This window comes from Ferrovibrio sp. (assembly GCF_036381655.1).
Classification (GTDB): Bacteria; Pseudomonadota; Alphaproteobacteria; order Ferrovibrionales; family Ferrovibrionaceae; genus Ferrovibrio.
The window spans coordinates 1-93,352 of sequence record NZ_DASVCJ010000020.1 but is presented as its reverse complement, the minus strand read 5'-3'; the positions used below and the strand labels follow the sequence as shown (position 1 = coordinate 93,352).

The window sequence follows — 93,352 nt, the reverse complement described above, 5'->3', positions numbered from 1 at the left end:
GCAGTAAGCCGGAAATCACTTCCCACTGCCGGTCGGTCAGTCCATATCGCCGCATCGGTCGCCCCCTCGCTTCAGGCGACCTCCTATGAATCATTCATTCAATACTTTGGGAATCCCATAATTGACGACACACCCTAGGCCGCGTCGGGCAGAGCCGGTACGCCGCGATTGAACAGCCGGTTCACGTCGATCAGCGCAACCATGCGTTCCTCATGGGTCGCCAGTGCGCTGACGAAGGATTGCTCGCTGTCGCCCGCCGTGGACGGAACCGGCTGCAGCGCCTCGGTATCCAGCGCCAGGATGTCGGAAACCGTATCGACCAGCAGGCCGCAGGATTCGCTGCCGATCTCGACGACGATCACCACGTTGGCGCTGGTCGGCTGGGTGGCGCCGCCGCCGAGGCGGACGCGCAGATCGAAGATCGGCACGACGGCGCCGCGCAGGTTGATCACCCCGCGCACGAAGGGCGGCGTGTTCGGCAGAGGCGTGACATCGGTCCAGGCGCGGATCTCGCGCACCGTCAGCAGATCGAGACCATAGGATTGATCGTCGATCGTGAAGGTCAGCACTTCCTGGCTGGCATGGGCTGCCGCGGCGGGCTGGGCCTCTTTGCCGTTCGGCATGGCGGCTGGAACACTCATGGCGCTCACACTTTCTGTCGAGGTCGATCGCTCGGCCGGAATTCTTTCGGCCCGTGACGCCGTCCCGGGTAACAAGGACGGCGCTGGCCCGATGGGATGGGATTTCGAGTTTTGCGGCCCCTTCGGTGGTCCGACCGGCAGCCGCGGTAACATCGCGGCTGCTTCAGGGTACCGCCTCAATTAAGGCAGAGTTGCATCGGGCCTGCAACTGAATTCGCCCCACGGTTACCAAGGCTTAAGCTGCGATCCTGCTTTTTGGGGTCTGCTACAGGCGAAGCTCTATCAGTTGTGGCCCATGCTCGGCCAGGGCGGCGGAAAAAGCCTTGGCGAAGCTGCCCATATCCTCGACCCGCCGGCCCAGCACGCCATGGCCCTTGGCCAGCGCCACCCAGTCCGGGTCGGGACGATCGAGCGTGAGCATGTCGATCGCGCGCGGTCCCGGATTGGCCGCGCCGACATTGGCCAGTTCGTTGCGCAGGATGGCGTAGGAGCGGTTGGCGAACACCACCATGGTGACGTTCAGGTTCTCGCGCGCCATGGTCCAGAGCGCCTGCAGGGTATAGAAGGCGCTGCCATCGCCGGTCAGCGCCACCACCTTGCGCTCGGGCCGGGCGATGGCGCAGCCGACCGCGACCGGCAGGCTGTAGCCGATCGAGCCGCCCATATTGTTCAGCCAGTCATGCGGCGCCGAAGCCGCAGCGGCGGCGAAGATGCCGCGGCCGGAGGTGATCGATTCATCGACGACGATGGCGCCTTCCGGGAGCAGCGCCGCGATCGCGGCGGCGATCTTGTCCGGCGCCGGCGCGCCATCGGGGACAGCCGGTTTCGGCAGGGACGGCGCGGCGGGCGCCGCTTTCGGAGCGCCGAGGGCATCGGCGAGCCGTTCCAGCGCATCGATCAGATCGTCATCCACTGTCGCCACCGGCACGATGCCGCAGCCTTCCGGCAACAGCAGGCTCGGCTTGCCGGGATAGGCGAAGAAGGCCACCGGCTTGCGGGCGCCGACCAGGACGAGCTGGCGCACCTCCTTCAGATAGGCCAGCGCCTGATCGACCATGAAAGGCACGCGGCCAACCTCGGGCAATCCGCCGCCGCGCTCCATGCGGGCGCTGTAGCCGGAATTCGACAGCTTGCAGCCGGTAGCGGCACTGATCCTGGCCGCCAGTTCGAGGCCATGCCGGCGCAGGGCGATGCCGCCCAGCATCAGCATGCCATGGCCGCCGGCGGCCTTGAGCGCCGTGGCCGCGGCTTCGATCGCCGCCGCATCGGCTTTCCGCCGCGCCGGCGCTGCAATCGGCGCAGCCGGCTCTGCCGGTTCGGTCCAGGCGGTATCGGCCGGCAGGATCAGGCTGGCGATCTGGCCGGCGCCGGTCATGGCGGCGGCGACGGCTTCGGCGCCCAGCCGCGCCACATCGCCTGCCGTTTCGGCGCGGCCGATCCAATGCGATACCGGCCGCGCGATGCCCGCGATATCCGAGGTCAGCGGCGCGTCATGCTGCAGATGATAGGTAGCGTGCTCGCCGATCACATTGACGATGCCGGAATTGGCCTTGCGCGCGTTATGCAGGTTGGCGACGCCATTGGCGAGGCCCGGCCCCAGATGCAGCAAGGTGGCTGCGGGCTTGTCGGCCATGCGCCAGTAGCCGTCGGCCGCGCCGGTCACCACGCCCTCGAACAGGCCGAGCACGCAGCGCACCCCCGGCACGCGGTCGAGCGCCGCAACGAAATGCATTTCCGATGTGCCGGGATTGGCAAAACAGGTGGTCACACCGGATGCCAGCAGGCTCCGGACCAGGCTCTCGGCCCCATTCATGGAGGTTTCCTCTCGCTGCGTTCCCTACACTGATCAAATCAGATCAGCATGGTCGCCAGCAAGCCGTTCACCAGCTTGTCATTTCGCTGGCGCTAGAATTCCTGCCAATCGTCGTCATCGGCCGCGGCAGGCCTGGGGGCCGCCGCGGGCCTGGCTGCAGGCTTTGCCGGGCCCGGCTTCGGTGAGGCCGGCGTCGATGGAGCCGGCGCAGCTTTCGCTAGTGCCGGCTTCGCCGCCGGAGCGCGCGATGCGGCGGCTGCACTCGCCGTTGCGCCGGCCTCGCTTCTGAAGAAAGCGACGAGGTCGGCGAGTTCCATGGCCTGCTGCGACAAGGCCTGCGCCGAGGCCGAGGTCTGCTCGACCAGGGCGCCGTTGCGCTGGGTCATCTCGTCCATCGAGCCGACGGCGGTGTTGACCTGCTCCAGGCCGCCCGCCTGTTCCCGGCTGGCGGCGGCGATCTCGGCCACGATGTCCGAAACCTTCTTGATCGCGGTGACGATCTCGGTCAGCGAGGCGCCGGTCTGATTGACCAGTTCCGCGCCGGTCTTGACCTGCGCATTCGATTCGTTGATCAGCGTCTTGATGTCCTTCGAGGCATTGGCCGAACGCTGCGCCAGCGCGCGCACCTCCTGCGCCACCACCGCAAAGCCCTTGCCGGCCTCGCCGGCGCGGGCGGCCTCGACGGAAGCATTCAAGGCCAGCAGGTTGGTCTGGAAGGCGATCTCGTCGATCAGGCCGACGATATCGGCGATCTTCTGCGCGCTGTCCTCGATGCGGCTGACCGCGGCGACGGCGTCCTTGACCACGCTGCCGCCCTTTTCCGCCGTATCGCGGGCGGCCATGGCCAGTTGATTGGCGGCCTGGGCGTTATCGGCATTCTGCTTCACCGTTGCCGTGATCTCGTGCATCGAGGCGGCGGTTTCCTCGATGCTCGCCGCCTGGCTCTCGGTGCGGCTCGCCAGATCCTGGCTGCCGGTCGAGATTTCGGCCGCGGTGCTGCTCTGGGTTTCGGCGGCTTCGATGATGCGCCGGATCACGTCGGCGATCTTGTCCGCCATGCCGTTCAGGTCGCTCTGCAGCAACGCATAATCGCCCTCATACCGGCCGGCCATGCGGGCCTGCAGGTTGCCGGCGGCCAGGCCGGCGACGGCCTGCTTGATATTGGCGATCACGCCGGCGATGGTTTCCAGCAGGTCGTTCACGCGGCCGCCCACGGTGGCCATGGTGCCTTGCAGGGCGCCGGTATCGATGCGCTGCGCCAGGTTGCCGCTATTCGCGGCGGTGACGATCTGGCCGATGGCCTGATCGAGCAGCGCTTCCTGCGCGGTGCGGCCATCCTCGTTGCGGCGGCGTTCGTCTTCGACCTGCCGCTGCAGCGTCTCGCCCTGCATGCCGCTGTCGCGCAGCACCGCCACGGCGCGGGCGATGTCGCCGATCTCGTCGCCGCGTTCGGCGCCGGTGATTTCGGCATCCCAGTCGCGTTCGGCGAGGCGGCCAAGGGTGACGGTCAGGGTGTTGAGCGGCCGCGTGATGCCGCGGATGATCACCCAGCCCAGGCCGAGCACGATGACCGCGATTACGAGCGCGATGCCGCCGCTGACCGCCAGTTCGCGCCGGAAATTGGCGGCGACGTCATCCAGATAGATGCCCGAGCCGATCACCCAGCCCCAGGGCATGAAGCCTTTCACGTAGGAGACCTTCGGTACCGGCTTGTCGAAACCGGGCTTGGGCCAGAGATAGTCGACAAAGCCGGCGCCCTGGCGCTTCACCATCGTGACGAAGTCGACGAACAGCCGCTTGCCGTTCGGATCTTTCATCTCGGAGAGATTCTTGCCGAGAAGCTGCTTGGCGAAGGGATGCATGATCATGACCGGGGTCATGTCGTTCACCCAGAAATATTCCTGGCCCTCGTAGCGCAGCGTCTCCATCTCGGCCAGGGCCAGGCGTTTGGCATCGGCGTCGCTCAATTCGCCGGCCTGGGCGCGCTTGTGGTAATGCTCGGCGATCCCGTAGGCGATCTCGACCACGTTGCGGGTCTTGACCTGGCGGTCGGCCATCATTGAGCCGTACAGGCGGTTGAGGCCCTGCGCGCCCACCAGCACCAGGCCCACCATCGCGACAGCCAGAATGGCCCAGAGCCGCCAGGCCAGGCGCTTCCTGCTCTTGTACATTGTGAAGGCTCCCACCGCCTGCGGATCCGAAGCGACCCGCCGATGCCCAGTTGAAGCCGTTTCGGGGCGAAAAGCATCTACAAAAGCATTAACGTGTCCGGATTCGAGCGAGTCGATATCCCGGTGCAACCAGGGGAGGCTTCCCCGGCCTTCCGCCTGTGCCTTTCATCGCGCCATGCGGGTTGCTATGAACGCGCGCAACAAGGGTATTCCATGGCGCCTCCGCTTTTGATCCTGCGCGACATCCATCTTACCTTCGGCGGCCATCCGCTGCTGGACGGGGCGGAATTGTCCGTTTCCGCGGGCGACCGGCTTTGCCTGGTCGGCCGCAACGGCTCGGGGAAATCGACCCTGCTGAAGGTCGCCGCCGGCATGGTGCAGCCGGAAAGCGGCGACCGCGTGGTGCAGTCGGGCGTGACCATGCGCTACCTCGCGCAGGAGCCGGACCTGTCCGGATTCAAGGACACGCTGGCCTACGTGCTCGACGGCCTGGCGCCGGGCGACGATCCGCATCGCGCGCGCACCTTGCTGGAGGCGCTCGGCCTGACCGGCGGCGAAGCGCCGCAGCGGCTTTCGGGCGGCGAGGCGCGCCGGGCGGCCCTGGCGCGGGCGCTGGCGCCGGAGCCGGACATCCTGCTGCTGGACGAGCCGACCAACCATCTCGACCTGCCGGCGATCGAATGGCTGGAAGGCGCGCTGCGGCGCATCCGTTCGGCGCTGGTGCTGATCAGCCACGACCGGCGGTTCCTGAGCAATCTGTCCCGCGCCACCATCTGGCTGGATCGCGGCAGCACGCGGCGGCTGGAGCAGGGTTTTGCCGCCTTCGAGGATTGGCGCGACGCGCTGATCGAGCAGGAAGAGACCGAGCGCCACAAGCTGGATCGCAAGATCGCCGCCGAAACCGACTGGCTGCGGCATGGCATCTCGGCGCGGCGCAAGCGCAACATGGGCCGCGTGCGCGCGCTGATCGACCTGCGCCGCGAACGTCGCGAGCAGCGCAAGCTGGCCGGCAATGTGACGCTGACGGTGAGCGAGGCCGAGACGTCCTCGAAGCTGATCGCCGAGGCTAAGGGCATCGACAAGGCCTATGGCGACCAGGTCATTCTCAAGGATGTCAGCGTCAAGCTGCAGCGCGGCGACCGGCTCGGCATCGTCGGCCCGAACGGCGCCGGCAAGACGACCCTGCTCAACATCCTCACCGGCCAGCTCAAGCCGGATGCCGGGAGCGTGCGGCAGGGCGTCAATCTGGAACTGGTCACGCTCGACCAGAAGCGCGAGGCGCTCGATCCGGAAACGACCCTGCAGCAGGCGCTCGCCGGCGGCAGCGACCGCATCGCCATCAACGGCCAGCCGCGCCATGTGATGAGCTACATGAAGGATTTCCTGTTCGCGCCCGAACAGGCGCGCACGCCGCTGCGCGTGCTGTCCGGCGGCGAGCGCGGCCGGCTGATGCTGGCGCGGGCGCTGGCCAGGCCCTCCAACGTGCTGGTGCTGGACGAGCCGACCAACGATCTCGATCTGGAGACGCTCGATCTGCTGCAGGAGATGCTGAGCGATTATCCCGGCACGGTGCTGCTGGTCAGCCATGACCGCGATTTCCTCGACCGCATCTGCACGGCGATCCTCGCCTTCGAGGGCGGCGGCAGATGGCAGCTTTACGCCGGCGGCTATTCCGACATGGCGGCGCAGCGCGGCGCAGGCGTGCAGGCCAAGACCGCGCCGGCGGACAAGCCGGCACAGAAGGCCGCGCAGAAGCCGACACAGAAGCCGGCGCCCAAGCGCAAGCTCAGCTTCAAGGAAAAGCACGCGCTGGAAACGTTGCCGAAAAGGATGGACGAGCTGCGCGCCGCCATCGCCCGGCATCAGGCGGCGCTGGCCGATCCGCAGCTGTTCAGCCGCGATCCGGCGAAATTCGCGGCGTCGTCGCAGGGTCTGACGCAGGCCGAAGCCGATCTGGCGGCGGCGGAGGAACAATGGCTGGAACTGGAAATCCTGCGCGAGGAGCTGGAAGGCTGAGCGCTACTGCACCGGGCGGGGTTCCTGGCGCTGGCTGGGCACCAGCGGCGGCACGCCGTAGCCCAGATCGATGAAGCGCATGCCGTCGCCTTCTTCATAGGAATCCGGATCCAGCACGCTGCTGTCGGTCATGGTCTTGGTCAGCCCGGTGGCGCAGCACAGGATCAGGGTGGCCGCCTCGGCGCCGTTCTCGCAAAGCGGCGCGCCGGAAAACTCCACCGGCAGCACCGAACCGTCGGCGAAGCGCAGCCAGTAATAGATCACCACGCCGCAGGGCTGGGCCGCCTGGGCCACGGTCAGATGCGCGCGCCAGGCGCGGTTCTCCCGGCTGGTGAGATCGAGATAGTTCATGCCGGCAAGATCGAAGCCGAGCCGCTCGGTGATCATGCGGCCGACCATCGCGATGCGGATTTCGTCGCGGCCGCGGATGTCGAGCAGCAGGCAGTAATCGGCAAGATCGCCCAGCGCGGCGGCGGAGATGTCGCGCCGCTCGGGCAGCTTGCGGCCGCGCCGCCAGCGGTCCCAGATCGTGAAGAAGCGGCGGCTGTTGGCCGTCAGCGGCGACGGCAGGCGGTCGAGCAGATCCATGGCGCGATCATAATGCGGTTCCTGTGCGAGCGCCAAAAGAATACGGCCGGAGCGAGGCCCCGGCCGTGACGAAAATCAAGTTATCCTCAGATCAATTCTGACGGAATCTCACTTCGAGACTTTCTTGACGAAGCGATCGTCGAAGGTCTTCTTCAGATCGATATTCGCCTTGGCCAGGGCCTCGTCGAACTGCGCCAGCATATTGTAGGCGCTCTTCATGCCGCTTTCCGGAATGATGCCGGTGCGCGAATAGGTCTCCAGCGAATTCTGCACCGCCTGCTCGTAGAGCGCCCTGTCGCCGAGATAGTAGCTCTCCGGCACGGTGGCCACGACATCCTGCGGCTTGGCCTTGTCGATCCATTTCAGCGCCTTGTAGAAGGCGTTGACCAGCGCCTGCACCGTCTGCGGGTTCTGCTGGATGAACTCCTCCTTCAGGTAAAGCACCGCCGCGGGATTCGAACCGCCGAAGATGGCCTTGGTGCCGGCTTCGGTGCGGCTGTCGGCGAGGATGAACACCGCCTTGTCGGCCTGCAGCTTGGAGATCACCGGATCGAGATGCGAGATCGCGTCGATCTCGCCTTTCTCCATCGCCGCGACGCCCGAGGCGCCGCCGCCGACACCGATATAGGACGAGGCCTTCGGATCGCCGCCGGCCTTGGCGATCAGGAAATCGACGAAGAAGTTGGTCGAGCTGCCCGGCGCGGTGACGCCGATCTTCATGCCCTTCAAATCGGCCGCGGTCTTGACCTTGCCCTCATGCGACTTCTTCACCGCCAGCACGATGCCGGGGAAGCGGCCGAGCTCGATCACGGCGCGGATATCCTGGCCCTTCTGCTGCATGCGGATGGTGTGCTCGTAGGCGCCGGTCACCGCATCGACGCTGCCGCCGATCAGGGCCTGCAGCGATTTCGAGCCGCCGCCGAAATCGTTGATCGTCACATCCAGGCCTTCCTCCTTGAAGTAGCCTTTCCGCTCGGCGATCGTCAGCGGCAGATAGTACAGCAGCGGCTTGCCGCCGACGCCGAGCGTGAGCTTGCTCTTCTCCGGCGCGGCCTGGCTGGCGCCGCCGCCCAGCAGCAGCATCGCAACCGCCGCTGCAATCAACATCTTCACCTTCATCGTTCCCTCCGTTGATAAAAAGCCTGTTTACGTCGTGCGCGCGGCCGGCTCGGGCCGCCAGACCAGCAGGCGCTTTTCGATCAGCGACACCGCCATGTCGATGACGATGACGAACAGCGACAGCACCAGCATGCCGGAAAACACGCCGGTAACGTCGAAGACGCCCTCCGCCTCGTGAATCTTGTAGCCGAGCCCGGCCGCCGAGCCGAGATATTCGCCGACCACCGAGCCGACCAGCGCGAAGCCGACCGATGTATGCAGCGATGAAAACATCCAGGTCAGCGCCGCCGGCCAGTAGACATGGCGCATCAGCTGGCGCTCGTTCATGCCGAGCATGCGCGCATTGGCCAGCACCGTGGGGCTGACCTCCTTCACGCCCTGATAGACGTTGAAGAAGACGATGAAGAAGACCAGCGTGAAGCCGAGCGCCACCTTCGACCAGATGCCGAGGCCGAACCACAGCGCGAAGATCGGCGCCAGCACCACGCGCGGCAGGGCGTTCGCCGCCTTCACATAGGGGTCGAAGATGGCGGCCAGCAGCGCGCGGCGGGCGAAGGCGAAGCCGACGACGATGCCGCCGGCGGCGCCGATGGCGAAGGACAGCACGGTTTCGAGCAGGGTGATGCCGATATGGCCCCAGATCTCCGGGCCGGTCAGGTCCTTCCAGGTGCGGCCGAGCACTTCGAGCGGTGTGGAAAAGAAGAAGGGCGGCGCCAGCGGCTTGCCGTCGCCCATCGGCACGGTGGTGAGCAGATGCCAGAGCACGAGGCCGGCAACGGCGACCAGCACCTGCGTGGCGATCAGCAGCGCGCGGCTTCTCACGGCTGTATCTCTCCCTGGCTGTAGGCTTTCTGCACCTCGACGCGCAAGGTGGCCCAGATCGCCTTGTGGATCTCGTGGAAGGCCGGCTCGATACGGATTTCGGCGATGTCGCGCGGCCGCGGCAGCGTCACGCTGTAGTCGCCGACGATGCGCGCGGCCGGCCCGGCCGACATCACCACCACGCGGTCGGCCAGCGCGATCGCCTCTTCCAGGTCGTGGGTGACGAACATGCAGGCCTTCTTGTCGCCGCTGGCGCCGCCTTCCGCGGCCCAGAGGTCGAGCAGCAGGTTGCCCATGATCTGGCGCGTCTGCGCATCCAGCGGACCGAAGGGTTCGTCCATCAGCAGAATCTCGGGATCGCGGATCAGCATCTGCGCCAGCGCGACGCGCTTGCGCTGTCCGCCGGAGAGCATATGCGGATAGCGGTCGACGAAAGCCGCCAGGCCGACCCGGCCCAGCCAGTCGCGCGCGCGGGCCAGCGCCGCGCCGCGCTTCACGCCCTGCGGCTCCAGCGCGACGGCTACGTTGTCGATCGCGGTCTTCCACGGCATCAGCGCGTCCTGCTGGAAGAGATAGCCGGCCTTGGCGTTCAGTCCCGCCAGCGGCGCGCCGTCGATCTCGACCGTGCCGGCGCTCGGCGTCAGCAGTCCGGCGGTGGCGTTCAGCAGGGTGCTCTTGCCGCAGCCGGTCGGCCCGACGATGGCGATGAATTCGCCCGGCTGCACGGCGAGGTCGATGTCGCGCACGGCGCAATGGCGCTGGAGCGAGCCGGCGCCGAAGGTGATCTCCAGGCCGGAAAGCCGCACGGCCGGACAGCCGGCAAGGCCGGGCCGGGCCGGCGCGGGCGCGGTCTGCGGCGCGGCGGATTGCGGTCCCGATTGTGACGTTGCGGCACTGGCGGCCACCGGTTTCCTCCCTCTGGCCGAATGGCGGCGATCCGCCCGGCCTTGTTGTCGCCCCGGAAGCCGGCACGGTAGCGAGGCGCCGCGGGGCGGTAAACCCCTTATGCTCCGGTCTGCATTGCGTTTTTCTCGACGGCGTTGCGCGCCGGGCTCAAGGCATGGCTCAAAAGGACGTCTTAAGGGATGTCCTGGCGGCCGCCGGATTTTGCTGCGGCCCGCGGCCAGTCGTTGCGATGGCCGGCTGTTGCGCGATGGCCGGCCGTTATGCACCGCTGTCGCCCATTCCGGGCCGGCGGCGGATCGCGGCGGACCGTTTTGCGCCATTCCGAACCGTTTTGCGCCATTTTGAACCATTCGCGCTTATTTCCGTCTTGTTTCGGCCTATTCCGGCTTATTTTGGCTCTTCGCGCGCGGCCCGGCGGTTCCCGCGGTTTTTCAAGGCATTGCACAAATTACCTATGCCGCGCAGGCGCGCCCCTGACAGGCCGCCTAAACGGCCCTTGCGGAGGGATTCACGCTGGACAGCAACGGTGAGAACAAATATAGATCAAATATGCAGACAGCAGCAACGCTTCCGGGACGCTGGCCGGGTCGGTCCGATAGGGCAGGGCACCTATCGGGCGATAGGATAGGCGCCGTTGCGCGGGCGATCGGTCCCAACGATGGCGGCCAATTCCTCAAGTCGCATAGGTCCCCGAACGCTGCGGCTTCCCGGTCAATCTTCGATGGCGAGCGGCAGATCTGCCGGTAGACGGCCCTTTCGGGCGACCAGTTTGGCGCCGACATTGTCGTCCAGGGCAAGCCGGGCCAGGGCGAGGTTGATGACCTCGCTGTCACTCGTCACGCGGCCTTCTTTTTGGCGGCGCGCAACAGGTCGCCGGACACCCGGCCGCTCACCTTGGTGCGGCGCGGGTCTTCGCGCAGCCATTTTGCGAATTTCTTCAGTTGCTGAGCAGTCTTGATGCCTGATGGCAACGCCGCCCGCGCCGGCGGTTGGCTGGCGGCCTTGCGGCGGCCGGCGCCGCTATCCCATCATCCCGCCGAGAAATCCCCACGGATCATGCGTGCGGGCGATCGAGACGATGAAGCCGTAGACGGCGGCGCCGGCGATCCAGAGCGCGATGCGCCGCGCGCGCGGCACGCTTGGTGAAAACGCGAACAGACGCAGCGCGACGAAGACCAGCACCAGCAGCAGCTTCACCGTCAGCCAGGCGTCGATGAAGGGATATTGCTGCAGGATGGTCATCAGCATCAGCGCGGCGGTAAGCCAGACCGTGTCGACGCTGTAGCTCAGATAGCGCAGCCAGGCGGCGCCGCCATGGCGCAGCGCCAGCGCGCCGCGCAGCAGGAACAGCAGGCCCATGAGCGAGATGGCGGCGATATGGACGAGCCGGATCTCCGGGTAGAATACCGCCATCCGGCCCGCCCTTACCGCAACCGCATCCGCTCAGCGCCCGCCGGGCAGGGGCTCAGCATGCGCTCATTCGGCCGCGCCGCGCCGCGCCGTCCGCGTCGCCTCACCGCCGTCCTGCCGCGCCGGCTCGCCCTCGCGGCGCGGGAAGACCCACAGCCCGATGACGAAGACGGCAAGCGCCAGCGCGCCGATGGCGAAGATGGTATCGCCCGGCACGCGCATCCAGACCAGCAGGTCGATGATCGGCTGCTGCATGAAGGTTTCCGAGCGGGCATACCAATAGCCATGCTTGAGCGCGGCGAAGAGCTGCAGCGTGCCGAGCGGCAGCAGCGTCAGCAAAGCCATCAGCGCCAGGCCGATATTGAAGCACCAGAAGCTGAACTTCAGGATGCCTTCCGGCCAGGCGAGGTCGGGTTTCATGCCGCGCAGGCAGAACAGCACCAGGCCGATGCCGAGCATGCCGTAGACGCCGAACAGGGCGGTATGGCCATGCAGCGGGGTCAGGTTCAGGCCCTGCATGTAGTAGAGCGACAGCGGCGGGTTGACCAGGAAGCCGAACAGGCCGGCGCCCACCAGGTTCCAGAAGGCCACCGCGATGAAGAACATCACCGGCCAGCGATAGCGCCGCATCCACTGCGTCGCGCCGCCCAGCCGGTAGGTGTGGTAGGCCTCGAAGCCGATATAGGCGAGCGGCACCACCTCGAGCGCCGAGAAGCTGGCGCCCAGGGCGAGCACCGGCGTCGGCGTGCCGGAGAAGTAGAGGTGATGCAGGGTGCCGAGCACGCCGCCGGCCCTGAAGACGATGGTGGCGAACAGCACGGCGACGGTCGCCATCCTCACCTGCAGCAGGCCGAGGCGGGTGAACAGGAAGGCGATCACGGCGGTGGCGAACACCTCGAAGAAGCCTTCGACCCAGAGATGGACCAGCCACCAGCGCCAGTATTCCACCACCGACAGCGCGGTATGCTCGCCCCACATCAGCGCCGCGCCGAAGAAGACGCCGATCGCCACGGTGGAGAGGAACAGCAGCATGACGATGGAGCGCGCTTCCGACTGGCCGCGCAGGGTCGGCCACAGGGCGCGGCCGACCAGGAACAGCCACAGCATCAGGCCGATGAACAGGAACCACTGCCAGAAGCGGCCCATATCGGCATATTCCCAGCCCTGATGGCCGAACATGAAGTTGTTCGGCAGGCCGAGCTTCTGCATCACCGCCAGCCATTGCCCGGCGAAGGCGCCGACGACGATGACCAGCAGGCAGAGCCAGAGCACGTTCACGCCCAGGCGCTGAAAGCGCGGCTCGTAGCCGGACACCGCCGGGGCGATGTAGAGCCCGGTGCCGAGCCAGGCCAGCGCGATCCACAGCACGGCGAGCTGGGTATGCCAGGTGCGGGTGATCGAATAGGGCAGCAGATCGGCCAGCTTGAAGCCGTACACATACTGGCCTTCGATCTGGTAATGCGCCGTCATCGCGCCGAACAGGATCTGCACCAGGAACAGCGCCAGCAGCACCCAGAAATATTTCGCCGTGGCCAGCATCGACGGCGTCGCCTGCACATGGCGCATCGGATCGAAATCGGGCAAACGCTGCGGCTCGGCGCCGGCGTCATGCGTCACCGCATAATGCCAGCCGAGCAGGGCGATGCCGGCGATCAGGAACAGCACGCTGAAGGCCGACCACAGGAAGGTGCTCGGCGGCGGCGCGTTGCCGATCAGCGGCTCGCTCGGCCAGTTGTTGGTATAGGTGATGTCGTCGTCGGGCCGGTCGGTGCCGGCGGCCCAGGCGGTCCACCAGAAGAAGGCGGTCAGCGCGCGGCGATTCTCCGCGTCCGGCACGGTGTTGTCCTTCATGGCGTAATCGTCGCGCAGCTGCGCCGTCTGCGGATCGTCGCCGAACAGGCTTTCGTAATGCGAGGCGACGGCGGCGATGGCGGCGGCGCGGTCGGCGCCCAGCGTGATCGTCTGCGTCGCTGCATCATAGGTATTCGCCCGCATGCGCGCCTTCACGCGGCCCTGCAACGCCGCCTTCTGCTCTTCGTTAAGCGCATCGTAGCTCTTGCCGAAATCGCGCTGCGCCCAGGCGCCGAGCAGCGCCATGATCTCGCGGTGCAGGAAATCGGCGCTCCAGTCCGGCGCGACATAGGCGCCATGGCCCCAGATCGAACCGAGCTGCATGCCGCCCATCGACTGCCAGACCTGGCGGCCCTTTTCGATATCGTCCCGGGTATAGACGACCTTGCCGTCGGCGGAGACGACCCGCTCGGGCATCGGCGGCGCCTTCTGATAGATCTGCTCGCCCGTCCATAGCAGAACGCCGAAGGAGGCGATCAGAAGGGCGGCCAGAAGACCCCAGAGCGTCTTGGTGCTGTTCATGTGAAGTCCTCCGCGTTCGGGAAGCAAGGGGGGATGACCCAGGCTTCGGCAATCCAGGCGTCTACGGACTCGGCTTCAACACTGCTGCAGGAGGCAAAACGCGCTCCGCCATTCTCAAGCTGTTTCATTCTTGCGCCTTTTAAATCGTCAAGACAACCGCAAATAGGACATTGACAGGGTTCTGGTTGCGGCCCGCATCGCCTGCCGCATCTGCGTGGAAGCGAGGCGTGGTAGAGCATTCCCGCAGCGTTGTTTCGTTGCGGCAGAGCAAACAGGGCGCATCGGCTGCCGCGGCTTGATAGGACGGCCGCCTCGGTCCATATCGCGGGACAGTCGTCCTTATCGAAAGGAGACTGATCATGTGTCGCGGCGTGGAATCGCCATGGTGGAAACGCCTCGCGCGAGGCCGAAACCGAGGCGGCCCGGCCGGAGGCCAGGCCGCAAGCCGGACCGTCAACCGGACCGTCAACCGGGCCGGGCGGCAGTCCTGCAGCGAAGACGCCTGAAATCGGGGCGAAGGCCTTCGAGCCGGCCGAATAGGCGACCGATACAGCGGGCGAAACGGCGCCTGGCCGCTGACGCAGGCCGGCTGGCGCAGGGCATTCAGCCCGCCGCCATCAGTTCCCGTTCGGCATCGCCGTGCAGCGCGGGCATGGCGGCGGGTTTCGGCACCGGCGGAAAGAAGCGCGCCATGTTGCGCTGCGTGTAGTCGGTCAGGTTGTCGAGCTGCAGGACGCGGTCGCGCAGCGGCGAGGCCAGCGGCGGAACGGTCAGCGTCGCCAGGAAGGCCGTCGCGGTGGCGTCCACCGCGCTCATGCCGCTGCCGAACAGATAGTCGCCGCCGCCCAGCAGCATGGCCAGGGCATTCAGCGAGCGCAGGCCGAGTTCGGCGATCTCGTCATAGGCATGCCGGCCCAGGCCGTGCGCCTGCAGATTGGAGATCACCCGCGCCCGCGCCGCATTGCGCAGATCGTCCTGCAGTTCCGCCGGCGCGGCATCGTAGAAGCGCGCCGGGCCGGCCTGGAACGCCTCTTCCGGCACCCAGCGGAACCAGGCGATCGCCCAGCCGAGATGATCCTCCAGCATTCGCTCGACCGCCCAGGCCTCGGCGCGCTGGCGCGGCTTGAGCGCGGCATCGAGATCGAGGCCGCGGCTGCGCTCGATATGGGCGCGGATGAACGTGGAATCGGCCACCACGCTGCCGTCGGTATCGCGGATATAGGGCAGCTTGCCTTTCGGCGCGGCGGCAAAGCCGGTGACGTCCTTCACATATCGCAGCTTCGCCATGCGCAGCTGGATTTCGGTCTTGACCGTATAATGGCTGGCATCCGGCAGGCCCATCCAGGGGCCGAAGCCGTAAAGGATGATCGGGGTCTTGTCGCTCTGTCTCGCATCGGCCGGGATCGCGGCGGTCATCACACTCTCTCCTGTTCAGCATCGTTGCCCTCTTGTACGCCCGTCCTGCTGACAGCATGCTGTCAGGAGCCGCCATCCAGGATGCGATCCCAGGACATTTCGCCATGCGCCGCGCCGACCGCCTGTTCCAGATCATCCAGATTCTGCGCCGGGCACGGGCGCCGCTGACCGGCGAAGCAATCGCGGCCGAGCTGGAATGCTCGTTGCGGACGGTCTATCGCGACATCGCCGACCTGATCGGCCAGCGCGTGCCGATCCGTGGCGAAGCCGGCTTCGGCTACGTGCTGGAAGGAGGCTACGACATGCCGCCGCTGATGCTGACGCCGGACGAGATCGAGGCCGCCGTGCTCGGCGCGCAATGGGTGGCGGGCCAGGGCGATCCGGCGCTGGCGCGGGCGGCGCAGGACCTGATCGCCAAGATCGAGGCCGCGGTGCCGGAGAAGCTGCGGCCCTATCTGGCCGAGCCGGCCTCCATCGTTTCGCAATCGGGCGAGCCGCGGCCGCCGGACCGCATCGACCTGGCGCAGCTGCGCGCGCAGATCCGGCTCGGCCGCAAGCTGGCGCTGGATTACGCCGATGTCGAGGGCCGCACCACGCGGCGCGTCATCTGGCCGGTCACGCTCGGTTTCATGCAGACGGTGCGCATCGTCGCCGCCTGGTGCGAGTTGCGGCAGGATTTCCGCCATTTCCGCACCGACCGCGTCCTTGCCGCCGAATTCCTCGACGAGCGCTATCCGCAGCGCCCGGCGGTATTGCGCGCGCAATGGCGCGACAGCCTGCGGCGCGAGATGGAGCGGCGCAAAGGCGCCCGGACGGAATAGGCGCCCTCGCCGCCCGCGAGGAACACCCGCCCTTCGTCGGATGTTTTTCCAACGCGCGCATCGGGCGCGATGAAGGAGCAAGCGATGAACTGGGATCAACTGAAAGGCAACTGGAAGCAGATGCGGGGCAAGGTGCGCGAGCAATGGGGCGATCTGACCGACGACGATGTCGAGCGCGCCGCCGGCAACCGCGACCAGCTGGTCGGGCGGATTCAGGAACGCTACGGGGTCGCCAAGGAAGAAGCCGAGCGGCAGGTGGAGGATTGGTCGCGCCGCATGCAATAAGCCGCCCTTGCGGGCGGCGCGGCCGTAAGCGCTGACCTGACACGATGCGGGGGAGCCCGGAGACGATCCGGGCTCAGCCTGCCTTCCGCCCGCCGCACTGCCGCCCGCCGCACTGCGCCTGATTTACCTCGATCACCAGCTCATCAGCGCCCGCCACAGACGCGCGACGGGGCCGGGCTGCGCCGGCCGGCTGCTGTGATAGGCCGCGCGCACCATATAGGCGACGCCGCCGGCATAGGCCGTCGCGCCGTGATGGCAGTAGCAGACGATGCGATGCATCTGCCGGTCGGTCAGGCCGAAATAGCGCTTCGCGGTGCCGTAGGTGTCGTCGGTCAGCCCGTCGGCGCGCAGCACCGGATCCTCGAAGGCGACGCTGATGGCGGAATTGTCGCAGCGCGTGCGGTCGCGCAATTCCGGTTCGAGATATTCGATCTCGAAGAACGTCGCCAGCGCGCGCTCCTGGTGGCGGCGCAGCAATTCGTTCCAGCGATGCAGCCGCTCCTGCTGGTTCAGCGCGCGGCGCCGGCCGGCAAACCCGGCCGCAGCCGGATATTGGGTGAAGATATCGGCTTTCTGTTGCAGGCGATCCTTGGTCGTCGATTCCATGTCGGCTCTCCTCCTATGCCTCCTGTATGCGCGAATGATGCCGCGCTGCGGTTGCAGCGCCTGACATAGAACACCGCGGCCTATGGCGGGTTCCCCTGGCCGAGCGCCGATGCGCAAAGCCGATGCGTTTCTCACGCAACAGGCACGGCGTTGTCGCTTGGCCGCTAGCGCGGCGCCGCAGGCCGCCGCTGCATCGCATCAGCCGCCTGCCAGGCCTCTTGGCGGCCGGCCCGGCGGTTTCGTATAGTTTCCCCGCTATGCCGGATCGACCTAGACCGGGTGCTGGACAGCCATTCCGGCCAGTAACGCCGCGCCACCGATGACCCTAGCGCTGGAAATCGCGCTGATCGTGGCGCTGATCGTCCTGAACGGCCTGCTCGCCATGTCGGAGCTGGCCGTCGTTTCGGCACGCCGGGCGCGGCTGCAGGCGATGGTGCGCCTGCGCCGCAAGGGCGCGCGCCGGGCGCTGCAGCTTGCCGCCGATCCCGGCCGTTTCCTCTCCGCCGTGCAGATCGGCATCACGCTGGTCGGCATTCTCGCCGGCGCGTTTTCCGGCAGCACGCTGGCGCATCGCTTCGCGCTGTGGCTGGCCGGGCATGGCTGGCTGGCGCCGGCCGCGGCCGATTCCGTCGCCTTCGCCGTCGTGGTCGGCGGCGTGACCTATCTGTCGCTGATTATCGGCGAACTGGTGCCCAAGCAGCTCGCGCTGAAGAATCCGGAAGCGATCGCCGCAGCGGTGGCGCCGGCGATGTCCGCCCTGGCCGGGATCGCCGGGCCGCTGGTGCTGCTGCTCGACAAGTCGTCGCAGCTCGTCCTGCGGCTGACCGGCGGGCATGGCGTCGCCCGCGGCGCCGTCAGCGAGGAGGAAATCCGCCAGCTCGTCGCCGAGGCGGAAAGCGCCGGCACGGTCGAGCCGGCCGAGCGCAAGATGATCGCGGCGGTGATGAAGCTGGGCGACCGCTCGGTGCGGGCGGTGATGACGCCGCGCCGCGAACTGGACTGGATCGATCTCGATGCGCCGCGCGAAAAGCAGCTCAAGATCCTGCGCGAAACCATGCATCTGCGCCTGCCGGCGGCGCATGGCAGCATCGACGAGCCGATCGGCAGCGTCGGCGTCAAGGATGTGCTGAACGCGCTGCTGGATCGCCGCCTGCAGGCCGACGATCTGCTCGCCTCCGATACCGCCAAGCCCGATGCCGCCGAACCGCATGGCGCCCAGCCGGGCGAGAACGGCCTCGCCGCGCTGGTGCATCCGGTGCCGGCGGTGCATGAAAGCGCCGATGTGCTGGATGCGCTGGCGCTGCTCAAGCGCTCGCCCAGCGGCATGGCCTTCGTGGTCGACGAGTTCGGCAGCCTGGAAGGCGTGGTCACCGCCAGCGACATCCTGGAAAGCATCGCCGGCGATTTCGCCCTGCCGGGCGAGGCGGACCTGCCCGGCATCGTCCAGCGCAACGATGGCAGCTGGCTGATCGACGGCAAACTGCCGCGCGACGAGCTCGGCGAGCGGCTCGGCCTGATGCTGCCCGAGACGGACGGGCATCACACGGTGGCCGGCTTCCTGCTCGACCGCTTCGGCCGCCTGCCCGCTGCCGGCGACAGCGTGGACTGGAACGGCTGGCGTTTCGAGGTGATGGACATGGATGGCCGGCGCATCGACAAGGTGCTGGCGGTGCCGCCCAGGGCGGAGGCTGCCGCAGAGGAAGATGCCGGCTGGGAGATCTGATCGGACGGTCCGGATCAGGCAGTATCGGGTCGATACCAGTTCCGAAAGACAAGCGGGCAAAAAAAAGGGCCGCAGCGAGTGCGGCCCAAGTCTAGGGAGGAAACGCCCGAGAAGGGCATGCAACAAACCGGAAAGCTTGTTGCGATGCACAATGTAGTCTTGTCTCGGGTGCAGTGCAAGAGGAAAGTGAGGAAAAAACGTCGCACCTGCAATTTCATGGGCTTAGGTCATTTTCTGACTGGGAATCCAGGATTTTGCGACAGAATGTTCGCCGGCCTGCAATTGTGCAGGCGCGAATTAAATCGAAGTGTTGCGCCTAAGCCACAGGCAATCGGCCCGCTGGCGCGTTTTTGAGCAGCGCGGCCGTCCCGGCCTTCCCGGGGCAGAAATCCTCATGCCGCTTTGGCATTCCGCGGGCCTGATCCTCTCGCCTGACCCTCCCGCCTGCACCTCCGCCCGGACCCCGCCGCAGCCTTGCCGGGCCGCCTTACCGCGCCATGCCGTGATACTCCTCGTTCGGCATCATCTCGATGGCGGCGGCCATGCGGTTCGACATGTTGAAGAAGCTGGCCGTCGCCGCGATGTCCCAGATGTCGCGGTCGCTCCAGCCCGCCTTACGCAGCGCTGCGCGGTCGGCCTCGACGATCTTGTCGGGGCTTTCGGTCAGTTTCGCCGCGAATTCCAGCGCCGCCTTCATCTTGTCGCTGAGTTCGGCGCTGCGCCAGTTCATCACCATCAGCTCGCCCAGCTTGGGATCGCCCGACAACTGGCGCACCGCCGCGCCATGCGCGGTGAGGCAATAGAAGCAGTGGTTGATGCTGCTGACCGCGACGGCGATCATCTCGCGCTCCAGCTTCGACAGGCCCGAAGGCGCCAGCATCAGCTCGTTGTACATTTCGGTAAAGCCGCGCAGCTTCTTGGCATCGAAGCTGTAGCTGAGCAGCACATTCGGCACGAAGCCGATCTTCTCGTCGCATTTGGCGAAATAGGCCTGCGTATCGGGATCGAGCTCGCTGCGGGCGGGAACCGGGATATCCAGGGCGTGAATGCGTTTGGGTTGCGACATGCGTTCCTCCGTATCGCCGCCAGTCTAGGAGCAAAATTTCCCCGCGTCATGCGGCGGAACAATGGCGGCGGGCGGGGGTTCGGCCATACCGAGCGCAAGGAGGCCGCCATGCATGTCCAGCAGATGATCGCCACCCATCCGGGGGCAAAGGGCCGAACGCACGACGCCATCGTCCATTGCATCGAGGAATGCCTCGACTGCGCCCAGGCCTGCACCGCCTGCGCCGATGCCTGTCTGGGCGAAAAGACGGTGGCGCAGCTTACGCAATGCATCCGGCTCGATCTCGACTGCGCCGATCTGTGCGCGGCCGCTGCCGCCATGGCCTCGCGACGCACCGGCAACAACCAGGCGGTGATGCGCATGACGCTGGAGGCCTGCATCGAAGCCTGCCGGCTCTGCGGCGAGGAATGCGCCCGCCATGCCGGGGAGCATGAGCATTGCCGGCATTGCATGGAGACCTGCCAAAATTGCGAGCGGGTCTGCCGCGCGGCGCTCGATGCGATGAAGCCGGGCGTGCATTGAGCCAGGCCTGATCAATCCCGCACAGGCGGGAATCCGGTTTTTAAATTTGGGCTCCGGCTCCGGCTTCGCTTCCGCGGGAGCGACGAGACGGCTTGCCGCCGGTCAAATTACCGCCGGTCAAAGCCGGCGCGGAAGCCGCCGACCTGGCCGCGATGGCGCAGCAGGTGGTCGGCCAGCACCAAAGCCATCATGGCTTCGCCCACCGGCACGGCGCGGATGCCGACGCAGGGATCGTGCCGGCCCTTGGTCGCGATTTCGGTTTCGCTGCCGAAGCGGTCGATGGTCTCGCGCGGATTCAGGATCGACGAGGTCGGCTTGACGGCGAAGCGCACGACGATGTCCTGGCCCGAGGAAATGCCGCCGAGGATGCCGCCGGCATGGTTGGAGCGGAAGCGCGGCCGGCCATCCTCGTCGCGGCGCATCTCATCGGCATTCTGCTCGCCGCTGAGCCGCGCGGCAGCGAAGCCGGCGCCGATCTCGACGCCCTTGACGGCATTGATGCTCATCATCGCCGCCGCCAGCTCGGCATCCAGCTTGCCGTAGATCGGCTCGCCCAGGCCGGCCGGAATGCCGCTGGCATGCACTTCCACCACGGCACCGACGCTCGATCCCGCCTTGCGGATGCCGTCGAGATAGTCTTCCCACTCCATCGCCATCTTCGGATCGGGGCACCAGAACGGATTCTGCGTCGTGCCGGCCCAGTTCCAGTTGGCGTAATCGATGCTCTTCTCGCCGATCTGCACCAGCGCGCCGCGGATCGTCACGCCGGGGCCGAGGATATGCGACAGCACCTTGCGGGCGACCGCGCCGGCGGCGACGCGCGCCGCCGTCTCGCGCGCCGAGGAGCGCCCGCCGCCGCGATAGTCGCGGATGCCGTATTTGGCCCAGTAGGTGTAGTCGGCATGGCCGGGGCGAAACTTGTCCTTGATGTCGCCGTAATCCTTCGAGCGCTGATCGACATTCTCGATCATCAGCATGATCGGCGTGCCGGTGGTCTCGCCCTCGAAGACGCCGGAGAGAATCTTCACGCTGTCGGGCTCGCGGCGCTGGGTGACGAAGCGCGACGAGCCCGGCTTGCGCTGATCCAGCCAATGCTGGATGTCGGATTCGGCCAGGGCGATGCGCGGCGGCGCGCCGTCGATCACGCAGCCCAGGGCCGGGCCATGGCTCTCGCCCCAGGTGGTGACGCGCAGGAGCCGGCCGAAACTGTTATCCGACATGGGGAATCCTATTCGGGCTTCCTGCCGCCCAGCGAGAGAAGCAGATCGGCCACCTGCGCCGCCTGATCGACCGCGACCATGCCGACGCTGTGATAGCCGCTGTCGACGTGATGCACCTCGCCGCTGACGCCGGCGCCGAGCTCCGACAGAAGATACAATCCGGCGCCGCCGACCTGCTCGATGGTGACGTTGCGGCGCAGCGGCGCGTTCAGCTCGTTCCATTTCAGGATATAACGGAAATCGCCGATGCCGCTGGCGGCCAGGGTCTTGATCGGGCCGGCCGAGATGGCGTTGACCCGGATGCCCTTCGGGCCGAGATCGACGGCGAGATAGCGCACACTGGCTTCCAGCGCCGCCTTGGCGACGCCCATGACATTATAATGCGGCATGACGCGCTCGGCGCCGTAATAGGTCAGCGTCAGCGCCGAGCCGCCCTCGCTCATCAGCTTTTCCGCGCGCTGCAGCACCGCCGTGAAGCTGTAGCAGCTCACATTCATGGTCAGCGCGAAATTCTCCGGGCTGGTATCGAGATAGCGGCCCTTCAGCTCGTTCTTGTCGGAAAAGCCGATGGCATGCACCAGGAAGTCGAGCTTGCCCCAGTCCTCGGCCAGCGCATCGAAGGTGGCGTCGATCGAGGCGGCGTTGGTCACGTCGCATTCGAGCAGATGCTTGGCGCCGACCGACTGGGCCAGCGGCCGCACGCGCTTTTCCAGCGCCTCGCCCTGGAAGGTGAATGCCAGCTCCGCACCCTGGGCATGCACCGCCTTGGCGATGCCCCAGGCCAGCGAACGGTCATTGGCCACGCCCATGATCAGGCCGCGGCGTCCCTGCATCAGTTGGCCGGCCATCTGCGGTTGCGATTGCGACATGAATCCCCTCGAAAAATATCAATTTTGCTAGCTGGCGAGGCGGTCGACGCCGCAACCGATGGGGCAGGGGCGTAACGGACACGACACACGATTGGGCCGGAGATTAGCCCAAAGCGTGGCTCCCGCCAAGGTGGATAAGCCTTTTATGAACAATGACTTGTGCGGAGTCTTTCAATCCCGCTCGTCCGGGCGCCCATGCTGTCCCGCCAGCGCCGTGCGGACGCGGTCGAGCCGGGCCAGCACCGCATCCTCGGGCAGTCCGGCCTGGCTCAGCGCCAGGGCGCCAAGCTGCAGCGAGGTCTCGACCGCTTCCGCGATGACGCCCTTGGCGCCGGCCTGGCGCAGAATCTCGACCTGCTGCCGGTCGCGGGCGCGGGCGAAGATCGCCAGTTTCGGCCAATGGCGGTGCGCCGTGGCGACAAGCTGGCGGGTGGCGGCCGGATCGTCCAGCGTCACCACCAGGGCGGAGGCCTTGTCGGCATCCAGCCGGGCCAGCAGTTCGATGCGGCTGGCATCGCCGAAATGCACTGGCCGGCCCCGGCCGCGATGCTCGGCGACGTTGACCGCGTTGAAATCGAGCGCAAGCCAGGGGATCTCCTCGGCGTCGAGCAGCCGCGCCACGGTCTGCCCGACTCGGCCGAAGCCGCAGATCAGCACGTGATCCTCGTGCGGTTCGGCCTGGGCGACGCCGAGCCGGTCGGATGCGGTCCGGCTTTCCAGCCGCTTTGCCGCCCGCTGCGCCAGCCGCGCGACGGGCGGCGTCGCCAGCATGGACAGCGAGGTGACCAGCAGCATGAAGGCGGCCACCTCCGGCGCCAGCAGTTCGAGGCGGCTGGCCAGCGCGATGACGACGAAGGCGAATTCGCCGCCCTGGCCGAGCAGAAAGCCGATCTCCAGCGCCGCGGCGCGCGAAAAGCCGAAGGCCAGCGCCAGGCCGCCGATGATGCCGCCCTTGAGCAGGAACAGGCCGGCGACCGAGAGCAGCACCAGGCCGATCTGCGACAGTTCGAGACGGACATCGATTCCCATGCCGACCGAGATGAAGAAAAGGCCGAGCAGCAGGCCCTTGAAGGGCTCGATGCTGACCTCGACGGCATGGCGGTATTCGCTTTCCGCCAGCAGCATCCCGGCCAGGAAGGCGCCCAGCGCGAAGGAGAGGCCGACGGCATTGGTGGCCATCGCCATGCCGATGGCGACCAGCAGCGTCAGCGCCATGAACAGCTCCGGGCTGCGCGCCGCGCCGACGCTGCGGAACAGCGGTCCGAGCAGGCGGCGGCCGATCAGCACGATCAGCGCGACGGTGCCGGCGGCGATCGCCAGCGTCTCGCCCAGCCGCCAGGCCAGTTCGCTGGCGCCGCCGCCGTTTTCCAGCGTGGCCAGCACGCTGACCAGGAAGAGGATGGGCACCACGGCCAGGTCCTGCATGAGCAGGATGGCGAAGCTGGCGCGGCCGACCTGGGTGGCGCTGCGCCGGCTCTCGATCAGAAGCTGCATGACGATGGCGGTGGAGCTGAGCGAAAGGCAGGCGCCGAGGATCACCGCCGCCGAGGCGGGGTTGCCGAACAGCTCGGCGACGCCGGCGATGCCGACGGCCGTCGCCACGATCTGCGCCAGTCCGAGGCCGAGCACCAGCCGCTTCATCTGCCACAGCTTCTGCAGCGACATCTCCAGCCCGATCATGAACAGCAGGAAGATGATGCCGAACTCGGCCAGCAGCCGGACCCCTTCGATATCGCCGATGGTGACGAAGCCGAGCCAGGGCAGCCGGTCGGCGAACAGCGCCAGCCCGTTCGGGCCGATCAGGAAGCCGACGACCAGAAAGCCCAGCACCGGGCTGACGCGCAGGCGCTGGAAGATCGGCACCACGATGCCCGCGGCGGCAAGGAAGACGACCAGTTCGCGCAGATAGGGAATGCCAGTGTCGTGTTCCAAACCTCGTTCCTCGTATGTCCTTCGGTTAATTGCCGCCACGGAAAGCGGCGGCGCCGAGGCAGGCGGCGGCCGGCGGCCATCCGCCCGCCGCGCGGCGGCGGAAATTGACCAGGATCAATCCTGCGGACGGCCATTTTGCTACGGTCCTGCCGGCTTTCACATCCGCTTTCCCGTTTCCTGCCCCAGACGAATAAAGAGGCTTTTGCGTATGCCGATGTCCGTTCCCCTTACCGCACCGGCCATGGCCCATCAAGCCCGGCCCGCGCGCCGCCGGGCCTGCCGATGATCGTGCGCATCATGGCCATCATCGGCATATCCATCGTCAGCCTGATCGTCCAGCTCGGCGTCGACCTGTTCCATCTGCGCGGCACCCTGCTGGAGGACCGCGCGGCGAAGACCCGCGAGCTGGTCGAGGTCGCCTATGGCGTGGTGCAGCATTACGCCGCCCAGGCCGAAAGCGGCGCCCTGAGCCAGGCGGCGGCGCAGCAGGCGGCCCTGGCCGCCCTGCAGGGGCTGCGCTACGGCGGCAAGGAGTATTTCTGGGTCAACGACCAGACGCCGGTGCTGATCATGCATCCCTTCGCCAAGGAGCTGGTCGGCCAGGATGTCAGCCGCTACGCCGATCCGGACGGCAAGCGGATCTTCGTCGAATTCGCGCGGCTGGCGCGCGAGAAGGGCGAGGGCGTGCTGCGCTATCGCTGGCCGAAGCCGGGCAGCAGCGAGCCGGTGGAGAAAATCTCCTTCGTGAAGGCCTATGCGCCCTGGGGCTGGGTAATCGGCAGCGGCGTCTATCTCGACGATGTCGATGCCGCGATGCAACACCAGATCGTCAAGACCGGCGTCGCGGTCACCGCCAACGGCCTGCTGCTGGTCTTCTTCGGCTGGCTGCTGGCGCGCGCCGTGGCCAGGCCGCTGCAGGCACTGGCCGCCGCCATCGGCCGGCTGGCCGAACGCGACTGGTCGGTGAGCGTGCCGCATACGGCGCGGGGCGACGAGGTCGGCGCGATCGCCCGCGCCGTCGAGGTGTTCAAGACCAACGGCCTGGAGAACGACCGGCTGCAGCGCGAAGCCGAGGCGATGCGCCAGACGGCGGAGGCCCAGCGCAGCGAGCGCGCGGCGCGCGAAGCGGCGGCGGCGGCCGAAATCGCCGCGCTGTGCGACGAGATCGTGCATGGCCGTCTCGAAACGCGCCTGAACGAAGCCGGCAAGGAAGGCTTCCTGCTCGCTATCAGCCGGCGGCTGAACAGCCTGACCGCGACGCTGCAGCAGATCACCACCGAGCTGGCGGGCGTCATGCACGGCATGGCGGACGGCGACGTCTCCCGCGCCGTGCATGGCGAATATCACGGCGTCTTCGCCGATCTGAAGCAGAGCGCCAACGGCATGGCGAATACCTTGCGCGGCTTCGCCGAGGAACTCTCCGTCTCGTCGGCGACCCTGCGCCAGTCGGCGGCGGAAATCTCCGCCGGCTCGGAGGATCTGGCGCATCGCACCGAAAGCCAGGCGGCGACGCTGGAAGAGACGGCGGCCGCCATGCATCAGGTCACCGCGACGGTGAAGCAGAATGCCGACAACGCCAAGGCGGCCGACGAGCTGGCGGCGGCGGCGCGCAGCACCGCCCATCGCGGCGGCGAGGTGGTCGCCGGCGTGGTGGCGGCGATGGGCGGCATCGAGGACAGCGCGCGGCGGATTTCCGACATCGTCGCGCTGATCGACGAGATCGCCTTCCAGACCAACCTGCTGGCGCTCAATGCCAGCGTGGAAGCTGCGCGCGCCGGCGAGGCCGGCAAGGGCTTCGCCGTGGTGGCGCAGGAGGTGCGCGCGCTGGCGCAGCGTTCGGCCAATGCCTCGAAGGACATCAAGACGCTGATCCAGACCTCCACCGCCCAGGTGCAGGACGGCGCCCGCCAGGTGCATCAGGCCGGCCAGGCGCTGGCCGATATCGTCGCTGCGGTCGAGAAGGTCACCGCCATCGTCGCCGAGATCGCCACCGCCTCCGACGAGCAGTCGCGCGGGCTCGACGAGGTGAACATCGCCGTCGGCCAGATGGACGAGATCACCCAGCGCAATGCGGCCCTGGTCGAGCAGACGCATGCCTCGGCGCAGTCGCTCGCCAACATGGCCCAGGGCCTGGCCGAACTGGTCGCCTTCTTCCAGCTCGGCGCGCGCCATGCCGAGCATCGCCAGGCGCATCGCCACGAAGCGGGCCCGGGCGATACCGTGACGCTGCAGGGCGCGACGGTGCCGTTGCGCAACTGGTCGCGCATCGGCCTGTTCTTCGGTCCGCTCGCGCGTCCGCCGGCCATGGGGGCGGAACTGCCGCTGCAGGTGCGGGTGGCGACCGACCGCGGCGTGCTGAATTTCCGCTGCACCGGCACCGTCACCAGGATCGACGGCGAGTATGTCGCGGTGCGCTACAGCAGCGAGGATGCCGCCGCCATTGCCGCGATCAAGGCCTATTTCGGCGCCGACGAGGCGTAAGTTTCCGGGCCGGCTGTCCGGGCGGCCTTTTCGGGCCGCGTTTAGGAATTGGTTACCGGTCTGTCAGCAGGATGACAGGCTCATCCAATGCTGTTGGGCCGCGCATGATCGGCTGAACGCCAGTCTTGCGGGATATGCCGGATACCGTGGAACACGACGTCGACAAAGCGGATCAGGATTCAGGTGCGCGAGCCGATGCGCCCGCCGATGCGGCGGAGCCCCCGGACGCCGCGCCGGCGGGCGATGTGCCGCTGATCCGGGCCGCCATCGACCATCTGCCCGTCGCCCTGGTGATCTCCGCCCTGGATGGCCGCTGCCTGCGCGCCAACCGCGCCATGTGCGACTTCCTCGGCTACAGCCATGACGAGATGCAGACGCTGGCCTTCCGCGATGTCATGTCCGCCGACGACCGGGCCGGGGCCGAGCGGGTATTCGAGCGCTTCCAGCGCGGCGAGATCGAGCATTTCCAGGAAGAGAAACGCTACCGGCGCCGCGACGGCCGCTATGTCTGGGGCCTGGTCGACCGCCGCCTGGTGCGCGACGCCGCCGGCGCGCCGGATTACCTCGTGGTGCAGATCACCGACATCACCGCCCGCAAGCAGCACGAGGCCGACCTGCAGGAACTGGTCCGCCATCTGCAGCTTGCCGTCACCGCCAGCGGCATCGGCATCTGGGAACGCGATCTGGCGACCACCAGCCTGACCGCCGATGCGCGCGTGCTCGAACTCTGGGGCATCGATCCCGAACATTTCGATTACGACGTCGACTCCTGGACCGCGCGCGTGCATCCCGACGACCGGGCGATGCTGCAGCAGCAGCTCAAGGCGGCGGTGACGGCGCAGGAGCAGTTCGAGATCGAACACCGCATCCTGCGCCCGTCGGGAGAAGTGCGGCATCTGCAGGTGCGCGGCCTTGTCGAACGCGCGCCCGACGGCAGCGCCGTCAAGCTGATCGGCACCAACCGCGACATCACCGAGCGGGTGGTGCATGCCGAAATGCTCTGGCAGGCCAAGGTCGAGGCGGAGGAGGCCAACCGGGCCAAGAGCCGCTTCCTCGCCAATATGAGCCACGAGCTGCGCACGCCGCTGAACGCCATCATCGGCTTCTCGGAAGCCATGGCCGCGGGCATCATCGACATCTCGAACCGCGCGCTGGTGACCTCCTACTCGGCCGACATCCATGCCAGCGGCCTGCATCTGCTGAAGATCATCAACGACCTGCTGGATCTGTCGCGGATCGAGGCGGGCAAATTCGCCCTCGCCCTGGAAGACCTGGCGATGCAGGATGTCGCCAACCGCGCCATCGGCACCGTGCGCGATCAGGCGGCGCGGGCCGGCCTGACGCTGCAATGCGAGGTCGCCGCCGATCTGCCGCTATTGCGCGCCGACGAACGCGCGATGCATCAGATACTGCTCAACCTGCTGTCCAATGCGATCAAGTTCACGCCCGAGGGCGGCCGCGTCACGCTGGGCCTCGCCGCCGATGGCGCCGCCGGCATGCGCATCTGGGTCGCCGATACCGGCGTCGGCATCGCCACGCAGGACATCCCCAAGCTGATGAAGCCGTTCGCGCAGCTCGACAACATCTATCGCCGGCAATATGACGGCGCCGGCCTCGGGCTGGCCATCGTGCGTTCGCTGGTCGAGCTGCAGGGCGGCAAGGTGTCGATCGAAAGCGAGCTTGGCCGCGGCACCATCGTCAGCATCCTGATGCCGACCGCCGCCTGAGGCGCGGCGGGCGGCTTATCCGGACGGCGCCGCCGCTCAGCCGAGGATCGACTGCAGCTTCATCGCCACGCCCATACTGCCCTGTACCTTCAGCTTGCCCATCATGAAGGCGGTGGTCGGGTCGAGATCGCCGGCGACCAGCGACTTGAAATTGTCCAGCGATATGGTGATGGTGCAGTCGGCATCCTTGTCGTCGTTGCTGACGCTGCCGGCGGGGCCGTCGACGAAGATTTTGCCGTCATCGCCGAAATCGAATTTCACCGTGGCGTCCAGCGTGCCCGGCTGCACGCGCTGGCTCATCTGCTGCGTGATCTGTTCGAGCGACATGAGGCCTCCCAGGCTCTTGATGTTGACGCTGCGTCAACGCTGCTTGCATCCGGCGGCACCCTATATTGACGTTAACGTAAGCGTCAAGTAGCGTCGCTGCAGCGCATAAAAACCACATAAGACCATGCGACGCAGTATAAAGCTGCGAGGGAGAAACGCCGCGATGGATGCCGCTCCGACGAGCAAGAGCGATGGCGGATCGTTCCGCTCGGTTTTCCGCGACGGCCTGTTCGCCGGCCAGGTGATGATCGTGACCGGCGGCGGCTCCGGCATCGGGCGCTGCACGGCGCACGAACTCTGCCATCTCGGCGCCCGGCTCGCGCTGATCGGCCGCAAGAAGGAAAAGCTCGATGCCGTCGCCGCCGAACTGCGCGCGGACAACGCCCGTGCCGATGTCGATGTCTTCGCCTGCGATATCCGCGAAGAGGAAGCGGTGCGCGCCGCCGTCGCCGCGATCGTCAAGCGCTTCGGCCGCATCGACGGCCTGGTGAACAATGCCGGCGGGCAGTTCCCGGCGCCGCTCAGCCAGATCAGCCAGAAGGGCTGGGACGCCGTGGTGCGCAACAACCTCACCGGCGGCTTCCTGATGGCGCGCGAATGCTACACGCAATGGATGGCCGATCACGGCGGCGCCATCGTCAACATCGTCGCCGATATGTGGGGCGGCATGCCGAATATGGGCCATTCCGGCGCGGCGCGCGCCGGCATGGTCAACTTCACCGAAACGGCGGCGGTGGAATGGGCGCCGAGCGGCGTGCGCGTCAACGCCGTGGCGCCGGGCTGGATCGCATCGAGCGGCATCGACACCTATCCCGATTGGATGACGCCGGTCATCCGCGGCATGAAACGCGAAGTGCCGCTGCAGCGGCTCGGCACCGAATCGGAAGTCTCGGCCGCCATCGTCTTTCTGCTCTCGCCGGCCGCGGCCTTCATCACCGGCGACTGCCTCCGCGTCGACGGCGCGGTGCCGAATGCGCGGCGCAATTACGAATTGCCCAAGCACGACCGATCGCAGCCCTGGAACGGCTTTCATCGCGCGACGACGCCGAACGTGCTGCGGGAGGAATAGGCGATGGCGGTCCTGCAGACGCAGATCGACCCCGCCTCGGAAAGCTTCCGGCGGAACCGCGCCGAGATGCTGGCGCTGATCGAGGGCTTCCGCGCCCTGGAGCGGCGCGTGCGCGATACCTCCAATGCGCGCCGGCCGGTCTTCGAGAAACGCGGCCAGCTTTCGCCGCGCGACCGCATCGCGCATCTGCTGGACCGCGGCGCGCCCTTCCTGGAGATCGCCACGCTGGCCGGCTACAGGATGCACGACGACGACGGCGCCGAGAACATCATGGGCGGCGGCTCCATCGCCGGCATCGGCTACGTCGCCGGCATCCGCTGCATGATCGCGGCATCCGATTCCGGCATCAAGGGCGGCACGATCGCGCCGATGGGTCTGCGCAAGAGCCTGCGCGCGCAGGAGATCGCGCTGCAGAACAAGCTGCCGGTGGTGAACCTGGTCGAATCCGGCGGCGCCAATCTGAATTACCAGGCCGAAATCTTCGTCGAGGGCGGCAAGGGCTTCGCCAACCAGGCGCGGCTGTCGGCTGCCGGCATCCCGCAGATCACCGTGGTGCATGGCTCCAGCACGGCGGGCGGCGCCTACGTGCCGGGGATGAGCGATTACGTCGTCGTGGTGAAGGGCCGCGCCAAGATCTTCCTTGCCGGGCCGCCGCTGCTCAGATCCGCCACCGGCGAGATCGCCACCGATGAAGAGCTTGGCGGCGCCGAGATGCATGCGCAGGTCTCCGGCGTTGCCGAATATCTCGCCGCGGACGATGCCGATGCCCTGCGCATCGTGCGCGAGATCTGCGCCAAGCTGCCCTGGAACGAGCGCGGGCCGCAGTTGCGCAAGAAGGCGAGCCGGCCGCCGCGCTACGACATCGACGAGCTTTGCGGCATCGTGCCCATCGATTACCGCAAGCCCTACGACGTGCGCGAGGTGATCGCGCGGCTGGTCGACGACAGCGACTTCGTCGATTTCAAGCCCGGCTATGGCGGCCATACCGTCTGCGGCCAGGCCTCGATCGAAGGCGAGGCGGTCGGGCTGATCGGCAATAACGGGCCGATCGATACCGAAGGCGCCGCCAAGGCCGCGCAGTTCATCCAGCTTTGCGATCAGGCCGACATGCCGCTGGTCTTCCTGCAGAACACCACCGGCTACATGGTGGGCAGGGAGGCGGAACGCGGCGGCATCGTCAAGCATGGCTCGAAGATGATCCAGGCGGTGACCAATGCGCGCGTGCCGAAACTGACCCTGCATATCGGCGCCAGCTTCGGGGCCGGCAATTACGGCATGTGCGGCCGCGCCTATGATCCGCGCTTCATCTTCGCCTGGCCGAACAACCGCATCGCCGTGATGGGCCCGGAACAGGCCGCCGGCGTGCTGGCCATCGTCGCCGAGGAGAAGTTCCGCCGAGCCGGCGCCGAGCCCGACATGGCGGCGCTGGAAAAGATGAAGGCGCAGGTGGTGAAGAAGATGGAAGCCGAAAGCACGGCGCTGTTCGCCACCGCGCGGCTCTGGGACGACGGACTGATCGATCCGCGCGATTCGCGCCGCGTGCTCGGCTTCTGCCTGGATATCTGCCGCGAGGCCGATGCGCGCGCGACGAAACGCAACGCGTTCGGGATTGCAAGGGTGTGACCGGTCCAGGACATGGCCGGTTCAGGACGTAGCCGGCCGGGCCGCGCCCGGCCATGACAGAAGGCGTAACCGGCGGTTCGGCGTGGAGGAGGATGCGTCATGGAGTTCACCCAGGAGCATGAGGCGATCCGGCGCAACCTGATCCGCTTCATCGACACAGAGATCAACCCGCATGTCGAGGAGTGGGAGCGCGCGGGCATCTTTCCGGCGCATGCGCTGTTCAAGAAGCTGGGCGATCTGGGCATGCTCGGCATCAACAAGCCGGTCGAGTATGGCGGCCTCGGTCTCGATTACTCCTATCAGATGGTGATGATCGAGGCGCTGGGGCAGATCCAGTGCGGCGGCGTGCCGATGGCGATCGGCGTGCAGACCGACATGGCGACGCCGGCGCTGGCCAGGTTCGGCTCGGACGAACTGCGCAAGGAGTTCCTCGTCCCCAGCATCAGCGGCGACAGGGTGGCCTGTCTCGGGGTGTCGGAAGTCGGCGCCGGTTCGGACGTGGCCAGCATCAAGACGACGGCGCGCAAGGACGGCGACGATTACGTCATCAACGGCGGCAAGATGTGGACCACCAACGGCACGCAGGCCGATTGGATGTGCCTGCTGGCCAATACCGGCGAGGGCCCGGTGCATCAGAACAAGTCGCTGATCTGCCTGCCGATGAAGACCAAGGGGGTGCAGATCGCGCGCAAGCTCGACAAGCTCGGCATGCGCAGCTCCGACACGGCGCAGATCTTCTTCGACGACGTGCGCGTGCCGCAGCGCTTCCGTATCGGCCAGGAAGGCCATGGCTTCATGTATCAGATGATGCAGTTCCAGGAGGAAAGGCTGTGGGCGGCCCTGTCCAGCCTGGCGGCGATGGAACGCCATATCGAGCAGACGATCGACTATACCCGCCAGCGCCAGGCTTTCGGCCAGGCGATCCTCGACAATCAGGTCGTGCATTTCCGCCTGGCGGAACTGAAGACCGAGATCGAGCTGCTGCGGGCGCTGAGCTACCGCGCCGCCGATCTGATGCTGAAGGGCGAGGACGTCACCATGCTCGCCTCGATGGCCAAGCTGAAGGCCGGCCGGCTCGGCCGCGAGATCACCGATGCCTGCCTGCAATATTTCGGCGGCATGGGCTTCATGAACGAAACCCCGATCAGCCGCGCCTATCGCGACAGCCGGCTGGCCTCCATCGGCGGCGGCGCCGACGAGATCATGCTCGGGATCATCGCCAAGCATATGGGCATCCTGCCGGGCAAGCGGAAGTGAAGATGACGATGGTTGAAAAGAAAGTTGTCATGCCCGGGCTGATCCCGGGCGGCCGCGCCTTTCTTTCGAACGTTTGCGGCAGATGCGTGGATGGCCGGAACACGTCCGGCCATGACGCTTGCGGGGCGGTGGAATAATGTCGGGCTTCACCGACATTCTGGTCGCCAATCGCGGCGAGATCGCCTGCCGCATCATCCGCTCGGCGCGCGCGCTGGGCTATCGCAGTGTGGCGGTCTATTCCGAAGCCGATGCCGGCGCGCCGCATGTGCTGCAGGCAGACAAGGCGATCTGCATCGGCCCGGCCGAGGCGAAGCAGAGCTATCTCAGCATGGACGCGATCCTGAACGCGGCGAAGGACACCGGCGCCCAGGCGGTGCATCCGGGCTATGGCTTTCTATCGGAAAACGCGGATTTCGCGCAGGCCTGCGCCGATGCCGGCCTCGTCTTCATCGGCCCGCCGGCGCCGGCGATCGCGGCGATGGGCAACAAGGCCGCCGCGAAACGGCGCATGATCGAGGCCGGCCTGCCCTGCCTGCCGGGCTATCAGGGCGAGGATCAATCCGACGCGGCACTCTTGGAGGCCGCCGCAAGGATCGGCCTGCCGCTGATGGTCAAGGCGGCGGCCGGCGGCGGCGGGCGCGGCATGCGGCTGGTGCGCGATCCCGCCGATCTTCCGGGCGCCATCCAGGCGGCGCGCGCCGAGGCCGCGGCCGCCTTCGGCTCGGGCGAGCTGATCCTGGAGAAGGCCGTCGCCGCCGGTCGCCATATCGAGATCCAGGTCTTCGCCGACAGCCATGGCAACGTCATCCATCTCGGCGAGCGCGACTGCTCGCTGCAGCGCCGGCATCAGAAGGTGATCGAGGAGGCGCCATCGCCCGCCGTCGATGCGCGCTTGCGCGCGGAAATGGGCGCGGCGGCCGTCGCGGCGGCCCGGGCCATCGGCTATGCCGGCGCCGGCACGGTGGAATTCCTGCTCGATGCGAATGGCCGGGATTTCCATTTCCTCGAGATGAATACGCGGCTGCAGGTCGAGCATCCGGTGACCGAAGCCGTCACCGGCCTCGATCTCGTCGCCTGGCAGATCAGGGTGGCGGCGGGCGAGGTTCTGCCGCTCCGCCAGCAGGATGTCGCCTTCGCCGGCCATGCCATCGAGGCGCGGCTCTATGCCGAGGCGCCGCATGAGAATTTCCTGCCGCAGGCGGGAAAGCTCGCCGCCTGGCAGCCGCCCGAGGGCGCGGGCATCCGCGTCGATCATGGCCTGGCGGCCGGGCAGGAGATCACGCCGCATTACGATCCGATGATCGCCAAGATCGTCGCGCATGGCGCCAGCCGCGAGGAAGCCCGGCGCCGGCTGCTGCGCGCGCTGGAGCGGACGGTGGCGCTGGGGCTTGCCACCAATCGCGGCTTCCTGATCGACCTGCTGTCGCATCCGGATGTCGCCGCCGGCAAGACGACGACGCATTTCATCGCCGACCGTTTCGCCGCCGTGCGAGCGGCTGAGCCCGGCGATCTGCTGCTGGCCGCGGCGGCCATCCTGCTTTTCGAGGCGGATGCGGCGGCGAACGGCCATGATCCGGCCCGCGCCTGGTGCTCCAGCGGCAGCCTGGCCTGGCCGGTCCTGCTCGAGCATGCCGGCGGCACGAGCAGGAAGCAGGTCGCCGTACTCGGCCCAGATCGCTACCCAGGCCGCTACCGCATCGACGATCTCGACCTGCGCATCCTGGCGCGCGGGAATGGCCGTCTGCGCGTGGCGGCGCATGGCGCCGAAAGCGATCTCGCTTTCGTCTTCGCCGATGGTAGATTGCATGTCGCCTGCGCCGGCGCCGATTTCTCCTGCCGCGATATCCTCTATCGGCCCTCCGGCCAGGCGGAGGCCGCAGCCGAGCGGGAATTGCGCGCGCCGATGAGCGGCAGGATCGTCGCCGTGCTGGCGGCGGCGGGCGAACGGGTGAAGAAGGGCCAGCGTCTGGTCGTGCTGGAGGCGATGAAGATGCAGCATGAAATGGTCGCGCGGGCCGATGCGCTGGTCGAGGCGCTGCCGGTCAAGGTCGGCGAGCAGGTCGCCAGCAGGCAGTTGCTGGCGGCGCTGCAGCCGCTGGAGGCGGAACGAGGATGAACGGCAAGCCGTTGCCCGCCGAGATCAGGCCGATCCGCGAGGCGGATGCCGAGTCCTATCGCGCCTGCCTGGATCGGGTGGCGCGCGAGCGGCTGTATCTGGCCTTCACCGAGGCGCCCTCGGCGGCGGAAGCGAAATTCTTCATCAAGGCGATGGTGCAGCGCGGCCTGCCCTTCGTCGTCGCGGTCGATCCGTCCGACACCGTGATCGGCTGGTGCGACATCCATGTGCCGCCGGACAATCCGCTGCGGCCGGGCTTTCAGCATGCCGGCCAGCTCGGCATGGGGCTGGACGAGAGCTGGCGCGGCAAGGGGCTCGGCACGCGCATGCTGCAGGTCTGTTTCGACTGGGCGCAGCGCATCGGGCTGGAGCGCATCGAATTGCAGGTCTATGCCAGCAACAGCGGCGCGATCGCGCTCTATCGCAAGTTCGGCTTCGTCACCGAGGGCGTGCGCGTGCGCGCCCGCAAGCTGGACCAGCATTACGACGACATCGTCATCATGGCCCGCCTGCGTCCGCCGCAGGCGAATAATGGCGGCTGAGCATGCTGGCCAGATCGCCCTATTACACGCCCGAACACGAGGCTTTCCGCGCGCAGCTGCGCCGCTTCGTGGAGAAGGAGATCGCGCCTTACGCCGATGCCTGGGACGAAGCGGGCGAATTTCCGCGCGCGCTTTACCGCAAAGCCGCCGCGGTCGGGCTGCTGCAGCTGAACTTCCCGGAAGCCTATGGCGGCATCGCGGCCGACCGCTTCTACGCCATCATCGCCAGCCAGGAACTGGCGCGGGCGGGCGCCGGCGGCGTCGCCGCCTCGCTGATGAGCCACACCATCGGCGCGCCGCCGATCGCCAGGCTCGGCTCGGAGCGCCTGAAGGACAGGGTGCTGCGCCCGGTGCTGGCCGGCGAGAAGATCTCCGCCCTGGCGATCACCGAGCCGGGCGGCGGCTCGGATGTGGCCAATCTGAAGACCACGGCGAAACGCGTACATGACGCCGGCGGCGACCATTATATCGTGCGCGGCGAGAAGACCTTCATCACCTCCGGCCTGCGCGCCGATTTCTATACCGTGGCGGTGCGCACCGGCGGGCCCGGCATGGGCGGCATCTCGCTGCTGCTGATCGAGCGCGATACGCCCGGCTTTTCGCGCACGCCGCTCAAGAAGATGGGCTGGTGGGCCTCCGATACGGCCAGCCTGCATTTCGACGATTGCCGCGTGCCGGCCGAGAACCTGATCGGCGAGGAGAATGCTGGCTTCCGCGGCATCATGCTCAACTTCAACGACGAACGGCTCGGCCTGGCCGCCTCGGCCATCGGTTTCGCCCGCACCGCCTACGAGGAGGCGCTGGATTACGCGAAGCTGCGCGAGACCTTCGGCCAGCCGCTGATCCGGCATCAGGTGATCCGCCACAAGCTGGTCGACATGGCGCAGCGCCTCGCGGCATCGCAGGCGATGCTGGAACGCATCGCCTGGGCGCTCGATCAGGGCGAAAGCCCGATCGCCGAATTGTGCATGCTGAAGAACCAGGCGACGCAGACCCTGGCCTTCTGCGCCTCGGAGGCCGTGCAGATTCTCGGCGGCGCCGGCTACATGCGCGGCTGCAAGTCCGAACGCATCTACCGAGAGGTGAAGGTCAATGCGATCGGCGGCGGCACCGAGGAGATCATGAAGGATCTGGCGAGCCGTCAGATGGGGTGGTGATTAATTCTTTTTAGAGTTGTTCTCGATGAGCGAATTATATAATAAAACAGGCGCAGCGCGTTGATCAGCTTGAAGGCCTGTGGACGGACGTGCTTCGAATAAAGACCGAATCAGCAGCAAAAAGAATGGCTATGGCATAGAGACCGCGCCCATTAAGGCGGAGAATGACATTGTTGTCTTGATGCAAAAGGCGGTCGAGCATGAGCTTGAGTCGCTAGGTTTTAAAGTCGGCCCAGGTGGGTTGCAGGCTAAGATCGAATTGCAGACTTTCTGCAATGATTTTAAAAACGGCTTCTTCTCCGGTGATGCTGTTGCTGAGGTTGCCTTCAATTTTACTGTAACCCGCTCCGACGGCTCTTATATCTATAGTCGCGGCTGCAGGGGCGTAGGTATGAACAGGAATATTCAAATGGCGACAGGCAGTAATGCAAAAGTCGCCTTGGAAGACGCCCTGACGAACGTAATGCAACAGTTTATCGAAGACGAAAACATGCGAAAGGCGCTCGTTGCGGCAGGGAAAGCCACGGCGACGTCCGGCGTAAAGCAGCCAGTCCCCGGTAGTTAGGCCGGCATCTAAAGAATGCCAACTTGATTTCCCTCAAATTGCGGCTTGGCAGAGTCGTCTAATCTATCGCCGATGAACGATCTTCTCATCGCCCGTGCCCTGCATGTTCTGTCGATCGTGATCTGGATCGGCGGGGTGGCCTTCGTCACCCTGATCGGCCTGCCGCTGGCGCGCCGCCAGCCGACAATGGCGCAGAAGCGCGCCCTGTTCGAAGCCATCGAAGGCCCGTTCAGCCGCATCGCCCGCTGGGCCGTCGCCCTCGCCGGCCTGAGCGGCCTGTGGATGCTGCGCAATGGCGCGCTGTGGTACCGCTTCAGCGAACCCGGCTTCTGGTGGATGCATGCCATGGTCGGGCTGTGGCTGCTCTTCGCGGTGATGCTCTACATCGTCGAGCCGTTCTTTCTGCACCGCCGCCGCCATGACGCCAACACCGCGCCGGATTTCACCCGGATGTTCCGGCTGCACATCCTCCTGCTCGGCGCCGCGCTCGTCACCATCGCCGGCGCGGTGATCGGCAGCCACTGAAGCCGGTTTTCCGCAAGATTGTCCCGACACAATTCAAGGCTGGCCAGGGCCGGCCGGCGGGCCTAGAACAGGATGTCCGTTTCGGAGTCCGCCCTATGCAAATGTCCAATATCCCGTTTGGCACCACCGACTGGTCCAAGGTGGCGCCGACCCGCCATCCCGGCGAGACCGGCGAGGCGCTGTGGCGTACCCAGAATTTCGACGCGATCCGCGTGCGCCTGGTGGAATATTCGCCGCATTATCTGGCCGATCACTGGTGCCAGAAGGGCCATATCCTTTTCGTGCTGGAAGGCGAACTCGTCACCGAGCTCAAGGACGGCCGCGTTTTCACGCTCAAGCCCGGCCAGAGCTATCAGGTCGCCGACAATGCCGAGCCGCACCGCTCGCGCACCGGCCCGGCCGGCGCCAAGCTTTTCATCGTCGACTGAGCCGCCACGGCGATGAGCATGGCCGCGCGCGAGATCGAATCGCCCTATGCCTGGGCGCGGCTGGCCGCCAGCGTCGCCCTGGGCACCATCGGCGGCGTCGGCATGTGGTCGATCGTCGTGGCCATGCCCGCCGTGCAGGCGGAATTCGGCGTCGACCGCGGCGAGGCATCGCTGCCCTACACGGCAACGATGATCGGATTTATGTGCGGCACGGTCGTGATCGGCCGCCTCTCCGACCGTTTCGGCCTCATGCTGCCGGCGATGGGCGCCGTGGTGCTTCTCGCCGCCGGCTATTTCGCCACGGCTTTTGCGCCGGGCATCGTCTCCTTCGCGCTGCTCTATGGCGCCCTGGTCGGACTGGGCGGCGCGGCGATGTTCGCGCCCCTGATGGCGGATATCTCGCACTGGTTCTCGGCGCGGCGCGGCCTCGCCATCGGCCTCGCCGCCGCCGGCAATTATTTCGCCGGCACGCTCTGGCCGCCGGTGATCGAGCATTTCATCGCCCAGGCCGGCTGGCGCGCGACGCATATCGGCATCGCCATCTTCTGCCTCGTCACCATGCCGCTGCTGCTGCTGGTGCTGCGCCGGCGCGCCACCATCCAGCCGGCGCCGGTCAGCGCCGATGCCGGTCAGCCGGCCTTCGGCAGCCGGCCGCTCGGATGGCCGCCGCAACTGGTACAGGGCCTGCTGGTGCTGGCGGGACTGGGCTGCTGCGTGGCGATGTCGATGCCGCAGGTGCATATCGTCGCCTACTGCGTCGATCTCGGCTACGGCCCGGCGCGCGGCGCGCAGATGCTGTCGCTGATGCTGGGCTTCGGCATCGTCAGCCGGCTGACATCGGGCTGGATCCTCGACCGCATCGGCGGATTGCCGACGCTGCTGCTCGGCTCGACCCTGCAGGCCATGGCGCTGGCGCTGTATCTGCCCTTCGACGGCCTGATGTCGCTCTATGTCATCTCGGCGATCTTCGGCCTGGTGCAGGGCGGCATCGTGCCGAGCTATGCCTTCATCGTCCGCGAGCTGTTTCCGGCCAGCCAGGCCGGTTTCCGCGTCAGCCTGACGATCTCGGCCACCATGGCCGGCATGGCCCTGGGCGGCTGGATGTCGGGCGCGATCTACGATCTCACCGGCTCGTATCAGGCGGCGCTGCTCAACGGCATTTTGTGGAATATCGCCAACATGGCGATCGCGTTTGTGCTGCTGCGCCGCCAGTGGCGCGGCCGGCTGGCCGCCGCCGTCTAGGGCAACCCCGCCGGCCCGCGGCGCCGGATCTTTCATCTCCCGCCCCGCCGCAGCCATGCCGGCTGCAATCGCCCCGGAACGGGGCCCTCCAGTTGTCGTCCGGGGCGGCCGCCTCCACTTAAGCGCGTTCATTTGACGACAGGGAATTTTCATGTGAAAGTCGCATCACCGGAAACAACCGCCGCTGATGTTCGAACGAACATCTCAGACGTCGGACAGCCGGATGGGACAGGAAACGGACGGAACGGGGATGCTGCCAGCGGATGACCGCGCCCGAGCGATCGTGGACCTCGTGAGGCGCGAAGGCTTTCAGGCCATCGATGGTCTTGCCGGGCGTTTCGGCGTCACCCCCCAGACCATCCGGCGGGATGTCAACCTGCTCTGCGACCGCGGCCTGCTGCGACGGCGCCATGGCGGCGTCGAATTGCCGCCCGACGGCGAGAATCTTGCCTATCCGGCCCGACAGGTCCTGAATATCGAGGCCAAGCGGCTGATTGCCCAGCTGGTTGCCGCCGAGGTGCCGGAGAATGCCTCGCTGTTCTTCGGCATCGGCACCACGCCCGAACAATGCGCGCTGGCACTGGCCGACCATCCGGGTCTGCGCGTGATGACCAACAACCTCAACGTCGCCATCGCCCTGAGCCGCAATCCGGCCTGCGAGATCACCATCGCCGGCGGCCGGCTGCGCAATCTCGACCGCGACGTCGTGGCCGGCGAGGCGCATGGCTTCTTCGGCCGCTTCTCCGTCGATATCGGCATCTACGGCGTCGGCGGCGTCGCCGATGACGGCACCCTGCTCGATTTCAGCGTCGATGAAGTGCATATGCGCGAGAGCCTGGTGCGGCATTGCCGCCAGCGCTTCCTCGTGCTCGATCATTCCAAATTCGGCCGTGGCGCCACCGTGCGCGGCGGTCGGATCACCGAGGCGACGGCCGTGTTCACGGATCGCCCGGTGCCCGACGCCATCGCCGCCATGTTGCGCGCCGCCGGCGTCCGTCTCGTCGTCTGGCCGGACGACTCTTCCAACGCAGCACAGCCAACCGGCAGGAGAGGGTGATCATGATGAAACGTGTAATGCTTGGCGCGGCGCTCGGCGCGTCGATGCTGTTCGGAACCGCGCAGGCGCAAGCCGGCGAGGCCGCCATCTGCTACAATTGCCCGCCGCAATGGGCCGATTGGGGCTCGCAGCTCAAGGCGATCCAGGAAACGCTGAACATCACCGTTCCGCCGGACAACAAGAATTCCGGCCAGGCGATGGCGGCGCTGATCGCCGAGAAGGCCAATCCGGTCGCCGACGTGACCTATCTGGGCGGCATCGTCGCCGATCCGGCCAAGGATGCCGGCGTGCTGATGCCCTACAAGCCGAAGGGGTGGGACAAGATCCCCGCCGACCTGAAGGATCCGGACGGCTACTGGTTCACCATCCATTCGGGCACGCTCGGCCTGTTCGTCAACAAGGCGGCGCTCGGCAAGAAGCCGGTGCCGAAGAGCTGGGCCGACCTGCTGAAGCCGGAATACAAAGGCATGGTCGGCTATCTCGATCCGACCTCGGCCTCGGTCGGCCAGCTCGGCGTGATGGCGGTGAACCTCGCGCTCGGCGGCACCTACGACAACCTCGATCCGGCGATCAAGTATTTCAAGGAGCTGGCCAAGAACGATCCGATCGTGCCGAAGCAGACCTCCTATGCCCGCGTCATCTCGGGCGAGATTCCGATCCTGATGGATTACGATTTCAACGCCTATCGCGGCCAGTATATCGACAAGGCGCCCGTCGAATTCGTCATCCCCAAGGAAGGCACCCTGACCTTCCCCTATGTGATGGGCCTGGTGAACAAGGCGCCGCATGCCGAAGCCGGCAAGAAGGTGCTCGACTTCGTGCTGTCGGATAAGAGCCAGGCGATGTGGGGCAATGCCTTCCTGCGCCCCGTCTTTGCCGACAAGCTGTCGCCCGAGGCGAAGGCGAAATTCCTGCCCGCGTCGGAATATGCCCGTGCCAAGGCGGTCGACCTGAAGAAGCTGGCCGCGGCGCAGAAGGCGATCGTCGACCGCTACGGCGCCGAAGTGCACTGAGCCGTCGGGGCATGCTCGGAAGTACCGGGTAGTTGAACCGGACGGGGCGATGGCCAGCCATCGCCCCGCTTTTTCCCTACAGTCAGGAGCGACGATGCCGGCGAAACCAGGAAAGATGCAGCGCGATACCCCGATGCTGGTGGCCCTGATGCTGCCGGCCGGTATCTTCTTCGCCGCCTTCTTTCTGCTGCCGATGGTGCGGCTGTTCCTGATCGGCGGCAGCGGCACGCTCGGCTGGGCCGCCTATGCCACCATCGTCACCAACGCGAATTATTTCGGCTCGCTGCTCGCCACCCTCGGCGTCGCCGCCGCCACGACGGCCGCCACGCTCGTCATCAGCGGCATCGCCGGCGTATTCCTGCAGCGCCACAAGTTTCCCGGCAACGCCGCCCTGGTGGCGATGCTGACCTTCCCGCTCGCCTTTCCCGGCGTCGTCGTCGGCTTCATGGTGATCATGCTGGCCGGCCGTCAGGGCCTGCTCGGCGATATCAGCCAGATGCTGGGCGCCGACAAGCTGGTCTTCGCCTATTCGATGGCCGGGCTGTTCACCGGCTATGTCTATTTTTCGATACCGCGCGTCATCCTGACCGTGATGGCCGCGACCGAGAAGCTGGACCCCAAGCTGGAAGAGGCCGCCCGCTCGCTGGGCGCCTCGCCGCTGGGCGTCGTGCTCGACGTGATCATCCCGGGCCTCAAGCCGGCCTTCCTGTCGTCCGGCGCGATCTGCTTCGCCACCGCCGTGGGCGCCTTCGGCACGGCTTTCACGCTGGCCACTCGCATCAATGTGCTGCCGATGACGATCTATACCGAATTCACCCTGTCGGCGAACATCGCCATGGCGGCCGCGCTCAGCTTCGTGCTCGGCGCGGTGACCTGGGCGGTGCTGGCGCTGGCGCGGACGGCGGCCGGCTCCTCCGTCGCGGCGGCCGGTTGAGGGAGGGCGGCATGGCTCAGAAACGCGGCATCCTGTTCTGGCTGCAGCTCGGCTTCACCCTGCTGGTCTGCGCCTTCCTGATCGTGCCGGTGATCCTGTCCATCCTCGCCGGCGTCACCAACAATTATTTCACCGGCCTGTCCAGCGGCTTCACGCTGCGCTGGGTCGGCCAGGTCTGGGCGGGCTACAGCGACACCATCTTCCGCTCGATCGGCATTGCGCTGGCCTGCCTGGTCTGCACGCTGCTCCTCGGCATACCGGCCGCCTACGTGCTGGCCAAGCGGCAGAACGCGCTCGCCCGCGCCATCGAGGAACTGATGGTGATGCCGGTGGCGATTCCCGGCCTTGCCACGGCGCTTGCGCTGATCGTCGCCTATGGCGGCCTGTCCGGCTTCCGCACGTCGTGGACCTTCATTCTGGTCGGCCATGTGCTGTTCACGCTGCCCTTCATGGTGCGTTCGGTGCTGGCGGTGCTCAGCGCCATCGACCTGCAGACGCTGGAGGAAGGCGCCGCCTCGCTCGGCGCCGGCTTCTGGACCCGCTTCTTCACCGTGGTGCTGCCCAATTGCCGCAACGGGATTCTCGCCGGCGCGCTCATGGTGGTGACCTTGTCGGTCGGCGAGTTCAACATGACCTGGCTGCTGCATACGCCGCTGACCAAGACGCTGCCGGTCGGCCTCGCCGATGCCTATGCCTCGCTGCGCCTCGAGGTCGGCAGCGCCTATACCCTGGTTTTCTTCCTGATGATCGTGCCGCTGCTGATTGCGCTGCAGTGGTTCAGCCGACCGCGCCGCCAAGTGCACGCCAAGCCGGAGAGTGAATGATGACTGCGAACCAGAGCCCGCTGGCAATCCGCCTCGAGCATTGCGCCAAGACCTTTGCCGACGGCACCCGTGCGCTGGAGCCGCTGAATCTCGAGATCGCGGCCGGCGAGACCGTCGTCTTCCTCGGGCCCTCGGGCTGCGGCAAGACCACCACCTTGCGCATCATCGCCGGCCTGGAGGCGCCCGATGCCGGCGGCCGCGTCCTGTTCGACGGGCAGGACGTCACCGGCCTGGCGATCGAGAAGCGCAATGTCGGCATGGTGTTCCAGTCCTACGCGCTGTTTCCCAACATGACGGTGGCGGAAAACATCGGCTATGGCCTGCGCATCCGCAAGCTGCCGGCCGCAGAGATCCGCGCCCGCACCGCCGAAATGCTGGCGATGATGCGCATCGAAAAGCTGGCGGACCGCAATATCGACCAGCTTTCCGGCGGCCAGCGCCAGCGCGTCGCGCTTGCCCGCGCGCTTGCCGTGCGGCCGCGCGCGCTGCTGCTCGACGAGCCGCTGACCGCCCTGGACGCCAAGCTGCGCGATACCCTGCGGCTGGAGATCGACACCTTGCTGCGCAGTCTGGGGATCACCGCCATCTACGTGACGCATGATCAGGCCGAGGCGATGGCGCTGGGCGACCGCATCGTGGTGATGGAACATGGCCGCGTCGCCCAGGTCGGGCATCCGCGCGACATCTACCGCAAGCCGGCCTCGCGCTTTGTCGCCGATTTCATCGGCACGATGAACCGCCTGAGCGGCCGCGCGGAAGGCGGCGCCTTCGTCTGCGCCGCCGGCCGCTTCGCCTGGGCCGGGGCCCCGGCCGGCGCCGTGGAAGTGCTGTTCCGGCCCGAGGATATCCGCATCGCCGCGCCCGATGCGGCGCCGCTGCGCGGCACCGTCGCCGCCGCCTTTTTCCTCGGCGACCGGACCCGCCTGTTCGTCGAGGTCGGCGAGGCGCAGCCGCTGGTGGTCGAGAGCAGCGAGCGGCGCGATTTCGCCCATGGCGAGGCGGTCGGCCTGGAAATCGCCGCGCAGAACCTGCTCGTGCTGTGAGGAAGCGCCATGCTGATCGCCCAGATCACCGACACCCATATCAAGCTGCCCGGCCGGCTGGCCTACAAGAAGGTCGATACCGCCGCGATGCTGCGCCGCTGCGTCGCGGAATTGCAGGCTTTGAAGCCGCAGCCCGACCTGATCCTGTTCACCGGCGACCTGGTCGATCTCGGCCGGCCCGAGGAATATGCCCATCTGAAGGAAATCCTCGCGCCGTTGCCCCAGCGCATCATCGCCATCCCCGGCAACCATGACAGCCGCGACAGCATGCGCGCCGCCTTCGCGCCGGAAGGCTATCTGCCGCCGGACGGCTTCCTGCAATTCGCCATCGACGACGATTATCCGCTGCGCATCGTCGGCCTCGACACCCTGGTGCCGGGCGAGGGCGGCGGCGAACTCTGCGGCGAACGGCTCGGCTGGCTCGACCGGACGCTGGCGCAGCGGCCCGATGCGCCGACCCTGGTGATGATGCATCATCCGCCGTTCGTCACCGGCATCGGCCATATGGACAAGATCGGCCTGAAAGGCCGCGAGGGCTTCGCCGAGATCATGGCGCGGCATCCGCAGGTGCAGCTCATCCTGTGCGGCCATCTGCACCGGGTGATCCGCGCCGATGTCGGCGGCCGGCCGGCGCTGACCTGTCCCAGCCCGGCACATCAGGTCGCCCTCGACATCGATGAAAACGCGCCGAGCTGCTTTTGCATGGAGCCGCCGGGCTTCATGCTGCATTGGTGGCATGACGGGCAGCTCGTCACCCATACCGCGGTGATCGGCGATTACGACGGGCCGCATCCATTCTTCGATGCGAACGGCAATCTGATCGACTGAATACCGGCGGCCCGCCTGGGCGGCGGGCGCGGCTTCGACAGCTACGCCATCGTCACGCCAGGCGCGCCGAGCCGGACTTGCCGGGCTTCACCGCCTCGTCCGCGCCGGCCTCGGCGCCGGTCTCGTCGCCGGTCTCGTCGCCGGTCTCGTCGCTGGCCGGCTGCGGCTGGTCGGCGCCGCGCAGGCGGGTGGCGCTGAGTTCGCCGGCCTGTTCCAGGATGGGATAGGCCACCGCCGTCAGATGGCTGTTGATCCGTTTCAGATCGCGGATCACGTCGAGATGGATCGAACTGGTTTCGATGGTTTCGGCGCGGCCTTCGCGGATGCGCTGGTAATGATGCTCGGCGGCGGTCTGCTCGGCTTCGCGGATGCTCGCCTTCTCCTGCAGCAACTGCCGCGCCAGCTTCACGTCGCCGGACATGAACAGGTTGCAGGCCATCTGCAGATTGGCGGCGACGCGGTGATGGAAGGCGGTCAGCTCGGCCAGGCCCTCGCGGCTGAAGGCCAGCTTGTTCTTGATCTTCTTCTGCGCCAGCTCCATCAGGTTCTTGTCGATGATGTCGCCGATATGCTCCAGATTGGTGGTGAAGGTGAGCACATCGACATAGCGGCGGCTTTCGGCCTCGTCCATGCCGTGCTTCGACACCTCGGTCAGATACAGCTTGATCGCCTCGTGCAGGCGGTCGACGGTGTCGTCGCTATGCTCCACCGCTTTGGCCAGCTTGGCGTCGTCGCGGCTGAACACCATCATGGTCTCGTCCAGCATGCGGGAGACGATGTCGCTCATGCGCAGGGTCTCGCGCGCCGCTGCGGCCAGGGCCACGCTCGGCGTATCCAGCACGGATTCGTCGAGATAGCGCGGCCGCAGGCTGTCGTCGCTGGCCGGCAGGTCGGGCAGCAGGCGGCGCGCCAGGTAATCCAGCGGGCGCAGCAGCGGCAGGAAGGCGACGGCCATGGCGATATTGAAGGCGGTATGCGCGTTCACCGTCAGGCGCGCCGGGTCGATGCCGAATACGCCGAGCCAGCTTGGCATTTGCGGCAGCAGCGGCAGCATCGCGACGACGAGCACGACGCGGGCGATCAGGTTGGCCAGCTGGGCGCGCCGCGCCGCCGGCGGCTGGCCGCTGGCGGCGACGAAAGGCGAGATCGCCGTGCCGAGATTGGCGCCGAGCACCAGCGCGATCGCCAGCGGCGCATCGACGGTGCCGGATTTGGCCAGCGATGCCACCAGCAGCACGGTGGCGAGGCTGGCGTGCGACAGCCAGGTGAGCAGCGCGAACAGGATGACGGCCAGGAACGGCGCCTGTTCGAGCGGCTGCAGGACCAGCGTCAGCGCCGGCGAATCGCGCAGCGGCGCCGAGGCGGCGAAGATCATCTGCAGGGACAGCAGCATCAGGCCGAGCCCGATCAGCAGCCGGCCGATATGGCGCGGCTGGCCGCCTTCGAAACTGAAGAAACCGATCACGCCGGCCAGCAGGCAGAGCGGACCGAGCCAATGCAGGTCGAGCGAAAGATACTGCGCCGAGATCGACGTGCCGATGCCGGCGCCCAGCAGCACGGCGATGGCGGCGACGCCGCGGATCAGTCCCCGGCCGGCAAAGGACGAGACGATCATCGCCGTCGCCGTGCTCGATTGCAGCAGGGCGGTCACGCCGATGCCGGCGACGAAGGCCTGCAGCGGCCGGCGCAGGGCCTGACCGAGATAGCGCCGCAGCTGCGCGCCGAAGGCGCGCGTCATGCCGGTGCGCACCATGCGTACGCCCCAGAGCAGCAGCGCCACTCCGGCCATCAGATCAAGCAGCAATTCAGTGGCGCCATACGATTCCATCAGAGCCTCTCCAAAGCCGGGGATCCCCGGCGCGGGGCGAACGTTGCAGAATTATTACAATTTAATGACATACACCCCAAGAGGCTTTTTGTGCCAGGGGTTTAGCTAAAGCTGGGCCATTTTTACCGCGTTAAAAGCGCCCCGGCCCCGCTATCGGGGCCATCCATCTCGCCTGCAACATTCGCCGGGTACGAAAGTGACAATATATCATTATTTTTCAGTTATTTAAAGGGCGATGCAGGGCCGGATCCCGGTTTCGGCATAAAAAAGCCGCGCCCGGCAGGCGGAAGCCGCAGCGCAGGCGCTTTTACGACAATGCCGGCTCCAGGGAATTAATGACGTGAGAATCCGGGCCCCAGAGAATCCGGCTCCAGAGAATGACGACGTGGAATGCCGGCGCTGAATAAATGACCCGGGGTTATCGCTCTTCGGCGGCGCCGAGGGCCGCCCGCCGCATCGTCCAATTGCATCGTCCAAGCGGAGCGCAGCATCGGCACATGCCAAAGAGAGCGCCGCAGAGGATGGCTTCCACCATCGCGCGAAGCGCGGTCGTCGCACGCTTTCATCCATCGCGCGGCCATGCCGCGAAGAGCCGGTTGCGCCGCGCCGCGCCGGCGATAAAAGGATTGACACTCGAAAACCGGAAAACCTAGGCTGCCGCGGCATTTGACAAAACATTCGGGTCGGCCGGCTGACTATCCGCAGGCAGGCTGAAGTCAGGGGAGAAAACGATGACCGTGTTCGATCGCAGGGAATTTCTGAAGCTTTCGGCGGCGGGCGCCGGCGCCGCCGGTCTGTCCGGCCTGTCGCCGCTCGCTTTCGAGGCGATGGCGGCCGAGACGGAGGGGCGGGCGGTGTTCTACGCCAACATCACCGGCGTCGACGCGGTGATGGCGGCCTTTGCCAAGGCGACCGGGGTCAAGGGCGAATATACCCGCATCTCCAGCTCCAAGTTCATCCCCACCATCCTGACCGAGGCGGGCGCCGGCAAGCTGCTGGCCGATGCCGTGCAGGCGCCGCGCCCGATGATCGAGCTGCTGGATCAGAACAAGGTTCTGCTGCCCTATCGCTCGCCCTCCGCCAAGGGCTATCCGGCCTGGGCGACGGAGAAGGAGACCATGACCCATTTCGGGGTCGAGTATGTCTCCTATCTCTACAATACCGACCATGTGAAGAAGGCCGACGCGCCCGCGACCTACGAGGATCTTGCCAATCCGAAATGGAAGGGCAAGATCGTCATGGCCAATCCGGCCACCCATGCCTCTACCATCGGCTGGCTCGTGGCGCTCAAGGAGCAGGTGTTCAAGTCGGAAGCGAAGTGGCGCGAATTCCTCAAGGGCCTCGCCGCCAACCAGCCGATGTTCGTCGAATCCTTCGGCCCGACGCCCGCGCCGATCGCCAGCGGCGAGCGGCTGATCGGCATCTCGATGCCGAAATACATCGTCACCAAGGCGCCGGCGCCGCTCGACTGGGGTCCGCGTTCCGGCCCGCTCTTCGGCACCGCCCGCACCATCGCGCTGACCAAGAACGCGCCGCATCCCAAGGCCGCCAAGGTGTTCATTGACTATTGGCTGAGCAAGGAGGCGATGCAGCTACTGGCCAGCAAGGTCGGCGAATACGTGCTGGCGCCGGGCGTGTTCCCGCAGATCGAGGGGATCGACAAGGTGGAAGTGAAGCCGGTCCGCGATCTCTCCGACGACGAATTCAAGACCTGGGGACGTGAGTTCGCCGCGATCTTCGCGACGCGCTGACGATCGAAACCGATATCGCCGGCAGGCGGCGCGGTCGCGGAAACCCGCCCGCGCCGTCCTGTTTGTTGCGCCTGTTCATCGCGCCCGTTGATGGCGTATGGGGATGGCAAAGATGGACATCCGAATCGAAGGCCTGTGCAAGTATTTCACCTCCGACGGCAAGACGGTCGCCGCCCTCGATCATGTCGACCTGAGCATTCCCGCCAACACCTTCTTCACCCTGCTCGGGCCGAGCGGCTGCGGCAAGACCACGCTGCTGCGCTGCATCGTCGGCCTGGAGACGCCGGACGAGGGCGAGATCAGCATCGGCGGCGAGGTCGTCTGGTCCAGCCGCAAGGGCATCTTCGTGCCGCCGGAAAAGCGCGGCCTCGGCATGGTGTTCCAGACCTATGCGATCTGGCCGCATATGAGCGTGTTCGACAACATCGCCTATCCGCTGCAGGTGCGGAAGATGGATGCCGCGCTGATCCGCGAGAAGGTCGCCAAGGCGCTGCGCTTCGTGCAGCTCGAAGGCGTCGAGCGCCGCTCCGCCACCAAGCTGTCGGGCGGCCAGCAGCAGCGCGTCGCCCTGGCGCGGGCGCTCGTCGCCGAACCCCGGGTCATTTTGTTCGACGAGCCGCTGTCCAATCTCGACGCCAAGCTGCGCGAGGAGACCCGCAGGGAATTGCGCCGCTTCCTCGACGAACTCGACATCACCGCGATCTACGTCACGCATGACCGGGTCGAAGCGCTGGCGCTGTCGGACACCATCGCGGTCATGCGCGCCGGCAGGATCGTCGAGATGGGCACGCCGCAGGACATCTATTTCAACGCCCGCCATCGCTACGTCGCCGATTTCATCGGCCGCGCCAACCAGATCGAGGCGACGGTGCTGCGGCACGAGGACGGCATCACCCTGGCCGAGACCGGCATGGGCACCATCGCCTGCCAGCGGCGCGAGTTGCCCGCGGGCAGCCGGGCGACGCTGTGCATCCGCCCGGAATTCATCCATATCACCAGCCGCGCCGCCGCCCCGGAGGGAAAGACCGCGCTCGAGGGCAGGATCGAAGCGCTCGAATTCGTCGGCGAGGTCTACGAGGCGGAAATCGCCGTCGCCGGCGAGCGGCTGCTGGCGCGGATCGATCCCGATGTCGCCGTGCGCCAGGGCGATACGGTGCGGATGGCGATCGATCCGGCCCATTGCCTGCTGCTGTCGGCGTGACGGGCCGCCCGCGATGACCAGGACCCGCGCGCAGCTCGTCTGGCTGCTGATCGCCATCGTCGGTTTCCTCACGCTCTGCCCGGTGCTGATGCTGCTGGCCGGCAGCTTTTCGCAGGGGCTGACCGCCTTCGGCGCCTTCACCGCGCATAAATACGTCGCCGCCTATACCGATCCGGCGCTGGCCGGGGTGATCGTCAACACGCTGGTCTTCGTCCTCGGCGCCTCGCTGTTCAGCACGGTGCTGGCGATCTTCCTGTCCTATCTCAACACCCGCACCAACATTCCCTGGAAGGGCGCCTTCACCCTGCTGTCCATCGTTCCGATGATGATTCCGCATCTGCTGTTCGCCATCAGCTGGGCGCTGCTGCTGAATCCGTCGAACGGCCTGATGAACCTCGTTCTGCGCGGCGCCTTCGGGCTCGAGCAGTCGCCGATCAACATCTATTCGATCGGCGGCATGATCTTCGTCGAAGGCCTGCTGAACCTGCCGATCGCCTATCTGGTCATCGCGCCGGCGATGGGCGCCTTCGACGTTTCGCTCGAGGAATCCTCGCGGGTCAGCGGCGCCGGCACCCTGACGACGCTGCGCCGCATCACCCTGCCGATCCTGCGGCCGGCGATCCTTGCCGCCTTCACCCTCTGCGTCGTGCGGGCGCTCGCCTCCTACGCGGTGCCGCGCGCCCTGGGCACGCCGGGCCGGGTCGACGTGCTGGCGACTTATCTCTACGAGATGATCTCCACCGGCTTCGCGCCGGATTACGGCCAGGCCGCGGCGCTCGGCATGAGCGTGCTGTCGGCCTCCATCCTGCTGATCGTGCTCTACCGCGCGCTGACCGCGGAGGGCGGCAAGTTCGTCACCATATCCAGCCGCGGCTTCAAGCCGGCGATCATCGACCTGAAAGGCGCGCGCCTGCCGCTTTTCGTCGTCGTCGCCCTGTTATGCCTGCTGATGATCGTCATTCCGGTCGGCGCTTTGTTCTATACCTCGCTGCTGCCCTATTCGATGGTGCCTGGCGCCCGCGCCCTGGCGCTGATGAGCTGGCAGAACTGGATCGAGATGGTCCATGACGACATCACAATGCGGGCGCTGCAGAACAGCCTGATCCTCGCCATCGTCGGCGCATCGCTCGGCGTATTGCTGTCGCTCTTCGCCGCCTATGTCACCGTGAAGCTGCGCACCAAGGCGGCGGGCCTGCTGGAAATGCTCACCTTCCTGTCGTTTTCTTTCCCCGGCATCGTCATCGGCATCGGCTTCATGTGGTTCTTCGTCCAGACGCCGCTCTATGCGACGCTGACCGCCATGATGCTCGCCTATATCGCCGCCTATCTGCCTTACGGCGTGCGGCCGCTGACAAGCGCCTTCGTGCAGGTGCATGCGCATCTGGAGGAATCCTCGCAGGTCTGCGGCGCGCCGCCGCTGACCACCATGCGGCGCATCGTGGCGCCGCTGGTGCTGCCGGGCATCGTCTCGGCCTGGATTCTGATGGCCACCATGTTCATCCGCGAACTCTCGGTCTCGGTGGTGCTGTCGCGGCCGGGCAGCGAGGTGCTGGCGGTGCGCATCCTCAATTTCGCCGATGACGGCCTGTGGGGCAAATTGTCGGCGCTCGGGATCGTCATGATCCTGCTGTCGACCGGCATGGTGCTGGCCGCGACCTATGCCGGCCGCAAATTCAAGCGCCACTGACGCGAAATAACGCACGCCGGTCTCGCGCTCGGAGTTTGGCGGAAAATCCCCCGGCGTTTGCGCCGGCCGTCAGCCTTCCAGCCTGTCCGCGCGGCGCTCCGGCGCCGTTCCCGGCGGGCCGGTGCGCAAATGCCGCCGCATCCGGCGGACGAGGCGGCAGAATTGCTCGCGATCGACATGATCGCGCTCCATCAGCAGCGCCACGATGGCATCGTCCAGCACGTCCTGGAGCGATGGTTCGGATAGGATCGGATTCTGCTTTGCCATCTCGCCTCCTGCTGCGCTGCGCCGCGCTACCACCAATTCGTCGTCGTCGATGGCACTATGCCGGCCGGATTGTGTCCTGACTTTGACCTAGATTAAGGAAAAGACATTTTGTCCCGCCTAGCGTCATGCCCGCGTCAATTCCCTCCGTTCATTTCAGGAGCATGACCATGACCAACAAGCAGATCATTCCGACCAACCCGCTCGCGACGCTGCACCAGGAGGTGGACCGCCTCTTCGGCAGCTTCTTCGACGATTTCTCGCTGCCGCGGCTGCATTTCAGGAACGGCCTGGAAGCGCCGAAGATCGACTTCAAGGAAACCGAGAAGGAGTATCAGCTCGACGCCGAACTGCCCGGCGTTCCGGCCAAGGACGTCCAGGTCTCCGTGGCCAACGGCGTGCTGACGATCAAGGGCGAGAAGAGCAGCGAGAAGGAAGAGAAGGGCAGGAACTATCTCCGCGTCGAGCGCGCCTATGGCGGTTTCGAGCGCTCGCTCGCCCTGCCGGAGGATGCCGACGATGCGAAGATCGCCGCCACCAGCAAGGACGGCGTGCTCAGCCTCGTCATTCCCAAGAAAGCCGGCGCCAAGCCGGAAACGCGCAGGATCGAGGTCAAGCCGGCGGCCTGATGCCGCATTGGGCGTCGCGCTGCAGCGGCGGGCCGCGGATTCGGCCCGCCGCCAGGCGCGCGTCAGCCTTCCAGCCGCTCTGCCGATTGCGGCTGACCGGCGGCGGGGCGCAGCTCGTCGTCGCGCCAGCGATAGCCGAAGGCGGCGAAATTCTCCAGCTGCGAAAAGCCGGGATCGACGGCGCGGAACTTGTTGCGGATGCGCTTGACGGAGGAGCGCACATTCGTGCGGTAGCCGTCATCGCCATGCCCGGCCATGAAGCCGGCATGGTGGACGCGATCGTAGATCGCCCGGTAGGTGACGTATTCGCCCAGATTCCGCAGCAGCAGATACACGATGTTGTATTCCGCCACGGTCAGGCCGACATCCTGGCCGCACCACAGCGCGCGGCTGGCCTGCGGCCGCAGCGTGAGGTTGCCATGGCGGATGCAATCCTGCGGCGGACGCCGCCGGCCCGCAGGGTGCGCGGAGGCAAGGATCAGGCGGATGCGCTTGGCCAGGATCGCGCTGCCGCGCGACTTGGAGACGAAATCGAGCGCGCCGCTGTCCAGCGCCTCGCTCTCATGCGCGATGTCGGTCAGTCCGGTCAGGAAGATCACCGGCAGTCCGATGCCGCGCTGGCGCAATTGCGCCAGCAGGGCGGCGCCCGACAGGCCCGGCAGGCGCCAGTCCATGACGACGATCTCGCCGCTGCCGCCCTGGGCGAAATAGTCCAGCAGCGCGGCGCCATGTCCCATGCTGCGGACGATGAAGCCCTGATCGGCCAGCTCGCTGCAGACGGCATCGCGGTAATCCTCGTCGGCATCGACGAGGATGATGCGGAAGGCTTCCCGGAAGCGAAGCTGTGCCTTTCTTTCCGACATGACCAGCAAGCGTGGGCGGTATCGCTATCCCGATGATCGGCCCCGCCACGGTCGCGGCGGCCGGCAGGTCCACCATCGTGATGGAAGTCGCTTCGCCCGCCAGTGGTATTTTTGTGGCCGCAATCCGTCTCGCATGGCCGTGCCGATGATCATTCCTGCCGCTGCCGCCTTTCGCGCGTCCGCAGGCCATGCCGCTGCGCCCTGGCCCGGTCCGCCAGCAGACGGGCCGCAGCATCGAACGCATCGCGGATCGCCGCCTGGATATCCTCATGGGCATGGCCGTCATCGGCGGTGCGGCCGACCACCAGCTCGCCGCCGGGCATCGTGATGTCGATGCGGATGCGGTAAAGCCGGCCTTTCTGCGGCTGCCGGCTGTTCTGCTGGCGCTGCGGCGCGTCGATCACCACCCGGCAGGACGAGATGCCGCGGTAAAATCGTTCGAGCGCCCTGGCCTTCTCGAGGATGCGCGCCTCGACCGCATGGGAATGGTCCATGCCATGGAAGGAAATCTGCAGCGGCAGGTGCATGGCGTTGTCCTCGTCCGGCCCACTATGCCAGGAAAGACGCAGCGCAGGGCCTGCCTGCTTCAGCCGGACGCGCTGCGAATTGGAGGTAGGGCGGCCGCGCCCGGCTACGGTTCCTCCTGTCAGAGCAGGTCGCGCAGTTCCGCCGGCAGCAGGCCGAGCACCTTGACCGTCTCGCCGGGATCCAGATGCGCAGCCATCACATCGAATACCGCGATGGCGGCGACCTCGGGATCCAGCGGCGCCTTGGCGGCGGCGAGTTCTGCTGCAGGAATTCCTCGCGGTGCCGCTCCCTCGGCTTCTGCCGGCCGGGACGCCGGCCCTCGTAATACAGGCCGCGGATCAGCATCGGCAGTTGCGCCGAAAGATGAGCCGCATTCTCCAGCCGAGGCGGTCGCGCAGGGCATGCAGCATGCTCCGCAAGGCGGCATAGGCCAGATGCCGGTCGTCCGTTTCCAGGCACGCCATCAGGCTTCTCAGCCATTGGCTGGTCTCGTGCGCCGTGGTGTCGAAACCGCGCAGGCCGGTCACGGTCATGGCAAAATCCTCTTACGCTGACTGAGGTCGAAGGCATCCGCCGCGGCCGCACTGGCAACGGCGTCAATGCCTGGCCGGCTTGCCGCCTTGCGCGGGCGCGACCTGCAGCGCGGCGGCAATCGCGCTGCAGCATTCCCGGTATTTTTGCATGTCGGCTGAAACGCGCTCGAAGCTGCCGCGCAGCCAGGCATTGGCGATTTCCGGCAGCCTGGCCGGCTGGCCGTTCGAGGCCAGCATCTCCCGCATCGCGTCGAGGCCCGTCTGCGCGGCCTGCTGCCGGCGCTCCACCCAGTGGCTGGCGAAATCGCCGTAGAGCGTTAGGATCCGATGCTGGTTGGACCAGAAAGCCTCCATCGCGCCGGTCATGGCCTCGAACATCTTTCCGGGAAGCAGATTGTCCGTTTCGGCGGTCTTGCCGGGTTCGCGTTGATGCACCATCGCCATTTCCGCTCTCCTTCCGCATGTGATCTTCCGATTATCGGCAGGACGAAGACGGCGGCATTGATCCAGATTAAAATTGGCGATCCGGATTAAGGTTGGCACCGTCGTTTGACTGTCATGATGAAGCACAGCGCCGGCTTATTGCTGTATCGCCGCGACAAAACCGGCCGTCACGGCGCCGGCATCGAGGTTCTGCTGGTGCATCCCGGCGGGCCGTTCTGGGCCGGCAAGGACGCGCATGCCTGGTCGATGCCGAAAGGCGAGATCGACCCCGACGAGGATGCCCTGGCTGCGGCGCAGCGCGAATTTGCCGAGGAAACCGGCTTTGCGCCCGCCGAGGTCGCGGCCTCCGGCGCGGCCATCGCTCTCGGCCGTTACAAGCACGGGCAGAAAATCATCCAGGCCTGGGCCATCGAAGGCGATTGCGATCCGGCCAGGCTGCGCAGCAACAGCTTCAGCATGGAATGGCCGCCGCGCTCGGGGCAAATGCGCGATTTTCCCGAAGCCGACCGGGCGGCCTGGTTCGACCTGGCGACGGCGCGCCGGCGCATTCACAAGAACCAGCTCCCGTTTCTCGACGCGCTCGAGGCCTGTCTCGCCCGCGGCGCCGGCGCGCCGGATTGATTCGCCCCGCGCGGCGGTTTTTCGCCAAAGCCTTAAAATCGCGGTAAGGCTTGTGATGCTGCTGTGATCGGCGGGGGGCGAATCCTGTGATGGCGGAAGCCTGCATGTGGCATCGCTGTGAGAAGCTCGCGCGCGCTGCTTACCACCCGATAACCCTCGCTCCCACCCAGGTTTACAACCGGAACTGAACATGGTGTCTGCCGCATCGTTGAAGGAGACACCGTCCGATGAGTTTTGCCCGAGCCGCAATACCCGCATCGCTGTTCCACCTGATGACCGGCCCGTTCCGCTTTGCCCTGCTCGCGGTGGCGGGCTTCAGTCTGGCGATCAACCTGCTGGTCCTGACCTCGCCGCTCTACATGATGCAGGTCTACGACCGCGTGTTGAGCAGTTCCAATCTTGATACGCTCATCTGGCTCACGGTGATGGCGACGGCGGCCTATATGGCCTTCGGCGCGCTGGAGACGGTGCGCAGCAATCTGCTGTCGCGCCTCGGCGCCTGGCTCGACCGCGCGCTGGCCGGACGCCTGATCGCCGCCGGCCTCGATGCGGCCGCCAGCGGCACGCCGACCGGCACGCAGCCCTTGCGCGATCTCGCACAGGTGCGCGGCTTTCTCACCGGGCCGGCCATGGCGCCGCTCTTCGATGCGCCCTGGACGCCGGTCTTCCTTGCCGTGCTGTGGATCATGCATCCCTGGCTGGGCGGCTTCGCGCTCGGCGCCGGCCTTTTGCTGCTGGCCCTGATGGTGGCGGGCGAATGGCTCACCCGCCGCGCGGTGCATGAGGGCGAAGCGCATCAGGTCAACGCCTATGCGCTGGCCGACGCCACGCTGCGCAGCGGCGAACTGGTCCGCGCGCTCGGCCTGCTGCCGGCCTTGCTGAGCCGCTGGCGCGGCGCGCAGGATCGCGCGCTGACGGCGCAGCAGAATGCCGCCGACCGCACATTGCGGCTGCATGGCCTGACCAAGGCGCTGCGCATGTTCGTGCAGACCGCCATCCTCGGCCTTGGTGCCTGGCTGGCGGTGCGCGGCGAGCTGACCTCGGGCGGCATGATCGCCGCCTCCATCCTGCTGGGCCGGGCGCTGGCGCCGATCGACCAGCTGCTCGGAAGCTGGAAGCAGTTCGTCGGCGTGCGCCACTCGTGGCAGCGTCTTGCCGTTCTGCTCAACCGCCATCCGCAGGCGCCGCCGCCGATGCCGCTGCCGCAGCCGCAGGGCGCGCTTTCGGTCGAAGGACTGACCTATGCGCCGGCGGGCGCGGAAAAGCCGGTGCTGCGCAACATCTCCTTCGCGCTCAGGCCGGGCCAGTCGCTCGGCATCATCGGGCCGTCCGCCGCCGGCAAGAGCACGCTCTGCCGCCTGCTGATCGGCGCGCTGCCGCCCAGCGCCGGCCATGTGCGGCTCGATCATGCCGATCTGGCCGCCTGGAACCGCGCCGAAATCGGCCCGCATCTCGGCTATCTGCCGCAGGAGGTGACCCTGTTCGCCGGCACCGTCGCCGAGAACATCGCCCGCATGGGGCATGGCAATGACAGCATCGACCCGGCGCTGATCGTCGCGGCGGCGCGGCAGGCGCATGTGCACGAGATGATCCTGCGCCTGCCGCAGGGCTACGAGACGCGCCTCGATGCCAGCGCCAGCCAGCTCTCCGGCGGCCAGCGCCAGCGCATCGGCCTGGCCCGCGCGCTGTATGGCAATCCGAAGCTGCTGGTGCTGGACGAGCCGAACGCGCATCTGGACGGCGAAGGCGAGGCGGCTTTGCTGGCCGCGCTCAAGGCCGCCCGGCAGCAGGGCTGCACGGTGATCATGGTCAATCACCGCCCCAGCATGCTCGAGCATAGCGACATGCTGCTGTTCCTGCGCGACGGCATGGCGCAGGCCTTCGGTCCGATCGAAGAGGTCTGGCCGCTGGTGACCGGACAGCCCGCCGCCCGCAAGGCCGCCATCCGCACCGTCTGATTTTCTTACAGGAGATCCGTTCATGACCCATCTCAGCGAGATCGGGGCGCCCGACCTGCGAGCCAGCCTGCGCCGCCCGCTCATTGCCGGCGCCTTGGTCTGCCTCGCCTTTTTCGGCGGCCTCGGCGCCTGGTCGGCGCTGGCGCCGCTCGCCACCGCCGCGCTCGGGCCGGGCGTCGTCAGTCCGGACGGCAACCGCCGCACCGTGCAGCATCTCGAAGGCGGCATCGTCAGGCAGCTGCTGGTGCAGGATGGCAGCCATGTCGAGGCCGGCGACACGCTGATCGTGCTGGACGACAAGGCCGCCCGCGCCGCCCGCGACCTCGCCCTGGGCGATCTGCGGCAATTGCTGGCGGTGGAAGGCCGCCTGCTGGCCGAGCGCGCCGGCGAGGGCGAGCCGCGCATCGCCGAGCAGTTGCGCGGCCATGCCGCCGAGCCGGAGGTCGCCGCGCTGCTGACGGCGCAACGCGAATTGATGCAGCAGCGCCGCGCCGCGCTGGAGCAGCGCCGCACCCTGCTGCAGCAACGCAGCGCCCAGGTCGATGACGAGATCGCCGGCCTGCGCGCGCAGATCGCCGGCCAGACCCGGCAGCTCGCGCTGATCGCCGAGGAAGTGAAGGGCGTCAACACGCTGCTGGAAAAGGGGCTGGAGCGCCGCCCGCGGCTGCTGGCGCTGCAGCGCGCCCAGGCCGAGATCGTCGGCGCGCGCGGCGCCAACGAGGCCGCCATCGCCCGCGCGCTGCAGACCATCGCCGAAACCGATGTGCAGATCAGCACGATGGAATCGCAGCGCCAGGAGGAGATCAGCACGCAACTGGCCGATGTCACCGGGCAGATCGCCGCGGCGCGCGACAAGCTGGCGGCGGCCGAGGACGTGCTGCGCCGGACCGTGGTCATCGCGCCGGTCGCCGGCACCGTCGTGCAGATGAAGGCGCGCACCATCGGCGGCATCGTCGGCGCCGGCCAGCCGATCCTCGACATCGTGCCGCGCGACGACGAATTGCTGATCGAGGCGCATATCGCGCCGAACGACATCGACATCGTGCATGAAGGCCTGCCGGCCCGCGTGGTGCTCTCGGCCTACAAGCTGCGCAACCAGCCGCGCATCGAGGGCCGGGTGCGCAGCGTCTCGGCCGACCGCATCGTCGAGCCCAACAGCAGCAAGCCTTATTACCTGGTCCGCGTCGAGGTCGACCGCGCGCAGCTCGCCCGGCTGGCGCCCGATATCGAACTCACGCCGGGCATGCCCGCCGAGGTCATGGTCATGGCCGGCACGCGCACCGCGCTCGGCTATCTGACCCAGCCCCTCATCGACTCGCTGCGGCAGAGCATGAACGAAAGCTGAGGCGCAGATCGGAAATCACGCACCTTACGCACATTACCCGGTTTGCAATATCCCTAGCGTAAAAAGGACCCCTCATGGCCAAGCCACGCGTACTCATCTCCACCGATATCGGCGGCTCGGATCCCGACGATGCCCAGTCGATGGTTCATGCCCTGCTCTATGGCGACAAGGTCAACCTGGTCGGCCTGGTCTCCACGCCGACCGGCCATTCCGGCAGCACGGCGGATATCCGCAAGGTGATCGACGCCTATGCGCAGGATTACGGCAAGCTGAAGACCTGGTCGGCCGATTATGCGACGCCGGATTACCTGCGCTCGATCACCAAGCAGGGCAATGTTCATGTCGCGCCCGCGCAGGGCTATTCGACGGCAACCGAAGGCTCCAAGCAGATCGTCGCCGCCGCGAAGGCCTCGGCCGAGCCGCTCTGGGTGCTCGCCTGGGGCGCGCTGACCGATGTCGCCCAGGCGCTGCATGACGATCCGTCCATCGCCGGCAAGATCAGGCTTTACAGCCTGGGGGCCTGGAATACCCAGCAGGATACCGCCGCCCGCGACTACATCTACAACACCTTCAAGGATCTGTGGTGGATCGAGAGCAACACCACGATGCGCGGCATGTATGTCGATGACGGCGGCGCCGGCAACAATAGCTGGCGCATGAGCGACGCGCAGGGCCATGGCGCGCTGGGCGAGTATTTCTACCACGCGCGCCCCTGGGGCCTGAAGATGGGCGATACGCCCTCGCTGCTCTATCTCATCGACAATGCCGACAACAACAATCCGGCCGCCGATAGCTGGGGCGGCGCCTATGTGAAGACCGGCCACGGCGACCATTACTGGTCCGACAACAAGGCGCCCAGCCTGATGAATGGCAGCTTTTACGGCTCGGAAACCGTGCAGAAGCACCAGAGCGAGATCTACCACGATTTCGCCATGCACCTCGATCACGCCAAGGCCGCCAATCCTGCCGGCGGCACATCGGGCGGAACGTCGGGTGGCACGTCAGGCGGTACGAATGCCGGCTCGGCTCCGCCGGCCTCGGGCGGCAGCGGCAATCCGGTCCTCGCCTATGACGACAATTACAAGATCGATCCCGACAAGTCGCTCTGGTTCAACACCAAGTATCTCACCTGGAACGACAAGGGCGCCGATGGCGGCCTGCATGTCAGTCATGTCGAAACCCACAGCGATGCCGGCGCGACCATCACCTGGGATGCCAGCAACGGCACGGTGCGCTACATCCCGCCGAAAGGCTGGCAGGGCAAGGATTCCTTCGATTACACGCTGAAGGATGCCGATGGCAGCAGCGATACGGCGACGATCCATGTGCAGGTCGGCAGCGGCACCAGCTCTGGCACGGGAACGGGCACCGGCACCGGCACCGGCGGTTCAGGCTCCGGTTCGGGCTCGGACGCGGCCGGTGCCGCCCCGCCGGCCACTGGCGGCAGCGGCAACCCGGTCTCGGTCGGCGACGATTATCACCGGATCAAGGCCGGCACGAAGGATTACTTCGCCGGCAAGTATCTGCTGATGAACGACAAGGGCGCCGATGGCGGCCTGCACATCACCGGCATGGACAGCGTCACCGCAGAGGGCGGCAAGGTCGCCTGGGATGCGGCGAAGGGCGCCGGCATCTACACGCCGAAGCCCGGCTTCACCGGCCATGATTCGGTGGCCTATGCGATCGCCGACAAGGATGGCAGCAGCGACAGCGGGCATCTGCATTTCGACGTGCTGCTCGCCTGACCGGACGATCGCCGCATGCACGGCAAGCCGCCGGGTTCTCCCGGCGGCCTTTTTTCGCGCCGTTTGCGGCGTCAGGCCTTGCGCTTCTTCGCGGCCGGCTTCCCGGGCAGGTGATTGGAGCGCGGCCGCCCGGCGCTCAGCATCAGCAGGGCCATGTCGTCGAGATCGGCCGACAGGCGGCTGAGCGTGGCGCCGCCGGCATGCAGCAGGCAATGCACGCCCCGGGCGCTGACGGCTTTCACCGTGGCGGCGACCGGCTTCGTCTCGTTCGCCAGCCACAGCCTGATGCGCGTTCCGGCGGCAAGGTCGACGCGCGGGGTGAACAGGCAGCCCTGCAGCGACAGGTTGGTCACCGCGCCGGGGGTCTCGGTCGCGCCATGCTCCAGCCGCGCGATGATCCTGGTATCGCGGCGCTGAAAGCGGCGGCGGTTGGCGGTGTCCGCCGCGGCCTTGGTCTTCTTGCCCGGCGTCGTTTTGCCGGACGTCTTGCTCCTGGATGCTTTCACGATCGTCTTTTTGGCACTCGCGGCTTTGTCAGCGGCCATTGAACCGAATCTCCCCCGTCTTTGCCTGCACACTAGCGGCGCCGCCGCGGCAAGGGAAGCGTGAATAAGAGCGGCTCCTGTCCGACAAAAGCATGGCGGCGCAGAGCCGCTTTCTTTACACTGCCGGTGGCAACGAAAGATTCACGACCGACCAAAAGCAGAATTCCATGTCCGTGCGTTTGCCGCCCGAGCCCGTCGTCTGGGCCTTGTCGCGTCATCAAGCCTATCTCAACAGCCGACCCGGCGGCGTGCGCCTGCAGCGCCGCGGCGAGGATTTTGCCGATCTCAAGCTGGATGCCGTGGTACTCGACGATGCCATCCTGCCGGGCTGCAGTTTCGCCGGCTCGTCGCTGAAGGGCGCGCAGTTCCTGCGGGCCGATCTGTTCGGCGTCGATTTCAGCCGCGCCGACCTGTCCAATACGATGTTCGACCGGGCCGATCTGCGCGGCGCCAATTTCCTGATGGCAAAGCTCAAGCAGACCTCGTTCCGCCAGGCCGATCTGCGGCCCGGCCAGATCGTGCGCCATGAGAAGGAGGGCGACGAAAACCGCGAGGACGTGCCGGTCAACCTGTCGGGCGCCAATCTGCAGGAGGCCAATCTCGGCCATGCCCATCTCGATCATGCCAATATGAGCAATTCCAGCGCGGTCGGCGCCACCTTCGTCGGCGCCTCGCTGTTCGCCGTCAACCTGACCGGCGCCGATCTTTCGGGGGCGGATTTCTCCGGCGCCCGCATGAAGGAGACCAGCTTCGTCGGCGCCAATCTGGACGGCGCCAAGCTGGCCGGCTGCGATCTGCGCGGCGCCAATCTGCGCAGCGTCGATCTGAGCGGCGTCGATCTGAGCGGCGCCAATCTGCAGGGCGCGATCTACCGCGAAGGCCAGGCGAAACTGCCGCCGGAGATCGAAGCGATGCTGGCCGCGCATGGCAAGTGGATCGCCTCGAACGGCCTGGAGGGCGAGCGCGCCGTCTTCAGCAAGATGAAGCTGCCGGGCATGGATTTCTCCAGTTGCGATCTGCGCGCGGCGGTTTTCCACGAGACCAATCTGGCCGGCGCCTTCTTCACCAAGAGCCAGTTGCTGTTCACCAGCTTCATCGGCGCCGATCTGCGGCGGGCGAATTTCGATCAGGCCAGCCTGGGCGGCGCGAATTTTTCCGGCGCGCTGCTGGCCGGCGCGGCCCTGCGCGGCGCGCAGCTTGTCGGCGTCGAAATCTTCAATGCCCTGAACCAGAAGACCGGCAAGGTGATCTTCCCGCGCTTCGACAATGCCGACCTGACCGGCGCGGATCTGCGCGGCGCCACCGTGGAGGGCGTCGATTTCGCCGGGGTGGTTTTCGAGAAGGTGAATTTCGCTGGCGCCGACCTGCGCCAGTGCACCGGGCTGCGCGGCCGCCGCGGCTAAACGCCGGTAACTCCATAACTAATTGCGAATCTTATCAATTCTGGCAACCGGCATTTTCTGGTTGCATTAACATGTTGCGATAACTAGCGTTCTCTCACCATCCTCAGTTGAACGACAATAGCGGCTTTGGACGCACACGATGTCCGATCACATGATACCGCCGCATGAGGTGCAGATCGTTCTCTCCCGCCATGCCGCCTTCCTGGCCGGTCGGCCGGGCGGCAGCCGACTGCAGAATGCCGGCGGCCATTACGGCAAGCTGAAGCTCGACGGCGTCAAGCTGGACGATGCCATCCTGCCGCGTGCGGAGTTCAGCCATGCCTCGCTGGCCGGCGCGCAGCTGCGCCGCGCCGATCTGTTCTGCGCCGACTTCCAGCATGCCGATCTGACGCGCGTGGTGTTCGACCGCGCCGATCTGCGCGGCGCCAATCTCGGCCGCGCCGTCCTGCGCCAGGCCTCGCTGGCGCAGGTGGATCTGCGTCCGGGCCAGCTCATGCTGGTCGAGCAGGGCGGCAGCAAGGAAGTCGCCGCCAATCTCGACGGCGCCAAGCTGGACGGCGCCGAATTCAAGAACGCGCAGCTCGACAATGCCAGCATGGCGGTCTCCTCCGCTGTCAACGCCTCCTTCAGCAATGCCAGCATGTACGCGGTCAACCTTGCCGGCGCCGATCTCTCCGGCGCCAATCTGGCCGGGGCGAAGATGAAGGACGCCAACCTGATCGGCGCCAATCTCGCCGGCGCGCGCCTGCAGGGCACCGATCTGCGCGGCGCCAATCTGCGCAATGTCGATCTCAGCCAGGTTGATCTCGACGGCGTCTCGCTGCAGGGCGCGATCTATCGCAAGGGCGACAGCCTGCCGCCGGAGATCGAAACCGTGCTGAAGCAGCACAGCACCTGGATCGCGACCGCCGGCGCGGAAGGCCAGCGCGCGGTGCTCAGCGGGCAGAAGCTCGATGGCATCAATTTCGCGGGCTGCGATCTGCGCGGCGCCGAACTGCACGGCGCGTCGCTGGAAGGCGCCGACTTCTCCAACGCGCAGATGATGTTCGCCAGCTTCGTCGGCGCCAACCTGCGCAAGGTCACCTTCGATCTGGCCGATCTAAGCGGCACCAATTTCACGAAGACCTGCCTGGCCGAAAGCCGCTGGCGCGGCGCGCGGGCGGTCGGGGTCGACATCTATAACGGGCGCAACCAGAAGACCGGCAAGGTCGTCTATCCTCGTTTCGAGGAGGCGGATCTCGCTAGGGCCGATCTGCGCGGCGCCGTCTTCGAAGGAATCGATTTCGCCACTGCCGTGATGGACGGCGCCAACCTGCAGGGCGCCGAACTGCGCCAGTGCGTCGGCATCCCGAGCGGCCGGAAATAGCCGAAGACGGCGGGCCGGTGCGTTACCAAGTCTTTCAGTTGCGTTACCGAGTCTTAACTCGCCGCCGTCTGCCGGCCCTGCCAAGGATGGGCAGGATTTCCCCTCGCCCTTCGGCGGCGCGGCTAGTCCCTTGTCCGTCCCCAGCCGGCGTCCTAGGCTGTTTTGCTAGATTTCATTCCAAAGTAATTCTCTCTGTGAGGGTTGCCAGCCAATGGCAGAACTGCGTTTCCCGTCATCGCAATTGACCGTTGCGCTGTCCCGCCACGCCGCCTGGGCGAACGGACGCAGCGACGGCGAGCGTCTGCAGCGCCGGGGCGAGGATTTCAGCTTCCTGCGGCTGGACAACGCCAAGCTCAACGACGCGATTCTGTCGCGCTGCCAGTTCGTCGGCGCCTCGCTGGTCAAGGCGGAGCTGCGCCGCGCCGATCTGTTCGCCGGCGATTTCATGCATGCCGATCTGTCGGGCGCGGTCATGGATCGCAGCGATCTGCGCGGCGCCAACATGATGAAAGCCATCCTGCGCGGCGCCTCGCTGAATCAGGCCGATCTGCGGCCCGGCCAGATCGTGGCCGGGGATGGCGGGATCAAGTCGCAGGCGGCCAACCTGAAAGAGGCCAAGATCGACGGCGCCGATCTGCGCGCGGCCCAGCTCGACGAAGCCAATCTCGCCGTCGCCTCCGCGACGGGCGCGAATTTCTCCAATGCCAGCCTGTTCGCGGTCAACCTCGCCGGCGCGGATCTGAGCGGCGCCAACCTGACCGCGGCGCGTCTGCGCGACGTCAATCTGGTCGGCGCCAAGATGGATGGCGTCCTGCTGCAGGGCGCCGATCTGCAGGGCGCCAATCTGCGCAATGTCGATCTCTCCAAGGTGAATCTGAAGGGCGTCGACCTGTCGGGCGCGGTGCACCGCAAATCGGCCAGCCTGCCGACCGAGATCGAGGTTCTGCTGCATGCCCATAGCCGCTGGATCGCCACCGGCGGCGCCGAGGGCCAGCGCGCCATCCTGAGCGGCAAGCGGCTCGCCGGCTGCGACTTCTCGAGCTGCGATCTGCGCGGCGCGGAGCTGCATGGCTGCGATCTGCAGAATGCCAGCTTCACCCATGCCCAGCTGCTCTTCGCCAGTTTCCTCGGCGCCGAAATGGTCAAGGCGAATTTCGATCAGGCCGATCTGGGCGGGGTCAACTTCACCGGCGCCGATCTGCGCGGCGCCACGTTCCGTGGCGCCAAGCTGACCGGGGCGCCGCTGTTCAGCGCCAGCCAGCAGGCGACCGGCCGCATCATCTATCCCATCCTGTCCGGCGCCGATCTGTCCGGCGCCGATTTCCGCGGCGCCGTGCTCGATCACATCGATCTGCGCAATGCCAAGCTGGAGCGGGCGAATTTCGCTGGCGCCGATCTGCGCCACTGCCTGGGCGCCGCCGAGACCCAGACGCCGGCGCCGGGACCCGCGATCCGCTCCTGATCGATTCTGATCTTTCGCGCGTTTTTCACCCCTGATCGCCGCGGGCGATCCTGGGAATCGATGCGCTTTGTGATCTCCGCCACTACCGCCCGGCCGGCGCCGTCCTACCCTGCTGGGCGGGAGGGGTATTCCAGATGGAGGCCGCGAAGTGACAGAACGGACAGATTTGATCGCCCCGGATTGGATTGCCCCGGATTGGATTGCCACCGCCCGGCAGGTCTGTGCCGGCGCCTTGCTGCTCGGCAGCCTCGCCGTGACCTGGCCCGATACCGCAGCGGCGGGCCAGTTCAGCCTCGCGCCCGGCGCGACGACGACGATCGATACCGGCGAGCGTGGCAACTACACCACCGTCACCATCCGCAATGCCGGCGCCGAGGCGGGGCGGCTTCGCTTCGCCGGTTCCGGCCGCGTGGTCGATGTTCCGGCTGGTGGCAAGGCGGACATCTATGAGGCCTTCGGCCGCGCCGGCACCAGCGTCAGCAATACCGGCCCGGTGCCGCTGATCGTGCAAACGCGCTACATGGAAACCTTCCACGGCCCTTGATGAGGGGCCCTTGAACTGGGGGTCCTCGATCTGGGGCCTTGCTAGGACAGCGGCGTGAAGCGGTCGCGATCGAGCGGCACGAAATCGCCCTGGCTGAAGCCGCCGCTGCCGCTCAGCTCCGAGATCGACCGCGGCTCGTAGGGAATCGCCGTCGGCCAGACCTGCACGCTGAGCACCATGGCCGCAACGTCGGGCGTGCCGCGGCTGAGCGGCAGCATGAGGCGGCGGGTGAAAGCCTGTTGCAGGATGCTGTCGGCATTGTCCCAGCGGAACAGGCTTTCGGAATAGACCGGCAGCGCCTGCTGCAGCACGGTGCCGTAGATCCGCTCCATATAGTCGCGATAGCTGCCCTGCATGATATCGGCGGTGGTCTTGCCGGTGAAATCGTAGGTATAGCGCTGCACATGGGCCGAGCCGACCAGGCGATAGCGCATCGCCGTCGACTGCGGCACCGGCTCGGTGATCAGGAGATTGGGCCATATGCCGGGGCGAAGCTGCAGCGGATCGATATCCGTCCGGTCCGGCATCAGGCGCCCGTTGCGCTTGGCGGCCCAGTAGCGGGCAACCTCCGATAAGATCGGCTCGTCGGCAAAGATCGGTTGCGTGGTGCCTTCTGGCACGGCTCACCCCCCAGGATGCGCAGTAGTATAGGGGACTATAGAGAAGTTGCCGCCTCTCCACCAATGCGATTGCCGGCTGAATCGGCCGCGGCCGCGGTCTTTTCGCCGCGCTGCAGTGGAGTTGCCAGGAAAAGGCCGAGTAGGAACCAGAATGTGCGCTGGTAGAAGAAATCATGTACCAGGCCAGAGGCCGTGATGCAGGTGAGAATGATCAGCAGCCCGAGACCCCAGCCGTGGTTATCGTCTTGCCTGAGCATCCGGAAGGCGCTGGAAGCAAGCTTGACAAGGATAGCGGCCACCACGACGAAGCCGATCAATCCCATTTCCGCAAGCAGCCATACGGGGATGGAATGGATGATCAGGAAAGGCAGGTGCATTTCCTCGCGCATCTGGATGTAGGAGCCGAGGCCGCCGCCGAAAATTGGGTGCTGAAGCCATAACTGCCAGCCCTGGACGATGCTGCTCCAGCGGTCGCCGGCATCATAGGCGCGTTCCAGTATCGGCGAGAGATACTGCATCACGCCGGGACTTACCAGAAGCTCGGATTTGTTGGCGAGCAAGGCTCTGGCAATCGCCGTAAGCCCGTCGATGATGAACGGAAGCGCAAGTGCCGCCAGCAGCGCAGCCAAAACGGTGCCGCAGGCCATTATCGCCTGTCGGCGCTGCTCCCGGCGGCTGAAGACGATCATCATGATCAGCGTGATGATCAGCATGCCCATGCCGGCGCGTGAATGCGAATAATAGATTGCCACAGCGATGACGGCGAGGATGCCATGCAGTGCCGCCTCGCGTCTGACGAACGCGCCGATACGGCTGGCGGTGATCGCGCAAGCCGCCGTCATGATCAATTGAAAGGCGAAGGCATTCGAGTTTGTCGCGTAGCCGCGCAAGGGGATGATAAAGGCGTCTTTGGATAGGGAGAGGCCGAACAACGTCAAAATCAGCAGGCCGAGCTGAATCGCGGCGACGCTGGCGCCCGCAACGACGAAGGTGGTCAGCAGCAGGCTTCTGCCCCATCTTTCCGGCACCAGGGCGGTCGAGGCGCCGACTGCGACATAGCCCAGGATGATAAGCCATCCGAAGCCGCGATTGACCAGAGCCCAGCTATTCGAGCCGAAACGGGCATAGCCGAACAGCAGGCTGGCGAACAGCAGTATTGAAATGGCGCACAGGCCGATCACCAGGGAACACGGCAATGGCGTCAGGCTCTGCCGCGACCACATGAAAAAGATCAGAAAGCCCAAGCCGGTCAGGGCCAGGATGTCTCCGGCATTCGCCGTCACTTCGCCGCCCTCGAGGGGAATGCGGATCTGGAAATAGAGCAGCACCGCACAAAGAATGGCGCTGCCGGCGACCATGACATTGCTCCAGCGGGAGACGCTGCCATCCATGGAGACAGGCATCGCGGCAATGCTGCCGCCCGGCCGGCGCCGCAACAGCAAAATCGTGCCGACCAGGCCGAAGCCGAGCAGGGCCACCATCGACAACAGGCCGATCGCGACCGCCCCGGCGACGGCCGCCGCCGGATCCAGTCCCAGCGCCCCCAATGCCTTGGCCGCGCTGAGTTCGCGGATGCCCCAGCCCGAGAAGCTGATCGGCAGGCTGGCCGAGAACATGACGATGGTGAGCGCAGCAACGACATCGCCGGTCATGTTCGGCAGGAAGAGATCGCCAAGGATTGCCAGATAGGCCGCCAGCATCAGCGCCTGGGCGGCCAGCGTCAGGGCGATGCTGGGCCAAAGCCTTCCCAGCTGGCGCAACGCCCCGGCGGCGGAAAGCTCGAAATCGGTCTTGTGGATCACCAGCCAGAGAACCGCGCCGCTGGTCACCGCCATGGCGGCGAGAAGCGAGATCAAATACGCGCCGCCGGCCTCCAGATCGATCTGGATGCTCAGGAAAAGATACAGCGCGCCGCCGATGCTGAGCAGGAACAGCAGCCCCGCCGCCAGCAGCCGTTCCCAGTAGGTCACCATCACGGATGCGGCGAAGGGCACGCCGGCACTGGTCAGCGCCGTCGCCCGGCTGAGGCTTTGGCCGACGACGTTGAACAGAAGGTAATTCGAGATTTGGCCGATGGAAAAGGCGAAGAAGATATCCCGCCATTTCGGCCGGTAGCCGAAGGACTTCAGAACCGAACGAAAGCGCAGCAGCGCCAGCAGCGAATTCGCGACGATCAGCGCCAGGGCCAGCCCAAGCGTCGTCAGCCGCAGATTGTCCAGTGAGGCGGCGATGGCGGAGAAGTCGAAGAAATAGAGGACGCCGGCCAGTCCGCCCAACGACACGACAGCAAGCAGGGCAGTCCGAAGATGGCGTCTTTGAAGCATTCTGCGTAGGATGCGGCGGTGAATCAGGGCGATAACCCTAAAGGAAATCGCCTTGCCCGTTAAGGGCGGGCGGCGGCGCGACCATACTACTTTGCCGGAAATTTATGGCTGGTGCTGCCGGACAGGATTGAACTGTCGACCTCTCCCTTACCAAGGGAGTGCTCTACCACTGAGCTACGGCAGCCCCGATTGGCCAGTTTCAGTGAACCGGTCTTTACGCACCGGTCTCAATGCGCCGGGCGCGATCGGAGCAGTCCCGCTCGCGCCTGCATGGCCAAAAACGGTCGCCATCCCGGCTCTTGCCGGGCGGGATGGCGTCGGGCGCGGAAACTGCCACAGGCGGCCGTCCCGCGCAAGCCGGAGATGGCGGCTTTTTCCGCCGGGATTTTTGCCGTCTTTCCGGCGTCTTTTGGCGTCTCAGCGCCTGCGGCGCAGGGGGGCGGGCGAAACGGCGGTTGACCCGGCGGTTGACCCGGCGGTTGACTCCGGGGCCCGGGCCTGGCTATCGCTGGCGCCGGTTTCATCCTCCCATCTCTCCTACGGGATCGGCGACATGATCGGTGCAGAGCCCGGCAAGGCCGGCGCGGAGATCGAGCGCAAAGCGGAGATCGAGCGCAAATTCCTGCTGCGCGAATCCGCTGCCGCCGCCGTCATTGCCGGCCTGTCCGGCCGCGCGCTGACCCAGGGCTATTTCGCGCCGATCGACGGCTGGTCGGTGCGCGTGCGGCTGTCCGCGGCGCAGACGCAAGAAACCGACGCGACCGCCTGGCTGAACCTGAAATCGCAGCAGCCGGGCGCCGTGCGCGAGGAGATCGAAGGCGCCCTGCCGGTCGATCTCGCCCGGCAGCTCCTCGCCGGCCTGCCGGCGGCGCAGCTGGTCAGCAAGATCCGCTACCGCCGGCCTTATGCGGATGGCGCGGACCTGGCCTGGGAAATCGACCGCTTCCGCGGCCGCCATGACGGCCTGTGGCTCGCCGAGATCGAGCTGCCGCGCGCCGATTATCCGCTCGATCTGCCGGACTGGCTCGGCGCCGAGGTGACCGCCGATCCGCGCTATCGCAATGCCGCACTGGCGCAGGCCGGCGCGAGCGACATGCCGCCGCCGGCGCCGCCCGAACTGGACAAGGCCGTGCGCCGCCTGCTGCGGGAGGCGGACCGCGCCATACCCGATGGCGCCATGCCCGGGCCGGATGCCTGCGATGCCGCCTGACAAGCCCAAACCCGCCGCCGGGCAGAGCGGCAACTGGAGCGAGCTGGACCAGGCCGCCCGCGCCGAGCGCCTGGCGGCGAAGCTGCGCGCCAACCTGGCCCGCCGCAAGCAGCAAAGCCGCTCCCGGCAGACGGCCGCGCCGGGCACGGGCACGGGCACAGGCGCGGGCAAGCCAAAGCCTTGACCGCGGCAAAACGCCCGCGTAAGCCCGGTGCGATGTTTCGCCGGCTCGAAAAGGGGGCGCGCCCATGTCCGTGATGTCCGATATCTGGATTCGCCGGATGGCGAAGGAGCACGGCATGATCGAGCCTTTCGTCGAGCAGCAGAAGCGTGAGGGCACGATCTCGTTCGGGCTGTCCTCCTACGGCTACGACGCGCGGGTCGCCCGCGAATTCAAGATCTTCACCAATGTCGACAGCGCCGTGGTCGATCCGAAGGAATTCTCCTCGAACAGCTTCGTCGACCGCGAGACCGATGTCTGCGTCATCCCGCCGAATTCCTTCGCGCTCGCCCGCACGGTGGAATATTTCCGCATCCCGCGCGACGTGCTGGTGATCTGCCTGGGCAAGAGTACCTATGCGCGCTGCGGCATCATCGTCAATGTCACGCCGCTCGAGCCGGAATGGGAAGGCCACGTGACCCTGGAATTCTCCAACACCACGCCGCTGCCGGCCAGAATCTATGCCAACGAGGGCGCTTGCCAGTTCCTGTTCCTCAAGGGCGATCAGCCCTGCGAGGTCAGCTACAAGGACCGCGCCGGCAAATATATGGGCCAGCGCGGCGTCACGCTGCCGAAGCTGTAGCCTGCGCGGCGCGGCGTTAGCGCGCCGCGCGGCTGCGTTTCGGAACGGTCTGGAGCAGGCGAACGAGCTGGGATTGCCGGCTGGTCTCCGTCTTGCCGAAGATGCTGCGCAACTGGCTGACAACGGTCGTGCGTGACACGCCGAAGCGTTCGGCGATCTCGGTCACCGAAAGGTCCTCCAGCAGCGCAAGGCAGACCCGCGCTTCTGCCGCCGTCAGGCCATAGAGTTTCTGCAGGATGGCACTCATATCCGGCGTCGCCTGCGCATCGGGATCGCTGACCGTGACCAGAACCTGGCCGCCACGGGTGTCGCCCAGCGGGGCGATCACGATCTGATAGGGGCGGCCATGTTCCTTCGCGACGGCGATGGCATCGCCCCGGCGGCAGGTGGCGCGGGCCGCGGCCGAGATCATCGCCGCCAGCACCGGCGCCTTCGACGGACTTACCGCAACCAGCCGGCCCTGAACCGCGGTGATGCAGTCGCGCCGGACCATCATCAGGCTGGCGGCACCGTTCATGTGCAGGATGCGCCCGCTGCCGTCGACCAGGAACTGCGCTACCGGATCGGCATTCAGCGCGTCCTCCAGCAGCGCGTAGCGCTGTCTGGCGGCATGCAGGCGGTCGTGCAGCTGATAGGCCCGTTTGATATGCGGGCGCAGCGCGCGGCAGATGTCGACTACCTCGTCCTCGAAGCAGGAATCGCGGATGCGGCGGTGGACGGAGATGATGATGTCCTCGTGGGTCATCGCCACCAGGCGGCCGACCTCCTGGCGCCGCAGGAAGTCATTGTAGAATTCGGTCTTCACCAGTTCTTCGCAGGGATACATCTCGTCGCTGAGATACAGTCCCGGACGGCCGCCAAAATCCTTGAGCAGTGCCTGCCGCCAGACGTCGTGGTCGACGTAGTAATTGGTGAAATCCTCCATCATTTCGAGCACGGCGGCCGATCCGGCCCAGATCCCGCCATCCTCCGGACGCCGGCCCGCGGTATACACGATCGCACTGGGTGTTCCCGCCGCTTTGGCAATGCGGTCCAGCGCGTCGGTCCAGAGCGCCGGCTCCGCGGCTGCCTCATAGAGGCCCGCAATTGCTTGATCGAGTTTCTCCATGTCTCCATCCCCCCCTGGAGATCATCGAAAAAGCCGGCCTGAGATCAGGCCGTCATCATGCCCGTTCCGCGCATAGCGCGTCGGCCGATATCCCGCATCCTCCATTTGAAGGATGCAAGAGGTTTTGTGGCTGAACCCAAGTTATCAGCTTACTGACGAATAACGGGGGTCGGGGCGGCGCCGCGTGCGGGAGATCACGCGGCGCCCGACGATCGAGAGTCCGCGGCTCAGAAGCTCGGATAACGCGCCGAATCGGTCGCGACATAGGACGCGACGCAGTGCGCCACCATGGCATCGCCGACCAGTGCTTCTGCCTGCTTCCGGTCATAGGACAGCATATAGGAACGGTTTGCCTTCCTGGCCGCTTCCTGGTCCGCCTTCGTCAGCTCGTCGAAAGCGGCGGTCACGGTGCGGCGGACGCCGTCCTCGCCGCGGAAGCATAGAAAGCCTAGCGGCATGGCGCTGCGCAGATTGGAAACGACCCGGTTGGCATCGGCCTTCATGGCGCTCAGATCCTGGGCCGGCGCCGGGCTGGATGCGAGCGCCAAGGTCTGCGCCTCGGCCGCCGCACCGAACCAAATCGCCATGACGGCGGCTACAACGGGAAGTGAATAACGCATGATCTGCCTCCTCTGGATGCGTTGAATCGCCGGCTGCGCCGGACGGGCATCATCCCTATAGGCAGCGCTCCATAACGCCGCATCCTCCGTATAGAGGATGGCGCGATGCCGCCACCCGGCGGCATCGCCGCACCGGTCGGCCATCGGCTCGCCCGCCGCAACGCCGCGCGGCAATGGCGTCCGTCCCGCCCTCGCGCACTGGCGATTCGGGCCGGCTTGCGCTAGACAAGCGTGATTTGGTGCTCCGCGCCCTCGGCCTTGCGTCGATGGCCTTTGGAATCAAGAGCTTATGGATCGCATTCGTTTGGTCGGCGGCAGGCCGCTGGAAGGCAGCATCGCAATCGGTGGGGCGAAGAACGCCGCTTTGCCGCTGATGGCGGCGGCGCTGCTGAGCGGCGAGACGCTGACGCTGTCCAATGTGCCGCATCTGGCCGACATCGCCACCATGGCGCATCTGCTGCAGCAACATGGCGTCGACGTGTCGATGGACGGGGGCAACGGAACCCCGGAAGGCCGCACCATCCACCTGAACGGCGCCAGGATCACCTCGACCTTGGCGCCCTACGACATCGTGCGCAAGATGCGCGCCAGCGTGCTGGTGCTCGGCCCGCTGCTGGCGCGCTTCCGCGAGGCCGAGGTCAGCCTGCCCGGCGGCTGCGCCATCGGCACGCGGCCGGTCGATCTGCATATCATGGGGCTGAAGGCGCTCGGCGCCGAGATCAATGTCGAGGCCGGCTACATCAAGGCCAAGGCGCCGACCGGCCTGAAGGGCGCCGTGATCCGCTTCCCGACCGTCTCGGTCGGCGCGACCGAGAATCTGCTGATGGCCGCCGCCCTGGCCGAGGGCACGACCGTTCTGGAGAATGCCGCGCGGGAGCCGGAGATTTCCGACCTCTGCCATTGCCTGATCGCCATGGGCGCGGCGATCGAAGGCGTCGGCACCGAGCATCTGACCATCCACGGCAAGCCCAGCCTGCATGGCGCCCGGCATCACATCGTGCCCGACCGCATCGAGACCGGCACCTTCGCCGCCGCCGTGGCGATCTGCGGCGGCAAGGTGGAACTCGTCGGCACGAGGCTCGATCTCATCGAATCGGTCGCCGACAAGCTGCGCGAGGCGGGCTGCGATGTCGACGAGACGCCGCGCGGCGTCAGGATCGCGCGGAACGGCAGCCGTCTGCGTGGTGTTGACTTCCTCACCCAGCCCTTTCCCGGGTTTCCCACCGACATGCAGGCGCAGGCGATGGCGCTGATGACCGTGGCGGAAGGGGCGGCGATGATCACCGAGACGATTTTCGAGAACCGCTTCATGCATGTGCCGGAACTGACCCGCATGGGCGCCAATATCGTCGTGCACGGCGCCTCGGCGCTGGTGCGCGGCGTGCCCAAGCTGACCGGGGCGCCGGTGATGGCGACCGATCTGCGCGCCTCGGTCTCGCTGGTGCTGGCCGGTCTTGCCGCCGAGGGCGAGACCATCGTCAACCGCGTCTACCATCTCGACCGCGGCTACGAGCGGCTGGAGGAGAAACTCTCCGCCTGCGGCGCGGTGATCGAACGGCTGAAGGGGTGACGATGGCCGAGCCGCGCCAGCAGAGCCCGCGTTTCGAACCCCTGCGCCTGCGCGCCGAGGATGTCGAGGATCTGACCGTGCTCTCGGCCTGTCTGCAGGACGCCACCCTGCGTCCGGTCGACATGGTCTATCAGCCGCGCCAGCGCCGCTTCGCCCTGGTGCTCAACCGCTTCCGCTGGGAAGACGAAGGCCGCGCCGATGCCAGCCGGCGGCTGATCCGCGCCGTGCCGCATGCCCGCGTCGCCGCCGGCCTGCATTTCGGCGGCGTGCTGCATGTCCGCTCGGCGGGATTCGACCGCAATGCCCGCACGGTGCTGGAATTGCTGTCGATCATGGCCGAGCCGCGCGAGGATGCCGCGGCGCTGCTGACGCTGGTTTTCGCCGGCGGCGGCGCCGTGCAGCTTGACGTCGAATGCATCGACGCCCAGATGCAGGATATAGGCCAGCCTTTCCCGGTCCGCCGCGTTCCGCAACACAAGGTCGAAGAATGAATGTCATGTCCAGCGATTTGAAGCCCAGCGACGGCAAGCTGGTCATGGCCTTGCCCAAGGGCCGCATCCTCAAGGAAGTGATGCCGCTGCTGCTCGCCGCCGGCATCGAGCCGGAAGCCGAGTTCGGCGACGACAACTCCCGCAAGCTGCGCTTCGCCACCAGCCAGCCGGATATCGAGCTGATCCGCGTGCGCAGTTTCGATGTCGCCACCTTCGTCGCCTTCGGCGCGGCGCAGCTCGGCGTCGCCGGCAATGACGTGCTGATGGAATTCGACTATCCGGAAATCTATGCGCCGCTCGATCTCGATATCGGCCATTGCCGCCTCAGCGTCGCCGAGCCGGCCGAGCTGTCCAAGTCGGACGACCCCAGGCGCTGGAGCCATGTGCGCGTCGCCACCAAATATCCGCATGTCACGCAGCAGTATTTCGCCCGCCGCGGCGTGCAGGCGGAATGCATCAAGCTGAACGGCGCGATGGAGCTGGCGCCGACCCTGGGGCTGTGCCGGCGCATCGTCGATCTGGTCTCGACCGGCGCGACCCTGAAGGCGAACGGGCTGGTCGAAGTGGAAGTGATCGCCCAGGTCACCTCGCGGCTGGTGGTCAACCGCGCGGCGCTGAAGACCCGGCCCGAGCAGGTCGGCGGCTGGCTCGAGAAGTTCCGCGCCGTCGTCGAGAAGAAGGTGGCCCATGCCGGTTGAACTCAACGCCGCCGATCAGGATTTCGCCGCCCGTTTCGAGGCGCTGATCAGGGCCAAGCGCGATGCCGAAGCGGATGTCACCGCCACGGTCGCGGCGATCGTCGCCGATGTGCGCAAGCGCGGCGATGCGGCCTTGCACGAACTCAACCTGAAATTCGACAAGGTCGATTCGGCCAGGCTCGGCCTGCGCATCGGCCAGGCCGAGATCGATGCCGCCGCGGCGCAGGTCGACAGGGCGACCTTCGGGGCGCTGGACGTCGCGGCCGAACGCATCCGCGCCTTCCATGCCAGGCAGAAGCCGGCGGACGATTTCTATACCGACGCGCAGGGCGTGAAGCTCGGCCATCGCTGGACGCCGCTGGACGCCGTCGGGCTCTATGTGCCGGGCGGCAAGGCGGCCTATCCCTCCTCGGTGCTGATGAACGCGATCCCCGCGATCGTCGCCGGCGTGCGCCGCGTCGTCGTCGCCGTGCCGACGCCGGGCGGCGAGCTCAATCCGCTGGTGATGGCGGCGCTGAAACTCGCCGGCGTGCACGAGGCCTATCGCGTCGGCGGTGCGCAGGCCGTTGCCGCGCTGGCCTATGGCACGCAAAGCATCGCGCCGGTCGACAAGATCACCGGCCCCGGCAACAGCTTCGTGGTCACCGCCAAGCGCCTCGTCTTCGGCCAGGTCGGCATCGACAATCCGGCCGGGCCGTCGGAAATCCTCGTCGTGGCCGACAACCGGAACGATCCGGCCTGGATCGCCGCCGACCTGCTGTCGCAGGCCGAGCATGACGAAGTCGCGCAGTCGGTGCTGATCACTGACGATGCCGCCTTCGCCGGCCGCGTCGGCGCCGCGGTGCGCCAGCAGCTTTCGACCATGCCGCGCAGCGCCATCGCCACGGCCTCGTGGGAGAAATTCGGCGCGCTGATCACGGTGAAGACCCTGCGCGATGCCGCGCCGCTGATCGACGCGATTGCGCCCGAGCATCTCGAACTCGCCATCGCCGAGCCGCAGGCCCTGGCGGCTTCGGTGCGCCATGCTGGCGCCATCTTCCTCGGCCGCCATACGCCGGAAGCGGTCGGCGATTACGTCGCCGGCCCCAACCATGTGCTGCCGACCGCCGGCGCGGCGCGCTTCGCCTCGGGGCTCAATCTGCTCGATTTCATGAAGCGCACCACGCTGGTGCAATGCGATCAGGCCTCGCTTGAGAAGATCGGTCCCGCCGCCGTGGCCCTGGCTGAGGCGGAAGGCCTGCACGGCCATGCCCTGTCGGTCGCCATCCGCCTGAAAAGCGGAGCGGCATGAGCGAAAAGGCGCCGCCGGCCAATCACCGGCTCGTCGGAGTCGAACTCGACGAGCGCAGCGTGGTGCGCCGTTCGCCCGATATCGAGCACGAGCGCAAGGTCGCGATCTTCGACCTGCTGGAGCAGAACGTCTTTTCGCCGGTCGGCGCGCATGAGGGCCAGGGGCCGTTCCAGCTCGGCCTGGCGATCGAGGAGAACCGGCTGGTCTTCGACATCCGCGCCGAGGACGACGCGCAGCTCGGCCGGATCATCCTGGCGCTGTCGCCCTTCCGCCGCATCGTCAAGGACTACTTCGCGATCTGCGACAGCTATTACCAGGCGATCAAGCGCGCCAGTCCCTCGCAGATCGAAACCCTCGACATGGCGCGGCGCGGCGTCCACAACGAAGGATCGGAACTGCTGCGCGAGCGGCTCAAGGGCAAGATCGACACCGATTTCGACACCGCCCGGCGGCTGTTCACCCTGATCTGCGTCTTGCATATCCGGTAGCCGGCGATGGGCGATCGGCTTCCCGCTAGCGTGCTGTTCTGCTGCACCCTGAACAGCGTGCGCTCGCCGATGGCGGAAGGCATTCTCAAGGCGCTCTATCCGCGCCAGATCTTCGTCGACTCGGTCGGCGTGCGCAAGGCGGCGGTCGATCCGCTCGCCGTCGAGGTGATGGACGAGATCGGCATCGACATCGCCAGGCACCGGCCGAAAGGCTTCGACGATCTGGAGGACAGCTCCTTCGATCTGATCATTTCGCTCTCCCCCGAGGCGCAGCATACGGCCGTCGAGATGACGCGCACCATGGCCTGCGACGTGGAATTCTGGCACACCTTCGATCCCACCGTGGTGGAGGGCACGCGCGAGCAGCGCCTGGCCGCCTATCGCGAGGTGCGCGACACGCTGCACAAGCGCATCCGCGCCCGGTTCGTGCGGCCGGTCGTCGCCAGCCCGTAGCGGCGCCGGATTGCCGCAAAGTCGCCATGGTTTTTCGGCTATGCTGGCCGGAAACGACCCTGGAGAAACGCATGGCCTTCCGCCTTCCGCTGCCGTCCGCCGCCCTTGCCATCGCCCTGCTTGCCGCCGGCTGCGCCATGGCCCAGCCGCAGGGCGGCCAGCCTGCCGACGCCACCTTGCTGAATCTGAGCGAGACGGCGGAGCGGGACGTGACCCCCGATACGATCCGCGCGCGCCTGCTGGCGCAGGTCAGTTCCGAACAGGCAGCGGTGGCGCAGAACGCCGTCAACGCGGCGATGACCAAGGCGCTGGCCAAGGCGCGCGCGCTCGGGCTCGAGGTCGAGACCGGCGGCTACAGCACCTATCAGGAGACGCCGCCGCGGCCGCAGAATCTGCCGCCCGGCACCAAGCCGCCGGCGGCGCAATGGCGCGCGCAGCAGAGCCTCGTCGTGATCTCCAAGGACGACGCGAAGCTGCTGGAAGCGGTCGGCGCGCTGCAGAATGACGGCCTGCTGCTGCAGGAACTCGGCTATACGGTATCGCGCGAACAGCAGCGCAGCCTGCAGGACGAATTGACGGCGGAAGCGCTGCAGCGCCTGGAGGCGCGCGCGAAGAAGGCCGCCGCGGCGCTGCATCTGCGCTTCGACGGCTGGGCGCGGGTCGGCATCAATGGCGGCGTCGTCCCGCCGCAGCCGATGTTCAAGGCCATGCGCGCCGAGACGATGGCGGCCGCCGCGCCGCCGGTGGCCGCCGCCGGCGAGCAGACGGTCAGCGTCAACGTGAGCGGCGAGGCGATCCTGCGCCGCGACTGACGCCTCGGCCGCGCCGGGCGGCGGCTTAAATCGTCAAGCCGGCCAGTCACTTGGCAGTGAGTTGGCGGAAACCGGGGCTTGCGGGCCGAACGGGCACTCTCTATCAAAGAGGGCACGAAAGGGATCCTCGTTGCCTACCCCCGCACCCTTGCCGCCGGACGAGGCTGGCCGCCTCGCCGCGCTCGAACGCTTTGCCATTCTCGATACGCCGAACGATCCGCGTTTCGATCGCCTGGTGGCGCTGACGGCGCAGATTTTCGGCGCCCAGGCGGCGACGGTGACGCTGATCGATGCCGACCGGCAATGGTTCAAGGCGCAATACGGCATCCAGTTGTCCGATTTGCCGCGCGCGAATGCCTTCAGCGCCTGGGCGATCCTGAGCGACGAGGTTTTCGTCGTCGAGGATCTGCGGCAGGACCGGCGTTTCGCCGATCATCCGCGCGTCGCCGGCGAGCCGTGGCTGCGTTTCTATGCCGGCGCGCCGCTGATCGCCGAGAACGGCTATCGCATCGGCGCCCTGACCGTGCTCGATACGCTGCCGCGCCGCTTCGATGCGGCCGACCGCGAAAAGCTGCGGGCGCTGGCGGCGCTCGCCAGCGATGCGCTGGATTTGCACCGCGCCCTGGCGGAAACCGAGATGGCGCGCGAGGAGGCGATGCTGGCCTCGCGCTCGAAAGGCGAATTCCTCGCCTTCATGAGCCACGAGCTGCGCACGCCGCTCAATGCCGTGATCGGCTTCGCCGGCCTGCTGGAAAGCGAGACCTACGGGCCGCTGGGCGATGCGCATTACAAGGATTATGCCGGCCTGATCCGCCAGGCGGGCGAGCATCTGCTCGAGGTGATCTCCAGCATCCTCGATCTCAGCCGCATCGAAGCCGGCAAGATGACGCTGACGCTGGACCGCCTGACCATCGTCGACGAGGCCGATGCGGTGATCTCGCTGCTGCTGCCGCAGGCGCGCCAGAAGGACCAGTCGCTGGTGATGGACGCCTCGCTGCACGCGCTGCCGCCGCTGGATGCCGACCGCAGCGCCTTCCGCCAGGTGCTGCTCAATCTGATCTCCAACGCCATCAAGTTCACCCCCGAGAATGGCCGCATCGTCGTGCAGGGCGCGGTGAAGAAGCGCGAAATCCAGATCAGCGTCGTCGATGACGGGCCGGGCATTTCCGACAGCGATCTCGTCCGGCTCGGCGAGGCCTTCTATCAGGCCGGGCCGAAGAACCAGCGCGGCCAGGGCACCGGGCTCGGCATCACCATCTCGCGCCGCCTGATGGGACTGCATGGCGGCCGGCTGCTGATCGAAAGCGCGCTGGGCGAGGGCACCACGGCGACCATGGTCTTCCCCTTGCGGGAAGCGTGATATGGTAAGCGGCGCGGATGGAATGGGGGGAACGATGCGTCGCCTGAAGACAATCCTGCTCGCTCTCGGCGCCGGTCTCGCCTTCGCGCTCGCCGCGCTGCCGCCGACCTGGCCGGGCCGACCGGGCCCGTCGTGCTGACCGTGCATGGCCATGTCGCCACGAGCAATCGCGGCGCGCTGGACGAGTTCGACGACGCCTTCTTCAAGGTGGGCAATGCCAGCTTCGGGAAGGCGGCAAGCTTGGATCTCGCCATGCTGCAGAAGCTCGGCATGATAAGCTGGCGGCGCATTACGACACCTGGCCGAGGGCCGTTCGTTTCGGGGGCCCCTTGCTGCGCGACGTGCTCAAGGCGGCCGGCGCGCCGGATGCCCGGCATGGCGGCCGCGCCGTGAAAGTGTTCGCCCTCGACGGCTATGGCGCCGAGATCCCGATGGCCGAGATCGACAAATACCCGATCCTGCTGGCATTCAAGGCCGATGGCCGCTGGCTCGGCTCGGCGGCCGCGGCCCGGCCTGGGTGGTCTATCCGCGCAAGCGCTATCCCGAGCTGAAGGCGCGGACGCTGCCAAATGGGTGTGGTCGGCGATCCGCATCGAGGTGGAGTAGTATCCGCCTCCGTTCCTTGTGCGTTCTAGTTGGACCGCACAAGTCCGCCCTCCCGGCTTGATTTTCCACAATTGCGCGCGCATGTTCCAACGCCGCGCCGATCCCCGGCGCGGCATTGCTTTACAGAGGCGGAATGGCGAAGGAAGAATTGCTGGAATTTCCCGGCGTTGTGGATGAATTGCTGCCCAACGCGATGTTCCGGGTCAAGTTGGACAACGGTCACGAGGTGCTGGCTCATACCTCGGGCAAGATGCGCAAGAACCGCATCCGTGTTCTGGCGGGCGACCGGGTCATGGTGGAAATGACCCCCTATGACCTGACCAAGGGCCGCATCACCTTCCGTTTCAAGTAAGTCCCTGCCGCGGGCGGACCTGGCCATGCTGCCTCTCGTGCTGGCCTCCGCCTCGCCGCGCCGGCGCGATCTGCTGCGCCAGATCGGCATCACGCCGGACGCCATTCTCGCCGCCGACCTCGACGAAACCCCGCATCCGGGCGAAGCGCCGCGCGCGCTGGCCGCGCGGCTGGCCGCCTCGAAGGCCGCCGCCGTCGCGCCGCAGCGGCCCGATGCGCTGGTGCTTGCCGCCGATACCGTCGTCGCCGTCGGGCGCCGCATCCTGCCGAAAGCCGACAGCGATGCCGATATCCGCCGCTGCCTGCAGCTTCTGTCCGGCCGCCGCCATCGCGTGCTGACCGGGCTTTGCCTGCGCCATCCCGATGGCCGCACGGCGCGCCGGCTGGTCGAAACCGTCGTGCGCTTCAAACGCCTCGCGCCGGCCGAAATCGAGGCCTATCTCGCCTGCGGCGAGGGCCTGGGCAAGGCCGGCGGCTATGCCATCCAGGGCCGCGCCGAACAGTTCGTCCTCTGGCTCGGCGGCTCCTATTCCAATGTGGTCGGCCTGCCGCTGGCCGAGACCGCGCAGCTGCTGGACGGCTTTGGCTATCCGCTTTGGCCGCAATCTTGGCTATAGTGATTCGATGGCCAACGAGCTTCTGATCGATGTCGGACTGACCGAGACGCGCGTCGCCCTGGTCGAGGACGACCGCCTCGTGCATCTCGATCTCGAACGCCCCGAGCGCGATTCCGCCCTGGGCGCGATTTTCCTCGGCCGCGTGCGCCGCATCGAGAAGGGCCTGCAGGCGGCCTATGTCGATATCGGCCTGAGCCGCGACGGCTTTCTCGGGCGCGACGACCTGGTGCCGGTGCGGGACCTGCCGATCGAGCAGCGGCTGCATGAAGGCGAAACCGTGCTGGTGCAGGTGATCCGCGATCCGGTGGGCGAGAAGGGCGTCAAGCTGACCTGCCAGATCGCGCTGCCCGGCCGTTTCCTGTCGCTTACCCCCTTCGATCCGGCCGTGCGGGTGACCAAGCGGATCAGCCAGGATGCCGAACGCATGCGGCTGGCCGCCGTGATGCAAAGCCTGCTGGCCCTGGCCGACCAGACGCCGCTAAAGGTGACGGCGCGGCTGCAGCGCCGGGCCGGCGACCGCCGCTCGGCGCGGCCGGCGCGTTACGACGGCGCGGACCGCCGCAGCGGCGAGGACCGGCGCAAGAGCATGGGCTGCATCGTCAACGCCAATGCCGAGGGCGCCGACAAGACCGAACTGGCCGCCGACCTCGAACGCCTGCGCGCGCGCTGGATCGCCATCGAGGAACGCCGCAGCAAGGCGAGCAAGACCTGCGGCGCGCCGGCCGAGCTGTGGCGCGAGATGGGCCCGGTCGGCCGGGCGCTGCGCGATCATGTCGGCGCCAAGCTCGACCGCATCCGCGTGAATGCCGCGCAGGGCTTCGCCGAGGCGCGCGCCTGGCTGTTCGAGCATGCGCCGGACCATGTCGGCCGGCTGGAGCGTTTCGACGATCCGGCCGGGCTGTTCGACCTGTTCGACATCGAGCAGGACATCGCCGATGCGCTGAGCCGGCGCGTGGCGCTGAAATCCGGCGGCGCCATCATCTTCGGCGAGACCGAGGCGCTGACCGCCATCGACGTCGATTCCGGCAAGGCCTCGGCGCGCGGCGCCGCCTTCGAGGAACTGGCGCTGAAGATCAATCTGGAGGCGGCGGCCGAGATCGCGCGCCAGCTGCGCCTGCGCGGCATCGGCGGCATCATCGTCATCGACTTCCTTCATATGGAAAGCGCCGCCTACCGCGCGCAGACGGTCAACGCGCTGCGCCAGGCGCTGGCCCGGGACCCGGCGCCGGTCAAGGTGCTCGGCATGTCGGCGCTGGGCCTGGTCGAGATGACGCGCAAGCGCGTCGGCGAGCCGCTGTCGGCGCGCCTGTTCGATTCCTGCCCGACCTGCGACGGCGACGGCCGGCTGCCCTCGCTGCCGGCGGTGCTGGCGGAATTGCTGCGCCGCGCCTGGCGCGAGGCCGCGTCGAGCCCGCCCGGCGCACGGCTCGAGATCGCCTGCGCGCCCGACGTGGCGGCGCTGCTCGATGCCGATCTGCGCAACCGGCTGGAACGGCAGATCGGCGCCATGGTTCATGTCAAACCGGAAGCCGGCCGGCGCCGCGAATCCTTCCAGGTGACCCGGCAGGGACGCTGACGTTCAAGAGCATTGCCATGACCGCCAAGCCCTGTCCGATCTGCGGCAAGATCCCGGCCGAGGAGGCCGCCCGCTACGCCCCGTTCTGCTCGCACCGCTGCGCCCAGGTCGACCTCAATCGCTGGCTGAAGGGCGGCTACGCCATACCGGCGGTTGAGGAAGACGACCCCGACGAATCTGAGGAGGCTGCCCAGCCCTCCGACAACCTCCATTAACCTTCCGGATTTTGTTGCAGAATTGCACCACTTTCAGACAAAACTTAGCTGGTCTGTGATGGTTGCCGCTTGGTCACCGGGATCGCTCTTGCCAGTTCTGGGCGGATACCGGATAACCTAAGGCTAAGAAAATAATGAGGTCATAGAACCATGATCGTCGCCTTGTGCCGGCCCCAGTGGAAGAGCCTCACCCTTGCCGTGCTGCTTTCCACCGGTCTGCTGGCCGGCTGCGCGACGGCGCCGGAAGATCCCCAGGCCCGCGCCGATTTCGAAGCCGTCAACGATCCGCTCGAGCCGGTCAACCGTGCGCTGTTCCAGCTGCATCAGGTGATCGACAATTTCCTGCTCAAGCCGGTTGCCTTCGGCTACACGATCTTCGTGCCGCAGCCGCTGCAGACCGGCGTGCATAACGCGCTGCTCAACCTGCGCGCCCCGATCATCCTGGCCAACGATCTGCTGCAGGGCGAAACCGGCCGCGCCGGCGACACCGTCCAGCGGTTCGCGATCAATTCCACGGTCGGCGTGCTCGGCCTCTATGACGCCGCCGACAAATGGTTCGACATCGCGCCGCATACCGAGGATTTCGGCCAGACGCTCGCCGTCTGGGGCGTCGGCGAGGGCCCTTATCTGTTCATCCCGGTGATCGGTCCGTCCAATCCGCGCGACCTCGCCGGCCTGGCCGTCGATTCGGTCGCCGATCCGCTGAACTGGTATCTGCACAACACGCATCGCGACGGGTGGATCTATGCCCGCATGGGCCTGGCGGGCGTCGATACCCGCGCCGGCCTGCTCGATACGCTGGACAATCTCGAGCGCACCTCGCTCGACTATTATGTCACGCTGCGCAGCGTCTATCGCCAGCGCCGCGCCGACGAGATCAGCAACCGCCGCTCCGCCAGCCCCTCGGTCTCGCCGACGGTCAGCCAGTCGGCCGATGCCGACGGCGCCATCGAGACCCAGCCGGCGGAGACCAAGCCCTCGCGGTAAGCCCGGCCAGGAAAAAGCCGGCCGGAAAAAGCCGGTCCGTCCACCGCAATCTACTGCACCGCCTCCGGCACCGCCGTTCCCGGCGGGAAAAGCACGGTGACCTGCGTGCCGCTGCCCGGTTCGGAGGCGACGCTGATGCTGCCGTCATGCAGCTCGGCCAGCTTGCGGCAGATGCTCAGGCCCAGGCCGCTGCCCTCGCTGCGCCGGATGCCGGCATTGGCCTGCCAGAAGGGCTCGAACAGGCGCGGCAGATGCTCGGGCGCGATGCCGGCGCCGGTATCGCGCACCACGAGCCGCACGCTGCCATCGGCGGCGACGCTGCCGTCGACGGTGACGATGCCGCCGCTGGGCGTGAACTTGACGGCATTGCTGAGCAGGTTGATCAGGATCTGCTTGATCGCGCGGGCATCGACATGCACCTGCGGCAGATCGCGCGCCAGCCGGTTGGCCAGCTTCACGCCGCCTTCGCGGGCGCGGCCCTGCACCAGGCGCAGGCCGTCCTCGACCAGGCCGCGCAGATCATGCGGCGCGCGGTCCAGCTCGAAGCGGCCGCTTTCGATCTTCGATACGTCGAGGATGTCGTTGATCACGCCCAGCAGGTGATGCGCGCTGCGGCTGATATCCTCGGCATATTCGAAATATTTCGGCGACTGCGCGCCGAGCATCCGGCTGGCGATCATGTCGGCGAAGCCGATTACCGCATTGAGCGGCGTGCGCAGTTCATGGCTCATATGGGCGAGGAACTCGCTTTTCGCGCGATTGGCGGTCTCGGCCAGCTGGCGCTGTTCGCGCAGCGCCGCTTCGAGCTGCTTGCGCTCGGTGATGTCGATGGCGATCGCTCCGGTCGCCAGCAGGTCGCCGCGGTCGTCGTAGATCGGAAACCGCATCAGCATGTAATAGCGCCGCTTGCCCTCGCGCCGGCGCTCCTCGGCGTCGAACAGCAGCGCATGGCCGGCGGCGACCGTCTCGGCCAGCTGCTTTTCGAAGCGGGCGGCGACATCGGGCGGCATGACTTCCTGCGCGGTGCGGCCGATCAGGTCCTTTTCGGCGACGCCGAGCACCTCGCAATAATAGCGGTTGGCCATCAGGTAGCGGCCGGCCGGATCGAGCAGCGCGATGACGATCGGCGGATTGTCCATCAGGCCGCGCAGGATCGCCTCCGAGGCGGCGCGCCGGCGCAATTGCCGCCAGATCGTCCCCAGCGCGGCGACGGTGCCGAGCCCGACCATGCCGAGCAGCAGGAAATAGCCCGACGTGATCCGGCGCCAGCCGCTTTCGCCGGCATGCGGCGGCAGCTTCAGCAGTATGTAAAGCGGAAAATCGTGCACGCGCGCCCAGTAGATCTGTGCGCCGTCTGCCATCGTCGCCGCACCGGACGGTCCGGTCTGCAATTTGCGATGGGGCAGCAATTCGGCGAGGCGGTCGGTCCGCCGGGCCGCGATCGGCCGGCCGTCCTCGTAGACCAGCGCCAGCGCATCCACCGGCGTGCCGAAGGTTTCGCGCTCGAGCAGGTCGCTGATCTGCAGCGAGAGCGAGGCGATCAGCACGCCGTCGAACTGGCCTTCGGCAGTGTCGATGCGGCGACTGAGCCAGAGCCGCGGCGCGATCGGGGCGCTGTCGGCCGTCAGCAGCCGCCTGGCGCCCTCGCGGTGCCGCCGGAACAGATCGGTGGCGACGATGTTCAGCGGCATCGGCGCCGATCCGGCGACGAACCACAGATCGCCGCGCCGGTCGAAGACATGCACGGCCTCGATATTGGGCAGCAGCTCGACCCGTTCGGTCAGCAGGTTATTCAGCGCATCGCTCGGCAATATGCCGCGCGGCAGGCCGCGCCCGATCTCGATATTGGCGAATTGCAGCAAAAGGTCGGCCATCTGCATCTGGCGCTCGACCAGTTGCGCCAGGCTGGCGGCCACGGCGCCGGCCCGCTGCGCCTCGCGGCTGCGTTCGGCATCGCGCAGGTCGCGCAGCAGCAGCAAGGCCATGGCGCCGGTAAAGACGAGCAGCAGGACGACCGCGATGATCCCTGCGAGGAAGCCGCGCGAGATACCGCCCATCCGGCTTTTCGGAACCGGTGCCGTCATGCCGTTCTATCTCCCGGGGAAATTCCCCCGGGGCGAGTCTCGCACAGGGTGGCGGCTTCCTACTAGATTTTTCTAGATGGCCGCGCCGGGAACCAGGCCGGATCGGCCTGCGCGCCCAGTTCGGCGAGCGCCGGCTGAACCATGCGGTAGGGCAGCCAGGATTCGAGATGGCGGATGCCGAGGCGATGGTAGAATTCCCGCGTCGGATTCCAGTCCAGCACGTTCAGATCGAGGCGCTTGCAGCCGCGCGCGTCGGCGATCGCCGCCAGGGCGGTGATCAGCTGCCTGCCCAGGCCATGGCCGCGCGCGCGTTCCAGCACGAAGAGGTCCTCGACGAACAATCCGGCGCGGCCCTCCCAGGTCGAGTAGTTGTGGAAGAACAGGGCAAAGCCGACCGGCGCGCCATCCAGTTCGGCGATCAGCGCCTCGAAGCGCCGCTGCTCGCCGAAACCGTCGCGCAGCACGTCCTGGGGCGTGATCTTCACCGAGGAGAGCGGCTCGTTTTCGTAGATCGCCAGCGCCTTCACCAGATCGACGATGGTTCCGGCATCGGCCGGCGTGGCGGGGCGGATCAGGGTTTTCGTCATGGTCTGCTCTTTGTCTCTGCACTGCGCGCCTCTGTCTGCGGCGCGTGATCCGCCGTCGCCTTCGCCGCCGCCACCAGGGCCTCGCCGAACAGGGTGAATTCCTTGGCGCGCTGGGTGCCGCGCCGCCAGGCCAGCCCGATCTGGCGCGCCGCATCGGCTTTCCGCGCGCTGCCCAGGGGGCGCGTGACCACGTCGGTGCCGCGCAGGATGCCGGCATCCAGCGCCAGTTGCGGCAGCAGCGTCACGCCCAGTCCGCTATCGACCATCTGCACCAGCGTCGGCAGCGAGGTGGCGGCAAAGCCGTCGCGCCGCGGCGAGGGCGGCAGGCGGCAGGCGGCCAGCGCGTGATCGCGCAGGCAATGGCCGTCCTCGAGCAGCAGCAGGGGCGCTTCGGCCAGATCCTCCAGCTTGATGGCATTGCGGCGCGCGAGCGGATGGTCGGCGCGGCAGGCCAGCAGGAATTCGTCGTCGAACAGCGGCAGGGTATCCAGCGCGCCGCCTTCGAACGGCAAGGCCAGCAGCAGCAGGTCGAGCTTGCCGGCCTGCAGCTGATCGATGAGGCGATAGGTCAGGTCCTCGCGCAGATACAGCTTCAGCTCGGGGAACCGCTTGCGCAGGGCCGGCAGCACGCGCGGCAGCAGGAAGGGCGAGATCGTCGGAATCACGCCGAGCCGCAGCGGGCCGGTCAGCGGCGCCGCCGCGGCGCGCGCCAGCAGCACCATCTCCTCCGCCTCGCGCAGCAATTCGCGCGCCCGGCCGGCCAGGTCCTCGCCCAGGGGGGTGAGCACGACTTTTCTCTTGGTGCGGTCGACCAAAGCGGCGCCGAGCTGTGTTTCCAACTCCTGGATGCCGGCCGACAGCGTCGACTGGGTGACAAAGCAGGCATCCGCCGCTTTACCGAAATGGCGGATTTCCGCCAGGGCGACCAGATAGCGCCATTGCCGCAGGGTGGGGGTGTTGATCATGCCCGGATTATAATCGGTAAAGCCGATCAGTTTCAACGGAATAATGCGTTGGAACGATCAAAGCAAAGGGCCTATCTACGGCTCAGCGGGCGCAAACAGGCCCGTATGCCCCAGACCCGAGAACCAAGAGAGGAGCGTATCCCTATGTTGACCGTTGGTGACAAGTTTCCCGCTTTCAACCTGAAAGCCACCGTTTCCACCGACCCGAAGCAGGCCTTTGCCGATATCGGCAACGACAGCGACAAGGGCAAGTGGAAGGTCGTCTTCTTCTGGCCGAAGGACTTCACCTTCGTCTGCCCGACCGAGATCGCCGCCTTCGGCAAGCTGAACGGCGAGTTCAACGACCGCGATGCCGTGATCTACGGCGTGTCGATCGACAGCGAATATGTCCATCTGGCCTGGCGCAACAACCATGCCGACCTGAAGGAGCTGCCGTTCCCGATGCTCGCCGACATCAAGCGCGAGCTGAGCCAGCAGCTCGGCGTGCTCGACAAGAACGAGGGCGTCGCGTTGCGCGCCACCTTCATCGTCGACCCGGAGGGCATCATCCGCTTCGTCTCGGTCAACGACCTGAATGTCGGCCGCAATCCGCAGGAAGTGCTGCGCGTGCTCGACGCCCTGCAGACCGACGAACTCTGCCCCTGCAACTGGCAGAAGGGCGAGGACGTCCTCAAGGCCGCCTAATCCGCGGCGCAGAGCGGCCCGCCGCCGCGCGATTGCGGCGGCGGATGCCGCGCAACAGCGGACCAGAAGAACAGGAGATTCCCATGAGCCTCGAAAGCCTGAAGAACCGTCTGCCGGACTACGCCCGCGACCTCAAGCTGAACCTGGGCTCGCTCGCCGCCGAGCCCGGCCTGAGCGAGCAGCAGCGCGCCGGCACCTTCATCGCCACGGCCCTGGCGGCGCGCCAGCCGGTGGTGATCCAGGATCTGCTGGCCGAATTCGGCCCGAAACTCGCGCCCGAAGCGCTGACCGCCGCCAAGGCGGCGGCGGCGATCATGGGCATGAACAACATCTATTACCGCTTCGTGCATATGATGGCGCATGAGCCGAACGCCAACTACAAGGCGATGCCGGCCAGGCTGCGCATGAACGTGATCGGCAAGCCCGGCGTCGACAAGGTCGATTTCGAGCTGTGGTCGCTCGCAGTCTCCGCCGTCAATGGCTGCGGCATGTGCGTCGAAAGCCACGAGGCGCAGCTGCGCCAGGCGGGCCTCAGCGAAGAGCAGATCCAGCAGGCGGTGCGCATCGCCGCCGTGGTGCATGCGGTCGCCGCCGTGCTGGATGGCGAAGCGGCCATGCAGGGCGGCGGCCTTGCCCAGGCGGCGGAATGATGCGCGCCGGCCCGGCGCTCTAAAAACCGGGCTTTAGACAAACGCGGGGCGCGTCAGAAGCTGTCTTTCGGCAACCGTCTTTCGGCAACCGTCTTTCGGCAACTGTCTCCCCGGAGAATGCCGTTCTATCCGGGCCTTCCGCCCCTCCGCCCGGATAGCCCCGAGGGTGCCGCCTCCCAGGCGGCACCCTTTTTCCTGCGCTGCAACCAGCGCGTGCCGCTTGGCGGCCACGCCGCGCCGGCTGCCGGCCCAGGAATGGCGATTTTCAAGACCTTACCGGAAAAATCGGGGACGTCGCGATCACTCTGTGCTACCACCGCGCTCATCTTACTACGGATGATCGGGTGGTATTATGCGTATCCGCAGCAGTTTTCTGCTTTTCGTCGGTATTATCGGCGCAATCGTTCTCGGCCTGGCCGGGATGCTGGTACGCGAAGCCTATATGGCGCGCGAAGACACCGTGCAGGCGCGCCAGCTCGCCGCCACGCAGGGCGAATTGCTGCGCTTCCTCGAACTGATCGGCATCGAGCGCGGCGCATACAATGCCGCCCTGCGCGAAGAGAAGACGACCGACCCGAATGGCGATTTCCTGGCCAAGCCGCGCCAGACCAGCGACGCGACGCTTGCCGCCGCCATCGCCAATGCGCGCCTGGCCGGCCTGCCGGCCGGCGATCTGCGCATCATCGAGCAGATCCGCGATACCCTGGCCGACTGGCGCAAGAAGGTCGAGGCCGCGGTCAGCAAGCCGATCGGCGAGCGGCCGGCGGAGGTGATGAACGGCTATGTGCCGGCTCTGGCCAATCTGGTGAATCTGCTGACGCCGCTGCTGAACCGCACCGATGCGGCGATCAGCCATGCCAGCAACGACGTGGCGATGCCGATGGTGATCGCGCGGCTTGCCGCCGACATGCGCGCCGAAGCAAGCATCCGCGGCACCACCACGGTCAACGTCGTGGCCGCGGGCGGCCCGATGTCGGCGGCGACCAAGCAGAAGCTGGCCGAATATACCGGCCGGGTCGATGCGATCTGGGGCCGCATCGTGATGACGCTTGGCATGATCGATCCCTCGCCGGCGCTGAAGGAGAAGGCCGAGGCCACCAAGACGGCCTTCTATGTCGGCCTGCCGAAACTCTATGCCGCGGTCCATGCCGCCGCCGACAAGGGCGAGGCGATGCCCTTCAGCATGGCCGATTTCCGCAAACAGCAGAATCCGCTGCTCTATACCGCCGGCTATATGCGCGACGCGGCGATCGAGGACAGCCTGAGCATGGCCGACCGCCTGATCGGCGAACGCACGCGCCAGCTCGCCACCGTCGCCTCGATCTCCCTCATCGCCCTGATCCTGCTGGCCGGCGGCGCGGTCTTCTTCATCCTGCGCGCCATGCGTCCGCTCGGGGTGATGACCGACACGATGGGCCGCATCGCCCGCGGCGAGCAGGCCGAAATCGGCTATGCCGAACGCAGCGACGAGATCGGCGCCATGGCCAAGTCGCTGGTCGTCTTTCAGCGCAATGCCGAGGAGAAGGCCAAGCTGGAAGCGGAAGAGCGCGGCCGCGCCGAAACCGAGCAGGCCCGCATGGCGGCGCAGCGCGAGCGCGAGGCGGCGATCAGCCGCGAGATCGCGCAATTCTGCGCCGCGGTCGGCGAGGGCGATTTCTCCCGCCGGATCGATCTGGCCGGCAAGGACGGCGTCTTCCGCGAACTGTCGCAGCAGATGAACGGCCTGGCCGATACCCTGCAGAACGTGCTGGACGATCTGGGCCGCGTGCTGCGCGCCCTGGCCGAGGGCGATCTCGCCCGTTCCGCCGCCGGCGAATATCGCGGCGCCTTCGGCACGCTCGCTGCGGCGGCGCGCGACACCGTCGCCCGGCTGCGCGACTTCGCCGGCCGTCTCGGCGGCAGCGCCGCGGCGGTGCGCGAGGCCTCGGCGGAAATCTCGACCGGCAGCCAGGATCTGGCGCAGCGCACCGAAAGCCAGGCGGCTTCCATTGAGGAGACCGCCGCCTCGATGCACGAGATCACCGCGACGGTGAAGCAGAATGCCGACAACGCCCAGGCCGCCAACCAGCTCGCGGCGGCGGCGCGCGGCACGGCGGAAAAGGGCGGCGGCATCGTCGGCGAGGCGGTGCGCGCCATGAACGGCATCGAGGACAGCGCGCAGAAGATCGTCGAGATCGTCTCGCTGATCGACGAGATCGCCTTCCAGACCAATTTGCTGGCGCTGAATGCCAGCGTGGAGGCCGCGCGCGCCGGCGAGGCCGGCAAGGGCTTCGCCGTGGTGGCGCAGGAGGTGCGCGCGCTGGCGCAGCGTTCGGCCAATGCCTCGAAGGACATCAAGGCGCTGATCGCCACTTCGAATGCGCAGGTCAAGTCCGGCGCCGCGCTGGTCAACCAGGCCGGCGAATCGCTGACCGAGATCGTCAGCGCGGTGAAGAAAGTCGCCGATATCGTCGGCGAGATCGCCGCCGCCAGCCGCGAACAGGCCACCGGCCTGGAGCAGGTCAACACCGCCGTCGCCAGCATGGACGAGATGACCCAGCGCAACGGCGCGCTGGTGGAGGAAACCTCGGCTTCGGCGCAGTCGCTGTCGGGCCAGGCGGCCGAACTGGCCAACCTGGTCGGCTTCTTCAAGCTGGCCGCCGGCGAGGCCATGGCGGCGACCAGGCCGGCCGCCATGAAGGCGACGGCCGCGACGCCCATCGCCGCCAAGCCGGCTGCTGCAAAGCCAGTCCCTGCCAAACCGGCTGCCGCCAAGCCGGCTGCCATGCCGCCGCGCAACAACGATGACGACTGGCAGGAATTCTGAGCCGACGAGCCGAAGGGGGCCGATGGAGCCGTTTCCGGCCGAACTGGCCGATATGGAGGAATTCATCTGCGCGACGCCGGACCTGGTCGCGCCGCGCATCCGCCATGCCATGCTCGCCCGCCTGCTGGCGGATTGGGCGGCGCAAAGCGACGGCGGCCGCCGGCTGCCGGCGCGCGGCGATTTTTCGCCCGAGCGGCTGCGCTACATCCTCGGCAACCTCATCCTTTGGGACGTCTCGCCGGAGCCGCTGACCGCGACCTATCGGCTCTACGGCAGCAATTTCGCCTTCGCGCGCGGCGGCGACATGACCGGCAAGCGGCTCGACGAGATTCCCGATCCGGTGATGCGCCGCCTGGCGCTGCACGGCCTGCGCCGCGTCATGGCGATGCGCCAGCCCCTGCTCACCCGCGGCCGCTACCGGCTGCGCGACGGCAGCGCGCTGGCATCGGAAGCGCTCACCCTGCCGCTCGCCGGCGACGGCAGCCGCATCGACATGATCATGCATGGCATGTTCAACCAGATGCTCGGCCCGGCGGACGGCATCAGCCGGATGCCGGCCGGGGTCGAGGTCGCCTGCGATGCGCCGGCCGCGCTGGCGGAGCGCATCGCCGATTTGCGCTTGCTGCGGCTGCTGCGGGATTGGGATTCCTGGCGCCAGGGCCGGCCGCTGCCGCCGCGCGCCTCCTTCGCGCCCGAGACGCTCTCGTATCTGCTCGGCCATCTCTTCCTGTTCGACATCCTGGCGCCGGAGGGCGCCGAGGCGGGGCCGCGCTTCCGCTACCGCCTGTTCGGCAGCGCCATCGCCCGGCTGCGCGGCTTCGATCTCACCGGCCGCTGCATCGACGAGCATCCCGACGGCGCCTTCGGCGCGCGGGCGCATCTGGCCTATCTGCAGGCGGTCGCCGCCCGCCAGCCGCTCTGGGCCAAGGTGGATGCCGTCGGCGAGCAGGGCATGGTCTCGCGCTTCGAAGGCCTCATCCTGCCGCTTGCCAGCGACGGCGAGACGCCCGACATGGTGCTGTCGGCGCAGATCATGGCCGCGGCGGATTGACCGCCCGGCCTTCGGATGGAAAGCACAGACGCGGCGGGGGCGGCCTCGCCGCAGCATAGCGGAGTAGGTTGTCATGGCATGGCTGATCCTGGTTTTCGCCGGGCTTGCGGAAGTGGGCTGGGCGATCGGGCTGAAATACACCGCCGGCTTCACCCGGCTCTGGCCCAGCCTGGGCACGGCGGCGGCGATGCTCGTCAGCCTGTGGCTGCTCGGCCTGGCGCTGAAGCAGCTGCCGCTCGGCACCGCCTATGCGGTGTGGACCGGCATCGGCACCATCGGCACCGTCATGCTCGGCATCGTGCTGTTCGGCGAATCGGCCAGCCTGCTGCGCCTTGCCTGCATCGGGCTCATCGTCGCCGGCATCGTCGGGCTGAAGCTGGTAACGGCGTAGGCGCCTAGACCGGAATCCCGTTAGATCGAAGCATAGCCAGCGTTCCTGAGATAGTTTGCGCATTCCTGTGGCGGGAAGCGGTCCAGCAGGCTTCCGATACGTTGCCATGTTGCCTCGACACTGCGTTCAGCTGCCTTTCG

At 67.0% G+C, this 93,352-nt stretch carries 91 protein-coding genes and 1 tRNA gene; 58 read left to right on the top strand and 34 right to left on the bottom strand.

Annotated features, from left to right (window positions below):
• Positions 1–134 precede the first annotated feature (134 nt).
• Entirely contained in the window at positions 135–641 is a 507-nt protein-coding gene (locus VF194_RS04150) for a chemotaxis protein CheW (RefSeq protein ID WP_330888317.1), read from the bottom strand.
• On the opposite strand from VF194_RS04150, the gene VF194_RS04145 reads away from it, so the two are divergent.
• Positions 640–825 carry a hypothetical protein gene (locus VF194_RS04145; protein ID WP_330888315.1) on the top strand — a complete coding sequence of 62 codons (186 nt, stop codon included), beginning with the start codon at positions 640–642 and terminating at the stop codon, positions 823–825. The genes VF194_RS04150 and VF194_RS04145 overlap by 2 nt on opposite strands.
• Before the next feature lie 81 nt (positions 826–906).
• Here the strand turns inward: VF194_RS04145 and VF194_RS04140 are convergent, their stop codons facing one another.
• Positions 907–2,454 (bottom strand): acetolactate synthase large subunit, encoded by a 1,548-nt coding sequence (locus tag VF194_RS04140; RefSeq protein ID WP_330888313.1) that lies wholly within the window; start codon positions 2,452–2,454, stop codon positions 907–909.
• Positions 2,455–2,546: 92 nt separating this feature from the next.
• Positions 2,547–4,625: a methyl-accepting chemotaxis protein gene (locus tag VF194_RS04135; RefSeq protein ID WP_330888311.1), complete on the bottom strand. Its 2,079-nt coding sequence runs from the start codon at positions 4,623–4,625 to the stop codon at positions 2,547–2,549.
• A gap of 213 nt (positions 4,626–4,838) precedes the next feature.
• Between VF194_RS04135 and VF194_RS04130 the strand changes: the two genes are divergently transcribed.
• A complete protein-coding gene (locus VF194_RS04130; RefSeq protein WP_330888309.1) occupies positions 4,839–6,641 on the top strand; it encodes an ABC-F family ATP-binding cassette domain-containing protein in 1,803 nt (600 codons plus the stop codon).
• Between the two features lie 3 nt (positions 6,642–6,644).
• Here the strand turns inward: VF194_RS04130 and VF194_RS04125 are convergent, their stop codons facing one another.
• The 9 genes from VF194_RS04125 to VF194_RS04085 all read right to left on the bottom strand — a co-directional run bounded on the left by VF194_RS04125 (position 6,645) and on the right by VF194_RS04085 (position 15,275).
• On the bottom strand, positions 6,645–7,229 hold the full coding sequence (locus VF194_RS04125) for a PAS domain-containing protein (protein ID WP_330888307.1): 585 nt from the start codon (positions 7,227–7,229) through the stop codon (positions 6,645–6,647).
• Positions 7,230–7,337: 108 nt separating this feature from the next.
• Positions 7,338–8,348 (bottom strand): ABC transporter substrate-binding protein, encoded by a 1,011-nt coding sequence (locus tag VF194_RS04120; RefSeq protein ID WP_330888305.1) that lies wholly within the window; start codon positions 8,346–8,348, stop codon positions 7,338–7,340.
• A gap of 27 nt (positions 8,349–8,375) precedes the next feature.
• The gene (locus tag VF194_RS04115; RefSeq protein ID WP_330888303.1) at positions 8,376–9,170 is read right to left on the bottom strand and encodes an ABC transporter permease; all 795 of its coding nucleotides are present in this window, start codon (positions 9,168–9,170) and stop codon (positions 8,376–8,378) included.
• A complete protein-coding gene (locus tag VF194_RS04110) occupies positions 9,167–10,075 on the bottom strand; it encodes an ABC transporter ATP-binding protein (RefSeq protein WP_330888301.1) in 909 nt (302 codons plus the stop codon). Before VF194_RS04110 ends, VF194_RS04115 begins: the two co-directional genes overlap by 4 nt.
• Before the next feature lie 712 nt (positions 10,076–10,787).
• On the bottom strand, positions 10,788–10,916 hold the full coding sequence (locus VF194_RS04105; protein WP_330888300.1) for a hypothetical protein: 129 nt from the start codon (positions 10,914–10,916) through the stop codon (positions 10,788–10,790).
• Complete coding sequence (locus VF194_RS04100; protein ID WP_330888298.1) at positions 10,913–11,047, bottom strand: hypothetical protein; 135 nt, start codon at positions 11,045–11,047, stop codon at positions 10,913–10,915. The genes VF194_RS04105 and VF194_RS04100 overlap by 4 nt, the downstream gene beginning before the upstream one ends.
• Positions 11,048–11,096: 49 nt before the next feature.
• Positions 11,097–11,489, bottom strand: coding sequence for a SirB2 family protein (locus VF194_RS04095; protein ID WP_330888296.1), 393 nt, complete (start codon positions 11,487–11,489; stop codon positions 11,097–11,099).
• 63 nt (positions 11,490–11,552) lie between these two features.
• Complete coding sequence (locus VF194_RS04090) at positions 11,553–13,859, bottom strand: nitric-oxide reductase large subunit (RefSeq protein ID WP_330888294.1); 2,307 nt, start codon at positions 13,857–13,859, stop codon at positions 11,553–11,555.
• Positions 13,860–14,462: 603 nt separating this feature from the next.
• Positions 14,463–15,275, bottom strand: a complete 813-nt coding sequence (locus VF194_RS04085; protein ID WP_330888292.1) for a glutathione S-transferase family protein — start codon at positions 15,273–15,275, stop codon at positions 14,463–14,465.
• Positions 15,276–15,331: 56 nt separating this feature from the next.
• Here VF194_RS04085 and VF194_RS04080 point away from each other — a divergent pair, with 56 nt between their 5' ends.
• Complete coding sequence (locus tag VF194_RS04080) at positions 15,332–16,096, top strand: YafY family protein (RefSeq protein WP_330888291.1); 765 nt, start codon at positions 15,332–15,334, stop codon at positions 16,094–16,096.
• 84 nt (positions 16,097–16,180) lie between these two features.
• The gene (locus VF194_RS04075) at positions 16,181–16,381 is read left to right on the top strand and encodes a CsbD family protein (RefSeq protein WP_330888290.1); all 201 of its coding nucleotides are present in this window, start codon (positions 16,181–16,183) and stop codon (positions 16,379–16,381) included.
• Between the two features lie 132 nt (positions 16,382–16,513).
• Here the strand turns inward: VF194_RS04075 and VF194_RS04070 are convergent, their stop codons facing one another.
• Complete coding sequence (locus tag VF194_RS04070) at positions 16,514–16,987, bottom strand: hypothetical protein (RefSeq protein ID WP_330888288.1); 474 nt, start codon at positions 16,985–16,987, stop codon at positions 16,514–16,516.
• Positions 16,988–17,306: 319 nt separating this feature from the next.
• Between VF194_RS04070 and VF194_RS04065 the strand changes: the two genes are divergently transcribed.
• On the top strand, positions 17,307–18,710 hold the full coding sequence (locus VF194_RS04065) for a hemolysin family protein (RefSeq protein WP_330888286.1): 1,404 nt from the start codon (positions 17,307–17,309) through the stop codon (positions 18,708–18,710).
• A 487-nt stretch (positions 18,711–19,197) separates the two neighbouring features.
• Here VF194_RS04065 and VF194_RS04060 read toward each other — a convergent pair whose 3' ends face one another.
• On the bottom strand, positions 19,198–19,776 hold the full coding sequence (locus VF194_RS04060) for a peroxidase-related enzyme (RefSeq protein WP_330888284.1): 579 nt from the start codon (positions 19,774–19,776) through the stop codon (positions 19,198–19,200).
• 108 nt (positions 19,777–19,884) lie between these two features.
• On the opposite strand from VF194_RS04060, the gene VF194_RS04055 reads away from it, so the two are divergent.
• Positions 19,885–20,298, top strand: a complete 414-nt coding sequence (locus VF194_RS04055) for a four-helix bundle copper-binding protein (RefSeq protein ID WP_330888282.1) — start codon at positions 19,885–19,887, stop codon at positions 20,296–20,298.
• Between the two features lie 107 nt (positions 20,299–20,405).
• Here VF194_RS04055 and aroC read toward each other — a convergent pair whose 3' ends face one another.
• The 3 genes from aroC to VF194_RS04040 form a co-directional block, all read right to left on the bottom strand.
• Complete coding sequence (gene aroC / locus VF194_RS04050; RefSeq protein ID WP_330888281.1) at positions 20,406–21,518, bottom strand: chorismate synthase; 1,113 nt, start codon at positions 21,516–21,518, stop codon at positions 20,406–20,408.
• Positions 21,519–21,526: 8 nt separating this feature from the next.
• The gene (gene fabI, locus VF194_RS04045) at positions 21,527–22,387 is read right to left on the bottom strand and encodes an enoyl-ACP reductase FabI (protein ID WP_330888280.1); all 861 of its coding nucleotides are present in this window, start codon (positions 22,385–22,387) and stop codon (positions 21,527–21,529) included.
• Positions 22,388–22,558: 171 nt separating this feature from the next.
• Positions 22,559–24,319: a cation:proton antiporter gene (locus VF194_RS04040; RefSeq protein WP_330888279.1), complete on the bottom strand. Its 1,761-nt coding sequence runs from the start codon at positions 24,317–24,319 to the stop codon at positions 22,559–22,561.
• A 282-nt stretch (positions 24,320–24,601) separates the two neighbouring features.
• Here VF194_RS04040 and VF194_RS04035 point away from each other — a divergent pair, with 282 nt between their 5' ends.
• Entirely contained in the window at positions 24,602–26,800 is a 2,199-nt protein-coding gene (locus tag VF194_RS04035; protein WP_330888277.1) for a methyl-accepting chemotaxis protein, read from the top strand.
• A gap of 146 nt (positions 26,801–26,946) precedes the next feature.
• The gene (locus tag VF194_RS04030; RefSeq protein WP_330888276.1) at positions 26,947–28,527 is read left to right on the top strand and encodes a PAS domain S-box protein; all 1,581 of its coding nucleotides are present in this window, start codon (positions 26,947–26,949) and stop codon (positions 28,525–28,527) included.
• Between the two features lie 36 nt (positions 28,528–28,563).
• Here the strand turns inward: VF194_RS04030 and VF194_RS04025 are convergent, their stop codons facing one another.
• Positions 28,564–28,854: an SCP2 sterol-binding domain-containing protein gene (locus VF194_RS04025; RefSeq protein WP_330888275.1), complete on the bottom strand. Its 291-nt coding sequence runs from the start codon at positions 28,852–28,854 to the stop codon at positions 28,564–28,566.
• 163 nt (positions 28,855–29,017) lie between these two features.
• Between VF194_RS04025 and VF194_RS04020 the strand changes: the two genes are divergently transcribed.
• The 16 genes from VF194_RS04020 to VF194_RS03945 all read left to right on the top strand — a co-directional run bounded on the left by VF194_RS04020 (position 29,018) and on the right by VF194_RS03945 (position 45,077).
• Positions 29,018–29,923, top strand: coding sequence for an SDR family oxidoreductase (locus tag VF194_RS04020; RefSeq protein ID WP_330888274.1), 906 nt, complete (start codon positions 29,018–29,020; stop codon positions 29,921–29,923).
• 3 nt (positions 29,924–29,926) lie between these two features.
• Positions 29,927–31,546: an acyl-CoA carboxylase subunit beta gene (locus VF194_RS04015; protein ID WP_330888273.1), complete on the top strand. Its 1,620-nt coding sequence runs from the start codon at positions 29,927–29,929 to the stop codon at positions 31,544–31,546.
• Positions 31,547–31,645: 99 nt separating this feature from the next.
• Positions 31,646–32,803 (top strand): acyl-CoA dehydrogenase family protein, encoded by a 1,158-nt coding sequence (locus tag VF194_RS04010; RefSeq protein ID WP_330888271.1) that lies wholly within the window; start codon positions 31,646–31,648, stop codon positions 32,801–32,803.
• A gap of 136 nt (positions 32,804–32,939) precedes the next feature.
• Positions 32,940–34,919 (top strand): acetyl-CoA carboxylase biotin carboxylase subunit, encoded by a 1,980-nt coding sequence (locus VF194_RS04005; protein WP_330888269.1) that lies wholly within the window; start codon positions 32,940–32,942, stop codon positions 34,917–34,919.
• Complete coding sequence (locus VF194_RS04000; protein ID WP_330888267.1) at positions 34,916–35,461, top strand: GNAT family protein; 546 nt, start codon at positions 34,916–34,918, stop codon at positions 35,459–35,461. The genes VF194_RS04005 and VF194_RS04000 overlap by 4 nt, the downstream gene beginning before the upstream one ends.
• A 2-nt stretch (positions 35,462–35,463) precedes the next feature.
• A complete protein-coding gene (locus VF194_RS03995; RefSeq protein WP_330888265.1) occupies positions 35,464–36,618 on the top strand; it encodes an acyl-CoA dehydrogenase family protein in 1,155 nt (384 codons plus the stop codon).
• Positions 36,619–36,697: 79 nt separating this feature from the next.
• Positions 36,698–37,183 (top strand): YajG family lipoprotein, encoded by a 486-nt coding sequence (locus VF194_RS03990; protein ID WP_330888263.1) that lies wholly within the window; start codon positions 36,698–36,700, stop codon positions 37,181–37,183.
• 72 nt (positions 37,184–37,255) lie between these two features.
• Positions 37,256–37,708 carry a hypothetical protein gene (locus tag VF194_RS03985; protein ID WP_330888261.1) on the top strand — a complete coding sequence of 151 codons (453 nt, stop codon included), beginning with the start codon at positions 37,256–37,258 and terminating at the stop codon, positions 37,706–37,708.
• A 95-nt stretch (positions 37,709–37,803) separates the two neighbouring features.
• The gene (locus VF194_RS03980) at positions 37,804–38,136 is read left to right on the top strand and encodes a DHCW motif cupin fold protein (protein ID WP_330888259.1); all 333 of its coding nucleotides are present in this window, start codon (positions 37,804–37,806) and stop codon (positions 38,134–38,136) included.
• A gap of 18 nt (positions 38,137–38,154) precedes the next feature.
• Complete coding sequence (locus VF194_RS03975) at positions 38,155–39,378, top strand: MFS transporter (protein ID WP_330888257.1); 1,224 nt, start codon at positions 38,155–38,157, stop codon at positions 39,376–39,378.
• Positions 39,379–39,601: 223 nt separating this feature from the next.
• A complete protein-coding gene (locus tag VF194_RS03970; protein ID WP_330888255.1) occupies positions 39,602–40,435 on the top strand; it encodes a DeoR/GlpR family DNA-binding transcription regulator in 834 nt (277 codons plus the stop codon).
• Positions 40,436–40,437: 2 nt separating this feature from the next.
• On the top strand, positions 40,438–41,448 hold the full coding sequence (locus tag VF194_RS03965) for an extracellular solute-binding protein (RefSeq protein ID WP_330888253.1): 1,011 nt from the start codon (positions 40,438–40,440) through the stop codon (positions 41,446–41,448).
• A gap of 94 nt (positions 41,449–41,542) precedes the next feature.
• A complete protein-coding gene (locus VF194_RS03960) occupies positions 41,543–42,382 on the top strand; it encodes an ABC transporter permease (RefSeq protein WP_330888251.1) in 840 nt (279 codons plus the stop codon).
• A gap of 11 nt (positions 42,383–42,393) precedes the next feature.
• Entirely contained in the window at positions 42,394–43,206 is an 813-nt protein-coding gene (locus VF194_RS03955; RefSeq protein WP_330888249.1) for an ABC transporter permease, read from the top strand.
• Positions 43,203–44,249, top strand: coding sequence for an ABC transporter ATP-binding protein (locus VF194_RS03950; protein WP_330888247.1), 1,047 nt, complete (start codon positions 43,203–43,205; stop codon positions 44,247–44,249). The genes VF194_RS03955 and VF194_RS03950 overlap by 4 nt, the downstream gene beginning before the upstream one ends.
• 9 nt (positions 44,250–44,258) lie before the next feature.
• Complete coding sequence (locus tag VF194_RS03945) at positions 44,259–45,077, top strand: phosphodiesterase (RefSeq protein WP_330888245.1); 819 nt, start codon at positions 44,259–44,261, stop codon at positions 45,075–45,077.
• Between the two features lie 52 nt (positions 45,078–45,129).
• Here the strand turns inward: VF194_RS03945 and VF194_RS03940 are convergent, their stop codons facing one another.
• Positions 45,130–46,905: a Na/Pi cotransporter family protein gene (locus VF194_RS03940; RefSeq protein ID WP_330888243.1), complete on the bottom strand. Its 1,776-nt coding sequence runs from the start codon at positions 46,903–46,905 to the stop codon at positions 45,130–45,132.
• Positions 46,906–47,636: 731 nt separating this feature from the next.
• Here VF194_RS03940 and VF194_RS03935 point away from each other — a divergent pair.
• The 3 genes from VF194_RS03935 (at position 47,637) to VF194_RS03925 (ending at position 51,544) form a co-directional block, all read left to right on the top strand.
• Positions 47,637–48,656, top strand: coding sequence for an ABC transporter substrate-binding protein (locus tag VF194_RS03935; protein WP_330888241.1), 1,020 nt, complete (start codon positions 47,637–47,639; stop codon positions 48,654–48,656).
• Between the two features lie 112 nt (positions 48,657–48,768).
• A complete protein-coding gene (locus VF194_RS03930; RefSeq protein WP_330888239.1) occupies positions 48,769–49,857 on the top strand; it encodes an ABC transporter ATP-binding protein in 1,089 nt (362 codons plus the stop codon).
• 13 nt (positions 49,858–49,870) lie between these two features.
• On the top strand, positions 49,871–51,544 hold the full coding sequence (locus VF194_RS03925; protein WP_330888237.1) for an iron ABC transporter permease: 1,674 nt from the start codon (positions 49,871–49,873) through the stop codon (positions 51,542–51,544).
• A 69-nt stretch (positions 51,545–51,613) separates the two neighbouring features.
• Here the strand turns inward: VF194_RS03925 and VF194_RS03920 are convergent, their stop codons facing one another.
• Positions 51,614–51,811 (bottom strand): hypothetical protein, encoded by a 198-nt coding sequence (locus VF194_RS03920; protein WP_330888235.1) that lies wholly within the window; start codon positions 51,809–51,811, stop codon positions 51,614–51,616.
• Between the two features lie 167 nt (positions 51,812–51,978).
• Between VF194_RS03920 and VF194_RS03915 the strand changes: the two genes are divergently transcribed.
• On the top strand, positions 51,979–52,437 hold the full coding sequence (locus VF194_RS03915) for an Hsp20/alpha crystallin family protein (protein ID WP_330888233.1): 459 nt from the start codon (positions 51,979–51,981) through the stop codon (positions 52,435–52,437).
• 62 nt (positions 52,438–52,499) lie between these two features.
• Here VF194_RS03915 and VF194_RS03910 read toward each other — a convergent pair whose 3' ends face one another.
• The 5 genes from VF194_RS03910 to VF194_RS03890 all read right to left on the bottom strand — a co-directional run bounded on the left by VF194_RS03910 (position 52,500) and on the right by VF194_RS03890 (position 54,805).
• On the bottom strand, positions 52,500–53,300 hold the full coding sequence (locus tag VF194_RS03910) for a response regulator transcription factor (protein WP_330888231.1): 801 nt from the start codon (positions 53,298–53,300) through the stop codon (positions 52,500–52,502).
• A gap of 149 nt (positions 53,301–53,449) precedes the next feature.
• A complete protein-coding gene (locus VF194_RS03905; protein WP_330888229.1) occupies positions 53,450–53,827 on the bottom strand; it encodes an HPF/RaiA family ribosome-associated protein in 378 nt (125 codons plus the stop codon).
• 119 nt (positions 53,828–53,946) lie between these two features.
• A complete protein-coding gene (locus VF194_RS03900; RefSeq protein ID WP_330888227.1) occupies positions 53,947–54,231 on the bottom strand; it encodes a hypothetical protein in 285 nt (94 codons plus the stop codon).
• Positions 54,167–54,361 carry a hypothetical protein gene (locus VF194_RS03895; protein ID WP_330888225.1) on the bottom strand — a complete coding sequence of 65 codons (195 nt, stop codon included), beginning with the start codon at positions 54,359–54,361 and terminating at the stop codon, positions 54,167–54,169. Before VF194_RS03895 ends, VF194_RS03900 begins: the two co-directional genes overlap by 65 nt.
• 63 nt (positions 54,362–54,424) lie before the next feature.
• Positions 54,425–54,805: a hypothetical protein gene (locus tag VF194_RS03890; protein ID WP_330888223.1), complete on the bottom strand. Its 381-nt coding sequence runs from the start codon at positions 54,803–54,805 to the stop codon at positions 54,425–54,427.
• A 114-nt stretch (positions 54,806–54,919) separates the two neighbouring features.
• Here VF194_RS03890 and VF194_RS03885 point away from each other — a divergent pair, with 114 nt between their 5' ends.
• The 4 genes from VF194_RS03885 to VF194_RS03870 all read left to right on the top strand — a co-directional run bounded on the left by VF194_RS03885 (position 54,920) and on the right by VF194_RS03870 (position 60,474).
• Positions 54,920–55,426 carry an NUDIX domain-containing protein gene (locus tag VF194_RS03885; RefSeq protein WP_330888221.1) on the top strand — a complete coding sequence of 169 codons (507 nt, stop codon included), beginning with the start codon at positions 54,920–54,922 and terminating at the stop codon, positions 55,424–55,426.
• Positions 55,427–55,653: 227 nt separating this feature from the next.
• Positions 55,654–57,384 carry a type I secretion system permease/ATPase gene (locus VF194_RS03880; protein WP_330888218.1) on the top strand — a complete coding sequence of 577 codons (1,731 nt, stop codon included), beginning with the start codon at positions 55,654–55,656 and terminating at the stop codon, positions 57,382–57,384.
• Between the two features lie 22 nt (positions 57,385–57,406).
• Entirely contained in the window at positions 57,407–58,729 is a 1,323-nt protein-coding gene (locus VF194_RS03875) for an HlyD family type I secretion periplasmic adaptor subunit (protein WP_330888216.1), read from the top strand.
• A gap of 74 nt (positions 58,730–58,803) precedes the next feature.
• A complete protein-coding gene (locus VF194_RS03870; protein ID WP_330888214.1) occupies positions 58,804–60,474 on the top strand; it encodes a nucleoside hydrolase-like domain-containing protein in 1,671 nt (556 codons plus the stop codon).
• Between the two features lie 71 nt (positions 60,475–60,545).
• Here VF194_RS03870 and VF194_RS03865 read toward each other — a convergent pair whose 3' ends face one another.
• Positions 60,546–60,980 (bottom strand): PilZ domain-containing protein, encoded by a 435-nt coding sequence (locus VF194_RS03865; RefSeq protein WP_330888213.1) that lies wholly within the window; start codon positions 60,978–60,980, stop codon positions 60,546–60,548.
• 206 nt (positions 60,981–61,186) lie between these two features.
• On the opposite strand from VF194_RS03865, the gene VF194_RS03860 reads away from it, so the two are divergent.
• The 4 genes from VF194_RS03860 to VF194_RS03845 all read left to right on the top strand — a co-directional run bounded on the left by VF194_RS03860 (position 61,187) and on the right by VF194_RS03845 (position 65,794).
• The gene (locus tag VF194_RS03860; RefSeq protein WP_330888211.1) at positions 61,187–62,422 is read left to right on the top strand and encodes a pentapeptide repeat-containing protein; all 1,236 of its coding nucleotides are present in this window, start codon (positions 61,187–61,189) and stop codon (positions 62,420–62,422) included.
• 139 nt (positions 62,423–62,561) lie between these two features.
• Positions 62,562–63,788, top strand: coding sequence for a pentapeptide repeat-containing protein (locus VF194_RS03855; RefSeq protein ID WP_330888209.1), 1,227 nt, complete (start codon positions 62,562–62,564; stop codon positions 63,786–63,788).
• A 211-nt stretch (positions 63,789–63,999) separates the two neighbouring features.
• A complete protein-coding gene (locus VF194_RS03850; RefSeq protein WP_330888207.1) occupies positions 64,000–65,250 on the top strand; it encodes a pentapeptide repeat-containing protein in 1,251 nt (416 codons plus the stop codon).
• A 148-nt stretch (positions 65,251–65,398) separates the two neighbouring features.
• Complete coding sequence (locus VF194_RS03845) at positions 65,399–65,794, top strand: hypothetical protein (RefSeq protein ID WP_330888205.1); 396 nt, start codon at positions 65,399–65,401, stop codon at positions 65,792–65,794.
• A gap of 41 nt (positions 65,795–65,835) precedes the next feature.
• Here the strand turns inward: VF194_RS03845 and VF194_RS03840 are convergent, their stop codons facing one another.
• From VF194_RS03840 to VF194_RS03830, 3 genes are all read right to left on the bottom strand, one after another.
• Positions 65,836–66,414 carry a PAS domain-containing protein gene (locus VF194_RS03840; RefSeq protein WP_330888203.1) on the bottom strand — a complete coding sequence of 193 codons (579 nt, stop codon included), beginning with the start codon at positions 66,412–66,414 and terminating at the stop codon, positions 65,836–65,838.
• 35 nt (positions 66,415–66,449) lie between these two features.
• Complete coding sequence (locus tag VF194_RS03835) at positions 66,450–68,696, bottom strand: lysylphosphatidylglycerol synthase domain-containing protein (protein ID WP_330888202.1); 2,247 nt, start codon at positions 68,694–68,696, stop codon at positions 66,450–66,452.
• Between the two features lie 151 nt (positions 68,697–68,847).
• Positions 68,848–68,922, bottom strand: a tRNA-Thr gene (locus VF194_RS03830).
• 369 nt (positions 68,923–69,291) lie between these two features.
• On the opposite strand from VF194_RS03830, the gene VF194_RS03825 reads away from it, so the two are divergent.
• From VF194_RS03825 to dcd, 3 genes are all read left to right on the top strand, one after another.
• On the top strand, positions 69,292–69,948 hold the full coding sequence (locus tag VF194_RS03825; RefSeq protein ID WP_330888200.1) for a CYTH domain-containing protein: 657 nt from the start codon (positions 69,292–69,294) through the stop codon (positions 69,946–69,948).
• Positions 69,938–70,132, top strand: a complete 195-nt coding sequence (locus tag VF194_RS03820) for a hypothetical protein (RefSeq protein WP_330888198.1) — start codon at positions 69,938–69,940, stop codon at positions 70,130–70,132. Before VF194_RS03825 ends, VF194_RS03820 begins: the two co-directional genes overlap by 11 nt.
• Positions 70,133–70,196: 64 nt before the next feature.
• The gene (dcd, locus tag VF194_RS03815; protein WP_330888196.1) at positions 70,197–70,751 is read left to right on the top strand and encodes a dCTP deaminase; all 555 of its coding nucleotides are present in this window, start codon (positions 70,197–70,199) and stop codon (positions 70,749–70,751) included.
• 16 nt (positions 70,752–70,767) lie between these two features.
• On the opposite strand, the gene VF194_RS03810 is transcribed toward dcd, so the two are convergent.
• Both VF194_RS03810 and VF194_RS03805 read right to left on the bottom strand, forming a co-directional pair.
• Complete coding sequence (locus VF194_RS03810) at positions 70,768–71,859, bottom strand: hypothetical protein (RefSeq protein ID WP_330888194.1); 1,092 nt, start codon at positions 71,857–71,859, stop codon at positions 70,768–70,770.
• A 227-nt stretch (positions 71,860–72,086) separates the two neighbouring features.
• Positions 72,087–72,479 (bottom strand): hypothetical protein, encoded by a 393-nt coding sequence (locus tag VF194_RS03805; RefSeq protein ID WP_330888192.1) that lies wholly within the window; start codon positions 72,477–72,479, stop codon positions 72,087–72,089.
• Between the two features lie 289 nt (positions 72,480–72,768).
• Here VF194_RS03805 and murA point away from each other — a divergent pair, with 289 nt between their 5' ends.
• From murA to VF194_RS03735, 14 genes are all read left to right on the top strand, one after another.
• Entirely contained in the window at positions 72,769–74,049 is a 1,281-nt protein-coding gene (murA, locus tag VF194_RS03800) for a UDP-N-acetylglucosamine 1-carboxyvinyltransferase (protein ID WP_330888190.1), read from the top strand.
• Positions 74,050–74,051: 2 nt separating this feature from the next.
• Positions 74,052–74,540, top strand: a complete 489-nt coding sequence (locus tag VF194_RS03795) for a DUF2948 family protein (RefSeq protein WP_330888188.1) — start codon at positions 74,052–74,054, stop codon at positions 74,538–74,540.
• Between the two features lie 5 nt (positions 74,541–74,545).
• Positions 74,546–75,238, top strand: a complete 693-nt coding sequence (hisG, locus tag VF194_RS03790; RefSeq protein ID WP_330888186.1) for an ATP phosphoribosyltransferase — start codon at positions 74,546–74,548, stop codon at positions 75,236–75,238.
• On the top strand, positions 75,228–76,529 hold the full coding sequence (hisD, locus tag VF194_RS03785; protein ID WP_330888184.1) for a histidinol dehydrogenase: 1,302 nt from the start codon (positions 75,228–75,230) through the stop codon (positions 76,527–76,529). The genes hisG and hisD overlap by 11 nt, the downstream gene beginning before the upstream one ends.
• Positions 76,526–77,017 (top strand): UPF0262 family protein, encoded by a 492-nt coding sequence (locus VF194_RS03780; protein WP_330888182.1) that lies wholly within the window; start codon positions 76,526–76,528, stop codon positions 77,015–77,017. Before hisD ends, VF194_RS03780 begins: the two co-directional genes overlap by 4 nt.
• Before the next feature lie 6 nt (positions 77,018–77,023).
• Positions 77,024–77,470: an arsenate reductase ArsC gene (locus tag VF194_RS03775; RefSeq protein WP_330888180.1), complete on the top strand. Its 447-nt coding sequence runs from the start codon at positions 77,024–77,026 to the stop codon at positions 77,468–77,470.
• A gap of 71 nt (positions 77,471–77,541) precedes the next feature.
• On the top strand, positions 77,542–78,282 hold the full coding sequence (locus VF194_RS03770) for an SIMPL domain-containing protein (RefSeq protein ID WP_330888178.1): 741 nt from the start codon (positions 77,542–77,544) through the stop codon (positions 78,280–78,282).
• Between the two features lie 130 nt (positions 78,283–78,412).
• Positions 78,413–79,642 carry a HAMP domain-containing sensor histidine kinase gene (locus VF194_RS03765; RefSeq protein WP_330888176.1) on the top strand — a complete coding sequence of 410 codons (1,230 nt, stop codon included), beginning with the start codon at positions 78,413–78,415 and terminating at the stop codon, positions 79,640–79,642.
• Between the two features lie 329 nt (positions 79,643–79,971).
• A complete protein-coding gene (locus VF194_RS03760; protein ID WP_330888174.1) occupies positions 79,972–80,193 on the top strand; it encodes a hypothetical protein in 222 nt (73 codons plus the stop codon).
• Between the two features lie 188 nt (positions 80,194–80,381).
• Positions 80,382–80,600, top strand: coding sequence for a translation initiation factor IF-1 (gene infA / locus VF194_RS03755; RefSeq protein WP_330888172.1), 219 nt, complete (start codon positions 80,382–80,384; stop codon positions 80,598–80,600).
• 25 nt (positions 80,601–80,625) lie between these two features.
• The gene (locus tag VF194_RS03750) at positions 80,626–81,216 is read left to right on the top strand and encodes a nucleoside triphosphate pyrophosphatase (RefSeq protein ID WP_330888170.1); all 591 of its coding nucleotides are present in this window, start codon (positions 80,626–80,628) and stop codon (positions 81,214–81,216) included.
• A gap of 7 nt (positions 81,217–81,223) precedes the next feature.
• Entirely contained in the window at positions 81,224–82,792 is a 1,569-nt protein-coding gene (locus tag VF194_RS03745) for a ribonuclease E/G (RefSeq protein ID WP_330888168.1), read from the top strand.
• 17 nt (positions 82,793–82,809) lie between these two features.
• Positions 82,810–83,007: a DNA gyrase inhibitor YacG gene (locus tag VF194_RS03740; RefSeq protein WP_330888166.1), complete on the top strand. Its 198-nt coding sequence runs from the start codon at positions 82,810–82,812 to the stop codon at positions 83,005–83,007.
• Positions 83,008–83,157: 150 nt separating this feature from the next.
• Positions 83,158–83,994 (top strand): VacJ family lipoprotein, encoded by an 837-nt coding sequence (locus VF194_RS03735; protein WP_330888165.1) that lies wholly within the window; start codon positions 83,158–83,160, stop codon positions 83,992–83,994.
• A 50-nt stretch (positions 83,995–84,044) separates the two neighbouring features.
• Here VF194_RS03735 and VF194_RS03730 read toward each other — a convergent pair whose 3' ends face one another.
• The 3 genes from VF194_RS03730 to VF194_RS03720 form a co-directional block, all read right to left on the bottom strand.
• Positions 84,045–86,078 carry an ATP-binding protein gene (locus VF194_RS03730; protein WP_330888163.1) on the bottom strand — a complete coding sequence of 678 codons (2,034 nt, stop codon included), beginning with the start codon at positions 86,076–86,078 and terminating at the stop codon, positions 84,045–84,047.
• Between the two features lie 62 nt (positions 86,079–86,140).
• The gene (locus VF194_RS03725) at positions 86,141–86,665 is read right to left on the bottom strand and encodes a GNAT family N-acetyltransferase (protein WP_330888161.1); all 525 of its coding nucleotides are present in this window, start codon (positions 86,663–86,665) and stop codon (positions 86,141–86,143) included.
• Positions 86,662–87,630 carry a hydrogen peroxide-inducible genes activator gene (locus VF194_RS03720; RefSeq protein ID WP_330888159.1) on the bottom strand — a complete coding sequence of 323 codons (969 nt, stop codon included), beginning with the start codon at positions 87,628–87,630 and terminating at the stop codon, positions 86,662–86,664. Before VF194_RS03720 ends, VF194_RS03725 begins: the two co-directional genes overlap by 4 nt.
• Before the next feature lie 144 nt (positions 87,631–87,774).
• Between VF194_RS03720 and VF194_RS03715 the strand changes: the two genes are divergently transcribed.
• From VF194_RS03715 to sugE, 5 genes are all read left to right on the top strand, one after another.
• Positions 87,775–88,314, top strand: a complete 540-nt coding sequence (locus VF194_RS03715) for a peroxiredoxin (protein WP_330888158.1) — start codon at positions 87,775–87,777, stop codon at positions 88,312–88,314.
• An 83-nt stretch (positions 88,315–88,397) separates the two neighbouring features.
• A complete protein-coding gene (locus VF194_RS03710; protein WP_330888156.1) occupies positions 88,398–88,964 on the top strand; it encodes a carboxymuconolactone decarboxylase family protein in 567 nt (188 codons plus the stop codon).
• 352 nt (positions 88,965–89,316) lie between these two features.
• A complete protein-coding gene (locus tag VF194_RS03705) occupies positions 89,317–91,770 on the top strand; it encodes a methyl-accepting chemotaxis protein (protein ID WP_330888154.1) in 2,454 nt (817 codons plus the stop codon).
• A gap of 22 nt (positions 91,771–91,792) precedes the next feature.
• Entirely contained in the window at positions 91,793–92,821 is a 1,029-nt protein-coding gene (locus VF194_RS03700; protein ID WP_330888152.1) for a PAS domain-containing protein, read from the top strand.
• 73 nt (positions 92,822–92,894) lie between these two features.
• Positions 92,895–93,212 (top strand): quaternary ammonium compound efflux SMR transporter SugE, encoded by a 318-nt coding sequence (sugE, locus tag VF194_RS03695; protein WP_330888150.1) that lies wholly within the window; start codon positions 92,895–92,897, stop codon positions 93,210–93,212.
• Positions 93,213–93,352 lie beyond the last annotated feature (140 nt).

Excerpts from the sequence above, each read along its gene's own strand:
- VF194_RS04145 (WP_330888315.1), top strand. The coding sequence starts at position 640 with ATGGCGCTCACACTTTCTGTCGAGGTCGATCGCTCGGCCGGAATTCTT.
- VF194_RS04150 (WP_330888317.1), bottom strand. The coding sequence starts at position 641 with ATGAGTGTTCCAGCCGCCATGCCGAACGGCAAAGAGGCCCAGCCCGCC.
- VF194_RS04140 (WP_330888313.1), bottom strand. The coding sequence starts at position 2,454 with ATGAATGGGGCCGAGAGCCTGGTCCGGAGCCTGCTGGCATCCGGTGTG.
- VF194_RS04135 (WP_330888311.1), bottom strand. The coding sequence starts at position 4,625 with ATGTACAAGAGCAGGAAGCGCCTGGCCTGGCGGCTCTGGGCCATTCTG.
- VF194_RS04130 (WP_330888309.1), top strand. The coding sequence starts at position 4,839 with ATGGCGCCTCCGCTTTTGATCCTGCGCGACATCCATCTTACCTTCGGC.
- VF194_RS04125 (WP_330888307.1), bottom strand. The coding sequence starts at position 7,229 with ATGGATCTGCTCGACCGCCTGCCGTCGCCGCTGACGGCCAACAGCCGC.
- VF194_RS04120 (WP_330888305.1), bottom strand. The coding sequence starts at position 8,348 with ATGAAGGTGAAGATGTTGATTGCAGCGGCGGTTGCGATGCTGCTGCTG.
- VF194_RS04095 (WP_330888296.1), bottom strand. The coding sequence starts at position 11,489 with ATGGCGGTATTCTACCCGGAGATCCGGCTCGTCCATATCGCCGCCATC.
- VF194_RS04090 (WP_330888294.1), bottom strand. The coding sequence starts at position 13,859 with ATGAACAGCACCAAGACGCTCTGGGGTCTTCTGGCCGCCCTTCTGATC.
- VF194_RS04085 (WP_330888292.1), bottom strand. The coding sequence starts at position 15,275 with ATGACCGCCGCGATCCCGGCCGATGCGAGACAGAGCGACAAGACCCCG.
- VF194_RS04080 (WP_330888291.1), top strand. The coding sequence starts at position 15,332 with ATGCTGTCAGGAGCCGCCATCCAGGATGCGATCCCAGGACATTTCGCC.
- VF194_RS04075 (WP_330888290.1), top strand. The coding sequence starts at position 16,181 with ATGAACTGGGATCAACTGAAAGGCAACTGGAAGCAGATGCGGGGCAAG.
- VF194_RS04070 (WP_330888288.1), bottom strand. The coding sequence starts at position 16,987 with ATGGAATCGACGACCAAGGATCGCCTGCAACAGAAAGCCGATATCTTC.
- VF194_RS04065 (WP_330888286.1), top strand. The coding sequence starts at position 17,307 with ATGACCCTAGCGCTGGAAATCGCGCTGATCGTGGCGCTGATCGTCCTG.
- VF194_RS04060 (WP_330888284.1), bottom strand. The coding sequence starts at position 19,776 with ATGTCGCAACCCAAACGCATTCACGCCCTGGATATCCCGGTTCCCGCC.
- VF194_RS04055 (WP_330888282.1), top strand. The coding sequence starts at position 19,885 with ATGCATGTCCAGCAGATGATCGCCACCCATCCGGGGGCAAAGGGCCGA.
- aroC (WP_330888281.1), bottom strand. The coding sequence starts at position 21,518 with ATGTCGGATAACAGTTTCGGCCGGCTCCTGCGCGTCACCACCTGGGGC.
- fabI (WP_330888280.1), bottom strand. The coding sequence starts at position 22,387 with ATGTCGCAATCGCAACCGCAGATGGCCGGCCAACTGATGCAGGGACGC.
- VF194_RS04035 (WP_330888277.1), top strand. The coding sequence starts at position 24,602 with ATGATCGTGCGCATCATGGCCATCATCGGCATATCCATCGTCAGCCTG.
- VF194_RS04025 (WP_330888275.1), bottom strand. The coding sequence starts at position 28,854 with ATGTCGCTCGAACAGATCACGCAGCAGATGAGCCAGCGCGTGCAGCCG.
- VF194_RS04020 (WP_330888274.1), top strand. The coding sequence starts at position 29,018 with ATGGATGCCGCTCCGACGAGCAAGAGCGATGGCGGATCGTTCCGCTCG.
- VF194_RS04015 (WP_330888273.1), top strand. The coding sequence starts at position 29,927 with ATGGCGGTCCTGCAGACGCAGATCGACCCCGCCTCGGAAAGCTTCCGG.
- VF194_RS04010 (WP_330888271.1), top strand. The coding sequence starts at position 31,646 with ATGGAGTTCACCCAGGAGCATGAGGCGATCCGGCGCAACCTGATCCGC.
- VF194_RS04005 (WP_330888269.1), top strand. The coding sequence starts at position 32,940 with ATGTCGGGCTTCACCGACATTCTGGTCGCCAATCGCGGCGAGATCGCC.
- VF194_RS04000 (WP_330888267.1), top strand. The coding sequence starts at position 34,916 with ATGAACGGCAAGCCGTTGCCCGCCGAGATCAGGCCGATCCGCGAGGCG.
- VF194_RS03995 (WP_330888265.1), top strand. The coding sequence starts at position 35,464 with ATGCTGGCCAGATCGCCCTATTACACGCCCGAACACGAGGCTTTCCGC.
- VF194_RS03985 (WP_330888261.1), top strand. The coding sequence starts at position 37,256 with ATGAACGATCTTCTCATCGCCCGTGCCCTGCATGTTCTGTCGATCGTG.
- VF194_RS03980 (WP_330888259.1), top strand. The coding sequence starts at position 37,804 with ATGCAAATGTCCAATATCCCGTTTGGCACCACCGACTGGTCCAAGGTG.
- VF194_RS03975 (WP_330888257.1), top strand. The coding sequence starts at position 38,155 with ATGGCCGCGCGCGAGATCGAATCGCCCTATGCCTGGGCGCGGCTGGCC.
- VF194_RS03970 (WP_330888255.1), top strand. The coding sequence starts at position 39,602 with ATGGGACAGGAAACGGACGGAACGGGGATGCTGCCAGCGGATGACCGC.
- VF194_RS03965 (WP_330888253.1), top strand. The coding sequence starts at position 40,438 with ATGATGAAACGTGTAATGCTTGGCGCGGCGCTCGGCGCGTCGATGCTG.
- VF194_RS03960 (WP_330888251.1), top strand. The coding sequence starts at position 41,543 with ATGCCGGCGAAACCAGGAAAGATGCAGCGCGATACCCCGATGCTGGTG.
- VF194_RS03955 (WP_330888249.1), top strand. The coding sequence starts at position 42,394 with ATGGCTCAGAAACGCGGCATCCTGTTCTGGCTGCAGCTCGGCTTCACC.
- VF194_RS03950 (WP_330888247.1), top strand. The coding sequence starts at position 43,203 with ATGATGACTGCGAACCAGAGCCCGCTGGCAATCCGCCTCGAGCATTGC.
- VF194_RS03945 (WP_330888245.1), top strand. The coding sequence starts at position 44,259 with ATGCTGATCGCCCAGATCACCGACACCCATATCAAGCTGCCCGGCCGG.
- VF194_RS03940 (WP_330888243.1), bottom strand. The coding sequence starts at position 46,905 with ATGGAATCGTATGGCGCCACTGAATTGCTGCTTGATCTGATGGCCGGA.
- VF194_RS03935 (WP_330888241.1), top strand. The coding sequence starts at position 47,637 with ATGACCGTGTTCGATCGCAGGGAATTTCTGAAGCTTTCGGCGGCGGGC.
- VF194_RS03930 (WP_330888239.1), top strand. The coding sequence starts at position 48,769 with ATGGACATCCGAATCGAAGGCCTGTGCAAGTATTTCACCTCCGACGGC.
- VF194_RS03925 (WP_330888237.1), top strand. The coding sequence starts at position 49,871 with ATGACCAGGACCCGCGCGCAGCTCGTCTGGCTGCTGATCGCCATCGTC.
- VF194_RS03920 (WP_330888235.1), bottom strand. The coding sequence starts at position 51,811 with ATGGCAAAGCAGAATCCGATCCTATCCGAACCATCGCTCCAGGACGTG.
- VF194_RS03915 (WP_330888233.1), top strand. The coding sequence starts at position 51,979 with ATGACCAACAAGCAGATCATTCCGACCAACCCGCTCGCGACGCTGCAC.
- VF194_RS03910 (WP_330888231.1), bottom strand. The coding sequence starts at position 53,300 with ATGTCGGAAAGAAAGGCACAGCTTCGCTTCCGGGAAGCCTTCCGCATC.
- VF194_RS03905 (WP_330888229.1), bottom strand. The coding sequence starts at position 53,827 with ATGCACCTGCCGCTGCAGATTTCCTTCCATGGCATGGACCATTCCCAT.
- VF194_RS03900 (WP_330888227.1), bottom strand. The coding sequence starts at position 54,231 with ATGCCCTGCGCGACCGCCTCGGCTGGAGAATGCGGCTCATCTTTCGGC.
- VF194_RS03895 (WP_330888225.1), bottom strand. The coding sequence starts at position 54,361 with ATGACCGTGACCGGCCTGCGCGGTTTCGACACCACGGCGCACGAGACC.
- VF194_RS03890 (WP_330888223.1), bottom strand. The coding sequence starts at position 54,805 with ATGGCGATGGTGCATCAACGCGAACCCGGCAAGACCGCCGAAACGGAC.
- VF194_RS03885 (WP_330888221.1), top strand. The coding sequence starts at position 54,920 with ATGATGAAGCACAGCGCCGGCTTATTGCTGTATCGCCGCGACAAAACC.
- VF194_RS03880 (WP_330888218.1), top strand. The coding sequence starts at position 55,654 with ATGAGTTTTGCCCGAGCCGCAATACCCGCATCGCTGTTCCACCTGATG.
- VF194_RS03875 (WP_330888216.1), top strand. The coding sequence starts at position 57,407 with ATGACCCATCTCAGCGAGATCGGGGCGCCCGACCTGCGAGCCAGCCTG.
- VF194_RS03870 (WP_330888214.1), top strand. The coding sequence starts at position 58,804 with ATGGCCAAGCCACGCGTACTCATCTCCACCGATATCGGCGGCTCGGAT.
- VF194_RS03860 (WP_330888211.1), top strand. The coding sequence starts at position 61,187 with ATGTCCGTGCGTTTGCCGCCCGAGCCCGTCGTCTGGGCCTTGTCGCGT.
- VF194_RS03855 (WP_330888209.1), top strand. The coding sequence starts at position 62,562 with ATGTCCGATCACATGATACCGCCGCATGAGGTGCAGATCGTTCTCTCC.
- VF194_RS03850 (WP_330888207.1), top strand. The coding sequence starts at position 64,000 with ATGGCAGAACTGCGTTTCCCGTCATCGCAATTGACCGTTGCGCTGTCC.
- VF194_RS03825 (WP_330888200.1), top strand. The coding sequence starts at position 69,292 with ATGATCGGTGCAGAGCCCGGCAAGGCCGGCGCGGAGATCGAGCGCAAA.
- VF194_RS03820 (WP_330888198.1), top strand. The coding sequence starts at position 69,938 with ATGCCGCCTGACAAGCCCAAACCCGCCGCCGGGCAGAGCGGCAACTGG.
- dcd (WP_330888196.1), top strand. The coding sequence starts at position 70,197 with ATGTCCGTGATGTCCGATATCTGGATTCGCCGGATGGCGAAGGAGCAC.
- VF194_RS03810 (WP_330888194.1), bottom strand. The coding sequence starts at position 71,859 with ATGGAGAAACTCGATCAAGCAATTGCGGGCCTCTATGAGGCAGCCGCG.
- VF194_RS03805 (WP_330888192.1), bottom strand. The coding sequence starts at position 72,479 with ATGCGTTATTCACTTCCCGTTGTAGCCGCCGTCATGGCGATTTGGTTC.
- murA (WP_330888190.1), top strand. The coding sequence starts at position 72,769 with ATGGATCGCATTCGTTTGGTCGGCGGCAGGCCGCTGGAAGGCAGCATC.
- VF194_RS03795 (WP_330888188.1), top strand. The coding sequence starts at position 74,052 with ATGGCCGAGCCGCGCCAGCAGAGCCCGCGTTTCGAACCCCTGCGCCTG.
- hisG (WP_330888186.1), top strand. The coding sequence starts at position 74,546 with ATGTCCAGCGATTTGAAGCCCAGCGACGGCAAGCTGGTCATGGCCTTG.
- hisD (WP_330888184.1), top strand. The coding sequence starts at position 75,228 with ATGCCGGTTGAACTCAACGCCGCCGATCAGGATTTCGCCGCCCGTTTC.
- VF194_RS03780 (WP_330888182.1), top strand. The coding sequence starts at position 76,526 with ATGAGCGAAAAGGCGCCGCCGGCCAATCACCGGCTCGTCGGAGTCGAA.
- VF194_RS03775 (WP_330888180.1), top strand. The coding sequence starts at position 77,024 with ATGGGCGATCGGCTTCCCGCTAGCGTGCTGTTCTGCTGCACCCTGAAC.
- VF194_RS03770 (WP_330888178.1), top strand. The coding sequence starts at position 77,542 with ATGGCCTTCCGCCTTCCGCTGCCGTCCGCCGCCCTTGCCATCGCCCTG.
- infA (WP_330888172.1), top strand. The coding sequence starts at position 80,382 with ATGGCGAAGGAAGAATTGCTGGAATTTCCCGGCGTTGTGGATGAATTG.
- VF194_RS03750 (WP_330888170.1), top strand. The coding sequence starts at position 80,626 with ATGCTGCCTCTCGTGCTGGCCTCCGCCTCGCCGCGCCGGCGCGATCTG.
- VF194_RS03745 (WP_330888168.1), top strand. The coding sequence starts at position 81,224 with ATGGCCAACGAGCTTCTGATCGATGTCGGACTGACCGAGACGCGCGTC.
- VF194_RS03740 (WP_330888166.1), top strand. The coding sequence starts at position 82,810 with ATGACCGCCAAGCCCTGTCCGATCTGCGGCAAGATCCCGGCCGAGGAG.
- VF194_RS03735 (WP_330888165.1), top strand. The coding sequence starts at position 83,158 with ATGATCGTCGCCTTGTGCCGGCCCCAGTGGAAGAGCCTCACCCTTGCC.
- VF194_RS03730 (WP_330888163.1), bottom strand. The coding sequence starts at position 86,078 with ATGACGGCACCGGTTCCGAAAAGCCGGATGGGCGGTATCTCGCGCGGC.
- VF194_RS03725 (WP_330888161.1), bottom strand. The coding sequence starts at position 86,665 with ATGACGAAAACCCTGATCCGCCCCGCCACGCCGGCCGATGCCGGAACC.
- VF194_RS03720 (WP_330888159.1), bottom strand. The coding sequence starts at position 87,630 with ATGATCAACACCCCCACCCTGCGGCAATGGCGCTATCTGGTCGCCCTG.
- VF194_RS03715 (WP_330888158.1), top strand. The coding sequence starts at position 87,775 with ATGTTGACCGTTGGTGACAAGTTTCCCGCTTTCAACCTGAAAGCCACC.
- VF194_RS03710 (WP_330888156.1), top strand. The coding sequence starts at position 88,398 with ATGAGCCTCGAAAGCCTGAAGAACCGTCTGCCGGACTACGCCCGCGAC.
- VF194_RS03705 (WP_330888154.1), top strand. The coding sequence starts at position 89,317 with ATGCGTATCCGCAGCAGTTTTCTGCTTTTCGTCGGTATTATCGGCGCA.
- VF194_RS03700 (WP_330888152.1), top strand. The coding sequence starts at position 91,793 with ATGGAGCCGTTTCCGGCCGAACTGGCCGATATGGAGGAATTCATCTGC.
- sugE (WP_330888150.1), top strand. The coding sequence starts at position 92,895 with ATGGCATGGCTGATCCTGGTTTTCGCCGGGCTTGCGGAAGTGGGCTGG.